At 64.6% G+C, this 115,343-nt stretch carries 96 protein-coding genes and 1 tRNA gene (2 of these 97 cut by a window edge); 31 read left to right on the plus strand and 66 right to left on the minus strand.

Features of this window, described 5'->3' with window-relative positions; all coding sequences use genetic code 11:
• The 6 genes from QVN30_RS06850 to QVN30_RS06875 all read right to left on the minus strand — a co-directional run.
• Window positions 1–702, minus strand: the 5' portion of a protein-coding gene (locus QVN30_RS06850; protein ID WP_066832225.1) for a rod shape-determining protein. The gene continues 330 nt to the left of window position 1, outside the view; the window shows 702 of its 1,032 coding nt (coding positions 1–702); its start codon is at window positions 700–702; its stop codon lies off the left edge, out of view.
• A 120-nt stretch (window positions 703–822) separates the two neighbouring features.
• Window positions 823–2,319 carry a tetratricopeptide repeat protein gene (locus QVN30_RS06855; protein ID WP_289835872.1) on the minus strand — a complete coding sequence of 499 codons (1,497 nt, stop codon included), beginning with the start codon at window positions 2,317–2,319 and terminating at the stop codon, window positions 823–825.
• Complete coding sequence (locus QVN30_RS06860) at window positions 2,319–2,861, minus strand: peptidylprolyl isomerase (RefSeq protein ID WP_289835873.1); 543 nt, start codon at window positions 2,859–2,861, stop codon at window positions 2,319–2,321. The genes QVN30_RS06855 and QVN30_RS06860 overlap by 1 nt, the downstream gene beginning before the upstream one ends.
• 203 nt (window positions 2,862–3,064) lie before the next feature.
• Window positions 3,065–4,180, minus strand: coding sequence for a zinc ribbon domain-containing protein (locus QVN30_RS06865; protein ID WP_289835874.1), 1,116 nt, complete (start codon window positions 4,178–4,180; stop codon window positions 3,065–3,067).
• Between the two features lie 122 nt (window positions 4,181–4,302).
• Window positions 4,303–7,083 (minus strand): HAD-IC family P-type ATPase, encoded by a 2,781-nt coding sequence (locus QVN30_RS06870; RefSeq protein ID WP_289835875.1) that lies wholly within the window; start codon window positions 7,081–7,083, stop codon window positions 4,303–4,305.
• An 81-nt stretch (window positions 7,084–7,164) separates the two neighbouring features.
• A tRNA-Arg gene (locus QVN30_RS06875) sits at window positions 7,165–7,241 on the minus strand.
• Between the two features lie 259 nt (window positions 7,242–7,500).
• Between QVN30_RS06875 and aroF the strand changes: the two genes are divergently transcribed.
• From aroF to QVN30_RS06920, 9 genes are read left to right on the plus strand one after another with little or no spacing between them, the layout of a single operon-like run.
• The gene (gene aroF / locus QVN30_RS06880) at window positions 7,501–8,526 is read left to right on the plus strand and encodes a 3-deoxy-7-phosphoheptulonate synthase (protein WP_289835876.1); all 1,026 of its coding nucleotides are present in this window, start codon (window positions 7,501–7,503) and stop codon (window positions 8,524–8,526) included.
• Window positions 8,523–9,422 (plus strand): prephenate dehydrogenase, encoded by a 900-nt coding sequence (locus QVN30_RS06885; RefSeq protein ID WP_289835877.1) that lies wholly within the window; start codon window positions 8,523–8,525, stop codon window positions 9,420–9,422. Before aroF ends, QVN30_RS06885 begins: the two co-directional genes overlap by 4 nt.
• 18 nt (window positions 9,423–9,440) lie before the next feature.
• Window positions 9,441–10,544 carry a 3-dehydroquinate synthase gene (gene aroB, locus QVN30_RS06890; protein WP_204569774.1) on the plus strand — a complete coding sequence of 368 codons (1,104 nt, stop codon included), beginning with the start codon at window positions 9,441–9,443 and terminating at the stop codon, window positions 10,542–10,544.
• Window positions 10,538–11,857 carry a 3-phosphoshikimate 1-carboxyvinyltransferase gene (aroA, locus tag QVN30_RS06895; RefSeq protein WP_289835878.1) on the plus strand — a complete coding sequence of 440 codons (1,320 nt, stop codon included), beginning with the start codon at window positions 10,538–10,540 and terminating at the stop codon, window positions 11,855–11,857. Before aroB ends, aroA begins: the two co-directional genes overlap by 7 nt.
• Before the next feature lie 3 nt (window positions 11,858–11,860).
• Complete coding sequence (gene aroC, locus QVN30_RS06900; protein ID WP_204569776.1) at window positions 11,861–12,964, plus strand: chorismate synthase; 1,104 nt, start codon at window positions 11,861–11,863, stop codon at window positions 12,962–12,964.
• A 52-nt stretch (window positions 12,965–13,016) separates the two neighbouring features.
• Window positions 13,017–14,162, plus strand: a complete 1,146-nt coding sequence (locus QVN30_RS06905; RefSeq protein WP_289835879.1) for a bifunctional chorismate mutase/prephenate dehydratase — start codon at window positions 13,017–13,019, stop codon at window positions 14,160–14,162.
• On the plus strand, window positions 14,163–15,401 hold the full coding sequence (locus QVN30_RS06910) for a shikimate kinase (RefSeq protein WP_289835880.1): 1,239 nt from the start codon (window positions 14,163–14,165) through the stop codon (window positions 15,399–15,401).
• A gap of 35 nt (window positions 15,402–15,436) precedes the next feature.
• On the plus strand, window positions 15,437–15,877 hold the full coding sequence (gene aroQ / locus QVN30_RS06915; protein WP_289835881.1) for a type II 3-dehydroquinate dehydratase: 441 nt from the start codon (window positions 15,437–15,439) through the stop codon (window positions 15,875–15,877).
• A 19-nt stretch (window positions 15,878–15,896) separates the two neighbouring features.
• Window positions 15,897–17,798, plus strand: coding sequence for an FUSC family protein (locus QVN30_RS06920; protein ID WP_289835882.1), 1,902 nt, complete (start codon window positions 15,897–15,899; stop codon window positions 17,796–17,798).
• An 89-nt stretch (window positions 17,799–17,887) separates the two neighbouring features.
• On the opposite strand, the gene recN is transcribed toward QVN30_RS06920, so the two are convergent.
• The 20 genes from recN to QVN30_RS07020 all read right to left on the minus strand — a co-directional run bounded on the left by recN (window position 17,888) and on the right by QVN30_RS07020 (window position 37,267).
• The gene (gene recN / locus QVN30_RS06925) at window positions 17,888–19,507 is read right to left on the minus strand and encodes a DNA repair protein RecN (protein ID WP_289835883.1); all 1,620 of its coding nucleotides are present in this window, start codon (window positions 19,505–19,507) and stop codon (window positions 17,888–17,890) included.
• Complete coding sequence (locus QVN30_RS06930) at window positions 19,500–20,360, minus strand: NAD(+)/NADH kinase (RefSeq protein WP_273358375.1); 861 nt, start codon at window positions 20,358–20,360, stop codon at window positions 19,500–19,502. Before QVN30_RS06930 ends, recN begins: the two co-directional genes overlap by 8 nt.
• Entirely contained in the window at window positions 20,357–21,160 is an 804-nt protein-coding gene (locus QVN30_RS06935; RefSeq protein ID WP_289835884.1) for a TlyA family RNA methyltransferase, read from the minus strand. The genes QVN30_RS06930 and QVN30_RS06935 overlap by 4 nt, the downstream gene beginning before the upstream one ends.
• Window positions 21,160–21,417, minus strand: coding sequence for an exodeoxyribonuclease VII (locus tag QVN30_RS06940; RefSeq protein ID WP_066832274.1), 258 nt, complete (start codon window positions 21,415–21,417; stop codon window positions 21,160–21,162). The genes QVN30_RS06935 and QVN30_RS06940 overlap by 1 nt, the downstream gene beginning before the upstream one ends.
• Entirely contained in the window at window positions 21,410–21,931 is a 522-nt protein-coding gene (gene nusB / locus QVN30_RS06945; RefSeq protein WP_289835885.1) for a transcription antitermination factor NusB, read from the minus strand. The genes QVN30_RS06940 and nusB overlap by 8 nt, the downstream gene beginning before the upstream one ends.
• Before the next feature lie 5 nt (window positions 21,932–21,936).
• A complete protein-coding gene (locus QVN30_RS06950; RefSeq protein ID WP_066832597.1) occupies window positions 21,937–22,299 on the minus strand; it encodes an Asp23/Gls24 family envelope stress response protein in 363 nt (120 codons plus the stop codon).
• 167 nt (window positions 22,300–22,466) lie between these two features.
• Window positions 22,467–23,030, minus strand: a complete 564-nt coding sequence (gene efp / locus QVN30_RS06955) for an elongation factor P (RefSeq protein WP_066832283.1) — start codon at window positions 23,028–23,030, stop codon at window positions 22,467–22,469.
• 311 nt (window positions 23,031–23,341) lie between these two features.
• The gene (locus QVN30_RS06960) at window positions 23,342–24,472 is read right to left on the minus strand and encodes a M24 family metallopeptidase (RefSeq protein ID WP_289835886.1); all 1,131 of its coding nucleotides are present in this window, start codon (window positions 24,470–24,472) and stop codon (window positions 23,342–23,344) included.
• Window positions 24,473–24,565: 93 nt separating this feature from the next.
• Entirely contained in the window at window positions 24,566–25,660 is a 1,095-nt protein-coding gene (locus tag QVN30_RS06965; protein ID WP_289835887.1) for a hypothetical protein, read from the minus strand.
• A gap of 17 nt (window positions 25,661–25,677) precedes the next feature.
• On the minus strand, window positions 25,678–26,211 hold the full coding sequence (locus QVN30_RS06970; protein ID WP_289835888.1) for a shikimate kinase: 534 nt from the start codon (window positions 26,209–26,211) through the stop codon (window positions 25,678–25,680).
• A 6-nt stretch (window positions 26,212–26,217) separates the two neighbouring features.
• The gene (locus QVN30_RS06975; RefSeq protein WP_289835889.1) at window positions 26,218–26,715 is read right to left on the minus strand and encodes a YqeG family HAD IIIA-type phosphatase; all 498 of its coding nucleotides are present in this window, start codon (window positions 26,713–26,715) and stop codon (window positions 26,218–26,220) included.
• On the minus strand, window positions 26,712–28,001 hold the full coding sequence (gene mltG, locus QVN30_RS06980; RefSeq protein ID WP_289835890.1) for an endolytic transglycosylase MltG: 1,290 nt from the start codon (window positions 27,999–28,001) through the stop codon (window positions 26,712–26,714). The genes QVN30_RS06975 and mltG overlap by 4 nt, the downstream gene beginning before the upstream one ends.
• On the minus strand, window positions 27,994–28,422 hold the full coding sequence (gene ruvX, locus QVN30_RS06985; RefSeq protein WP_066832307.1) for a Holliday junction resolvase RuvX: 429 nt from the start codon (window positions 28,420–28,422) through the stop codon (window positions 27,994–27,996). The genes mltG and ruvX overlap by 8 nt, the downstream gene beginning before the upstream one ends.
• Window positions 28,423–28,425: 3 nt before the next feature.
• Window positions 28,426–31,083: an alanine--tRNA ligase gene (gene alaS, locus QVN30_RS06990; protein WP_289835891.1), complete on the minus strand. Its 2,658-nt coding sequence runs from the start codon at window positions 31,081–31,083 to the stop codon at window positions 28,426–28,428.
• A 266-nt stretch (window positions 31,084–31,349) separates the two neighbouring features.
• Complete coding sequence (locus QVN30_RS06995; RefSeq protein WP_289835892.1) at window positions 31,350–32,729, minus strand: AI-2E family transporter; 1,380 nt, start codon at window positions 32,727–32,729, stop codon at window positions 31,350–31,352.
• Window positions 32,726–33,517, minus strand: a complete 792-nt coding sequence (locus QVN30_RS07000) for an RNA polymerase sigma factor SigF (RefSeq protein WP_066832313.1) — start codon at window positions 33,515–33,517, stop codon at window positions 32,726–32,728. Before QVN30_RS07000 ends, QVN30_RS06995 begins: the two co-directional genes overlap by 4 nt.
• Window positions 33,517–33,897, minus strand: coding sequence for an ATP-binding protein (locus QVN30_RS07005; protein ID WP_066832316.1), 381 nt, complete (start codon window positions 33,895–33,897; stop codon window positions 33,517–33,519). The genes QVN30_RS07000 and QVN30_RS07005 overlap by 1 nt, the downstream gene beginning before the upstream one ends.
• A complete protein-coding gene (locus QVN30_RS07010) occupies window positions 33,890–34,540 on the minus strand; it encodes a hypothetical protein (protein ID WP_289835893.1) in 651 nt (216 codons plus the stop codon). The genes QVN30_RS07005 and QVN30_RS07010 overlap by 8 nt, the downstream gene beginning before the upstream one ends.
• A gap of 127 nt (window positions 34,541–34,667) precedes the next feature.
• Window positions 34,668–36,017: a replication-associated recombination protein A gene (locus QVN30_RS07015; protein WP_289835894.1), complete on the minus strand. Its 1,350-nt coding sequence runs from the start codon at window positions 36,015–36,017 to the stop codon at window positions 34,668–34,670.
• Between the two features lie 41 nt (window positions 36,018–36,058).
• On the minus strand, window positions 36,059–37,267 hold the full coding sequence (locus tag QVN30_RS07020; RefSeq protein WP_289835945.1) for a deoxyguanosinetriphosphate triphosphohydrolase family protein: 1,209 nt from the start codon (window positions 37,265–37,267) through the stop codon (window positions 36,059–36,061).
• A gap of 248 nt (window positions 37,268–37,515) precedes the next feature.
• Here QVN30_RS07020 and QVN30_RS07025 point away from each other — a divergent pair, with 248 nt between their 5' ends.
• Window positions 37,516–37,968 carry a prepilin peptidase gene (locus QVN30_RS07025; protein ID WP_204586843.1) on the plus strand — a complete coding sequence of 151 codons (453 nt, stop codon included), beginning with the start codon at window positions 37,516–37,518 and terminating at the stop codon, window positions 37,966–37,968.
• A gap of 110 nt (window positions 37,969–38,078) precedes the next feature.
• A complete protein-coding gene (locus QVN30_RS07030; protein WP_204537993.1) occupies window positions 38,079–38,408 on the plus strand; it encodes a hypothetical protein in 330 nt (109 codons plus the stop codon).
• 147 nt (window positions 38,409–38,555) lie between these two features.
• Here the strand turns inward: QVN30_RS07030 and QVN30_RS07035 are convergent, their stop codons facing one another.
• The 4 genes from QVN30_RS07035 to ileS all read right to left on the minus strand — a co-directional run bounded on the left by QVN30_RS07035 (window position 38,556) and on the right by ileS (window position 44,506).
• Window positions 38,556–39,851, minus strand: coding sequence for a glycosyltransferase family 2 protein (locus tag QVN30_RS07035; RefSeq protein ID WP_289835895.1), 1,296 nt, complete (start codon window positions 39,849–39,851; stop codon window positions 38,556–38,558).
• A 189-nt stretch (window positions 39,852–40,040) separates the two neighbouring features.
• Complete coding sequence (locus tag QVN30_RS07040; RefSeq protein ID WP_289835896.1) at window positions 40,041–41,048, minus strand: RluA family pseudouridine synthase; 1,008 nt, start codon at window positions 41,046–41,048, stop codon at window positions 40,041–40,043.
• Window positions 41,045–41,596, minus strand: coding sequence for a signal peptidase II (gene lspA / locus QVN30_RS07045; protein ID WP_289835897.1), 552 nt, complete (start codon window positions 41,594–41,596; stop codon window positions 41,045–41,047). The genes QVN30_RS07040 and lspA overlap by 4 nt, the downstream gene beginning before the upstream one ends.
• A 105-nt stretch (window positions 41,597–41,701) precedes the next feature.
• The gene (gene ileS, locus QVN30_RS07050) at window positions 41,702–44,506 is read right to left on the minus strand and encodes an isoleucine--tRNA ligase (RefSeq protein WP_289835898.1); all 2,805 of its coding nucleotides are present in this window, start codon (window positions 44,504–44,506) and stop codon (window positions 41,702–41,704) included.
• A 428-nt stretch (window positions 44,507–44,934) separates the two neighbouring features.
• On the opposite strand from ileS, the gene QVN30_RS07055 reads away from it, so the two are divergent.
• Window positions 44,935–45,918, plus strand: coding sequence for a Gfo/Idh/MocA family protein (locus tag QVN30_RS07055; RefSeq protein ID WP_289835899.1), 984 nt, complete (start codon window positions 44,935–44,937; stop codon window positions 45,916–45,918).
• Window positions 45,919–46,025: 107 nt separating this feature from the next.
• Window positions 46,026–47,114, plus strand: a complete 1,089-nt coding sequence (locus QVN30_RS07060; protein WP_289835900.1) for an iron-containing alcohol dehydrogenase family protein — start codon at window positions 46,026–46,028, stop codon at window positions 47,112–47,114.
• A gap of 310 nt (window positions 47,115–47,424) precedes the next feature.
• Here QVN30_RS07060 and QVN30_RS07065 read toward each other — a convergent pair whose 3' ends face one another.
• Both QVN30_RS07065 and ftsH read right to left on the minus strand, forming a co-directional pair.
• Window positions 47,425–48,312, minus strand: a complete 888-nt coding sequence (locus QVN30_RS07065; RefSeq protein ID WP_204569802.1) for an NYN domain-containing protein — start codon at window positions 48,310–48,312, stop codon at window positions 47,425–47,427.
• Window positions 48,313–48,616: 304 nt separating this feature from the next.
• A complete protein-coding gene (gene ftsH / locus QVN30_RS07070) occupies window positions 48,617–50,530 on the minus strand; it encodes an ATP-dependent zinc metalloprotease FtsH (protein ID WP_204569805.1) in 1,914 nt (637 codons plus the stop codon).
• A gap of 208 nt (window positions 50,531–50,738) precedes the next feature.
• Here ftsH and QVN30_RS07075 point away from each other — a divergent pair, with 208 nt between their 5' ends.
• Complete coding sequence (locus QVN30_RS07075; protein ID WP_204586808.1) at window positions 50,739–52,124, plus strand: MATE family efflux transporter; 1,386 nt, start codon at window positions 50,739–50,741, stop codon at window positions 52,122–52,124.
• A gap of 505 nt (window positions 52,125–52,629) precedes the next feature.
• Here QVN30_RS07075 and QVN30_RS07080 read toward each other — a convergent pair.
• The 4 genes from QVN30_RS07080 to QVN30_RS07100 all read right to left on the minus strand — a co-directional run bounded on the left by QVN30_RS07080 (window position 52,630) and on the right by QVN30_RS07100 (window position 56,494).
• A complete protein-coding gene (locus tag QVN30_RS07080) occupies window positions 52,630–53,532 on the minus strand; it encodes a TrmH family RNA methyltransferase (RefSeq protein WP_273358446.1) in 903 nt (300 codons plus the stop codon).
• Between the two features lie 10 nt (window positions 53,533–53,542).
• Complete coding sequence (locus QVN30_RS11460; RefSeq protein ID WP_353738976.1) at window positions 53,543–54,730, minus strand: dihydrofolate reductase; 1,188 nt, start codon at window positions 54,728–54,730, stop codon at window positions 53,543–53,545.
• 9 nt (window positions 54,731–54,739) lie between these two features.
• Window positions 54,740–55,588 (minus strand): thymidylate synthase, encoded by an 849-nt coding sequence (thyA, locus tag QVN30_RS07095; protein WP_204569811.1) that lies wholly within the window; start codon window positions 55,586–55,588, stop codon window positions 54,740–54,742.
• Window positions 55,589–55,861: 273 nt separating this feature from the next.
• Window positions 55,862–56,494, minus strand: coding sequence for a YitT family protein (locus tag QVN30_RS07100; protein WP_289835901.1), 633 nt, complete (start codon window positions 56,492–56,494; stop codon window positions 55,862–55,864).
• Between the two features lie 104 nt (window positions 56,495–56,598).
• On the opposite strand from QVN30_RS07100, the gene QVN30_RS07105 reads away from it, so the two are divergent.
• Window positions 56,599–57,432, plus strand: coding sequence for a MerR family transcriptional regulator (locus tag QVN30_RS07105; protein WP_289835902.1), 834 nt, complete (start codon window positions 56,599–56,601; stop codon window positions 57,430–57,432).
• 19 nt (window positions 57,433–57,451) lie between these two features.
• Here QVN30_RS07105 and ffh read toward each other — a convergent pair whose 3' ends face one another.
• The 14 genes from ffh to QVN30_RS07175 form a co-directional block, all read right to left on the minus strand.
• On the minus strand, window positions 57,452–58,930 hold the full coding sequence (ffh, locus tag QVN30_RS07110) for a signal recognition particle protein (RefSeq protein WP_289835903.1): 1,479 nt from the start codon (window positions 58,928–58,930) through the stop codon (window positions 57,452–57,454).
• A 44-nt stretch (window positions 58,931–58,974) separates the two neighbouring features.
• Window positions 58,975–59,889: a signal recognition particle-docking protein FtsY gene (gene ftsY / locus QVN30_RS07115; RefSeq protein WP_066832359.1), complete on the minus strand. Its 915-nt coding sequence runs from the start codon at window positions 59,887–59,889 to the stop codon at window positions 58,975–58,977.
• A complete protein-coding gene (smc, locus tag QVN30_RS07120) occupies window positions 59,890–63,369 on the minus strand; it encodes a chromosome segregation protein SMC (protein ID WP_435051630.1) in 3,480 nt (1,159 codons plus the stop codon).
• Window positions 63,370–63,438: 69 nt separating this feature from the next.
• Window positions 63,439–64,164: a ribonuclease III gene (gene rnc, locus QVN30_RS07125; protein WP_066832365.1), complete on the minus strand. Its 726-nt coding sequence runs from the start codon at window positions 64,162–64,164 to the stop codon at window positions 63,439–63,441.
• A gap of 4 nt (window positions 64,165–64,168) precedes the next feature.
• Window positions 64,169–64,411 (minus strand): acyl carrier protein, encoded by a 243-nt coding sequence (locus tag QVN30_RS07130; RefSeq protein WP_066832368.1) that lies wholly within the window; start codon window positions 64,409–64,411, stop codon window positions 64,169–64,171.
• A 91-nt stretch (window positions 64,412–64,502) separates the two neighbouring features.
• Window positions 64,503–65,525, minus strand: coding sequence for a phosphate acyltransferase PlsX (plsX, locus tag QVN30_RS07135; protein WP_066832371.1), 1,023 nt, complete (start codon window positions 65,523–65,525; stop codon window positions 64,503–64,505).
• 105 nt (window positions 65,526–65,630) lie between these two features.
• Window positions 65,631–65,810, minus strand: coding sequence for a 50S ribosomal protein L32 (gene rpmF, locus QVN30_RS07140; protein ID WP_079989180.1), 180 nt, complete (start codon window positions 65,808–65,810; stop codon window positions 65,631–65,633).
• Between the two features lie 183 nt (window positions 65,811–65,993).
• Window positions 65,994–66,548 (minus strand): YceD family protein, encoded by a 555-nt coding sequence (locus QVN30_RS07145; protein ID WP_239456092.1) that lies wholly within the window; start codon window positions 66,546–66,548, stop codon window positions 65,994–65,996.
• Between the two features lies 1 nt (window position 66,549).
• Complete coding sequence (locus tag QVN30_RS07150) at window positions 66,550–67,047, minus strand: ATP synthase subunit B family protein (RefSeq protein WP_087199250.1); 498 nt, start codon at window positions 67,045–67,047, stop codon at window positions 66,550–66,552.
• 156 nt (window positions 67,048–67,203) lie between these two features.
• The gene (gene coaD, locus QVN30_RS07155; protein WP_066832623.1) at window positions 67,204–67,701 is read right to left on the minus strand and encodes a pantetheine-phosphate adenylyltransferase; all 498 of its coding nucleotides are present in this window, start codon (window positions 67,699–67,701) and stop codon (window positions 67,204–67,206) included.
• A 173-nt stretch (window positions 67,702–67,874) separates the two neighbouring features.
• Complete coding sequence (rsmD, locus tag QVN30_RS07160; protein ID WP_289835905.1) at window positions 67,875–68,450, minus strand: 16S rRNA (guanine(966)-N(2))-methyltransferase RsmD; 576 nt, start codon at window positions 68,448–68,450, stop codon at window positions 67,875–67,877.
• A complete protein-coding gene (recG, locus tag QVN30_RS07165) occupies window positions 68,447–70,627 on the minus strand; it encodes an ATP-dependent DNA helicase RecG (protein ID WP_289835906.1) in 2,181 nt (726 codons plus the stop codon). The genes rsmD and recG overlap by 4 nt, the downstream gene beginning before the upstream one ends.
• A 7-nt stretch (window positions 70,628–70,634) precedes the next feature.
• On the minus strand, window positions 70,635–72,326 hold the full coding sequence (locus QVN30_RS07170) for a DAK2 domain-containing protein (protein ID WP_289835907.1): 1,692 nt from the start codon (window positions 72,324–72,326) through the stop codon (window positions 70,635–70,637).
• 32 nt (window positions 72,327–72,358) lie between these two features.
• On the minus strand, window positions 72,359–72,712 hold the full coding sequence (locus tag QVN30_RS07175) for an Asp23/Gls24 family envelope stress response protein (RefSeq protein ID WP_229254261.1): 354 nt from the start codon (window positions 72,710–72,712) through the stop codon (window positions 72,359–72,361).
• Between the two features lie 219 nt (window positions 72,713–72,931).
• Here QVN30_RS07175 and QVN30_RS07180 point away from each other — a divergent pair, with 219 nt between their 5' ends.
• The 4 genes from QVN30_RS07180 (at window position 72,932) to QVN30_RS07195 (ending at window position 75,368) form a co-directional block, all read left to right on the plus strand.
• Entirely contained in the window at window positions 72,932–73,426 is a 495-nt protein-coding gene (locus QVN30_RS07180; RefSeq protein WP_204538034.1) for a SixA phosphatase family protein, read from the plus strand.
• Between the two features lie 24 nt (window positions 73,427–73,450).
• Window positions 73,451–73,849: a pyridoxamine 5'-phosphate oxidase family protein gene (locus QVN30_RS07185; protein WP_204569835.1), complete on the plus strand. Its 399-nt coding sequence runs from the start codon at window positions 73,451–73,453 to the stop codon at window positions 73,847–73,849.
• A 166-nt stretch (window positions 73,850–74,015) separates the two neighbouring features.
• Window positions 74,016–74,750: an acyl-[acyl-carrier-protein] thioesterase gene (locus QVN30_RS07190; protein ID WP_289835909.1), complete on the plus strand. Its 735-nt coding sequence runs from the start codon at window positions 74,016–74,018 to the stop codon at window positions 74,748–74,750.
• A 12-nt stretch (window positions 74,751–74,762) separates the two neighbouring features.
• Complete coding sequence (locus tag QVN30_RS07195; RefSeq protein ID WP_289835910.1) at window positions 74,763–75,368, plus strand: HAD family hydrolase; 606 nt, start codon at window positions 74,763–74,765, stop codon at window positions 75,366–75,368.
• 36 nt (window positions 75,369–75,404) lie between these two features.
• On the opposite strand, the gene nudC is transcribed toward QVN30_RS07195, so the two are convergent.
• On the minus strand, window positions 75,405–76,517 hold the full coding sequence (gene nudC / locus QVN30_RS07200; RefSeq protein ID WP_289835911.1) for an NAD(+) diphosphatase: 1,113 nt from the start codon (window positions 76,515–76,517) through the stop codon (window positions 75,405–75,407).
• A 251-nt stretch (window positions 76,518–76,768) separates the two neighbouring features.
• On the opposite strand from nudC, the gene QVN30_RS07205 reads away from it, so the two are divergent.
• From QVN30_RS07205 to QVN30_RS07215, 3 genes are read left to right on the plus strand one after another with little or no spacing between them, the layout of a single operon-like run.
• Entirely contained in the window at window positions 76,769–77,944 is a 1,176-nt protein-coding gene (locus QVN30_RS07205) for an ABC transporter substrate-binding protein (RefSeq protein WP_289835912.1), read from the plus strand.
• A gap of 3 nt (window positions 77,945–77,947) precedes the next feature.
• Window positions 77,948–79,000, plus strand: coding sequence for a FecCD family ABC transporter permease (locus tag QVN30_RS07210; RefSeq protein ID WP_289835913.1), 1,053 nt, complete (start codon window positions 77,948–77,950; stop codon window positions 78,998–79,000).
• Complete coding sequence (locus QVN30_RS07215) at window positions 78,997–80,160, plus strand: ABC transporter ATP-binding protein (RefSeq protein WP_289835914.1); 1,164 nt, start codon at window positions 78,997–78,999, stop codon at window positions 80,158–80,160. The genes QVN30_RS07210 and QVN30_RS07215 overlap by 4 nt, the downstream gene beginning before the upstream one ends.
• 138 nt (window positions 80,161–80,298) lie before the next feature.
• Here the strand turns inward: QVN30_RS07215 and QVN30_RS07220 are convergent, their stop codons facing one another.
• From QVN30_RS07220 to QVN30_RS07260, 9 genes are all read right to left on the minus strand, one after another.
• On the minus strand, window positions 80,299–81,093 hold the full coding sequence (locus QVN30_RS07220) for a gamma-glutamyl-gamma-aminobutyrate hydrolase family protein (RefSeq protein WP_289835915.1): 795 nt from the start codon (window positions 81,091–81,093) through the stop codon (window positions 80,299–80,301).
• Between the two features lie 71 nt (window positions 81,094–81,164).
• Window positions 81,165–81,923 carry an amino acid ABC transporter ATP-binding protein gene (locus QVN30_RS07225; RefSeq protein ID WP_435051631.1) on the minus strand — a complete coding sequence of 253 codons (759 nt, stop codon included), beginning with the start codon at window positions 81,921–81,923 and terminating at the stop codon, window positions 81,165–81,167.
• A 37-nt stretch (window positions 81,924–81,960) separates the two neighbouring features.
• Window positions 81,961–82,791: an amino acid ABC transporter permease gene (locus QVN30_RS07230; protein ID WP_289835917.1), complete on the minus strand. Its 831-nt coding sequence runs from the start codon at window positions 82,789–82,791 to the stop codon at window positions 81,961–81,963.
• Window positions 82,788–83,447: an ABC transporter permease subunit gene (locus QVN30_RS07235; protein WP_066832429.1), complete on the minus strand. Its 660-nt coding sequence runs from the start codon at window positions 83,445–83,447 to the stop codon at window positions 82,788–82,790. Before QVN30_RS07235 ends, QVN30_RS07230 begins: the two co-directional genes overlap by 4 nt.
• Window positions 83,448–83,631: 184 nt before the next feature.
• Complete coding sequence (locus tag QVN30_RS07240; protein ID WP_289835918.1) at window positions 83,632–84,636, minus strand: glutamate ABC transporter substrate-binding protein; 1,005 nt, start codon at window positions 84,634–84,636, stop codon at window positions 83,632–83,634.
• A gap of 249 nt (window positions 84,637–84,885) precedes the next feature.
• A complete protein-coding gene (locus QVN30_RS07245; RefSeq protein ID WP_289835919.1) occupies window positions 84,886–86,703 on the minus strand; it encodes an ABC transporter ATP-binding protein in 1,818 nt (605 codons plus the stop codon).
• Window positions 86,703–89,072: an ABC transporter ATP-binding protein gene (locus QVN30_RS07250; protein WP_289835920.1), complete on the minus strand. Its 2,370-nt coding sequence runs from the start codon at window positions 89,070–89,072 to the stop codon at window positions 86,703–86,705. Before QVN30_RS07250 ends, QVN30_RS07245 begins: the two co-directional genes overlap by 1 nt.
• 339 nt (window positions 89,073–89,411) lie before the next feature.
• Entirely contained in the window at window positions 89,412–89,600 is a 189-nt protein-coding gene (gene rpmB, locus QVN30_RS07255) for a 50S ribosomal protein L28 (protein ID WP_066832438.1), read from the minus strand.
• A 389-nt stretch (window positions 89,601–89,989) separates the two neighbouring features.
• A complete protein-coding gene (locus QVN30_RS07260) occupies window positions 89,990–90,775 on the minus strand; it encodes a transposase (RefSeq protein ID WP_289835922.1) in 786 nt (261 codons plus the stop codon).
• A gap of 556 nt (window positions 90,776–91,331) precedes the next feature.
• On the opposite strand from QVN30_RS07260, the gene adhE reads away from it, so the two are divergent.
• Both adhE and QVN30_RS07270 read left to right on the plus strand, forming a co-directional pair.
• Window positions 91,332–93,977: a bifunctional acetaldehyde-CoA/alcohol dehydrogenase gene (adhE, locus tag QVN30_RS07265; RefSeq protein WP_204564844.1), complete on the plus strand. Its 2,646-nt coding sequence runs from the start codon at window positions 91,332–91,334 to the stop codon at window positions 93,975–93,977.
• A 114-nt stretch (window positions 93,978–94,091) separates the two neighbouring features.
• Window positions 94,092–94,856: an aminoglycoside phosphotransferase family protein gene (locus QVN30_RS07270; RefSeq protein ID WP_066832454.1), complete on the plus strand. Its 765-nt coding sequence runs from the start codon at window positions 94,092–94,094 to the stop codon at window positions 94,854–94,856.
• A gap of 170 nt (window positions 94,857–95,026) precedes the next feature.
• Here QVN30_RS07270 and QVN30_RS07275 read toward each other — a convergent pair whose 3' ends face one another.
• On the minus strand, window positions 95,027–95,701 hold the full coding sequence (locus tag QVN30_RS07275) for a thiamine diphosphokinase (protein WP_289835923.1): 675 nt from the start codon (window positions 95,699–95,701) through the stop codon (window positions 95,027–95,029).
• Window positions 95,698–96,411 carry an HAD family hydrolase gene (locus QVN30_RS07280; RefSeq protein ID WP_289835924.1) on the minus strand — a complete coding sequence of 238 codons (714 nt, stop codon included), beginning with the start codon at window positions 96,409–96,411 and terminating at the stop codon, window positions 95,698–95,700. The genes QVN30_RS07275 and QVN30_RS07280 overlap by 4 nt, the downstream gene beginning before the upstream one ends.
• A gap of 593 nt (window positions 96,412–97,004) precedes the next feature.
• Between QVN30_RS07280 and glgB the strand changes: the two genes are divergently transcribed.
• The 7 genes from glgB (at window position 97,005) to QVN30_RS07315 (ending at window position 110,514) form a co-directional block, all read left to right on the plus strand.
• Window positions 97,005–99,299, plus strand: coding sequence for a 1,4-alpha-glucan branching protein GlgB (gene glgB / locus QVN30_RS07285; RefSeq protein ID WP_289835947.1), 2,295 nt, complete (start codon window positions 97,005–97,007; stop codon window positions 99,297–99,299).
• A 15-nt stretch (window positions 99,300–99,314) separates the two neighbouring features.
• On the plus strand, window positions 99,315–101,744 hold the full coding sequence (locus QVN30_RS07290; protein WP_289835925.1) for a glycogen/starch/alpha-glucan phosphorylase: 2,430 nt from the start codon (window positions 99,315–99,317) through the stop codon (window positions 101,742–101,744).
• A gap of 115 nt (window positions 101,745–101,859) precedes the next feature.
• Complete coding sequence (locus tag QVN30_RS07295) at window positions 101,860–103,005, plus strand: glucose-1-phosphate adenylyltransferase (protein ID WP_087199296.1); 1,146 nt, start codon at window positions 101,860–101,862, stop codon at window positions 103,003–103,005.
• Window positions 103,006–103,009: 4 nt separating this feature from the next.
• Window positions 103,010–104,116 (plus strand): glucose-1-phosphate adenylyltransferase subunit GlgD, encoded by a 1,107-nt coding sequence (glgD, locus tag QVN30_RS07300; RefSeq protein ID WP_066832469.1) that lies wholly within the window; start codon window positions 103,010–103,012, stop codon window positions 104,114–104,116.
• A 136-nt stretch (window positions 104,117–104,252) separates the two neighbouring features.
• Window positions 104,253–106,520, plus strand: a complete 2,268-nt coding sequence (gene glgA, locus QVN30_RS07305) for a glycogen synthase GlgA (RefSeq protein ID WP_289835927.1) — start codon at window positions 104,253–104,255, stop codon at window positions 106,518–106,520.
• A gap of 297 nt (window positions 106,521–106,817) precedes the next feature.
• The gene (locus QVN30_RS07310; RefSeq protein ID WP_289835928.1) at window positions 106,818–110,135 is read left to right on the plus strand and encodes a 4-alpha-glucanotransferase; all 3,318 of its coding nucleotides are present in this window, start codon (window positions 106,818–106,820) and stop codon (window positions 110,133–110,135) included.
• Window positions 110,136–110,250: 115 nt separating this feature from the next.
• Window positions 110,251–110,514, plus strand: coding sequence for an FmdB family zinc ribbon protein (locus tag QVN30_RS07315; protein WP_066832478.1), 264 nt, complete (start codon window positions 110,251–110,253; stop codon window positions 110,512–110,514).
• A 92-nt stretch (window positions 110,515–110,606) separates the two neighbouring features.
• On the opposite strand, the gene QVN30_RS07320 is transcribed toward QVN30_RS07315, so the two are convergent.
• The 4 genes from QVN30_RS07320 to priA form a co-directional block, all read right to left on the minus strand.
• Window positions 110,607–112,013 (minus strand): RsmB/NOP family class I SAM-dependent RNA methyltransferase, encoded by a 1,407-nt coding sequence (locus QVN30_RS07320; protein WP_289835930.1) that lies wholly within the window; start codon window positions 112,011–112,013, stop codon window positions 110,607–110,609.
• Entirely contained in the window at window positions 111,995–112,921 is a 927-nt protein-coding gene (gene fmt / locus QVN30_RS07325; protein WP_289835931.1) for a methionyl-tRNA formyltransferase, read from the minus strand. The genes QVN30_RS07320 and fmt overlap by 19 nt, the downstream gene beginning before the upstream one ends.
• Window positions 112,922–112,970: 49 nt before the next feature.
• A complete protein-coding gene (gene def / locus QVN30_RS07330) occupies window positions 112,971–113,507 on the minus strand; it encodes a peptide deformylase (RefSeq protein WP_066832484.1) in 537 nt (178 codons plus the stop codon).
• Window positions 113,508–113,676: 169 nt separating this feature from the next.
• On the minus strand, window positions 113,677–115,343 hold the 3' portion of the coding sequence (gene priA / locus QVN30_RS07335) for a replication restart helicase PriA (RefSeq protein ID WP_435051632.1). 829 nt of this gene lie beyond the right edge of the window; the window shows 1,667 of its 2,496 coding nt (coding positions 830–2,496); the start codon falls outside the window, past its right edge; the stop codon is at window positions 113,677–113,679.

Below are 115,343 nucleotides of genomic sequence, written 5' to 3' on the forward strand. Positions count from 1 at the left end.
ACCGTTGACCTCGACGTCGAGCTCGTCTTTGAGCGGCACGGCGGAACCGACCTTGATCTTGATATCCTCGGCCGTGCGCTCGCCGATGGCGAGATTGTAGGCGTCGCGGACGTGGGACAGGATCGCCTGGTCGAACTCGTCACCCGCGATGCGGATGGACTGGGACACGACGATGCCGCCCATGGCGATCACGGCAACCTCGGTCGTGCCGCCACCGATGTCCACGACCATGGAACCGGTGGGCTCTTCGACGGGCAGGTCGGCGCCGATGGCTGCTGCCATCGGCTCCTCGATGAGGTATGCCTGGCGCGCGCCGGCCGAAATCGTGGCCTCGAAGACCGCGCGCTTCTCGACGCTCGTCACGCCGGACGGCACGCACACGACGACGCGCGGACGGGGCGTCCAGGGATAGCGCTTCTCGCTCGCCTTGTCGATGAAGTAGCGCAGCATGGCCTCGGTCACGTCGAAGTCGGCGATGACGCCGTCCTTCAGGGGTCTGACGGCGACGATATTGCCCGGCGTGCGGCCGAGCATGCGCTTGGCGTCGATGCCGACGGCCAAGATGCGCTCGTCGTTTTTATCGATGGCGACGACGGACGGCTCGCGGATGACGATGCCCTTGCCGCGCACGGATACCAGCGTGTTGGCCGTGCCCAGGTCAATAGCGAGGTCTCCCCCGTACTGACCAAATAACATGTCCATCAAAGAAAACAAAACCGCTCCTGTAGGTCTTGTGGTACGTGCAGTGCCGTGGCACACGTTGTATGAAGTGTAGTGCAGAGCGGCGCGTGCTCGGGGGCACAGACGCCGCTCTAGCAAATATTACATGGTATCGGCGGTGCCGTCCGCGGCGTCCCCGTCGGTCGCGCCTGCGGTGTCATCGGCGGACTGATCGGTCGAGGAGGAGTCGTCGGTGCCGGTGGCGTCAGGCGCGACGTCGGTGGAGTCCAGGTCGGTGGACAAAGAGCCCGTATCCGAGCCGGTCGCATCTGCGGCAGTGCCGGTCGTGTCGACCGCCTGCTGGTCATCGGTGCCGAAGTCCATGGTGAGCGACTCGACAGCCCATCCGATGTGGTTGGAGCTGCGGACGAAGTGGACCTGATAGGTCACCGTGCCGCCCTGGGGCATGGTGACGTCGACCGTGGCGTCGCTTTCGGTCATGCCGGCATCGAGGCCCGTGACGGTCGCCGTCGCGTCGCCCAGGCCCTCAAGGGACGAGGTGATCATGGACTTGGCGTCATCGGACAGGTTCGGCGAGAGGTACTGGTTGGCATCCTCGCCGCTGTTGACCGCCTGCAGCAGGCCGGAGATGGCGTCCTGCTGCGAGGGGAAGCCGAATCCGCGGGTGTAGGCGAAGCCAAGGCCGCCTGCCGCGATGATGATCAGCAGGAGCAGGACGATGAAGACCTTCAGGCCCGTGTGGCGCTTCTTGCGGCGGATCTTGGTCTCGCGGCGGTCCTGCTGAATCATCTCGGACTCGGTCATGGTGAAAAAGCCGGTGTCGGAGGGGTCGGGCATGAAGCCGCCGGTGCTCCCCGTGGGATCGAGCGGGTCGACGGGCTGCGGCGCACCGTAGCCCGTGGCCGGGGCTGCAGCCTGCCTCTGCGCCACGATGGCGGCGCGGTTGGCGACGTCCTCCTTGGCCTGCTCGAAGGCGGCCTGCTGGTCGGAATCGAGCTGATAGATGCCATCGGATGTCGCGCGGTTGAACGCATCGACGGCGTCGTTGGATCGACCGGCCGCGGCGTACGCGATGCCGAGGCCGGCCTCGATGGCACGCGGGTCGTCATGCGGGCTCACGTAATCGAGCGCCGTGAGGTAGGACTCGACCGCATCGGCGGGACGGCCCAGCTTGACGAAGCAGTCGCCCAGGCTCGCCAGGGCGGAAGCCGGGGCGGGATTCGCCCCGTCGATGGCAGCCGACCGGAACGCGACGCCGGCGTCGGTCACGCGGTCGAGCTTGAGCAGCGCATTCGCAAGACCAAGGTAGGCCTTGTACGGGGTCGCGTAGGAGGCGTCCTTTGTCGCGGCGGTGAAGGACTCAACCGCCGCCTCGTAGTCACCGCGGGCAGCCTGGGCCTTGCCGCGGTTGGTGAGCAGCGCGCCCGCTTTGCCGTATGCGGCGTCCTCGAGAGCCTCGGTGTAGGCGGCCTCGGCATCGGCGTACAGGCCGAGCTTCATCAGGGCGTTGCCGCGAAGGTGGTCGACCTCGCCGGCCACCTCGCTGGGCTCCTTGCATGCCAAAAACATGCTCGCTGCCGCGGAATAGTCACCCGAGCGCAGTGCTGCACGGGCACGATCGAAATACTGTGCGTTCACTAGAGCTCCTTATGGACGATGTCGACGTGGACGATCTCGTCGCCTGCACGCAGCTGGGAAATGACCTCAAGGCCCTCGAGGGTCTGGCCGAACACGGTGTAGCCCGAGTCAAGCCCGTGCTGGGGACCAAGGCAGAAGTAGAACTGGGACCCGGCGGAATCGGGATCCATGGAACGGGCCATCGCAAGCGCACCGTCATCGTGGCTGTTGTTGGGATTGATGGTGAACTCGCCTTTGATGCAGTATCCAGGGCCACCCGTGCCCGGGCGTCCGGAGGGTCCGGCCTGGCCGGCGGCGACCTGCTCGGGCGTCATGTCGCGCGTGTTGGGGTCTCCTCCCTGGATGACGAAACCGGGGACATAGCGGTGGAACTTCAATCCATCGTAGAAGCCACCCTGCGCGAGCTCGCAGAAATTGGCGACGTGGATGGGGGCGCCGGCGCCATCAAGGCGAACGCGGATAGTGCCCTTGGACGTCTCGATCACCGCTACTTCGTCACCAGCAACTTCGTAAGCGGGGGTATACAGCTTCTTTCCGAACATACGGAGACCCCTTCTGCTCAAATTGACAACGTATCCCGTCAATTCTAGCAAATACCGCTGGATTCATAACAATGGCAAGGAAATTGTGAGGTTCAGGGTCGCGCGGAGGCGAACCGAAGCGGCCATCGCGCGGCAAGGATGCGTGCGTCGGAGCCTCCACTCATACAAAAATGCACCCCGGCGAATAACCGGGGTGCTGCGAATCACTCGTTTGCGGCCTCCTCGGGCGGGAGGGGACGCCATTCGTTGACGTAGGCATCGAAGTTCTCGAGGTCCTCGTTGCCGGCGCGGCGCATAGGCGCCAAGATCTCGTCTTGCTGCGCGGTCGTCGACTCCCCTTCGGGTATCGCAAGCGATACGTCCCAGGACTCGCAGATCTGGTTGACGCGGCCGTACATCCATTCGGCGAGCTGGCGCAGATGGTCGATCTCCTCAGTGTAGACGGTCGTCTCGGACACGTTGAGGTTGTCGAGCTCATCGATCGTAGCCTGGATGGAATCGCGCAGCGAGTATGCGGATTTCGAGCGCTGCTGGCGAACGGACAGGTCGGGATCGAGATACCATCCGTTGAACGCATCGATCACCTCGCCGATCGCCTCAGCGGAATCGTAGGAGACGATGCGCTCGTAGATCGTCGTCAGCTGGATATACACCTCTTCGTCGGTCAGCGTGCGCTGCTCGGAAGCGTCGTCGCCCGTGGCGTCCCCCACCGTATCGGTCGGCAGCTCGCCGTTCTCGCCCACCTGCCTGCTCGGGAACGTCTCGCTTGCGGCCTGCTGGAACGCTTGGTAGAACCCGGGCATGACGCCCAGGGGGTCCTTGATGATGAAGACCGCCGCGCCGCCGATCAGGGCGAGCACCACGAGGGTGATGATGAGGCCCTTATACGAGCGCTTATGCGGATGGTAGGGGTCCTCGTCTGCGGGACGGGCCTTCTTGGCGCGTCGTTTGCCCTGCGCCTCCTCGAGATCGCTCCTGTTGAGCACGTTCGTCTCGGAGGGGTCGACCGAATCGTCGAGAGCGCGCGCGACGGAGACCGGCTCGGCCCCCGGAACCTCGGTCTGGATGAGGCTTTTCGTCAAGCGGGGGAAGCTCGCCGTCTTGCCGGCGGCAAGATCGGATGAGGAGGACTCGGTGGACAGGATGCCCGGGGCCGGACGGCCGCACTTGGGGCACGTACGGTCATGGACGGACAGGCGGGCGCCGCATCCCTCGCAGAACACGAAATCGGAGCTCGATGATCCGCCGACATACCCATGGCAGTGCGGGCAGAACGTCTCCCCGTCATCGATTGTCTTCAGGCAGTGCGGACAGATCACAGCATCCCCATTTCGCGTACGTTCATCAGGTGATCAGGCGTCGCGCATCGGCACGACTGTGTACTAGGATACCACCTCGTTGTGCAGACCTTGAGCCGGCGGGAGCATGCATGAAAGATATGTTACCGGCCGGCTTGCGACGTATCGTCGCGCGACGCCGGTCGCGAGCGCTTCCCCATCGAGACCTTGATGCCCGAGGAGGATTGCACCACACGGCGCTGGCGCTTGCGGCGCGCGGCGTCATACTCCGATTTGACCGCCTTCGAGGCGGACACCTGGGCACGAGACAGGTCGCGCTGCTCGCGATGGCGCGAAACCATGCTGGTCACGGTGCGAATCCCCCTGCGTGCGCTCGATCCGGTCGATGTCACCCTGTGGGAACCGCGGCCCAGCGACATCTTGACGCCGCGCCCGAACCCCGTGGCGGAACGGCTGCGCTTGGCGGCCGTGCGGTCGACGACGCGCGCCACGGTGAAGAACAGGACGATGCCGACGAGGGCTGAAACAAGCGTTGAGGCGATGATGGGCACCGAGAGCGCCGCGATCGAGAAGAACTCGGGGAACAGCACGATGGCGCACGCGAGGCCCACGACGACGAAGATGAAGACCGCGAGGCGCAGCCGCGTGAAGGGATAGGAGATGCGCCAGATCAGGCTGCAGCCCACCGCCGCCGTCGAAATGAGACACATCGTCGAGAGCGCCTGCTCGCCAAGGCCGAAGTTGCCGGCGACGAGCATGCACAGGCAGCACGAGACGAGCACGGCGAGCGAGGCGGGACACGCGCGCTTGAGCACGTTCGTGAGGAACTTGCCCTGCACGCGCGCACGGTTGGGCTCGAGGGCGAGCACGAAGCTCGGGAACCCGATGCAGAAGAAGTTGATGACCGTCATCGTGATGGGCTGGAACGGATAGGGCGGGAAGAAGATGCAAAGCGCCGCGAGGCCCATCGAGAAGAGCGTCTTGGTGAGGAACAGCGCGGCGGATCGCTGCAGGTTGTTGATGGAGCGGCGGCCTTCCGCCACGACCTCGGGCATCGAGGCGAAGTCGTTGTCGACGAGCACGATCTCGGCGACGTTGCGCGCCGCGTCGGAGCCGGCGGCCATCGCGACCGAGCAGTCCGCCTCCTTCAGGGCCAAGACGTCGTTGACTCCGTCGCCGGTCATCGCCACCGTGTGGCCGCGCTCCTTGAGGGCAACGACGAGCTCGCGCTTCTGCTGGGGCGTCACGCGCCCGAACACGTGGTAGCGATCGATCGCCGCCTCGATCTTGGCGGGGGTGTCGAGCGAGGTGGCGTCCACATACGACTCGGCCCCCGGCACGCCGACCACCTTGGCGATAGAGGACACGGTGCGCGGGTCGTCGCCGGAGATGACGTTGAGCGTGACGCCCTGCTGGCAGAAATAGCGGATCGTGTCCGCGGCGGAGGATCGGATCTCATCGCGGATGGTGACGAATCCGATCGGCTGGGCCTCCCCGATCATATCGCCCTCATCCGTGAAGCCGTCGACCCTGGCGATCACCAGAACGCGGCAGGTCTCCGCGAGGGCGAACACCGCGTCGCGCACGACGCCGAACGCGCGCTCGGGCAGGCAGAACTGCGCGGCGCCCATGATGTAGGCCCCCTCGGCAAAGGAGGCGCCGCTCCACTTCTTCGTCGACGAGAACGGAACGACGGCGAGGGCCTGGAGCTCGCCGGACGTGCGCTTGGCGTAGTAGTCGAGGATGGCGCGGCAGGTCTCGTTCGCGTCGGCAGAGGTCGCGCGCGCGATGCCGGCAAGCGCCGCGTCGATGACAGCGGCGCGCTCGGGCTCGATGTCGGCGAGCGGGACCGCCTGGCCGTTGTCGCCCACGGCGTAAACGCCCTCGACCTCCATGCGCCCCGACGTGATGGTGCCGGTCTTATCGAGGCACAGCACGTCGACGCGCGCAAGCGTCTCGATGCAGTACAGCTGCTGCGCGAGCACGTTCCGCCTCGCGAGGCGGAACGTGGCGATGGCGAGAACCGAGGAGGTGAGCAGCACGAGGCCCTGGGGAATCATGCCGAGAAGGGCGCCGACCGTGGAGAGGATCGCCGCGCTGACCTCGCCCCAGGCCGCAGAGCCGGAGAACAGCCAGGTCAGGATGGAGGCAGCAGACCCTCCCGCCGCCGCGGCCCAGCGCGCGTACGACTCGTAGGCGCTCGACAGGAAGAGCGCGATGCCGAGCGGGAGCATGATGGCGCTCGCGAACCGCACGATGGCGTTCAACGCGTTCATGATCTCGGAGTTGACCTTCTTGACATACTTCGCCTCGTTGTTGATGCGCGCGACGTAGTTGTCGGCGCCGACGTGCTCGACACGGGCGCATACGACGCCCGAGTCGACGAAGCTGCCGCTCATGAGATGGCTGCCGGGGACCTTGCGGATCAGGTCGCTCTCGCCGGTCAGCAGGCTCTCGTTGACCTGGGCCTCGCCTTGGACCACGACAGCGTCCGCGGGAATCTGGTCTCCGCGCCCGAGGCGGACGATATCGTCCTTGACGATCTGCTCGAGATCGATCTCGGACTCCTCCCCGCCACGGATGACGCGGGCCCGCTTGCTCACAAGCAGGGTGAGCTTGTCGACCATCCGCTTGGAGCGCAGCGACTGGAAGATCCCGATGCCCGTGTTCAGAATCACGATCAGCAGGAAGGTGAGGTTCTTGAACGACCCCGTGATGATCACGAGCACCGCGAGAATCACGTTGATCAGGTTAAACAGAGTGAGCGTGTTCTCGATGATGAGCTCGCGGACCGACTTGGTCTTGAGCTCCATGTTGACATTCACCTGTCCGGCATCGATGCGCTGCTGGACCTCGTCGAGGGAAAGGCCGGAAAGCGGCTCTCCCGCCGCTGCGGCGTATGAGTCGGGATCGTGGGGTGCCATGGCGCTCCTTGAACATCACGGTCGGCCAATATAAAAAGAGAACCAGCGCCGTCATCCGACGCGGTTCTCAACAGAATCGCTTGGTGCCCCATGTTGGATTCGAACCAACGGCCTTCTGCTCCGGAGGCAGACGCTCTCATCCCCTGAGCTAATGGGGCGCAACGCAATCGATTATAGCGACCGAGCGCGGGGCGCGCCACTATCCACACAAGTCCCATGCGTGAACTTCCGGCGGCGAACTTTTAGGGACAGTCCCCTTTGGTTCACGGCGGCGCACGTGCGCCGCCGTGAACCAAAGGGGACTGTCCCTAAAAGTTCGCCCAGTAGGCTACGAACGGGTTAAAGTTGAACACTGCAGTGCAGCAGAGCGAACGTTTGGTATACACTGCCCTATTACCCTGACCGGAAAGGAGCGCCATGATCGCCATTCTGCGCAAAAGCGCATCTGACGACGCCGTCAACCACCTTGTCTCGTGGATCGAGAAAAAGGGTCTTCAGACCAACGTGTCCTATGGTGAGAACGAGATCGTTATCGGACTCGTCGGCGACACGACCAAGATCGACCCGTTTCTGCTGGAGTCCATGGACATCGTGGAGCGCGTTCAGCGCGTCTCCGAACCGTTCAAGAAGGCGAACAGGAAGTTCCATCCCGCCGACACCGTGGTTGACTGCGGGCACGGCGTGAAGATCGGCGGGGGCAACTTCCAGGTTATCGCGGGCCCCTGCTCCGTAGAGGGCAAGAACCTCCTGACCATCGCCCGGCGCGTGAAGAAGGCGGGCGCCACCATGCTGCGCGGCGGCGCGTTCAAGCCCCGCACCTCGCCCTACGCATACCAGGGCATGGGAGCCGAGGGTCTCGATTTGCTCATCGAGGCGGCAGGAGAGCTCGACATGCCGATCGTGACCGAGGTCATGGACCCGCGCGACGTCCAGCTGTTCGTGGACCGCGGCATCGACGTCATGCAGATCGGCGCGCGCAATGCGCAAAACTTCTCCCTGCTCAAAGAGGTCGGAAAGACCACGACCCCCGTCCTTTTGAAGCGCGGCATGTCGGGCACGATCGACGAGCTGCTCATGGCAGCCGAGTACATCATGAGCGAGGGCAACGAGAACGTGATCCTGTGCGAGCGCGGCATCCGCACGTTCGAGACGCGCACGCGCAACACCTTCGACCTGAACGCGGTCCCCGTCCTCCACTACCTGTCCCACCTGCCGGTCGTGGCCGACCCGAGCCACGCGACCGGCTACACCCGCTACGTGGAACCCATGGCGCTCGCCGCCTGCGCCGCCGGTGCCGACGGCCTTGAGATCGAGGTGCACGACTGCCCGGAGAAGGCGTGGTCGGACGGCTCCCAGGCGCTCACCCCGGATCAGTTCGACCGCACGATGGACCGCATCCGGGCCATCCGAGCCGTCATCTCGACGGGCGATGATCAATCATGACCACCCGGGCGCAGGACATGCGCATCGGCATCGTCGGCCTGGGTCTCATCGGGGGCAGCTTCGCCCGCGCCTACCGCGCGGCCGGGGCGACGGTCTTTGCATACGACACGAGCGCCGACACCATGGACGCCGCGCGCATAGAGACGATCGCCGGCGAGCTCGACGACCGGGCGATCCCCACGTGCGACCTGATCGTGCTCGCCGCCTACCCCGGCGCCTGCACCGCATGGCTTGAGGAGCACGCCGAACTGCTCGGATCCTGCTCCGACCCGGCTGCCGGAACGGGCCCGGTGGTCATCGACACCGCCGGCGTCAAGACCGCCGTCTGCGAGCGCGCCTTCGAGCTCGCGCGCGACCATTCGTTCGCGTTCGTGGGAGCCCACCCCATGGCAGGAACCGAGAACTCGGGTTTCGCCTTCGCGCGCGCTGACCTCTTCTGCGGGGCCCCCATGGTGCTCACGCCGCCGCCCGTCGACGACATCTCACGCCTGACGCTTCTCGACCGCGTGAACACGCTGCTCGCGCCGCTTCGCTTCGGCACGTTCAGCGTCACGACGCCCGAGGCCCACGACGCGGTCATCGCGTTCACGAGCCAGCTCGCGCACGTCGTGTCCAACGCGTACGTCAAGAGCCCGACCGCGCAGGTCCATCATGGGTTCTCGGCGGGGAGCTATCGCGACCTCACGCGCGTCGCCCACCTGAACCCGTCCATGTGGGCAGAGCTCATGTGTGACGACGCGAAGAACCTGAGCCAGGAGATCACCTGGCTCATCGATGCGCTCTCCGCGTATCGCGACGCGCTCGATGCGGGCGACCGGGACCGGCTCCGCATGCTGCTCGCCGAGGGCGACCGCATCAAGCGGAGCCTCGACGACGCCAACGAACGCGCATCGTAATCCACCGAAAGGCCGAATATGTATATCCTCGACATCGATACCAAGCAGCCCTATCGCGTCTATATCGGCACGATGCTGCTCGAGCAGACCGGCACGCTGACGCGCGAGGCGTGCGGCGGCGATCGCGCCGTGATCGTCACCGACACGAACGTGGGCCCGCTCTATGCGCTGCCCGTGCGCAAAAGCCTGGAAGAGGCCGGCTACGCGGTCGACGTGTTCACGTTCGAGGCGGGTGAGGAGCACAAGCGCGCCGACACGTACGTCTCGATCCTCGAGTTCATGGCCCGCCATGAGATGACCCGCTCCGATGTGGTCATCGCCCTGGGCGGCGGCGTCACCGGAGATATGGCCGGCTTTGCCGCGGCAACCTATATGCGTGGCTGCAGCTTCGTGCAGGTTCCCACCAGCCTGCTCGCCATGGTCGACTCCTCGGTCGGCGGCAAGTGCGCCATCGACCTCGCGGCGGGAAAGAACCTCGCGGGCGCCTTCTGGCAGCCCAAGCTCGTCATCGCCGATATCGGCTGCCTCGCCACGCTCGAGCGCGAGCAGTTCGCCGACGGCTGCGGCGAGGTGATCAAGCACGCGGCCATCGCCGACGCCGACCTGTTCGAGGAGCTGGAGCGCACGCCGCTCACGCTCGACCTGCTGATGGAGGACGTCTCGCGCGTCGCTTTGCTCGTTGCGCGCAACATCGACATCAAGAGGGCCGTCGTGGTGGCCGACGAGCGCGAATCGTCCGTACGCAAGCTGCTCAACTTCGGGCACAGCATCGGCCATGCGGTGGAGGCGTCCGAGAGCTACCGCCTCGGGCACGGCACGTGCGTCGCCATCGGCATGAACCTCATCGCGTCAGCGTCCGCGCACCGCGGGTACTGCGACGCCGAGGTGCCTTCGCGCATCCGCTCCCTGACTGCCGCCCACGGGCTCCAGAACACCTGCAGCCGCAACGTCGAGGAGATCTACGCCGCGGCGCTCCATGATAAGAAGCGTCGCGGGGATTCGATCGACCTGGTCATCCCGCATGCCATCGGCGCGTGCTCCATCGAGCCCACCGATCTGGAGGAATTCCGCTCGATCATTTCCGAAGGACTCGAGATGCAGGAGGGTGATATCGCATGCTAGCCCGCATTACCCCGACCCCGCTCGCCGGATCCGTCCCGGCTATCGCCTCGAAATCCATGGCGCACCGCCTCATCATCGCGGCAGCGCTGTCGAGCGGGACGACGCATGTCGTCTGCAACACCACGTGCGCGGACATTGACGCGACCGTGCGCTGCCTCACCTCGCTCGGGGCGCGCATCAACGTCGTCGACGACGGATATGAGGTCCACCCCGTTCCCAAGAGCATCGAGCTCGGCATCCTCAAGGCGTTCCAGGGCGCCAAGCTCGACTGCGGCGAGTCGGGAAGCACGCTGCGCTTCATGCTGCCCGTCGCCTGCGCACTCGGGGCGCAGGCGACCTTCGTCGGCGCCCAGCGCCTCGGCGAGCGCCCCCTCACGCCCCTCACCGACGAGCTCATGGCGGCAGGCTGCACGCTGTCCGCCGACGGCGGCTTCCCGCTCGTCACGTCGGGACGGCTGCGCCCGGGGCGTTTCGTGCTCCCCGGTACGGTGAGCTCGCAGTTCATCTCGGGTTTGCTGCTGTCGTTCCCCCTGCTGCCCGGCGACTCGGAGATCGAGGTGCACGGCCGCATCGAGAGCAGGCCGTATATCAACCTGACCTTGCAGGCGCTCAAGCTGTTCGGTGTCGACATCGCCATCGAGCGCATGACGGCTCCCAACGGGATTGACGACATCACGCGCTTCCGCTCGAGCGGCAACGTCTACCGCACGCCCGGCGAGGTCAAGGTCGAGGGCGACTGGTCGAACGCCGCCTTCTGGCTGTGCGCGGGAGCGCTCGGAAACGAGCCCGTCGAGGTCCGCGGGATCTCCCTGACCTCCGCCCAAGGGGACCGCAACGTGCTCGCCGCCCTCTCTCGTTTCGGCGCGCGCACGAAGCGCGCATCAGAAGCCGCCATCGTGCAACCGGACAACCTGCACGCCTTCTCGATGAGCGCGCAGGACATCCCCGATCTGGTGCCCGTCATCTCCGCCGTCGCGGCGTGCGCCGACGGCACGACTATCATTCGCGACTGCGCCCGCCTGCGCATCAAGGAATCCGATCGCCTGGCCACGACGGCATCCGAGCTCGCCGCGCTCGGCGCACATGTCACCATCGATCATGACAGCCTCGTCATCTACGGGCAGGAGCGCCTGTCCGGCGGCGAGGTCGATTCGCACAACGACCACCGCATCGCCATGATGGCCGCCATCGCCGCCATCCGCTGCGACGGCGAGGTGCTCATCCATGGCGCCGAGGCGGTCCGCAAGTCGTACCCGGCGTTCTTCGACCACTACCGCATGCTCGGCGGACGCGTCGAGCTGACCGAGGAGTAGCGCATGGCATCGGTATTCGGCAACGCGATCACGCTCTCCATATTCGGCCAGTCGCACTCCCCCGCCATCGGGTGCTCCCTCGACGGCATCCCCGCGGGGATCCCGGTCGACGCGGACGAGCTGCAGCGCTTCCTCGATCGGCGCGCGCCCGGCCATGCGCCGACATCGACCGCGCGCAAGGAGGCCGACCGGCCGGAATTCATCGCCGGCATCACCGACGGGCACACCAACGGCGCCCCGATCGCGGCGATCATCCGCAACACCAACACGAGATCGGTCGACTACGCCGAGCTCAGGCGCATCCCGCGCCCGGGGCATGCCGACTATCCGGCACGCATCAAGTACGCGAACAACCACGACGTCTCCGGCGGCGGCCATTTCTCCGGGAGGCTGACCGCCCCGCTGTGCATCGCGGGCGGCATCGCCCTGCAGGCGCTCTCCCTGCACGGCATCCGCATCGTCGCCCACATCGCGAGCCTGGGACCCGAACCTGTCGTGGACATGCCGCTCGACCCGATGAAGCTCAACGAGGCCCAGACGACCCTGATTTCGGCCAATCCGCTGCCGTGTATCAGCTCCATGGCGGCAAGCCGGATGCGCTCGTGCATCCTGGAGGCGAAGCAGCAGATGGACAGCGTCGGCGGCGTGATTGAATGCGCGGCCTACGGGGTCCCCGTGGGAGTCGGCGACCCCATGTTCGACGGCCTGGAGAACCGCATCGCCCGCATCGCGTTCGGCATCCCCGCCGTCAAGGGCGTCGAATTCGGCGCCGGATTCGCCGCCGCGCGGATGCACGGCAGCGAGAACAACGACCCCTACCGCATGGAGGCCACCGAGGTGCGCCCCCAGACCAACAACGCCGGGGGCATCCTGGGCGGCATCTCCACGGGAGCGCCCGTCATCTGGCGCATGGCCGTCAAGCCGACGCCATCGATCGGAACCCCGCAGCGCAGCGTCGACATGGACGCGGGCGCGGACGCGGACCTTACCGTCCGCGGGCGCCACGACCCGTGCATCGTGCCGCGCGCCGTACCCGTCGCCGAGGCCGCGTGCGCCCTCGCCCTGCTCGACGCCATGCTGGAAGACGGCTTCCGCTTTCCTGCCTGATCGAGCCCGCTTCCCGATCCGCCCCCATCTACCTTACCGTTGAGGAACAACCATGGAACTAACCGACATTCGCGCCCGTCTCGATGAGATCGATGCCGACATCCTCGATCTGTTCGTCGAACGCATGGGCCTTGCCGCCGAGGTGGCCGCGTCAAAAAAGCGCACCGGCAAGGCGGTGTTCGACCCCGCCCGGGAGCGCGACAAGCTCCACACGCTGGTCCATGCGGCGCCCGAGGAGCTCGCCCCCGAGGTCGCGAGCCTGTTCTCGCTGCTGATGAGCATGAACAAGGCGGCTCAGCTCAAGATCCTGCACGAGGGCGACCCCAAGAGCGTGTCTTCGGGCGCCCTCGCATCGCTCATGCCGGTCGACCAGCCGTTCCCCACCACAGCCACCGTCGCCTGCCAGGGCGTCGAGGGAGCCTACAGCCAGATCGCTGCCTGCAAGCTGTTCAAAGTGCCCAAGATCACGTTCATGACCTCGTTCGAGGGCGTGTTCCGCGCGGTGCGCGACGGCCTGGTCGAGTTCGGCGTCCTTCCCATCGAGAACTCCACCGCCGGATCGGTGAACGCCGTCTACGACCTGCTCGCGCAGTACCGGTTCTCCATCGTGCGCTCCCTGCGGCTCAAAATCGATCATCAGCTGCTCGCAAAGCCCGGCGTGCGTCTCGAGGACATCCGCGAAATCTATTCCCATGAGCAGGCCCTCGCGCAATGTTCCGACGCGATCGAGGAGCTCGGCGTGCGCGTGCACGTGTGCGAAAACACCGCGAAGGCGGCGGAGCGCGTCGCCACCAGCGATCGTCGCGATATCGCCGCGCTCTCCTCTCGAGACTGCGCCTCGCTGTACGGGCTCGATGTCCTGCGGGAGGACATCCAAAACGAGGGGAGCAACTTCACCCGTTTCGTCGTCGTGTCCGCAACCCCGCGCATCTACCCCGGCGCCACACGCACGTCGCTGATGCTGACCCTGCCGCACGCCCCCGGTTCGCTCTACCGGGTGCTCGAACGGCTCTACGCGCTCGACATCAACCTCGTCAAGCTCGAGAGCCGCCCCATCGGCAACCGGGACTTCGAGTTCATGTTCTACTTCGACCTCGACTGCCCCTTCGGCACGCCGGCGCTCAACACGCTGCTCGACGCCCTCGACGACGTGTGCGAGCGTTACACCTACATCGGATCGTACACGGAGGTGGTCTAGATGGCGACGCGCCCCTACGGCGTGCTCGGACGCACACTCAAGCACAGCTACACCCCCGCCATCTACCGCGATCTCGCCGATATGGACTACGTGCGCTTCGAGCGGGAGCCCGAGCAGCTCGAGGAGTTCCTGCGCGGAGACGAATGGGAGGGCGTCAACGTCACGATCCCCTACAAGCGGGCCGTGATGCCCTATCTCGATGAGCTCGCCGAAGCGGCCGAGCGCCTTGGGAACGTGAACACGATCGTGCGCCTTGCTGACGGGCGCCTGCGTGGAGACAACACCGATTACTTCGGGTTCAAGTTCCTGGTCGAGTCGCTGGGCATCGATGTGGCCGGAACGACCGCGCTCGTGCTCGGGGGCAGCGGAGGAGCCGGGACGACGGCGCGCACCGTCCTGTCCGATATGGGCGTGCGCGCGATCACGGTCGGACGCAGCGCTGAGGTGACCTACGACGATCTCGACGCGTACCGCGACGTCGAGCTCATCGTCAACTGCACGCCCGTGGGGATGTACCCCAACTGCCCCGCCTCGCCCCTCGATCTCGAGCGCTTCGGCAACCTCAGCGCCGTCATCGACATCGTCTACAACCCTGCGCGCACCGGCATCATGATGCAGGCCGAGCGCCTCGGCATCGCCACCGCGGGCGGCCTGCTGATGCTCGTCGCGCAGGCGGCGCAGGCCGTCGAGCGCTACACGGGCGCGCATATCGACGACGCGCGCATCGTCGAGGTTACCGAGCGGCTCTCGGCCTCGACGCAGAACATCGCCCTGATCGGCATGCCGGGCAGTGGGAAGACCCGCGTCGGGCAGAACCTTGCGCGCATGCTCGGTCGCGAGCACGTCGACGCCGATGCCGCATTCGCCGAACGCACCGGCCGCAGCTGCGCGGAGTTCATCACCACGTCGGGCGAACAGGCCTTCAGGCAGGAGGAGACCGCGTGCCTGCGGGAGCTGGGCGCACGGTCGGGCCTTGTCATCTCGTGCGGCGGCGGCGTGGTCACGCGCCCCGAAAACTACGAGCTGCTGCATGAGAACAGCCGTATCATCATGCTCGACCGTCCGCTCGGCGAGCTCTCGTCCGCAGGCAGGCCGATATCCGCACGCGACGGCGTGCAGAAGCTTGCCGACCAGCGCATGGGCCTGTACCGCGCCTGGGCGGACCTCATCGTCAAGTCGCGCGATTGCGCCGAGCGCACCGCCGAGGCCGTCATTGACGAGCTCGGGCTTGCGCACTGAGCCCCATCGAACGCAACGCGTAAGGAGGATGCGCCGTGAAAGCACTTGTCCTGAACGGACCGAACCTGAACATGCTCGGCGTGCGCGAGCCGGATATCTACGGTCGCGAGACCTATGAGGACCTGGTCGCCCTCTGCAAGAAGGCGGGGGCGGACGCCGGATTCGATGAGGTCGCGGTATACCAGTCCAACCACGAGGGCGACCTCATCGACCAGATCCAGCAGGCGCTCGGCACCTACGACGGCATCGTCATCAACCCGGCCGCCTACACGCACACGAGCGTCGGCCTCCTCGATGCGGTGAAGGCCGTCAGCCTGCCCTGCATCGAGGTGCACATCTCCGCAGTCGAGGATCGCGAGGAGTTCCGCCAGATCTCGTATGTGCGCGCGGCCTGCATCAAGACCATCACCGGCGAGGGCCTGCAGGGGTACGCCCATGCGCTGAGGCTGCTCGCCGACCACCTGCAGCGCGGCTGACGGCGGCGAACGGGCAGCGATGGTCGACATACGGCATGCGGGACAACAGGCCAAAGAGCGCCTCTCGGATGCGCTTTCATCCGGCGCGCTCTATACGCTGCTGTTCGCCTCGATCATCGCCCTGTTCGGCAGCACCTTCACGATGATCATCTCGCCCATCATCGTGATCTTTCGCACCAAGCGCAACGTCGCCTTCTCGACGTCCCTGCTGGGGCGCATCCTCATCACGCTCCCCTTCTTGAACATCCTCTCCTACCTAGCGACGCTCAACATCGTCTGCTGCATCGCGCTGAACATCATCGTGCCGTTCCTGCTCGTCGTGATCCAGTCGAACCAGTTCGACCAAAAGGCGTACTTCGGATACGTCATGGCCTTCGTGTTCCTCGAGCTGATCCCGCACACGCCCGACGAGTTCTTAATCCAGCTTGCGTCCACGGTCTACGCCACCGTCGTGCTGGTGGTCGTGCTGTATTTCACGCGATGGTACAAAGGCCGCTCGCGCGATCCGGAGCGCGAGCTCGATGAGAGCCTCGGGCACCTGGCGGAGCTGCTCGACCGTCTCGCCGACGGGGAGTCGCCCGCCCTGCTGTCCCAGGAATTCCTCAAGCTCGAGAAGACGTTCGACCGGCTCTGCTTCAGCAGCCGCAAGCTGTTCCAGGAGCCGAACCGCACGACACTGAAATACTATCTGTACGCCACACTCTTCCAGCGTGCCATCTACCTGCTTTCGGACCCCGCCTGGCGCTCCGGCCGCGAGCACGATGTCGATCTGTCCGTCTTCCATCACGTCGCCGCGATGGTCAGGCAGGTGCGCGCCGCGTCGACGCCGGCCGAATGCGCAGCGGTCCACCGCATGCTGAAGATGATTCTCAGCATGGTCGACCTGCCCGAGGGACGGACACGCATCTTCTTCCACAGCGTGCTGCACACGCTGATGCTCATCACCTCCCAGGCCCCCGAGCGCCGCCGGCATCTCCCCTGGCGCGTGGCCCCGCTGCGCGACATCGCGGCCAACTTCATCCACCACCTCGACAGCGATTCCTTTGAGTTCCGATTCGCCACGCGCCTCTCGGTCGTTCTGGTCATCACCTGCTCCATGAGCATGCTGTGGGGCGCGAACCATGTCTACTGGGTGCCCCTGAACGCGTTTCTGCTCCTCATGCCGAGCTACGAGGAGAGCACGCATCGCATGCGCACGCGTCCGCTCGGCACCGCCATCGGCTGCATCGTGGTGTTCGCGGCGTCCCACATCATCCACGACCCGCTCGCCGTATACTGCTTCTGCATGGTCATGATCCTGCTGGTGTACGCCTGCACGCCGGGAAGCTGGGTCCAGGCCATCTTCGCCACCTCGTTCGCGCTGATGATGACCTCGCTGACAATCGACGAGACGACGGCGATGGCGCTGCGCCTCTTCTATGTGCTGATGGCCGTCGGCATCGTGCTCGTCATCAACTACCTCGTGCTCCCCTCCAAACGGGAGAAGATCTTCGAGTGCAACAAGCGCCAGCTGAATGGCATCATCAAGGCGTACTGGGGGTTCGTCGAGCGCAGCGTGACCGAGCATGTGGAGCTCCGCATCTCAGGCGAGATGCTCTCGGCCTATCATCTCGTCTACGACGAGGCGATCGCGTACGTCCGCGCCCTCGATGACGAGGTGGTCCGCGATTACGAGGAATCGCGCCTGGTGACGCGCTGGCACATGTTCTCTGAACTCGAGCAGATCGAGTACCTTGTCCAAGCGGGCGAGCTCGATGACGAGGACCTGGCCCTCATCCGCCATATCGCGCTGACGCTCAAGGACCGCACGATGCCCATGTCGCGCAGCTATCTGCCCGGCAAGCTCATCCCGCAAATCCACTCCGAGGATCTGCGCTACGCGCTCGAGCACTACATGGCCAACCGCATCAAACTCAAATAAGCCCGCATGGTCTTTTAGGGACAGGTGATTTTTGTTCATGCCGGTGCCTCCGCACCGGCATGAACAAAAATCACCTGTCCCTAAAAGACCTATCGGGCAAGCATCTCCCGTGCATGGTCGAGCGAGGCCTGGGTGGCATCGCCGGAAAGCATGCGCGCGATCTCCCGCACGCGGTCCTCCCCCTCGACAGGGATGAGCTGCGTCTCGGGAACGTCATCGCCCGTTTTGGAGACGACGTAGTGGCGATCGCCCATGACGGCAACCTGGGCCAGATGCGTCACGACGATCACCTGGTGCGTCCGGGCCAGGTCGGCGAGCACGACCGCCAAAGCGCGTGCGGTGGAGCCGCCGACGCCGGCATCGACCTCATCGAACACGAGGGTGTCGACGCCGTCCGCCTCGCCGAGCACGACCTTGGAGGCGAGCATCACGCGGGAAAGCTCACCGCCCGAGGCGATGCGCCTAAGCGGACGAGGGGTCAGGCCGGCGCCGCTACGATACAGCAGCTCGCAGGCGGCAGGACCCGCCTCCGTCCACGAGGCGCGCGGAAGATCCCTGCTCTCCCAAACGAGCTCGGCGCGCCCCATCTCGAGGCGCATCATCTGCTTGCCCACCTCGCGGCAAAAGCGCGGAGCCGCGGCGTTGCGCGCACGCATGAGAGCGCGCGCCGCCTTGGCGAGCTCTCCTTCCGCCTTGTCACGGGCCGCCTTGGCACGACGGACCCGCTCGTCGGCATCATCGACCAGGGAGAGCAACTCTGAGGCCTCCTCGCGCCTGGCGAACACATCTTCCATGCGCGGGCCCCACTGACGCATGAGGCCGCGCAGCTCAGCCATGCGATCCTGCGCAGTGGCAAGCTGCTCGGGATCGAAATCGATATCCTGGGCGTAGCGACGAAGCTCCGAGGCGACGTCTTCGAGCGTGATGGCGGCCGATGCCAGCGAGTCGGCGAACTCGGCAAGCTTGGCATCGACCGAGCCCATGCGGGAAAGCTCGGCGATCGCCGCGTTCAGGGCGTCGAGCGACCCGTCCTCGCCCGAAAGGTACCGATCGGCATCAAGCGCGCACGCGATCAGCGATTCAGCGTGCTCCGCGCGCGGCAGCGTCTCCTCGAGCTCTTCGAGCTCGCCTTCGCGAGGATCCACCTCGCAGATGCGCTCGTAGGCAAATCGGGCCTCCTCGAGCCGCGACCCCTGCGTGCGCGAGGCGGCCTCCACCCGATCGAGCTCCCGCTGCGCCGCACGTGCCGCCGAAAGCGCGGCGCGGTACGTCTCGAGAGGCCCCGTAACCGAGGGACCAGCCCACGCATCGACCATCTCGACATGAGTAGAGGGATCCAGCAAGCGCTGGTGCTCGTGCTGTCCGCACAGGTCGATATTCGAGCCGACGCGCTCGGCGAGCTCGCGCACGCTGGCAAGCGAGCCGTCGATCTTGACGCGGCTGCGCCCATCGGAAGCGAGCCGGCGCAGCACCACGGTACCCTCGGTATCGCGCGCGCCCAGAAAGAGGCGACCCTCGACCGTGGCGGAGGATTCTCCCTCACGGACCATGGACGAGTCGGCGCGCTCCCCCATGATGAGCTTCAAGGCGGACAGGAGCGCGGTCTTGCCCGCACCCGTCTCGCCGGTGAGTACCGTCAGGCCCTCGCAGGGCTCCAGCGTCGCCTCGCGGATCAGGGCGAGATTGGAAACGCGCAGCTCATCAATCATTGCGACGCACTCCGTAAAAGACGCGGGAGACGGAATTGTAGAAGCTCTCGGGACCGTAGTCGAGCAGCAGGACATCGGCCTCACCGCGACGGGAAACAAGGCGCTCCACAACGCCCGTCGGCGTCAAGAACCTGCCGTCGACCGCGATGGCGGGCACGGAGGGCCGGTCATGGGACATCGTCACCTCGACGATGTCGGAAGGCGACGTCAAAAATGCGCGCGCCTGGATGGTGTGCGGGGCGATGGGCACGCACACGAGCCCGGTGTATTCGGGGCTCACGATGGGGCCGCCGGCCGACAGGGCGTAACCGGTCGATCCGGTCGCCGTCGACACGACGACGCCGTCGCCGCGCAGGCGGTCGATATGGTGCCCGGATACCGAGATGTCGAACTCGACCATATCTGAGAGCGGGCCGCGGGTGAGGGCGATGTCGTTGAGGCCGAATGCGCTGATGGTGTGCTCCTCCCCGCGCTCGTCGACGGAATACACGTCGCAATGGATCGTGGCGCGACGGCTCACATGCATCTCTCCGGCAAGAGCATCGGCAACGACGGGCAGGATGTCGCGCTCCTCCGGGCTGGCGGCGGTCAAAAAGCCGAGATGCCCGTACGAAAGACCGAGGATGGGAATCTCGCGGGACCCCACGATGCGCACGGCGCGCAGAAGGGTGCCGTCGCCGCCGAGGGAAATGACGAGATCACTGCCATCGATGTCGGGTTCGGCGGCGATCTTCGACTTCTGGTCCGCCGCCCACACCACCTCGTAGCCCTGACGGCTCAGCCACAGCTCGAGCGTGAGGCCGCTTTGAACCGCCTCGCTCTTCTGATAGTTGGGGACGAGAAAGATCTTCATAGGTTCACCGCCTTAACGTTGAGGTGCGTACACTGGCAAGCCAGCTCCTCAGAGCTGCGGGCATGGTACAGGCTGCAGTCTCCGAGCAGGAAGAACTCACGGTTTCCCTTGGTGCCCGTGATGGGGGATGCGCAGATGTCGACGGGATACAGGCCGCTTTCGGCGAACAGCGCGACGGTCTGTTGAAGCACGCGGGCGTGCACGCGGGGGTCGCGCACGATGCCCCCCTCGCCCACCTCGTCGGCAGACGCCTCGAACTGCGGTTTGACGAGGGTGAGGAAGCGCCCTGAGTCGCGCAAGAGCTCGAGAACGGCGGGAAGGATGACGCGGATGCTCGTGAAGGACACGTCGCACACGGCGAGATCGAACGAGCGCGCATGGCCCAAATCGGGGACATCGACGATATTCGTGCGCTCGAGCAGCGTCACGCGCTCATCGTTTCGTAGCGACCAGGCGAACTGGGCGCGACCGACGTCGACGGCCACGACATGGTCGGCGCCGCGTTGGAGCAAACAGTCGGTGAATCCGCCCGTCGAGCATCCGATATCCAGGCAGGACAGGCCGCTCGGATCGACCTGGAACGCATCGAGGGCGCCTGCGAGCTTGAGCCCGCCGCGCCCCACATAGGGCAGGTGGCCTTTGACGTGGATCTCGACCCCGGGGACGACGCGCGTCGCCGCCGACTCCAGCCTCTCGCCCGCGCTAGAGACCAGGCCGGCCATGCATAAGCGCAGGGCCTCCGCGCGATCCGCGCACAGGCCCTGCGCAACCATCTCTTCGTCGAGGCGCACTCGCTTCATCAGTGCTGCTGCTCCTCTGCACCAGACGTGCCGCCGTGGGCGGCATCCTCATCCATGCTCTCGGCCAGCTGCTCTTCCTCACGGGGCGAAAGCTCGAAGGTATCGACCATATCGACGGCCTTGGAGCCGAGCCCTATCGCCTCGTCGAACAGGTCGAGGCATCGCTCCAGCGAGGTGTCCTTGGACCTGACGGTGGCGATGATCTCATCGAGACGGCCCGTCAGGTCGTCAAACGAGTGAAGGGTGGAATCACTCATGGGACTCGTCGTCTTGATCGTCGGCATCGGTCACGTCGACATCGGCGTCGGAATCGTCCTCGGCCTCGTCCTCGGGCTCAACATCGTGACCGGGCAGCTCGTCTGCACGGGCGATGCGGCCGAGCACGCCGTTCACAAAACGAGCCGACTCATCGGTGCCGTACGCCTTGGCGACCTCGACGGCCTCGTTGATGACGACGGCGTCATCGATGGGGTCGTCGGTCTGCAGGCGCATCTCGTACACCGCGATGCGCAGCAGGTTTCGATCGGCGCTCGGCATGCGGTACAGGCTCCAGTTATCGGACACCTCGTGCAGCGCGTTGTCGATGCGGTCGAGGTTGGCGTAGCAGCCGCGAGCGAGCTTCTCGGCGTACTCGTTCAACGGACCCTTCGACAGCAGGAAGTCGCCGTCGAGCACCTGGTCCACGGGCTTATCAAGCGCCTCCGCCTGAAACAGGATCTGCAGCGCCTGGCTGCGGGCAAGGGTGCGCCCGCGTTCAACTTTAAGACTCACGTATGTTACTCCTTGGGAAACACCAGACCGTCGATGCAGACGTCGACCGCAGCGACCTCGACGCCAATCTGGGCATCGATGGCCTTGACCGTAGCGGCGCGGATGGCTTCGGCGAGCTTCTTGAAGGGATAGCCGAAGAACACCGTGACGCGCACGGTCAGGTGCAGCTTGTTGTCCTCAACCTCGGCCTCGATGGGCGGCAGCGCGGGTGCGGCGCTCTTGGCGGAAAACATCGACACGAGATTCGTGGCCAGATCCCTCACGCCAACGGAGGCGACGCCCTCGACCTCCTCGACAACATGGGAGACGATAATGGACAACACCTCGGGCGCGATGGCGATACCGTCGATCTTGATCTCTTCAGACATGTTCTCACCCATTTCATGCAACGGAATGCGGGCAGGTTCCACGTTACGAAACAGTGTACACGATACCCCATCTCGACACCGTTGGGACGCGGACATCGGCCACGCAACGAAAAAAGGGCGGGGTGCGCGACCCCGCCCTTATGCAATCTGGCTGATCGGACGATCGACTAGACGCGGGAGACGAACTTGCCGTCGCGGGTGTCGACCTTGATCTTCTCGCCGACGTTGAGGTACATCGGGACCTGAACGGTGGCACCGGTCTCGATGACGGCCGGCTTGGTGCCGCCCTGGACGGTATCGCCCTTGAAACCGGGGTCGGTCTCGGTGACCTCGACCTCGATGAACATCGGCGGGTTCACGCCCATGAGCTCGTCATCGGCGTAGAGCAGCTGGCAGACGTCGTTCTCCTTGAGCCACTTGGAGTTGTCGCCGATGAAGTCGACGGGCACGGGGACCTGGTCGTAGGTCTCCATGTTCATGAAGTAGTAGTGATCGCCGTCGTTGTAGAGATACTGCATCTCGGTGGTGGTCAGCGTCACGCTCTCGAACTTGGAGCCGGCGTTGCAGGTGTTCTCGACGACGCGGCCGGTCTTGATGTCCTTGGTCTTGTAGCGGACGAAGGCACCGCCCTTGCCCGGCTTGACGTGCTGGAACTCAACGATGGTGCAGACCTTGTCCTTGATGCGAAGGCCGAGGCCGTTCTTGAAATCGGCAGTGGTGATCGAAGCCATGGATATGAGCCTTTCTCATGTGATACAGCGAACTGTAACAGTATACGCCCAGTCACAGCCCTGCGCAAAAAGTCCCAAAAGGAGATAAGGCTCCGCCGTCCTCGACTCCGGTCACATGGCGCAGCCCGTATCGATCGGGGTCCCTGTGCCCGAGTTTCTCTTCATTCATGAACGAAGAGAAGCCATTTCAGCGTTTGCCCAGGATTTCATTGATTCACCCACCCCTTCATTCATGAATGAAGGGGTGGGTGAATCGTCGCGCGATATGGTATCGGACTGTCCGGAACGCAGCCCCGTCGCAGAAGAGCTCCTTAGCAGTCGATGACCTGGAGCTCGTGCGGGCTTGCGGTGAACGGCTCGAAACCGTCCTCGGTGACCAGGCCGAAGTCCTCCAGGCGAATGCCGCCCACACCGGGCAGGTACACACCGGGCTCGACGGTGATGACGGCGCCGGCCTCCACGATGTTGGACTTGCGGCCGAAATTCGGCAGCTCATGGATATCGATGCCCACGCCGTGGCCCAGACCATGGCCGTAGTAGTCGCCGTAGCCCGCATCGGAGATGATCTTCACCGACAGGTTATGGATGTCGCTGCCGTCCACGCCGCCGTGGATCGCCTTGACGCACTCCTCATGCGTGCGCTGCACCAGGTCGTAGATCTTGCGCTGCTCGTCGGTGGGCTCGCCCAGAACGACGGTACGCGTCATGTCGCTGCGGTAGTCGCGATACCCCGCACCATAGTCCATCAGGACGAAATCGCCCTTCTGGACCACGCGGTCGCTGGACACCGCGTGCGGGTTGGCCGTGTTGGGACCGCTCGCAACGATCGAGCCGAACGCCAGCGAATCGGCGCCGTTGTTGAACATGAAGCTCTCGAGCTCGGTGCGGATCTGCTTTTCGGTCAGACCGGGCTTGATGTAGTCGAGCATGTGCTGGAATGCAAGATCGGTGATCGACTGCGCATGGCGCATGAGCTCGATCTCCTCGGCATCCTTGATTGCGCGCATACGGCGGATGTCGCCGTGCATCTGGGGCAGCGACGCGACGATGGAGCGGTCTTCGAGACCGCGCAGGATGCCCTGGTAGAACGACAGCTGCATGTCGTCCTCGATGGCGACGACACGGCTGCGGGACTCCAGCGCATGCTGGGCGACCCAACCGGGAATGTCGAAGCCGTCCATGTCGACCTGCCAGGGACTGCCCTCGGGCATATTCTCGGCAAAGCTGTTGTAGTAGCGAGAATCGGTATGCAAATAGCAGGCGTCATGGGTGATGAAGGCCGCGTGAGGGAACTCGAAGGTGTAGTCGAACACGCCCATCGTGCCGGTCATCCAGCGGAGATTCGCTTCGTCGCGCACGACGACCGCATCGTAGCCGCGCTTCTCCATCAGCGAGCGAAGACGAGCGATACGGCCCGCGGGGCCATCCTGAATGTCGGTCATAGACCGCTCCTTTCACGAGTACCGTTACCGCTCGACATACTACACCCTCTGTTGAACGCATGCACCCGCCAGCTTGGAAGAGAGCCCTTGGGGCTACTCCGCATCCCCCTCCTCGAGCAGCTCTGCACGCGACGCCAGATACGCCTCGGCATGGCGACGCAGGATGTCCTCGTCAACCTTGGAGAGGCGGATGGAACCGGGATTCTTCGGCAGGGAGAGCATGAAGCGATTCGAGCGGACAAAGCGCGCATCGTGGAGCGCCGCGATGAACCGATCGACGTCGAGCTTGAACGGCAGCTCCTCGATCCCCAGGTCATCCAGGCGGTCGTCCTGCTCGAAAACAAGATCGACGTCGAGGCCGCACGCATCATGCGCAAGGCGCGCCTCGAATCGCAGGCCCTCGGCGTACAGGAGATAGTCGGGCACGTCATCCCCCAGGCACGCGCGCAGCGCATGCATCGTCGTCACGCCGTAATTCACGGCGTTGCGCGCCGAGGGGTTTGCCGAGCGAACCGCGGAGGCGCGGGCCGTCTGGGTATTGCACAGCGCGTCGATCAGGGTGATCTCGACGCCGTCGACGATACCGTCGATCTTCTCGGCGAACTGATCCCAGATGCGGCGGGACTGCGCGAACGCGGAGGAAAGCAGCAGCGCATAGCCCATGCCGACCTGGTCGATGGCCTTTCCGACAACAAGATCGATATCGCAGACGATCATGTCCCATCCGGGCTGGATGGAGATCATCTCGCGGGAGGAGCCGGCATCGAGGGCGCGCATGGACGTGGAGATCGTGCACATGGCGTCGAGCGTGAAGGGGATGGCGAGAGCCGAGGTGCCCGAGCACCAGGTCCTCGTGCAGAAGGACACGACCGAGCACACCTCTACCCCGCCGACAGCGACGAGCAGGTCGTCGGCGGTGATGTGGCAGGATTCCATCGTGGCGAAGACGCGCTGCGCGGTCTCGATCGAGGCGATGGAGGGCACACTTGCCAGAGACATGAACTCGACGGAATACCCGGTGTCCACCAGCGCGCGCCTGACGCACTCGAGTTTCTCCTCGGAGGGAAGCGCATCATGCACCAGCAGCGCGCGCTTGGGCTCCCCCGCAATGCTCTTGATGAGCCGCGGGAGGTCCTCAAGGGCACCGGATCCGATGCGGAAATCGGTGCACGTCTTACCAAAGTTCACCAGTTGACGCCGAATGGTCATAATAATCCACGCTCCAAAAGCATTTCTGCACAGAGATAGGTAACTTCCTTGAACGATTTGCCGCGAATGTCGACCGTGAAGTCCGCGGCCTGCTGATACAGGGGCCGGCGATGCTCGAGCAGGCGCGCGGCGTGCTCATCCGAGCGAAAGTCCGGCCTCGTGTCGCGGCGCCTGATCTGTCGCAGGGAGTCGTCGATATCGCCATCGAGGTACACACAGTAGCCCATCTGGTTGATAAGCTCGATGTTGCACGGCGTCTCGACGATGCCGCCCCCGCAGGACACGAGCAAGCTGCGGTCGCACGCCAGGGAGCCCAGTGCCTCGGTCTCCAGCTGACGAAACGCCTGCTCGCCCTCGAGCTCGAAGATACGGGAGACCGACAGTCCTCGCCGTCGCTCGACAAGCCGGTCGGTATCGACGTAGCGTCGATTGAACAGCACGCCGAGATTCCGCGCGAGGGTCGATTTTCCCGCGCCGAGGAATCCGACGAAGAAGATGTGGTCACACCCCCGTTTCATCGTGCCCGTCATGACCGCCTACTCCTCGCACGTAAGATCGCGCAGCGCGCGACGCTCGAAGATGCGGAAGATCTGCGTGTACCACAGGTCGACCTCGGTTTGCGGCTTCACGAGAATCGTGTCCACGCCGGCGAAGTTGCCGGCCCAGACATCGGTATACAGCTGATCGCCGATGAGCACGGCCTCCCCGGCGGTGCGACCCATGCGCTTGAGCGCCGCGCGCAACGCGAAGGGGGCGGGCTTCATGGCATGGCTGATGGCATCCAAGCCGAGCTCGGACGCAGACCGCATGACCTGGTCGCGATGCCAGTTGTTGGAAACCATGCAGAGCGCGAATCCCTTATCGCGAGCACGGTCGAGCCATGCGCATATCTCCGCAGGAGCCGTCTTGCGGTCTCGGGGGACCAGCGTGTTGTCGCGATCGAGCATGATGGCCCGCTTGCCCTGAGCCCAAAGCTCATTCAGGTCGATGCGGTCGACAGAGGCTACGTAGCGTTTCGGTGAAAAGATCCTCATTGCAGCGACTCCGCGTATTCCTCGCTGTCGGCCTCGAACTGCTCGTAGTCGGAGCTGAACTTATGGGACCCGTCGCCTGCGGCCGAGGCCACGTAATACAGGTAGTCGGTGTCATCGGGGTTCAGCGCGGCCGAGATGGAGGAGATGCTCGGGCTGCAGATGGGACCAGGGGTCAGGCCGTAATTCGTATAGACGTTGTAGGGGGAATCAATCTCAAGGTCGCTGTAGGTGACAGGGTCGCTGCCGCCCCCGCGCGCATAGACGATGGCCGCATCGATCTGAAGAGGCATATCGATGGCGAGACGGTTGTAGATGACGCTCGCGACCGTGGGACGCTCGGACTCCACGGCGGTCTCGCGCTCGATCAGAGACGCCATCGTGACGATCTGCTGCGCAGTCAGGCCAGAGGGACCCGCGTTCAGATCCAACGACGAGGTCTCGGTCACGAACTGATCGAGCTGCGCCCGGATAATCTCATCGGCGGTCGGAACATCCGTGAAGGAATAGGTCTTGGGATACAGGTACCCTTCGAGCGAATCGTCGTACGCGCCCTCCAAAAACGGGTAGTCGGCCGCGTAGTTGGACGCCTTAGCCTGAGCGATGAACTCGTCGGCGGGGATGCCGAACGTCTCCTCGACGCGCGCCGCCGTCTGCGCGACGGTCAGGCCCTCCTGGATGGTGATCTTGTTGCCCTCGACGTTGGGTCCGTCGACGAGCTGCTGGACGATCTCTTCGGGATCCTGGCCGGTATACAGGATGTAATCGCCCGGTTTGAGCGACATAGATGCATCGAGCCGGTTCACGGCGGCGTAATAATCCTTCGGGTTGTCGATGATGTGGTTCTGGGCGAGGATGGCGGCGATGTCGTCTCCCGATGCGCCCTCAGGGATAGTGAGCTGCACCTCCTGCCCGGCCTCGACGGCAGGCTGCTCGCCGCCGAGCAGCTCGGAAACACGGGGGACGACCACGAACACGAGGGCGGCGACCACGGCCAGGGCGACGACGATGCCGACGATGACCTTGATCGGCGATCCGCCTCGGCGCGCAGTGGACGACTGGGCGGCGTATCGGGAACGCGTCGCGGGCTGCACGGGACGCGGATTCGGCCGCGCCTGAGTCGGGGACGTGCGGAACCTGGTTCCAGACGCCTGCTGGCGATTGGCGGCGGCAGGCTGGGCGCCCGCAGAGCGGAACCGCGTACCGCCCGAGGCGGGACGGGCCGCTCGAGGGGAGCCCGGCTGAGTATGCGTGCGACGGCGCGAATCGCCGGAATTCTCGTTAGGCACAGTCGTCCTTTCCGTTCTGGGCATCGAGCCACGCCTGAAGGATCAGCGAGGCGGCGACCATGTCGACCTTGCCGCGCATCTTTCGCTCCGAAAGGCCGTTTTCACGCAAGATGCGCTTGGCCTCGCGCGAGCTCAACCGCTCGTCGGCAAAGACGAGGGGCAGGTCCAGGGCATCGGCGATCTGGCGACCGACCGAGATGACGCGCTCGGCTTGGGGTCCGTCCTCACCCGCCATCGTCTGCGGACGGCCGCAGACGATGATATCGGGTTCGTGATCCTCGACGATCTGCCTGAAGCTCCGGGCCATCGAGGTCACCTCGATGGCCGGAAGGACCTTGACGGGCAGCGCCACGCGACCGCTCCGGTCGGAGACGGCGATGCCGATGCGGACCTGCCCTATGTCGAGCGCGAGCGCGACCATGGTCTACAGGCCGAGCTGGGCGCGAGCCGCATCGAGCGCGGCCTGGATACCGGATGCGTCCTTGCCGCCGGCCTGGGCCATGGTCGGACGACCGCCGCCGCGTCCGTCGACGCACGGAGCGATCGCCTTGATGACGTCGCCCGCCTTGAACCCGGCGGCGACGGCCTCGTCGGTGGCGGCGGCGAGAAGCGCAGGCGTGCCCTTCTCGGTGACCGTCGCGAGCACGCATGCGGCAGGGCCGGCGACCTTCTGGCGGATGGTGTCCCACACGTTGCGGAGCTCAGCGCCCTCAAGGCCGCTCAGCTGGGCGATCACGAGCTTGTAGGAGCCCATGTCCTGCGCATTGTCCACCGCGGAGCCGATCGCATCGGAAGCGCCGCCGGTCAGCGCGGCTTTGAGCTTCTGGTTGGCGTCGTGCAGGCTCTGCTGCAGCGCGGCGACGCGATCGACGACCTCGTCGTCACGGCACTTGAGCGCAGAGGCCGCCTGCGAGAGCATCCGCTCCTTCTCCTCGAGATACTTCATGGCGCCCATGCTCGTCACCGCCTCGATGCGACGGACGTTGCTTCCCGTCGAGGACTCGGAGACGATGCGGAACAGGCCAATTTCCGCGGTGTTGCGGGCATGCGTGCCGCCGCACAGCTCGCGGGAGAAGGGACGCTCCTCCTCGCCCACGGACACGACGCGGACGACGTCGCCGTACTTCTCGCCGAACAGCGCGACGGCACCGGAGGCGCGCGCCTCGTCGATGCTCATGACGCGCGTGACGACCGGCTTGGCGGCGAAGATCTCACGGTTGACGATATCCTCGATGCGGGCGAGCTCGTCGGTGGAGACGGCCTCGAAGTGCGTGAAGTCGAAACGCAGACGGTGGTCGTCGAGCTGGGATCCCGCCTGGTTGACGTGATCGCCGAGCACCTGCTTGAGCGCAGCATCAAGCAGGTGAGTCGCGGTGTGGTTGCGGCGGATGAGCTCACGGCGGTCAACGTCGATGGCGGCAAGGACGCTGTCGCCCACCGAGATGGTGCCCTCGCCGACGACGCCGTGGTGGGCGTACAGGCCGTGATGGGCACGGGTATCGGAAACCGCGAGCGCGCACGCGTCGGAGGCGATGTGGCCGGAATCGCCGACCTGACCGCCCATCTCGGCGTAGAACGGCGTGCGGTCGAGCACGACGTCGACCTCCTGGCCGGCGTCCGCATGGGCCACGGACTCGCCGCCGGAGACGATCGCGACGACGCGCGCGTCCTCGATGCGATCCGCGTCGTAGCCGACGAACTCGGTCTCGGCGATTTCATCGGTGAGCTCGGTCCAGACGTCGTTGAACGTGCCCCACGCGTCGCCCTTGACGTTGGCGCGCGCACGCTCGCGCTGGGCCTCCATCTCGCGATTGAAGCCCTCGATGTCGACCGTATGGCCGGCGCCCTCGGCGATCTCCACCGTCAGGTCGATGGGGAATCCGAAGGTATCGTGCAGCATGAAGGCGGAGGCGCCGTCCAGCGTCTCGCCCTCACCCAGCTTGGCGAGAGCGTCGTCGAGGTAGACGCGACCGTTGTCGAGCGTCGTGGAGAAACGCTCCTCCTCGGCGTTGACGATGCCCTTGACGAGCGTGACGTTCTTCAGCAGCTCGGGATAGGCATCGCCCATGAGCTCGTTCACGCGGTCGATGAAGCGCGCGAGGAACGGCTCGGTCACGCCGAGCAGGCGACCGTGGAAGACGGCGCGACGGAGCAGGCGGCGCAGCACGTAGCCGCGGCCCTCGTTGCCCGGCAGGATGCCGTCGGAGATCATGAAGTCGACGGAGCGCGCATGGTCGGCGATGATGCGCAGGGAGCGGCTCGCGCCGGCATAGTCGTCGCTCACATAGGTCGCACCGGAGATCTCCTCGCCCAGCTTGATGAGACCCTGCATGATGTCGCCGTCGAAGAAGGAGGTCTTGCCCTGCATGATGGCGCTCATGCGCTCCAGGCCCATACCGGTGTCGAGGTTGCGGTGAGGCAGCTCGGGCATGGAGCCGTCCTCCTGGCGATCGAACTGCGTGAACACGAGGTTCCAGTACTCGAGGAAGCGATCGCAGTCGCAGCCGGGCGCGCAGTCCGGACGACCGCAGCCCACGTCCTCGCCCATGTCGTAGTAGATCTCGGAGCACGGGCCGCAGGGGCCGGTGGGACCGGCCGCCCAGAAGTTATCGTCCTCGCCGAGTCGGGAGATATGGCTCTCCTCGACGCCCAAGGAGCGCCAGATGTCATAGGTCTCGTCGTCGTCGGTGAAGACGGTGAAGTACAGGCGCTCGATGGGAAGGTGGAACACCTCCGTGGAGAGCTCGAGGGCCCACGCGCAGGCCTGCTGCTTGCTGACGCCGCCGAAGGAGAAGTTGCCGAGCATCTCGAAGAAGGACGCGTGGCGGCCGTCGCACCCGATGATGTCGATGTCGTTGGTGCGCACGCACTTCTGGCACGACGTGGCGCCGATCTCGTGCATGGTCTTCTTGCCCTGGTAGTACTGCTTGAACTGGTTCATGCCCGCGTTGGCGAGCAACAGGGAGGGATCATCGGGGATCAGCGAAGAGCTGGGGAACAGCTTGCAGCCGCGATCCTCGAAGAACTTGAGGAACGCAGAGCGAATCTCCGCGGTAGTCATGGTGGGAACAGCAGCGGTCATGTCGCATTCTCCTTGGTTCATATGCGTTAGATAGGCGTAAACGCACATAGCTTAGCAGACATTGCACGCATCGGATAAGCTTGGGCCGCAGGGAACAAAAGCACCATGACGGACGGGCGATGGGAACAGGGCGGATCCAAGAAGCTTAGCCCCAGGCATCGATAGCGCCGGCAACATCGCAGAACGCAATGAGCCCTTGGTATGTAAGCTACCAAGGGCTCATGCTGATACCGCATTCATCCGAAAGCACCCAAGAGGGTCGAAGCCTAATGCGGCGGCCGGTCCTCCTTGTGTTCGGAGTCTTTCTTGTCCGCCTGGTCGTCCGGCATGCCGAAGGGCACGAGCTCGGAGAGCTTGGCCCACGGGTTGTCGAGCTCGGGCTTGGGCAGCGCCGTCGCGTCGGAGATGACGTCGTCGGGAAGCAGCTCGGAATCGGCGACGAAGCTGTCGTCGCCCAGGGCGTCGAAGGCGGGGACGGGATTCCCCTGCTCATCGCGATACGGCGTGCCCTGGAAGATGGCGCCATCGTAATTGACGAGCTGCCGCTTCGTGTTCTTCTCGAAGTAGAAGATGAACAGACCCTTGAGCGCCGCGCACAGAGGAATGGCGATGACCATGCCGAGCGGCCCCATCAGGGCCGAGCCGATCACGATGGCGGAAAGGCTCATGGCGGGATGCACCTGGACGGTCGACTGCATGATCTTCGGGCTGAGCACGTTATCGGTGACGTTCTGCGCGATGACGACGAGCACGAGCGTCCATAGGGCCTTCGCCGGACCATAGAAAAACGCGATCAGCACGGCGATGAACGCCGAGAACACGGGGCCGACGACGGGGATCAGGTGGAACAGCGCCGTCAGCACGCCCATCAACCCCGCGTACGGGTGCCCGATCACGAGCAGCCCCACGAACACGATAACGCCGTTGATGATCGAGGTGATGACCTGCGAGCGCATGTAGCCGCCGACCGAGCGGGACAGGATCGCCACGATGAACCGGTAGTCGTCCTCCTTGCTGTCGCCGAGCGCAAAACCGATCTCGCCGTGGATCTTGGGGTAGTCGCGCGCGAGCCAGTACGCGAGCACCAGCCCGAGGAACACCGTGAACAGCGTGTTGGCGAAGCCGCCGATCGCGGGCATCACGCCGCGACCGAGCTCCGCCGCAAGGTCTGTCACGAAGCTGGTGGCGGTGCTTTGCAGCGAGGAGAGCAGGTCGTTCAGCCCACTGAACATATCGGAGGACGTGAGCGAGCGGAAGTTGCTGATCAGATCCTGAATCCATGCGGACAGCGAGGAGAAATACCGCGGCATCTGGTTGAGCACGTCGACGAGCTGCTCCACGAGCATGGGCAGAAGCAGTGTGAACATCAAGATGACCGCGGCTATGACGACGAGCAGGCCGATGAGCGCCCCGAAGCCGCGAGGGATCCCGCGGTGCTCAAGGGTGTTCACGATGGGCGATGCCACGAACGCGATCAGGGAGCCGATCGCCAGAAACTCGACGACGGGCCCGAGCACGCCGATGACGTTCAGCAGCATGGCTCCGATAACGAGCAGACCGACCACGGCCCAGATTCTCAGGGCGGCCAGACGGGTGTCGCGCAGGACGCGATCGTCTTGCCCGGGCATGTCGACGTGGGAACTCATCGCTTACCCATGACTCCTTCGGGATCGATCTTGTCCTGGATCTTCTTGAGCGTGCGGCGAAGCAGGCGCGACACCTGGACCTGGGACACGCCGAGCTTCTCGGCGATCTCGATCTGGGTCATGCCCTTCAAGAAGCGCATCTCGATGACCTCGCGCTCGCGCGGCGAGAAGGACTTGAGCGCCTCCTCGATGACCAGGCGGTCGTCGGTAAAGGTCAGCGCGCTATCCTCGGAGGCGTAGCGGTCGAGGACGGACGGCGTGTCTTCGGAATCGGAGCTGCCGGGAGCCTCGAGCGGCACCGAGGTGTAGGCGGAAGAGGACTCCATGGCCTCCAGCACCTCGTCTGCCGACGCACCGAGATAGTCGGCGATCTCGTCGACCGTCGGGGAGCGCTGCAGCTGGGTGGTGAGCGTATCGGTCGCCTGGTTCACTTTCGCGGAAAGCTCCTGCAGGCGGCGCGGGACACGGACGCTCCAACCCTTGTCGCGGAAATGGCGCTTGATCTCACCCAGGATGGTCGGGGTCGCATACGTCGTGAACTCGAGGCCGCGATCGGGATCGAAGCGGTCGATGGCCTTGAGCAGGCCGAGGTACCCGACCTGCATGAGGTCGTCGAGCGGCTCGCCGCGGTTTTTGAACTTGTTCGCAAGGAACCGCACCAGGTTGAGATGGGACATCACGAGCTTTTCACGGGCGTCCATGTCGCCGTTCTCTTTGTAACGGCGGAAGAGCTCGTGCGTCTTCTCCTTATCCCATGCGGCCTTGCCCGAAGGGGTCTTATCGGCCATTACACATCTGCTTTCAACATCAGGTGTAGCGCGGAGGGGTTCTCGCGCTTCTCGTAGGAATCGCACACCGCGCCCAGAATCAGATCCGCGTACACGGAGGTTTCGGTGTCGACGGAGATCTCATCGAAGGCGACGTCACCGAGCTCGAAGGTCATGGCGACGTGTTCGTCGTCGACCTCGAACGAGATGGGGAGCTCCCCCATGGGCTTCGCCGCGCACGCGTAGATGAATGCCTCCTCGGCGGCCATACGGATGTCTTCGACCCGGTCGACCGACATGGAGCTGAGCATGGCGACGTTTGCCGCCGTCATGCGCACGAGCCGTGCGAGATGCGGATCGGCGGAGACGGTCAAACGAATAGGCGCTGGCGCATTATTCATTGGTGTCCTCCTGAGTGGATGGGGCGGACGCCGGGGCGGAGCCGTCCGAATAGGTGTAATACTGGGGCACGGCGCGCTTCGGCGACTCATCGTCGGCAGCATCACGCTGCTCGTCTGCGCTCGGGACCGCTGCCGGCTCCCCCGTCTGCTCGGTCAAGGTGCGCTCCCCCGTTGCGGGCGGCTCGACGTTCTTGCCGAAGAACTTGTGCACGCGCTCGGTTGCGGCGGTGGCCACGCTCGACACCGCGTTGGACGCGCTCGACATCCCCGCCGTCACATCGGAGATGTCGCGCAGCACACCGTTGACCTCGATCAGGTCCGCCGACAGCGCCTCGACCGCGATGCTGCCCTGCTTGAGCAGCGGCTCGATCTGGGAAATGGCGGGCTGGGCCCCATCGAGCGTCTCGTTGACGCGATCGAGCACGGGCTTGATCTCGTCAACCGTCACCTCGAGCTTCTTGACGAGCGGCGCCGCGCTTTCAACAGTGGAATCGATATGCTGAATGACGGGCTGCACGTCGCCAAGCGTCTTATCGATGGCCGACACGGTGGAGCGTGCGCGCCTCAACGTCAGCGCGAGCTCGATGACGGCCCAGACTCCCACCAGGGCGAGCACGATCAACACGATCTGCAGAGGTTCCATGATGCCTCCTGTACATAGCGACAAGGCGCCTCGGCCGAGGCACCTTACCTGATACTACCCGACCGCGCCGAATCCATGCGCCAGAAGTCGGGGAACCGTCGCGCGACCGGCACAACAACAGACCGGCTCAGTCGACCAGGGGGCCCTTGCCGCTCCGGTCGCGCGCGGACTGCTCGAAGCGGTACTGCTCCCATCCGCGTCCCGCCGGCCTCCAGAACGCGCCGCGCTCAAGGCCCTCGGGAAGATAGCGCTGCTCGACCCAGCCCGCGGGATAATCGTGCGGATACAGATAGGGGCCGTAGGAGTCGGATCCCGGACGGTGCCGATCGCGCAGGTGGTTGGGGACCTCCCGCTGCCCGCTCGTGCGAACGTCCTCCAGGGCCGCGTCGATTGCCGCCTCGCACGCGTTGCCTTTCGGAGCGAGCGCGTTGTAGAGGGCGGCCTGGGCCAAGTTGATGCGGCACTCGGGATACCCAATGACCTCGGCCGCCTTGAAGGCCGCCTCCGCGATAAGGAACGCCTGGGGATCCGCATTGCCGATATCCTCGGATGCCTGGATCATGATGCGGCGCGCGATGAACTTCGGGTCCTCGCCTGCGTCGATCATACGGGCGAGCCAGTAGATCGTGGCATCCGGGTCGCTGCCGCGCATGGACTTGATGAACGCGGAGATGATGTCGTAATGCATGTCCCCGCTCTTATCGTACGAAAGGCCACGGCGAGGGTTGGCCATGCGCACGTCATCGAGCGTGATGGGCACCGGGACCCCGTCCGATGTGGCGGCGTCGGATTCCGGCCTGGTCACGGCGATCTCGCTTGCGAGCTCGAGCGTCGTCAACGCGCTGCGGGCATCCCCCGCGGCAAGCGTGCAGATGGCCGAGACGACCTCGTCGTCGAGCGAGAACCTGCCCGCAAGCCCGCGTTCGTCCTCGCACGCGCGGCGGACGAGCACGGCGACGTCATCGTCGGAAAGATGCTCGAGCTCGATGACGCGGCTGCGAGAGAGCAGGGCCGAGTTGACCTCGAAATACGGGTTCTCCGTCGTGGCACCAATCATGATCACCGTTCGATTTTCCACCGCGTGCAGCAGGGCATCCTGCTGGGAGCGGGAGAACCGGTGGATCTCATCGATGAACAGGATCGTGCGACGGCCGAACGCCATGAGACGGCGCTGCGCCTCCTCGATCTCTCGGCGCAAGTCCTTCACGGTGCCGGTGACGGCGGACACCTCGACGAACTCGCTGCGCGTGTGCGCGGCGATGATGTGCGCCAGGGTCGTTTTGCCCGTGCCCGCGGGACCATAGAGTATGACGCTCGACAGCACGTCGTGCTCGATGGCGCGGCGCAGCCACGAGTCGGGACCGACCGCCTTCTGCTGGCCGACGTACTCGTCGAGCGACGACGGCCGCATACGGACCGCCAGCGGCGCATACCTGATCTGCTGCGTGCGCTCTTGTTGCGAAAATAAGGTTTCCATAGCGTCCTAGTCTAGCATGGCATGAACCGGCCGGGGCATCCCTACCGTTCGTTGATGTACGTGCGCTGGGGGAACTGGATCTCCGGGAACAGCTTGGAGGCGAGCTCGGCAAAATACCCGTCGGTCATGCTGGCGATATAGTCTACAACCGTCTGATCCAGATCCTTCTCCCACTCGTAGGTGCGGCCGTAATGCGCGAGCGCCGCCTGGATGCGCGCGATATGGTGGCGGAAGATGTAGCTCGACTCGTCACGCGCGCGCAAATCGCCCAGACAGTGCTCGTACATGAGCGAGAAGGCACGTGACAGCACCTCGGCGCGCTCCCCCTCGATGCCGCTTGAGCGGTAGATCTTCTCGTAGTTCTCCGCCTTTGCGCGCCGGATCTCCGCGAACAGCTCCTCGCTCATCTCGATGCGGTCCTTGCCGTAGCTGTGTTGGATGATGTCGGCCGAAGCATGGCTCAAGATCCAGGAGTTGTACGCCCCTCCGAGCCCATCATCGAACGCGTCCTCCGATAGCAGACCGGCTTCGATGGCGTCCTGGCGGTCGCGGCCGACATACGCGATGATGTCCGAGATGCGCACGACGCAGCCCTCGAGCGTCATGGGGCGCAGATGGCCAATCGCGATATCGCCCGTCTCGTAGCATGATTCGACGATACGGTCGAACTCCTCGAAATCCGAAAGCCCTGACAGCTCGAACACGCGCTGCTCGTACTCGCCGTTATGGCACAGCACGCCGTCGAGCGCCTGAAGCGTGAGATTTCGACCGTACAGCACGTCGAGCACGCGGACCGAATGGACGTTGTGGAAAAACCAGCGGCCGGTGCGCGCATGATACACCTCGTTGAGCGCGCGCTCGCCCGCATGGCCGAACGGCGTATGCCCCAGATCATGGCCGAGCCCGATAGCCTCGATCAGATCGCAGTTGAGACCCAGGGCATACCCGATATCCCGGGCGATACGGCTTACCAGCTGCACATGAATCCCGCGACGGGAGAGGTCGTCGTTGCTGCGAAAGCTGAAAACCTGGGTCTTGCCGGCATACCTGTTGTAGGCGGGCGTGTGGATGATCTTCTCGACGTCTCGGACGAACGCAGGGCGCCAGATGTTGGCGTCGTCGGCGGGACGGGGATCGCGGCGCAGCGCGGACGCGTTATCGCACCGGTACGGGTTGACCCACCCCCAATCACGATCGGACTGGATGCGACGGACAAGATCGTCGCTTAAGGTGTTGGGGATTGCATCCATGCGGGCGCGCACGACTTCTCGATCCTGCTGAATATGCTTAAACGCTGACACGACCACGCTCCTTTCTCGGATGTTCTACCCGTATCTTCGCATATCGCGCGGACACCTCGGCAGATGCCGAGGCGTCTGTAAGAATACGTCCGGCAATCGGTAAGGCCGCAGCGGGTTTTCTCGATGCGCGCGCAAGGTGGGCATGCTCAGCCGATAGCATGGGAGGCGCATCGAGATCGCAACGAAAGGGAGGCGGAATGGATGCGTTGCCCGGTATCGTACATGCGTGCTGCCTGGTGCTTGTCGGGGCACTCATGCTCGTCGCCGCCTTCATCGACGCCAAGACCCGCACCTATCCGAACGGGCTGGCCGCAGCACTCTTCTTGGTTGCGTTCATCGGAACGCTCGCTGGCAAAGGCCCTGGAACCGCCATGCACCATGCGCTGATCGCCCTGGTGATCGGCGTGGGCTTTTTGATATTCGAGCTGATCTGGAGATGGCTTCGCGCCTCTCCAGGTCTAGGGATAGGCGACATCAAGTTCATTGCCACCGCAGCCATCATCTCTCCGGTCGGTGCGCTCGCGGGATGCGCGCTTGGCCTCGCCTGCATGGCGCTTGCGGCCACGGCGAGACGAACTCGGACGATGCCCCTTCTCCCCTTTCTGGCACCGAGCTGCATATTGAGTTTTTTGATGCTGTATACCGGCTGACATTGTCGGCGACGATCGGGCACGCATTATTGTTACATCCAGCCGTCACCGACCACATGAGGGCGCATGCGGCCTATAATGAATCGACTTGACCCCAACGAGAGGCACCTATGAACGAGCCCGATTTCTCTACCGCCTACACGTCGTCGAATCTCGCTCCCACCGATGGGCCCCAACCGGTGGAAAGCGCGAGCGCATCCACCGCGTGCCAGACGAACAGCTCTCGCTTCGCATACGTCCTGACCTTTGGCATTCTGGGCGTCATCTCGCTGATCATCATCGCCATCTCCCTGTTGCTGTTCGCCGCGTTCACGACCTACACCACCGAGGCGCAGAACATAGATGTGTACTCATGGGGCTATGAGAGCGGTGCGGATTCTCATGAATCCCTCGATGACTACGGCTGGTACGGACTGTCGGCCGACTCCCATGTGCTCTAACTTCCGCTAGGCCACTGCGGATGGGTTGGTTGGGGACGGGTTCGTTTCAACCCATCCCGTCGTCCCGGCCCGGCACGTACTCATGATGAAACCCCCGACATTACACCGTCAATACGGTGGAATGTCGGGGGTTTACTCTAAAAGCCGCTACTTCGCACCGTCCATAACCTGCTCGAGCGTCACGGACACGCCGTGCGGCGTCGGGACCCAGTCGACCTTCAGGAACAGGGCCGCCACGGTGATGGGGATATAGGTGAACATGAACAGCGGGAACGTGAACAGGTTGGTGAATACCCGCAGCCTGCTGGTGCAATGGATATGCTTGCGCTCAAAGACCGTGGTGAACAGCCCGGCGACAAAGAAGGTCATGTACATCGACACTAGGGTCATCATGAGCGAACCGAAGCACATCGCGAGCTCGCGATCGGTAGCCAAAAACCCATGGCTTAAGGAGCCGACGATGATGAACGTGAGGTTCACGAGCACCGAGATGAGGGACAGCAGGTTGCCCGGGGCGATCGTCATGAACAGATCGTAGGCGGCAAATCGCCTGAAAAATGCAATGGACTTGACCAAATGGGATCCGTACGTGAAGAACACCTGGTAAAAGCCCTTGGTCCAGCGCATACGCTGCTTCCAGGATGCCGAGAAGTCGACGGGCTGTTCATCGTAGAACTCGGCAGGCGCGTACCCGATGCGCACCCCGTGAATCGCGCAGAACGTTGAGAACTGGATGTCCTCGGTGAGCGTATGGAAATCCCAGCCGTGCATGCCCTCGATAATCTTCGCGGAGACCAGATACCCCGAACCCGAGACCGCGCACGACGTGCCGCAGATCATGCGCGCGTTGTTCAGAAACCGCGCTTCGCGCAAAAACCAGGTCGCATATGCGGCGGAGATCCACGAGCTTCCGAAGTTCTTGGAGTTGCGGTAGCTCGTCAGCGCAAGATAGCCCTGGTCAAAGGCATCGTTCATGATGGACACATAACTCCGCGAGAGCAGGTTGTCGGCATCGAAAATGAAGAACGCCTCGTACTTCCCGGGATACTCGTTGAGAATCCGGTCGAAGCCGTAGTCCATGACCCAGCTTTTGCCCTTGCGAGCAAGGTCGTTGCGCTCATAGACGATGGCGCCCGCCTCACGTGCGACGCGCGCCGTATCGTCTGTGCACGCGTCGGCGACAACGAAGATATCGATGAGCTCAGACGGGTAGTCCTGGTCCTTGATGGACTTGATGAGATTGGCGATAACGGCTTCCTCGTTATGGGCGGCGATAAAGAAGGCATAGCGATGGTTGCGCTTGGCCTTGGGAATCTTCACCTCGCCGTAGAATATCCCCACGAGGAAGAAGACGACCTGATAGAGGAAGCACAGGACGAACAGCGCCCCGATCACGAAGTTGAAGATGACGATGGGCGTCAAATGCGAGAGATCTGGAAGCATGCGAACACCTTCGGATGCAGGATAAACGACATCCGAAAAGTGTAGCGCAGCATCGCGGGTCGACTCGGAACTGCGCAGTATTTACGTCAATGTCAGCGTGTTCCACACGGGACACGCGGCGAGAGGGCCACGGGGATGTACCCCGTGGCATGCCATTCGCAGCCACGCAAGCCCAAAGGCGGCATTTCCCTATTCGTTCAGGATGAGCGGGATGATCTCGTCGCCAGCCTCGGTGCGACCCATGGAACGCTCAGCGATCTCGTCGTAGGCGGCGGCAAGATCCCAAGGAAGCTCGTCGTGCAGCTCGATATCGCGGCCCGTCACCGGGTGGGTGAACTTCACGCGCCACGAGTGGAGAAACTGCCGCGTGAGCCCGAGGTTCGCGCGCTCGCTCCCCTTGCCGTACAGCGGATCTCCCACAAGCGCGTGGTTGATGTGGCGCATGTGAACGCGGATCTGGTGCGTGCGCCCGGTATACAGATGGCACTCGACCAAGGTGTAGCCCTCATCGCCACGCTCGGCCTCGAACCGCTCCAGCACCTTGAACGTCGTGATGGCCTGACGCGCAAACGGATCGTCGGAGACCGCCATCTTCACACGGTCGCGCGTCGAGCGCGCGATGCCTGTGTTGATGGTACCGGAGTCCATAGCGATGTAGCCGTGGCACAGCGCAACGTACCGGCGGTCGAGCGTGCGCAGGCGGATCAGGTCCTGCAATGCACGCTGCGTGTCGTCATCCTTCGCCGCAAGCATGAGCCCTGACGTATCGCGGTCCAGACGGTGCACGATACCGGGCCGGTCCTCGCCCTGCAGCGTGCCCAGGTGGTCGATGCCGCAGTGATATACCAACGCGTTGGCAAGCGTGCCCGACTCGTGCCCATGCGCGGGATGGCACACTAGGCCGCGCTGCTTGGAGAGCACGATCAGATAGTCGTCTTCATATCGGATATCGAGCGGGATGGCCTGCGGCTCGAGCGCACCAGGATCGCGGACCTCGGGAAGATCGACTTCGACGCGATCGCCCTCTGCAACCACCTGCTTTTTGGAATAGCACGTCTCCCCGTTCACGTCGACAGCGCCCGATTCGATGAGCTTGGCGCATGCCGAGCGAGACGGGCACGCATCCTGGTTGCCCAGGAACTGGTCGAGACGCACACCCGCATCAAGCGAGGTCACGAGATACCGAACGTCGCTCATCGCGAATCACCGCCTCGCGGGGCCTTCTCAGCCCTTTCATCCGCGCCCTCCCTGTTTGCCGGGCTCAGCAAAAAGCCGACAAACGCGATGACGGCACCGCAGGTGATGCCGATGTCCGCAACGTTGAACACGGGAAAGCTGATGAACGTCGTGGCGAAGAAATCCGTGACGAATCCGAACAGCATGCGGTCGATCGCGTTTCCCACGGCCCCTCCGGCGAGCATGCCGAGACCGATGACCTCGAGCCTGCTCACGAGCGGGGCGCGCCACAGGTACACGACGGTGAAGACGACGACTGCCAGCGCCAGGATCACGAACACGAAGCCGAAGCCCTCGCCCAGGCTGAACGCGGCCCCCGTGTTCATGGCAAAACGAAGCTCAAGGATGCCGGGAATGAAGTCGGCCGACGTGAACCCGGCGCTCACCGCATCGCGCATCATGACCTTCGTGACCTGGTCGACGATCAGAAACGCTGCGAACAGGATGCCCGCGACAGCCGCGCGCCATGCGCGTTCAGGCACAAAGGGCTTGATCTTGTTGTCTGCCACGGGCGACCCCTTTCAAAAGACTGCGGGGGCGGGCGTCCGCCCCCTCATGAAGATGCCGCGCGACTTCAGGTTCGCGCGGCATCTCGCTCCAGGTGCGATGCGACCTTACGCGCCGATCGCCTCTGCGCAGCGGTCGCAGATGTGAGCATGCTCGCCGTGCACGCCGGTGGACTCGCGGAAGTTCCAGCAGCGATCGCAGCACTCGCCGTGAGCGGCCTCGACGCGGGCGGAGAACTCCTCGCCGGAGGAAAGCTCGAGCTCGGAGACGATGAAGAACTCGGCGAGATCGCAGGCCTTGCCCCCGGTCAGGAGGGCGTATGCCTCCGCAGGGGCGGTCGCGACCACGCGCGTGGCCTGGCTCTTGGTGAACGTGCCGGCGGCACGGGCGTCCTCGAGCGCCTTGGTGACCACACCGCGCAGCTCGAGCGCGGCCTCGAGCACCGGCTTGTACTCGTTGGCGACCTCGAGCGAGATCGGCGCCTGGTACCAATCGAGCAGGGCCGCGTACTCCTGATGGTCGCGGCAGCCGGCGGGCGCGAACGCCATGACCTCGTCGCAGGTGAATGCGAGGATGGGCTGCAGGTCGCGCAGAAGCATGGACAGCAGCTCCGCCGTCACCGTCTGGGCGCTGCGGCGAGCCAGCGAACCGACCTTCTCGCAGTACAGGCGGTCCTTCAGGGCGTCGAGGTACACGTTGGAGAGCTCGGTCACCACGAAGTCGTAGAGCGTGCGGTACACGCGGTTGAACTCGTAGTTGGCATACGCGGCGTCGACCTCGGCCTGCACCTGCGTCAGGCGGGCGAGCATCAGCTTGTCGAGCGGCAGCAGGTCGTCGAACGCCACGCCGTCGGTCTCGGGGTCGAACTGGTCCTCGAGCTCGGACAGCAGGAAGCGGAAGGTGTTGCGGAAGCGACGGTAGGCATCCGAGGTGCGCGCGAGGATCTCATGGTCGATGGCGACATCGGTCGACGTGTCGACCGACGCGACCCACAGGCGCAGGATGTCGGCGCCCATCTCGTCGCAGACCTTGTTGGGGTCGATCACGTTGCCGAGCGACTTGGACATCTTGCGGCCCTGGCCGTCCAGCGTGAAGCCCTGGGAGACGACGGCCTTGTAAGGCGCGACGCCGTTGGCGCCCACGCTCGTCAGCAGCGAGCTCTGGAACCATCCACGATGCTGGTCGGAGCCCTCGAGGTACACGTCCGCCGGGTACTCGAGCTCCTCGCGGCCCTCGCACACGGCGCGCCAGGACACGCCGGAGTCCCACCACACGTCGAGGATGTCGCGGTCGGCCTTGAGGTGATGACCGCCGCACTTGGGGCACACGCAGGCGTCGCCGAGATAGCTCTCGGGAGCATCGGTGAACCATGCGTCGGAGCCCTTCTCGTGGAAGAGCTTGATCACGGCGTCGAGGGTTTCGTCGTTCATGATCTTCTCGCCGCAGTCGGCGCAGGTATAGCTCGGGATGGGCACGCCCCAGTTGCGCTGGCGCGAGATGCACCAGTCGGGACGCTGCTCCACCATGGCGCCGATACGGTTGGCGGCATGCTCGGGATACCAGCGCACGTGGTTCTGGATGGCGTCGAGCGCCTCTTCGCGCAGACCGGTCTTGTCCATGGAGACAAACCACTGGTCCGTGGCGCGGAACAGCACCGGGTTCTTGCAGCGCCAGCAATGGGGGTAGCTGTGCGTGATCTTCACCTCGGCAACAAGGGTGCCGTGGTCGCGCAGGTACTGGATGATGTGCGGGTTGGCCTCGTCGGTATCCATGCCGGAGAACGGGCCGCCCGTGCCGAACGTGTCTCCGACATAGAACTTGCCGTCGTCGTCGACGGGCATGCAGATGTCCATGCCCTCCTTCAGGCAGACGTAGTAGTCGTCGACGCCGTGACCGGGAGAGTTGTGGACGATACCGGTACCGTCCTCGGTGCCCACGTAGTCGGCAAGCAGGGCCACGCCCTCGATGTCGTCGAAGATGGGCTGACGGTAGTGCAGGTGGTCGAACGTCTCGGCCGGCACCTCGTAGGGCTTGCCGTCGACCATGACCGGCGTGCACTCCCAGCCGGCGATGTCGCACACCTTGGCTGCGAGCTCCTTCAGCATGATCTCGGCGCGACCATCATGCTCGATGGCGGTGTAGATGGCGCCCGGCTTGAGAGAGACCGCCTGGTCGGACGGGATGGTCCAGGGGGTCGTGGTCCAGATCACGAAGTCCACCGGACCGTCGAAGCCCTCGAGACCCGCCGGCTTGCTCAAAAGCTCGAAGCGCACGTAGATGGACGGCGAGGTCTCGTCGCCGTACTCGATCTCGGCCTCCGCGAGCGCGGTGTGGCAGTGCTTGCACCAGTGAACGGGCTTGTGGCCGCGATAGATCATGCCCTTGTCGAACATGGCCTTGAAGACCTCGATATCGGCGGCGTCGTGCTGATGGTAGAGCGTCAGGTACGGGTTGTCCCAATCGCCCAGCACGCCGAGGCGCTTGAAGCCTTCGCGCTGCAGATCGATGTTCTCGACCGCGAACTTCCGGCAGAGCTCACGGATCTTGTCGGTCGGGGTCGCGTTGAACTTCTCGGTGCCGAGCATCTCCTCGACCTTGTGCTCGATCGGCTGGCCGTGGCAGTCCCATCCGGGGACATACGGCGTCTCGTAGCCCTGCATGGCCTGATAGCGCTCGATGATGTCCTTCGAGATCTTGTTCATCGCGTGGCCGACATGGATGGGGCCGTTCGCGTACGGAGGACCGTCATGGAGGATGAACTTGCCATGGCCCTCGTTCTTCTTGAGCATCTGCTCGTAGACATGGTTTGCCTGCCAGCGCTTCAGGCGCTCAGGCTCGCGCTGCGCCAAGGCCGCCCGCATGGGGAACTTGGTCTTGGGCAGGTTCATGCTGCTCTTGTACTCGTTTGCCACGAATACTCCCTTCCCGTCGAATGGGCGCTCGCGTGCATGAAAAAAGCGCCCGTCCCTGCAAGCTGGGACGAAGCGCTCACGGAACGCGGCGATACCGCCGCGATCAAGCTCCTCGCTATACCACCCAGCTTAGGCATGATGCCCGTACTCGGCCGACCACATGACGACGGTCGTCCCGGCGACGTCTACTGAGCGGAACCTTTTAGGACGGGATCGCTTTCCCATACCCGGCTCCACCGTTCGGGTCGCAGCTCCGGGGTGATATTCGCACGGTCGCGCACGCAGGCTTTTCAGCTGCCGCCTGCTCTCTTGAGGTGCACGGTGGTCGGCTACTCGTCCCCTTCACAGCCATTGGGAGGCATGGTACCACGATTACGTGATACTTTGGAGAGACGAATAAAACCACCATGCGAAGGAAGGCAACAGCAATGAGGATCGGATATCTCGGTGCGGGAAACATCTCAAGCCAGATGGCGGCGACCGTCGCTCGGATGGACGAGGCGGAAAACTACGCGGTCGCCGCGCGGGACGCCGACCGGGCGCGGGCGTTCGCGGACACATGGGGCTTCGAGCGCGCCTACGGATCGTACGAGGAGCTGCTGGCGGACCCCGCGGTCGACCTGGTCTACGTGGCGCTCCCCCATTCCCACCATCATCGTTGGACCATAGCGGCGCTTGAGTCAGGCCATCACGTCTTGTGCGAGAAGGCCTTCGCCGCGAATGCCGCGCAGGCGAAAGAGATGATCGAGTGCGCCCGCTCCCGCAACCTGCTGCTTGCCGAGGCGATCTGGACGCGGTACATGCCCTCCCGGGCGATGATCGACGGCATCATCGCGAGCGGCGCCATCGGCCGCGTGCTCAACGTCGACGCGAACCTCGGCTACAAGGTCGACATGAACGAGCGCATGGTCAAACCCGAGCTGTGCGGCGGGGCCCTGCTGGACCTCACCGTCTACCCGCTGAACTTCGCGAGCATGGTGATGGGCGACGGCATCGAGCGCATCGACGCGCACATGGTGCCCATCGCCACAGGCGTCGACGGGCAGGACTCCATCATGCTCACCTACCGCGACGGCCGCATGGCCACGATGTTCACGACCATGCACTGCATGACCGACCGTCGCGGCCTCATCTGTGGAACCGACGGCTTCATCATGGTTGAGAACATCAACAACCCCCAGCAGCTCTACGTCTACGCGGCAGACGGGCTGAGCTGCGAGCTCAAAGAGGAGATCACGGTACCCGAGCAGATCTCGGGCTACGAATACGAGGTGCTCGCCTGCAAGCGGGCCATCGAGAGCGGTCAGGTCGAGTGCCCCGAGATGCCCCACGCGGAAACGCTGGAGATCATGCGCCAGCTCGACGAGATCCGCGCCCAGTTCGGCATCGTGTTTCCCTTCGAGCAGGCGTAGGCTTTCCACGATATGAACGCGACGTCTGTGGCCGAGAGTGAAGCCTCACAGGGCTACAATGTGACGCTGACCGCACGTTCCTCACGCCACAGAAGAAAGAAGGCATCATGCGCACGATAGAGATGAGCGACTACACCGTCGGCGAGAATTGCTTCGAGGCGATACCGGAAACGCTGTCCTCCTATGGAGCGTCAAGCGTCGTTCTCGTCGGCGGCGAGCGGGCCCTGGCAGCCGCGGCACCGGGCATCAAGGCCGTGCTCGAATCGACGGATATCGAGGTGCTCGACACGATCGTCTACGGCAAGGACTCCACGCGCACCAACGTGAACAGGCTTCTTGCGAACGAGAGCTTCGCGGCGACAGACGTCGCGTTCGCGATCGGCGGCGGTAAGGCCATCGACACGGTGAAGACGGCGGCGCTGGAGCTGAACAAGACCGTGTTCTCGGTGCCGACCATCTGCTCCAACTGCTCTGCCGCCACGGCGATCGCCGTCATCTACCATGACGACGGCTCTCTTGAGGGCTATGCCTATCCTCCCTGCCCCAAGCACATCTTCATAAACCCCCGCATCATCGCCGAGGCGCCGGCGGAGTATTTCTGGGCGGGCGTGGGCGACGCGCTCTCCAAGCAGCCGGAGGTCGAATGGGCCACGAGCACGCGCGAGCTCGGCCACACCGCGAGCCTGGGCCTCGCGCTCGCCCATACCTGCACCGAGCCGCTCATGACCTGGGGCGTGCAGGGACTTGAGGACGTGCGCGCCGACCGTTCGACCGAGGCCGTCCGCCAGATCGCGCTCGATATCGTCGTGAACACGGGCTATGTGTCCAATCTCACCAACCAGCCCGACTTCTACTACAACTCGACGCTCGCGCATGCGTTCTACAACGGCTCGACCGGCATCCACCGTCCCGGGCGCACGCACCTTCACGGCGAGGTCGTGTCGTTCGGCGTCCTCGTCATGTTCGCGTATGCGGGCGACACGGCGCAGCTCGAGCGCTATGCGAAGTTCAACAAGCAGATGGGCCTTCCCGTCACGCTCGCCGAAATCGACCTGGACGAGAGCCATCTGGATCAGCTGACCGAGCTCGCGCACAACACGAACGAGTGGAGGCAGGCCAACCCGGTCGCCTTCGACGACAAGCAGTTCATCGCCGCCATCAAGGCAGCCGACTCCTACGGCCGCTCTCTCTCCTAGTGCAAATCGGGGACGTATCTTTTCCATGCATGTTTGCACGAAGGGGACAGGCCTTACCGCCTGCCCCCTTCGTCTTATAGCGAGATGCCGAGCGAAGCCTCTACCAGGACACCCGCTAACAAGACCCCGTACATGTACCCAGAACTGAGAGTGCGGGCCTCGAACAGGGGTCTCACCCGCGTTACTGGGTACTGTTGCCGGGTGTTCGACACTTCCCGCAAGCGCTCCCCCTCCTGCCGCGTCGGCAATCCCCATGCAGCGCGACCGTCACGGAGCGACCGAACGCAAAGGGCGGCGAATCCGCACCTCGCTAGTGCTCCTTGACGCGAAGGTAGATCTGCCGCTGTCCGTTCGCACTCGTCGGCTCATCGAATTCATACGCGCCGAGCGACTTCATGAACGGGCTGAGCTTGCGATACCCGTAATTGCGAACGTCGAAATCGGGCAGGCGCTTGGAGAGCTCGTTGCCCATCTGGGCGAGCGAGACCCATCCGTCGTCGTCGGAAAACTTGTCGCAGATGGCGTTCACCGTCTTGCGGATCTTCTTGAGGTGGCGGCGCCGGTCGGCCTTGCTCATCTCGCCGAAGGGAACCTCACCGGAATCCGGCGCATCAGCGAGCTCGGCCAGCTCCGCCTCCTCCTTGCGCCCAGAGCCCTTGCTCGGCTGCTTCCTGCGCGATGACGCCTTTGCGCGCGCCGCGGGTGGCTCGGCGTCCTCCTCATCCTCCGCCTCCTCCTCGGCAACATGGGCCGCATACAGCAGGTCGAGGTACTTGAACGAGTTGCATGCCGAGATGAACGGCTGGGGCGTCTTCTGCTCCCCCATGCCGATGACGACCATGCCGCTCTCGCGCAAGCGCGCCGCCAAACGCGTGAAATCCGAATCAGAGCTCACGATGGCGAACCCGTCGACCGTGCCCGAGTACAGGATGTCCATCGCGTCGATGATCATCGCGGAATCGGTCGAGTTCTTGCCATAGGTGTAGCTGTACTGCTGCATGGGGATGATCGAGTTGTCGAGCAGGCAGCTCTTCCAGCTGCCGAGGCGCGGGCTCGTCCAGTCGCCGTAGATGCGCTTGTAGGTGGCGATTCCCGAGTTCGCCACCTCCTCCAGAATGATCTTGATGTACTTCTCCGCAACGTTGTCCGCGTCGATCAGAATCGCGAAGCGAAGATCGGAATCGATGGTATCGCTCATATATGCTCGTCCTTTTCAACGAAATGGTTTCAATGGCATTGTCGCATGCTTCCCCGCGATCGCTATCTATGTTCAAGCTTTATGCAGAAAGCCTTCCGGACCCATCCCTTCCCGTACATTTATGAATGAAGAGGTGGGTCAGTTTTAGACGACCTGCGCAAATGCAACAACAGGTCGCGTTCGTTCATGAATGAACGGCCGACGGCGTCGCGAGGGGCGTTTGATGCGGAAAACATCCTGACCGCAAAAAAGCGGCCCTGCCGACATTCGACAGGACCGCCACAAGCAACAAGCGGCGAAGACCTTACGCCTGGGGCTTGTTTGCGCCGGGCATAAACGGGTTCTCGCGGCGCATGAGCGTCATGAACTCCTCGCCCGTGATGGTCTCCTTCTTGTAGAGATAGCGAGCGAGCTCATGCAGCTTGAACTTGTTCTCGCGCAGGATCTGCAGCGCACGGGCGTGAGCATCGGCGATAACCTTCTGGACCGCCTCGTCCACGCGCTCGGCCGTACCCGGGGCGCAGGTGAGCGACGTGTCCTGGTTGAGGTAGGCGTTCTGCACGGTGCCGAGCGCCATCATGCCGAACTCCTCGGACATGCCGAAGCGGGTGATCATGTTGCGCGCGAGCTTGGTCGCCTGCTCGATGTCGTTGGCGGCGCCCGTCGTCATCTCGCCGAAGATCAGCTCCTCGGCAGCGCGGCCACCGCAGTAGACCGCGAGCTTGTCGAGCACCTCCTGCTTGGTGGTCAGGAACTTCTCGTCCTGCTCGACCTGCATGGTGTAGCCGAGCGCACCGCTCGTACGCGGGACGATGGTGATCTTGGTGACCGGCGCGCCCTCCTTCTGGCTTGCCGCGACGATGGCGTGACCGATCTCGTGATAGGACACGACCTGCTTCTCGTGATCGGACAGCACCGTGGACTTACGCTGCTGACCGGCGATGACGACCTCGACGGACTCCTCGAAGTCCTCCTGGGTCGCAAGCTTGCGGCCCATGCGCACGGCGCGCAGCGCGCCCTCGTTGATGATGTTCGCGAGGTCCGCGCCCGAGGCGCCAGGCGTCGCGCGCGCGATCGCCGTCAGGTCGATGGGCGGTTGGGTCTTTACGTCCCTGAGATGGATCTCGAGGATCGCCTTGCGGCCGGTCAGGTCGGGAAGCTCCATGGGAACGCGGCGATCGAAGCGGCCGGGACGCAGCAGGGCGGGGTCGAGGCTGTCGGGACGGTTCGTCGCCGCGACGACGACGATACCCTTCGCGTTGTCGAAGCCGTCCATCTCGGTCAGCAGCTGGTTCAGCGTCTGCTCGCGCTCGTCGTTGCCCGAGAAGCCGCCGCCGTCGCGCTTCTTGCCGATCGTATCGATCTCATCGATGAAGACGATGCAGGGCGCCTTCTCCTTGGCCTGCTTGAACAGGTCGCGGACCTTGGCGGCACCGCGGCCGACGAACATCTCGACGAACTCGGAGCCCGAGATCGAGAAGAACGGGACGCCCGCCTCGCCGGCGACGGCCTTGGCGATCAGCGTCTTACCGGTGCCCGGAGGGCCCACGAGCAGGACGCCGCGCGGCAGCTTGGCGCCGATGGCCTCGTAGCGCTCGGGCTTCTCCAGAAAGTCGACGACCTCCTTGAGCGACTCCTTGGCCTCTTCCTGGCCGGCGACGTCCTTGAAGGTCACGCCCACGTCCTTGGAGGCGACGATACGGGCGCCGGACTTGCCCAGTCCGCCACCGCCGAAGCCGCCGAAGCCGCCCGAGAAGTCCATCGAGGGGTTGTCATCGCCCATCGCCTTCTTCATGCGGCGGTTCAGCCACCAGCCGAACAGGAAGAAGATGATGATCGGCGCGAACGTGATCAACAGGTAGAGCCACGTGCCCGAGTCGTTGCTCGGGATGATGACGTTGACGTTGGCGTCGGACTCGTCGATCTTCTGGGCGAGATAGTCCTCGGATCCCGGCATGACAGTCGCGCGGTACGCGACGTCCTCGGAATCGCCCTTGAGGGTGTACAGGGCCTGGGTATCCTGCCCCGCCGTGTAGTCCATGTCTTCGACCTTGTTCTCGTCCAGGTCGTCGAGCATGGTCGAGAAGCTCACGCCCGTGATCTGCTGCTTGGTGGTCAGCTGCGGGAACAGCACCTGATTGAGCACCAGGTACAGAGCAAAGGCGATGAGCACGTAGAGGATCATATTTCGTCTACGTTTGTGATCATCCATCTCCATTGATAACTCCGTCTCGTAAGGTTGCAATGGTACAAGGATACCCAAGTGCGGAAGCGATAGACAAATAATCGCAGCGAGTAACCTGCAAACACAATCGATGAAACGGATTCACCCGGCACGGCATGATTCCGCGAATGATGGCACCCGCCGCTCGGCAATCCCCTATCATAGGTGGGCCGCGATTGAAGAAGTGGGTAAGGGGGACTCGATGGCATTCGGAAGAAGATCAGCTCGTCACGCCGGAGCGGCATCTCTGGACGTCACGCAGGGCGTCATCTGGAAGCAGCTGCTGCTTTTGTGCGTCCCGATCTTCTTCAGCTCGTTTTTCCAGCAGGCCCATGCGCTGATCAACACGTTCATCCTCGGACAGTTCGGCGGCAAGCTCGCGCTCGGAGGCGTGCAGGCCACCGCGTCGCTCTTCGAGCTGGCCGTGGGATTCTCCGTCGGCCTCGGCGCCGGATGCGCCGTCATCTCCGGCCAGTTCTTCGGGAGCCATGACGACGAGCGCCTCTCGCGCTCCATCCACACCGCCATGACGATCGCCCTGGTGCTCGGACTCACGATCTCGGTGCTCGGCATCATCTTCATCCCGCACATCCTCGAGTTCATGGGCACTCCCCAAGACCTCATGGGCGAGGCGGTCCCCTATTCTCGCTTCTACGCCGCAGCCATGGTCTGCTCGCTCGTGCTCAACATGGGCTCAGCGCTGCTTCGCTCCGTCGGCGACACGCGCACGCCTGCGCTCATCATCGCGAGCGGATGCTTCATCAACGCCGTGCTCGACGTGCTGTTCGTCGCCGTGCTCGGCCTCGAGGCGATGGGCTGCGGCATGGCGACCGCCATCACCCTCACGATCAACGCGACCTTCATGACGCGCCGCCTCATGAAAGCCGACGGCGCCTGGAGACTCGATTTGAGGAAGCTCGGCATCGACGGAAAGATCTGCAAGCGCATGATCTCGACCGGCCTGCCGCTTGGCATCCAGTCGTCGCTCTACTCGATCTCGAACATCATCCTGCAGTCGACCGTCAACACGTTCGGGACCGACGCGGTCACCGGTTGGGGCCTGTCAGGACGACTCGACGCCTTCGTGTGGATGGTGACCGAGGCGCTCGGCGTGTCCATGACCACCTTTGCCGCGCAGAACTTTGGCGCTCGCAACTACGAGCGCATGCGCCGCGGTTACCACACGTCCCTTGTGATCACCGTCGCGCTGATCGGCAGCATGTCGGCGCTGCTCGTCGCCTTCGTGGGACCGCTCTCGCGCATCTTTATCGACGATCCCGCGGTCACGAACTACACGACGATCATGATCCACTTTATCGCGCCGTTCTACGCGTTCTACTCGATCGTCGACAACACCTCAGGCGCCATCCGCGGTTCCGGCGAAAGCCTGCGCCCGATGCTGTTGACCATCCTGGGCACCGTCGTGTTCCGCGTGATCTGGCTGCTTGTCGTGGTGCCCGCCCATCATGCGATCGAGACCATGCTCATGGTCTACCCGGTAACCTGGATCCTGACGGCCGTGCTGTTTGTCGCATACCACCACTGGGGCCACTGGCTGCGCCACGCCGAGGCGAAAGCGGTCGCATAGCTGAGCGGCAGGTCCTACCCCTTCCTCGCCTTTACGCGCATTCGCCTCACCACGGTACCGCCCGGCACGAAAGCAATTGATCAATATGTCCCCAAGGAACCACCGATCAACGGCGCTGTCCTCCCCTCAGTCGCGTCGGAGGGCCCCAGGGAAGCGCCCTCCGGGGAAAGTGGCTAGAAATTTCTGTTTTGCTGTCGCTGGACCGGAACGAAGGGATGGGAAACCCGCCAGATGGCATCGATGTATCCCGGCAACGCCAAAATCGCGGATTTGAGGCCTCAAAATCCGACTTCGTAACCAGCCAATAACGTCAAGACAGTAATATCAGACATTTCCGTGCGTGCGTCTGACAGCAAAACAGAAATTTCTAGCCACTTTCCCTTGGAGAAGCTGAATGTATGGGGAGGAGAGGGCGGTGCGGAACCAGCAGGCGCCCGCATGGCCCCGACCGAGCCATGGGGCGGGGCCATGCGGGAGCTCCTGATCAAACTATATCAGCGCTTCTTTAGGCGAACATCCCGGGTCGGTAATGATAGCCGTTGTCCGCATGGGGGCAGAGCTGCCAAAAGGCCACCGCGCTCGCCGCGGCGACGTTCAAAGAATCAACGCCGTGCGCCATGGGGATGCGGATCGTGAGGTCCGACCCGTCGATCGTCTTAGCCTGCAAGCCGGCCCCTTCCGTTCCCATAAACAGCGCAAGACGGGGAATCTCAAGCAGCGCCGGATCGTCGAGCGAGACGGAATCGTCCTCGAGCGCCATCGAGGCGCAGGTGAATCCGGCCTCGTGCAGCTCGCGCAGGCCGTCATGCGGCCAGACGCGCGCCTCCGTGCCGATGCGACACCACGGCACCTGGAATACGGTGCCCATGCTCACACGCACCGCGCGCCGGTACAGCGGGTCGCAGCAGGTGGGACTCACGAGGATGCCGTCGACATTCAACGCCGCCGCGCTCCGGAAGATCGCACCCACGTTGGTGTGATCCACGATGCCCTCGAGCACGCACACGCGCACGGGACGATCTCCCGCGCGCTCGATAAGCCCACGCAGGAAATCGGGGGCAGCAGCAAGAAGTGGACGGCGAAACGCCGCCAAGGCACCGCGCGTCACGGTGAAGCCTGTCAACTGCTCCATCAGCTCCATGGACGCGACGAATACGGGAACGTCGCCCCACTTCTCGGCAACGCGCTCAAGCAAAGGCATGAGCTGGTCGAGCCAGCGCTCTCCCATAAGGAAACTCACCGGCTCGAGCCCCGCGTCGACCGCGCGCTCGATGACCTTGGCGCTCTCGGCGATGAAGATGCCCTTTTCCGGCTCGAGCACGGACCTCAGCTCGCGCTCCGTCAGGCGCGTGTAGGCCGAAAGGCGCTCGTCGTCAAGCGAGTCGATAAGGATGATCTGCGGTGCCATACCCATGGGCTCACTGCTTCTTCTTGCGGCCGAACAGGTGGCGCCCGGTGTTCTTGAGCTTATCCATCATGGTCGGGTCGGGATGCTCGGCCTCCCATGCGGCACGGCGACGGCGCTTCTCGTACTCGTTGATCAAGGGGTCGCCGTAACCCTGAACCAGGTTGTCGTACCACGCGATCATATCGGCGATGTCCTCGTCGTTGGGGCGGCCCTTGTTCATGCCGCCCATCAGCTTGTAGGGACCCCACGTGTCGAAGCCGGGACACCCGTGCCCCGCGAGGAAGTTGGCATGCGTCGCACGGCAGATGCCGTCGATATCCTTGCCGTACCACTTGCTCGCACCGCCATAGGTGAGCAGGCTGAACACGAAGTCGCCCGTGCCGACGGAGGCCTGCATGACGCGCGCGAGGTCTTTGTCGATCTCCCCCATGTAGATGCCGCTCGCGATGCCGATCAGATGGTACGGGGACAGGTCGACCTTGGGATTCTTCTTGTCGACGGTCGCGACGTCCAGCGTATCGATCTCGCCGGGAAACGCCTTCGCGAGCGCGTCGACGACCTTCTTCGTGTTGCCGTGGTGCTTGGAGCGGTACAGGATCATCGTCCTGATTTGGGGCCGTTTAGGGGATTCGGTTGCCTGCTGGCCATCGGATGCGGACCCTGCGTCCTCTTCCTCGTCGGCCGCGGCAGGGCGACGATAGGTCACGAACCGGTATTCGATGCCATGGTCCTCCTCGTCGGCCCCGATGAGGGCGGGCTCGGATTCCGATACGACTTCCCAGGCGTCATCTTCATCGAGATTCGGGAAGTGCGTATCGGCCAGGCGCAGGCAGTGGGTGCGGGTCACCTCGGCGACCGTGCAGAACGGGAGCAGCTGGCGGTAGACCTTTTCCCCGCCGATGACCCAGGCCTCGTCCTCGTCGGCGATCGCATCCAGTGCCTCGTCGACGCTATGCACGACCTCCACGCCCTCGCGCTCGAACGATGCGTCCCGCGTCAGCACGATGTTGCGACGGTTCTTCAGCGGGCGGCCGCCCGGAAAGCTGTCGAGGGTCTTGCGCCCCATGATCACCGTATGGCCGGTCGTCAGCTCGACGAAGCGGCGCATGTCGGCCTTGTTGGAAACGATCATGTCCCCCTCGTAACCGATGCCCCAGTCGTCGCTCACGGCAACGATAGCGGAAAGCTTGCAGCTCATGGATGCTCCTTAGATTGCAATGGGAATGTTCTTGATCTGAGGACCGTGCTCATAACCCTCGACGATCAGGTCATCGGTCGTGAAGTCGTAGAAATCGCGAACCTCGGGGTTGAGGCTCACCTTGGGCGCGGGGTGCTGCGGCCGCGCGATGAGCTCGCGGATGATGTCGACATGGCGGTCGTAGATATGCGCGTCGACGATCACATGGAGCAGCTCGCCCGCGACCATATCCGAAACCTGCGCCACCATCATGAGCAGGATCGCGTACTGGCACACGTTCCAGTTGTTTGCGGCGAGGATGTCTTGGCTGCGCTGCATGAGGACCATGTTGAGCACGGGCTTGTCGTAGCCCGGCTCATGCGTGACGTTATACGTCACGCTGTAGGCGCACGGGTACAGGTGCATCTCGGACAGGTCGGCGAACGTGTACATGTTGGTCATGATGCGACGGGAGAAGGGCGTGTGCTTCAGGTCGTAAAGCACGCGGTCCATCTGGTCGAAGTCGCCTTCGGGATAATGGGACTTCTGCGCGATCTGATAGCCGTATGCCTTGCCGATGGACCCGGTCTCGTCGGCCCATTCATCCCAGATATGGGAGTTGAGATCATGGATGTTGTTCGACTTGCGCTGGTAGATCCAAAGGATCTCGTCCATCGCGGACTTGAGCGCCGTGCGGCGCAGCGTCAGCGCGGGAAACTCCTCGCGCAGGTCGTACCGGTTCGTGACGCCGAACGATTTGATGGTGTACGCAGGCGTCCCGTCCTCCCAATGCGGCCTGACCTTCTCGCCTTCCGTCGTGGTGCCGTGCTCCAGAATATCCGAGCACATGGAAACGAACAGTTCATCGGCTTTGCTCATGGGCGCTCCTCGAGGGTAGACAGCATCGACTACCCATTGTACCCCGCAGCCAGCGTGGGAAACATGGGCTCGCGCGAGTCGCGACCCAAAGAACGGACGGGAGGGACGCGTCTAGGGAAACACCGACCAATTGCTTTCGCGCAGGGCGTCTCCGTGGCGCGGCGGATGCGGGCGAAGGCGAGGAAGGCGCAGTTGCGCTGCGCCGACGCAGCCTGAGCGCGCAGGCGCCCGCCACGGGGGCGAGCGGCGCGAAAGCAATTGGTCGGTGTTTCCCTAAGCCACCTGCGGCTCGTTTGCCGGCTCATCAGAGCCCATGCCCACGATGACATCGATCAGCGGCGAGGATATGAACACCGTGATCAGCGAGTACACGATACTCGTCACGGGGATGTAGCTCAGCGAGAGCAGCAGGACGCTCAAATCGGTGACCAGGTAGCAGCGGGACAGGCGCCAGCCGCTCACCTTCTGGATGGACAGGGCGAGAGCGTCGTCGCCACCGGCAGACGCGCCCCCTCGCACCACCAGCCCGGCTCCCATTCCGACAAACAGGCCTCCGGCGACGGCCGCCACGAGCGGCCAAGCGGAAAGGTCGGGCAACAGGTGCGGAAGCTGCTCCCAGATGGCGTAGAAGCCCGCTATGAACGCGCTCGAGACCGCAGACCAGCCCAAAAAGCCTGCACCGAGCAGTCGAAGCGCCACGGCGTAGCAGAGGATGTCGAGGGCGGGCGACACGATCGAGGACGGGATGCCCAGCCAGTGGTTGGCCAAAAGTAGGGCTCCGATCACGCCGCCCTCAGTTATCCCCACCACCTGATGGATATTGTGGATGCCGAAGGTGAGGATTCCGGAACCGACCACGATCAGGGCAAAACGGCGCAGCAGGTCGTGCCAGTCAAGCGAAGCCAAACGGGTGCGCAACACGGATATCAGCCTTTCCATCTTCAAGCAAACGGTACAGCGCTAGACTAGACCTTGGTAACGTACCAAGGTCAACTGCGCATGGAGGAATCATGGACGGCACGCCCCTCAAACAGACCTACCGGATCGGCGAGACGTCGGGGCTGTTCGGCATCGGCGCGGACTCCTTGCGCTACTACGAGCGACTGGGTATCGTCGTCCCCCGCCGAGAACCCAACGGATACCGCGTCTACGACCTCTCGGACATGTACAAGCTGACGATCATCAAGGAGCTCCGAGGGATCGGTTTCAGCATGAAGCAGATCGCGGAATACCTCGAGGGGCAAAACGTCGACAAGACCATCGCCATGCTGGAAGACGAGCATGCCATCATCGAGCGCAAGCTCGACGAGCTGAAGCGGCAGCAGGTGACGCTCGCCCGACGCGTGGGCGCCATCCGGAAGGCCAAGGGGGCGCGCATCGGCGCCATCGAGATCGTCGACCGCCCGCGGCGCCGCTGCATGAAGATGGCCGGACACCTCGAGCGCGACGAGGAGATGGACCTGCTGATACAGGAGCTGCACCGAAGGTCCGGATCGACGATGCCGCATCTGCTGACGGTGCCCATAGGGGCCTTCCTCGCCCAAGACGCGATCATGCAGGGAGCGACAAACGTGTACGACGGCATCTTCTTCATCGTGGAGGATGAGAAGGCTCCCGCGAACTTCGAACTCCCCGCCGGGCAGTATCTCACCACCCGCTACCAGGGCGGCTACGAGCAGAACGGCCGCTTGCTCACCAAGCTGCTCGACTTTGCACGGGAGCATGCGCTTCCGCTGACGGGACAACCGTTCGAGCTCTACGAGATCGACAATCGCGATACAGCAGACGAGCGAGAGTTCATCACCACGATGGAACTCCCGCTCGACGCGAAGCACGCTGATTGACCGCCATGCGGCGCGGCGCCTACTTGCGGCGCATCTGGCGCTCCATCTCGCGCAGCATATCCATCTCGGAGCCGCCGCCCGACCCCATTCCGCCCAGGTTGCCGAGGCCGCCCATGCCGCCCATATTGCCCATTCCGGGGATGCCGGGCATGCGCATCTTCTTGCCCTTTTTGCCCTTCTTCCCCTTCTTGCCGGCCCCGGCCTGCTGAGCCATGGTGCGCATGCGGCTCATCATCTTGTTCATCTCGCCCCATTGCTTCATGAGCTGGTTCACATCGGCGGGCGTCGTGCCGGAACCGCGCGCGATGCGAGCGCGGCGCTGGCCGTTGATGATGGAGGGGCGCATGCGCTCCTCGGCGGTCATGGACATGATCATGGCCTCGTTTTTCGCGAAGACCGACTCGTCGAGGTTGCCGCCCATCTGGTTGAGCAGCTTCTGACCGCCCGGGAGCATGCCGAGGATGCCCTTCATGCCGCCCATCTTCTTGACGGCCTTCATCTGCTCGAGCATATCATTCATCGTGAAGCCCTCGCGCAGCATGCGCTCGGCGGACGCGACGGTCTCGGCGTCGGCGGCCTCCTGGGCCTTCTCGATGATGCCGATGACGTCGCCCATGCCGAGGATGCGCTTGGCCATGCGGTCGGGATAGAACGGCTCGAGCGAATCGGGCTTCTCGCCCATGGAGACGAACTTGATGGGCTTGCCGGTCACGGCGCGGACCGACAGCGCGCCGCCGCCGCGGGCGTCGCCGTCGAGCTTGGAGATGATGACGCCGTCGAAGTCGGTGCGCTCGGCGAAGGTGGACACCACGTTCACGATATCCTGGCCGGTCATGGCGTCGACGACCATGAGCACCTGATCGGGCTTGACCGCGCGCTTAATGTCGACGGCCTCCTGCATCATCTGCTCGTCGATCTGCAGGCGGCCGGCGGTGTCGACGATGACCACGTCGCGCAGCTTGTCGATGGCCTCGCGGACGGCGTCCTGGGCGATCTGCACGGGATGCGCGCCGTCTCCGCGAAACACCGGCACGCCGATCTCGCCGCCCAGCGTGGCGAGCTGGTCGGCTGCCGCGGGACGGTAGACGTCGCAGGCGGCGAGCAGCGGCGAGCGACCCTGCTTCTTGAGCAGGTAGGCGAGCTTGACGGCGGCCGTCGTCTTACCGGAGCCCTGCAGGCCCACGAGCATGATCACGTTCGGGATGCGGTTCGAGAACACGAGCTTGCTCTCGGTCGTGCCCAGCAGCTCGGTCAGCTCGTCGAGCACGATCTTGACGACGTTTTGCGCAGGGGTCAGCGACTCCATGACGTCGGCGGTCATGCAGCGCTCCTTCGTCTTGGCGACGAAGTCCTTCACGACCTTGAAGTTGACGTCGGCCTCGAGCAGCGCCATGCGGATGTCGCGCATGGCGCTCGTGATATCGGCCTCGGTCAGCTTGCCCTTACCGCGCAGGCGGTCAAAGGTGTTGTTGAGGCGATCGGAAAGGCTTTCGAACATGAATCTCTCCCGGATGGATCGAAATGGTGGTTATTCGGCCAGGGCTACTCGGCGCCCACGAGGGCGCGGCAGAACGCGTGCGCGTCGAACGGCTGCAGGTCCTCGACCTGCTCGCCCACGCCGATGCGCAGGATCGGCAGCTTGAGCTTGGAGGCGACCGCCATGGCGATACCGCCCTTCGCGGTGCCGTCGAGCTTGGTCATGACGATGCCGTCGACGCCGAGCGACTCGTTGAACTCAAGCGCCTGGGAAAGGCCGTTTTGCCCCGTCGCCGCGTCGATGACGAGCACGACGTAGACGGGCATGGGCCCGCCGGCGCACTTGGCGGCGCGCTTGCGGGTGACGTTCACGACCTTGGCGAGCTCGCGCATGAGCTCGGCGGAGGTGTGCAGACGGCCCGCCGTGTCGATCAGGACGAGCTGGCTGCCCTCGCGCTCGGCCACATCGAGGACGTCGTAGCACACGCTCGCGGGATCGCTTCCGCGCTCGCGCTTGACGACGGGCACGCCGGCGCGCTGGCCCCACACGTCGAGCTGCTCGATGGCGGCGGCGCGGAACGTGTCGGCGCTGCCGATGACCGTCTTGATGCCCGACTTGGCGGCAGCGCTCGCGATCTTGCCGACCGTCGTCGTCTTGCCGGCGCCGTTGATGCCCACGAACAGGACGACCGAGGGCGTCGTGGTGAAGGGGTCGACCTTCGGCGTCGTGAAGGTCTCCTCAAGGCGGTCGGCCAGCGCGTCGCGCAGCTGGCGCGCGCTCGTCAGGTTCTTGCGCGCGGCGAGGTCGCGCAGATCATCGGTGACGTCCATGGCGATATCGGCGCCCATGTCGCCCATGACGAGCGTGTCCTCGAGGTCCTCCCAGAACGACTCGTCGACGTCGCCGCCGAAGTAGAAGATCTCGTTGATGGCCTCGCGGCTGCGCTCGAGACCGCGCTTCAGAGAATCGAACAGGCCCATTTATGCATTCACAACCTTTCCCGTCTTGCGATCAAGTCGCTGGCTCACCACGCGGCTGACGCCGTCGGCTTGCATGGATACACCATACAGCACATCGGCGTCCTCCATCGTACGGCGCTGGTGCGAAATGACCAGCAGCTGCGTGGTCTTGCGCAGATAGTCGATGGCGCCGATCAGCTTGCTCAGGTTCGAGTCGTCGAGGGCGGCCTCGACCTCGTCGAGCACGTAGAACGGCACCGTGCGCGTACGGTATACCGCGAAGAGCAGCGCGAGCGCCGTCAGGCTCTTCTCGCCGCCGCTCATGAGCATCATCTTGGTGATCTTCTTGCCGCGCGGCTGCGCCACGACCTCGATGCCGGTCTCAGCCGGATGGTCGGGATCGGTCATCTCGAGATGCGCGGAACCGCCCGGGAAGAGCATCGAGAACACCTCGCGGAAGTTCTCGTCGACCTTCTCGAAGGTGACGAGGAACTGCCGACGCATCTTGCGGTCGATGGCGGCGGAGATCTTGGTGAGCGCGGACCGGGCGCTCTCGAGGTCGGCGAGCTGCGCGGCGATGTAGTCGGCACGCTCCCGCAGGCGCTCGTACTCCTCGAACGCGACCTGGTTGACCGGACCCAAGTTGTTGATCTGCCGCACCAGATCGGCGAGCTCTCGTTCGCACGCGGCACGATCGTCGGGCGCGGGCAGCGACAGCGCCTCCTCGAGCACGGTCTTTCCATCCGCGGTGATGGCGGCGATGGCGTTTTCAACCTGCACCTCGAGCTTGCCGCGCTGGACCTTGAACTCGGAGATCTTGGACGTCGCCGCGTCGACGGCCGCCTGGGCGGCATCGACCTCGCCGCGTGCGTCCTCGATCGTCTTCTTGAGCGAGGCGGAATCCGCCTCCTCCAGCCGCGCCTGGTCGCGCAGGCGGGCGGCCCAATCGAGCGCGCGCTCCGACAGCGCCTGGTAGCGGTCGTGCAGGGGGTCCACGCGGAGCCGAAGCACCTCGAGCGAGCGGGACGCCTGCCTGGTGGCGCGGATGCGCCGATCGATGTTGTCGAGGCGCCGGGCGAGCTCGGGCTCGCGCGCCTCAAGGCTGCGCAGGCGCTCCGCCGCCTGGGCCGCGCGGACCTTGGCGTCGGCGAGCTTGCCCGCAGCCTCGGAATCCTCGATGCGGAGCTGCTCGAGATCGTCGTTGGCGTCCTCGATCTGCGCGGTGAGCTCCTCCGCGAGCGCACGCGCGTCGTCACGGGACTGCGCGAGCTCATCGAGCTTGGGCTGGACCGCGCGAACGGCGGCCGCAGCCTGCTCCCGGCGACGCTCCACCTTCGAGCGCTCGGACAGCGATGCCGAGAGGCTCTGCTCCAGGCGGCCGATCTCGGAGAGCAGGGAGGTCCGCTCGCCGTCCAGGCGCGCGATCTCGCCGGCGAGGTCGCCGTCGGCGGCACGGGCCTCCGCCAGCGCCGCCGACGCCTCGGCGACCTGCGACGTGGCGTGCTCGAGCGTGGCCGAGAGTTCGGGCTCGAGGTCTTCGAGCTCGCGGATCCGGCGCTTGCGCTCGAGCGTGCCCGCCTGGGCGTCCCCGGCGGAGCCGACGCGCACCAGCCCGCCGGAGCTGACGCGGACCCCCTCGCGGGTCACGTACGTGACGCCCGGCTCCACAGGCGCCGCCAGGGCCTCGGAGACGGAATCGACGACGTAGACGCCGCCGAGCAGCGCCGCCACGACGTTGCCGTACCCCTCGCACACGCGAAGGCGCTCGACGAGCCTGAAGCCCGCGGCACGGCCGTCGCCCTCCCCCGCCGCGACCTCGCGGGACAGCAAGGTGGCCTCACCTCTCGAGCGGTTCTGGTCCAGGGCGTAGGCGGCAAGCGAGGACAGCGCCGCGGCGTTGTCGACGACGAGCGCGTCGATGTCAGACGCGAGCAGCTGCTCGACGAGCTCCTCGAGGTCCTGGGGCGCCTCGATGAGATCGCCCACGTGCGCGCGCACGGTCCCTGCATGGGCATGGGCGAGCTTCGCGGTCAGCGGCGAGGCGTCGGACATCTTCTCGTCGACCTTGCGGAGGCTGGAGAGCTCGGAGACGACCTCCGAGTGGCGCGTGCGCGCCTGGGCTTCCTTGGCGCGGCGGTCGTCGACGGCCGCGCGCGCCTCGTCTGCGGCGACCTTCGCCTCTTCGCGCCTGGAGCGGGCGTCTGCGAGCGTGGCATCGAGCTCCTCGGCGCGCGACCTGCGGCTCTCGAGCGAGGAGCGAAGCTCCTCCACCTGCGTATCGATCTGCTCCAGCCTCGAGGCGTACATGGAGTCCTCGAGCTCGGCGTTGGAGACGGTCTCCTTCGATTTCACGTACTCGAGCGCGGCATCGTCGGCCGTGCGCTGCGCCTCGCGGCGCTGACGGTTCAGCGCGTTCAGAAGCGTATCCAGCTCCTTGCGACGGGCATGGAGCCTGTCGGCGGCCGGGCCGAGCTCGGCCACATCCGCCTGCGCCACCTCGGCCGCGGCACGGACCTCGTCGAGCTGCGAGCGCACCTGCTCGAGATCCTCGACGACGCGCGTCCGCTGATGCTCGGACCCCGACAGGGTCCCGCGCATCTCCGAGAGCCGGGCCACCATGTTGCGGCCCTTTTCCTCGAGCAGGCGCATGTCCGACCCGATGCGGCCGACGATATCCTGCATATGGCGGCGCTGCTCGCCCAGATCGCCGACGAACAGCCCTTTCTCCTCGAGCATGACCTGCAGCTTCTCGAGCTCCCGCTGCTTCTCGCCCAGGCGGTAGCGCGCAAGCTCGAGCTCCGCGTCGGCCTCTTTGCCCTGCGACTCGAGATCGGCCCAGTTCGCCTGCAGGCTGCGCAGCTCGTCGACGGCGAGGATCTGCGTGAGCTCATGGGCGCGCTCGGTCAGGTCGCGGTGCTTGCGCGCGCGGTCCACCTGGCGCTCCAAGGGCTTGAGCTGGCGGTTCACCTCGCGGCTGATGTCCCGTGCGCGCTTGAGGTGCTCATCCATCGAGGCGATCTTGCGCGCGGCGCGCTCCTTGCGGCGCTTGTGCTTGGAGATGCCCGCGGCCTCCTCGATCAGGCTGCGGCGCTCCTCGGGACGGCTCTGGAGGATGCCGTCGAGCTTGCCCTGGCTGATGATCGAATGGGTGTCCTTGCCCAAGCCCGAATCATGCAGGATGTCTTGGATGTCCATCAGGCGGCACGGGCTGGAGTTGATGAGGTACTCGCTCTCGCCCGACCGGTACATGCGGCGCGTGACGGCGACCTCGTTGAAGTCGACCGGCAGCACGTGGTCGGAGTTGTCGAGCACAAGCGTGACCTCGGCGACGCCGACCGCCTTGCGGGCGGAAGACCCCGAAAAGATGACATCCTCCATGGCCTGGCCGCGAAGCTGCTTGGCGCTCTGCTCGCCGAGGACCCAGAGGATGGCGTCGGAGATATTCGATTTGCCCGAACCGTTGGGACCCACGATGACCGTGAGCCCCGGTTCAAAGGTCATGTGCGCCCGGTCGGCAAAGGATTTGAACCCTTTGAGGGTCAGCGACTTGAGATACACGCGCGCACCCCGCTATCCGAGTTTGCGCTGCAAGATGACCCCGTTGTGCGTATAGCCCATGCGCTCGAGGGCGTCGAGGGCGGCTGCGGCCTCCGCCTCCTTCTTGGAGGAGCCGGTGCCCCGACCGCGGCGGACGCCGTCCACGAGCGTGATGGCCGTGAACGTCGGCTCATGGGCGGGACCGCTGTTGCCGATAACCTTGTAGGCGGGCGGCTCGAAGTGATCGCGCTGCACGCACTCCTGCAGAAACGACTTGGGGTTCGTCGGGTGCTCGGCGCGCTCCGTCGCGAGATGCGGCTTGAGCGTGCGCATGATGAACGCCTCGGCAGCCTCCCAGCCGCCATCGAGGTACAGCGCGCCGACAAGGGCCTCGTAGACGTTCTCGAGCGCTGAATGCATGCCGCGGGCGCCCGTGCCCGTCTCGGAGGCGCCGAAGATGATGCACTCGTCGATGCCGAGCTCCTGACCGACCTGGGACAGGGTCATGCCGCTCACCAGGGAGACCTTGAGGCGCGTGAGCTTGCCCTCGTCGAAATCGGGATACGTCTTGAACAGCGCGAGCGCCACGACGGACCCCAAGATCGAGTCGCCGAGAAACTCAAGGCGCTCGTAGGAGGCGTCGACGGGCTCGCCCTCGACCGCCGAGGGATGGGTGATGGCGGAACGCAGCAGCTTGTGATCGGAAAACTCGTGGCCGCAGATCTCCTCGATCCGAGCCAGCCTTGCGGATAGGGTCACTGACTTAGTCCTCCTGAGCGGACTCGATGGCCTCGATAGCATCGGAAACCGAGGCGATGGTCATAAGCTTCTCATCGTCGATCTCGAGCTCGAACTCATCCTCCATGGCCGTCACCAGCTGGAGACGGTCCAGGGAATCGGCGTTCAAGTCATCGAACGTCGTCTTCTCGGTGATGCTCGACGCGTCGACGCCGAGGACGTCGGAGGCGATATCGACGATCTTGTCAAAAATCTCAGAACGCTCCATGGGGCAGCTCCTTTCTACACGTGTGCGCGACGCACCGTCGCACACGGCTGATTCTACCCGCTTTGCGCGCACGGCCGCGCGGCGATGCCGATTACCGGACGATATTGTCCATGGAGGCGGCGAGCATCTCCACGAGATTACTGCGCACCGCCTGCGCGGTGGCGAGCGTGCCGTTCTTGACGGCCTCCACGCTCGTGGCGCCATGACCGATCAAGACCACGCCGCGCAAACCGAGCAGGACCGCGCCTCCGCGCGAGTCGCCGGAGAGCTTGGCCTGAAGGCCCTTCAGGCTCTTCTTGATGAGGAGCGCGGCGACCTTTCCCCCCATGGAGCCCAAAAGCACGCCCTTCAGCTCATGCAGCAGCAGCTTGGCGGTGCCCTCGATGGCCTTGAGCGCAACGTTGCCGGAGAAGCCGTCGCAGACGACGACGTCGAAGTTCCCGGACGTGAAGTCGCTTCCCTCGCAGTTTCCAGCGAACCCCTTGACCTTCTGCTTCATGAGGGGGAAGCAGGACTTCGTGAAGTGAGAACCCTTCGTATCCTCCGTGCCGTTGGACAGAAGGCCGATACGGGGGTTGGCGATGCCGCAGACGATTCGGGCGTACGTGGCACCCATCTGCGCAAAGCGCACCATGTCCTCGGGCTCGACATCCGGGTTGGCGCCGAGATCGCAAAACACCGTCTCGCCGCCGGCGCGATTGGGGATCGTGCTCACGATGCAGGGGCGGATGGGGCGCTTCTCGCCGGTATCGGTCAGGTACTTGAACGGCGTGACGTACGCGGTGGCTGCAGCCGTCATGGCGCCCGTGGCGCCCGCCGAGAAGAAGCCCGCGGCCTCCCCCTTCTTGACCGCGCGGCACGCCAGCACGATGGAGGACTTGCGCTTGTGCATGACCGCCTCGATGGGATCATCCTCCATGGTGATGACGTCGGGGGCGACCAGCGCGCTCACGCGCTCGCGCTCCTCGGCAAACGGCTCGACGATATCGGCGGGACCGACCGCGAGCACCTCGAGATCGGCGTCGGCCGCAAGCGCGGCGTCGATGCCGTCGAGCACGACCTGCGGCTCCTCGTCTCCACCCATTACGTCGACAGCGATGCGAACCTTGTTCATGGAAACTCCCCCTACGTAGCGAAATGGCCGACTCCAAGAGCCGGCCATGCACATTCAATATCTCACACGTTGCCCAAAGACACGTGACCGAGACGTCGCACCGAGTTACTCGGTGATGATGACCTCACGATCCTTATAATAGCCGCAGTTGGGGCAAACGTGATGAGGAAGCTTGACGGCGCCGCAACGAGGGCAGACGGAGCGGGAGGGGGCGTCAATCTTCATGTTGGCGGAACGACGAGAGTGAGTGGCTCCGCGGCCCTTTTTTTGCTTAGGTACTGGCATGATGACCTTCCTTAATTACTTATCCCTGGGCACGAATATGCGCAAGTAGCGATATTAGCACAGACGGCCGCATTGTACAGCCCTTTATAATCTCCACATCAGACTTGCGGCACGCCGCCGCCCGAAGAGCTTCCGCCATCTTCGCCCGTCCCCCATGGCGGAAGAGATGCGATCGAGCGAGGCCTACTCGTCGAACTTAAGGTTCTTAAGCGCGGCGAAGGGGTTCTCGTCGCTATCGATCCAAGCCTGCTCGGCCTTCTCCTCGCAGCCGCAGGGGCCATCGTTGAGATTCGCGCCGCACGTCGGGCACAGGCCGGCGCAATCGGGGCGGCACAGCACCACGAACGGCGTGTCCATGACCATGGCGTCCCAGATGGCACCCGACAGGTCGACGGTCCGCTCGGGACCGACGAGCTCGAAGCCGTCTTCGTAGGCCTCGGCGTCCTCGGGCTCGTGGAACAGGTAGTACTCCTCGATCTCGCCCGCGATGTCGAAGTGGGCGGGTTCCAGGCAGCGATCGCACTGCCCGTCGACGGCCGCGCGGACGAGCCCGGTCACGAGGATGCCGTCACCGGCGTTCGTGAGCACCACGTCGTACGAGACGCCCCCGGGAAGGGAGAGCTCCTTCTCGCCCGTCGTGTAACCGGGGATATCGAGATGGCCGTTTAAGGAGAACGACTCGCCGGGATTCTCCAGGCGGTCGGCGAGGTCGACGACGACCGGCTTCATCGCGTCCATGTTACCAGGCACCGTTCTGGCCGTTCGCGCCCTCGTTGAGCTGCTGGCGGCAGCGGGCGACCGTCGACGTCAGGGACTTGAGGTTCTCCTCGAGGTGCGTGAACACCTGCTCGGCATAGTCCTCGGCGGCATAGCGGGTCTCGCGCTCGTACTGCTGGGCGCGCTCGCGGATATCATCGGCCTGCTGCTGGGCCAGGCGGACGATCTCCTGCTCGCCCGCGATGGTCAGCGCCTGCTGCTGCGCATCGGCAATGATCGAGTCGGCCTGCGCCGTGGCGCTCGCCATGAGCTCGTCGCGCTCCTTCAGGATGCGGCGGGACTTCTGCCACTCCTCGGGATAACTCATGCGAATCTCATCAAGGATGTTGAAGAACACCTCGGTCTCGATGATCTTGAACTGGGCGGACTTGCCAAAAGGAGGCTTGGCTTCCTCGATGATACCTTCAAGCTCATCGACAAGGCTCTCGATCCTCTCGCCGGGAAAGTTGTCGCCAGCCATCAAGTCTCCTTCCTACGGTTGCTATCAACCGAATATACTACCACACACGATGCTTTACGCAGTTGTACCCACGCATCGCACACGCATCTGGGAAACCCCGGTCGCCCGCTTATCGCGCGCGGCCGTCCGGCACGCAGTGAATTCGCCGGCCGTCTCCTATGAATAGTGGATGCGCAGCGCTTCCACCACGTTGGGGGGAACGAGGCTCGACACGTCGCCTCCGAACGACGAGATCTGCCGCACCACCGACGAGGAGATGTAGCCGTACTGCGGGGCGCTCATGACGAATATGGACTCGAGCTCGGAATCCAACCGATAGTTGAGGTCCGCCTGCTGCAACTCGTACTCGAAGTCCGTCATGGCGCGCAGGCCCTTCACGAGCGCGCGGGCGCCGACCTCGCGGGCGAAGTCGACCAGCAGACCGCAAAACGGCCTGACCTCGACGCCGTCGATGTCGGCAAGCGCCTCGCGCGCGAGCGCGACGCGCTCCTCCAGGGTGAACGTGGGCCCGCTCCCGTTTTTGCCGATGGACTCGGCCACCGCGACCGTCACGTAGGGAAACAGGCGGCGTGCGCGGCGCACGACATCGATATGCCCGTACGTGATGGGATCGAAGGTTCCGGGGACGAGCGCATGCTCGATGTTGCTAATCATGAGCTTCAATGCTTTCTTCGAGGGGCAGATGGTGAGGGGGCGCCGGTCGGCTGCCTTCGAGCCCGGCGTAGAGCCGCGGCGCGCAAGACGATCGATCAGTGCTTTTCTAGCTTACCAAAACCTGACGGGCGCGGCCGCGCTTGATTGACCCCACAGATGACGAGATGGACGGGCTATCCCTGGAATCGGAGCAGGTCGACGGCCGTGATGCCGTAGCGCTTCTCGCGCTCGGCCTCGAAGCGATCGGGCCTCGGCCCCTCATCGGATGCCGCGTGCTCGCAGAGCGCGACCGCGCGCGGGGCGAGCATGCCCGCATCCGCGAGCGCGTCGAGCAGCCGGACGGCGGGGTCCGCCCCCAGCGCGTACGGGGCGTCGATCACGACCAGGTCGAACGGACCGCCCGAGATGCGGCCCCGGCCGGCATGGGCGAGCACGTCGCCGCAGGTCACCCGGTAGCGCTCGCGACCGCAGCGCAGCGACTCCAGATTCTTGCGGACAAGTGCCGCGGCGCCCCGGTCGATATCGAAGAAGGCCGCGAACGCGGCGCCGCGCGACAGCATCTCTATACCGAGCGCGCCGGAGCCGGCGAACGCATCGAGGACACGCGCCCCCTCGATGCCGTCGTCGAGTGCCGACTCGGCCATGGAGACGCACGCCTCGCGCACGCGATCGGTAGTCGGGCGCGTCACATCGCGCCCCTGGGGCTCTGACAGCTTCCGCCCGCGCCATTCACCGGATACGATCCTCATCCGCCGCTAACCTCCTTGAACACGTCGCCGTATCGGTCGACGACGCTAAAGCGTAGCGGAAGCGTGGCCGGAGCGGAAAGCGTCGGCGCGAAGCGCAAAAGTTCCACGCCATCATCATGAGCGCATTCGATGAGATCGGCATCGGCGTCAAGGTCTATGAAGCGCAGCGTGACGCCGCCGTGCTGCCGAAGACCGAGGATCTCGCCCTCATGGCGAAGGCGCAGGTCCATCTCGGCGAGCGAGAAGCCGTCGTCGGTCTTCTCGAGCGCCTCGAGGCGCTGCATGGACGGCGAGACGCCCCGCTTGCGGCCCGCGCCCTGCGCGATCACGAAGCAGCGCCCGGCGAGCTCGCCGCGCCCCACGCGGCCCCGAAGCTGGTGCAAGGTCGCCAAGCCGAAGCGCTCGCCGTTCTCGATGATCATGACGGTGGCGTTGGGCACGTCGACGCCGACCTCGACGACCGTCGTCGAGACGAGCACCTGGATCTGACCGGAGCGGAATCGATCGATGACGTCATCCTTCTCGTGCGCGCCCATGCGGCCGTGCAGCATGTCGACCGTCGCGTCGCAAAAGACGTGGCGCAGATGCTCCACCTCGGTCTCCACGGCGTGCAAGGGAGCCTGAGACCGGGGCTTGCCCTCATCGTCGACCTCGAGCCCCGGCACGTCCTCCAGATCGTCCGTGCCGTCGCGCTCCGCGACGAGCGGGCAGATGACATAGGCCTGCTGCCCGGCGCCCAGCGCCTCGCGCACGGCGCCGTATGCGATGTCGCGGTTGGCGTCGTCGAGCACCTGCGTGGTAACGCCGGCGCCGGCCACGGGCCGTTTGCGGATGATGCTCGTCTCGAGGTCGCCGTAGACCGACAACGCGAGCGTGCGCGGAATGGGCGTCGCCGTCATGACGAGAAGATCCGCGCCGGGACCCTTGGCGCGCAGCGCGTTGCGCTGCCCCACGCCGAAGCGATGCTGCTCGTCGATGACCACCAGCGAGAGGCGCCGGAACGCGACATCGTCGGAAAGCACCGCATGGGTGCCGAACAGCACGTCGATGGAGCCGCAGCGCACCCCGTCGACGATCTTCGCGCGCTCGCCCGCCGGGGTGGCGCCGGTCAGGAGCGCGGAACGGACGCCCGCGCGCTCAAGGACGGGCGCGCATTTGACGGCGTACTGCTGCGCCAGGACGCCGGTCGGGGCCATGACGCACGCCTGCGTCCCCGTATCGGCGACCGCCGCGAGCACCACCATGGCGACCGCGGTCTTGCCCGTTCCGACGTCTCCGAGCAGCAGCCGGTTCATCACGCGGTCCGCTCGGGCCATGTCCGCAAGGATCTCGTCGACCGCCGTCGCCTGCTCATCGGTGAGCGCGAAGGGGAGCTCTGCGCGCACGCGCGCGACATGCTCGCCCACGCGGTGCGCGATCGGCTCGATATCGAGCAGGTTGGCGTCGTTGCGCAGCCGAAGCGCGAGCTGCAGCAGCAGGACCTCGTCGTAGGCGAGCCTTTTGCGCGCGAGGTCGCGCTCCCCCATCGAGGAGGGGAAATGGATGCTGCGCAGCGCTCGAGAGAGGCTCATGAGGCCGCGGCGCGTCCTCAATCGCGCGGGAAGCGGGTCGGGAATGTCCGCCACCGCCTCGAGCGCGGTGGAGACGATGCGCCGCATCCAGGCCTGAGACACGCCCTCGCCCACCGCGTGGACGGGAACGATCGTGCCGGACGCCGACTGCGCATCGAGCTTCTCGTAATGGGGAGAGCTCATCTGCTTGAAGCCGTAGGCGAACTCGACCTTGCCCATCACGGCGAGCCGGTCGCCCGCCTTCAGGTCGCGCGACAGCCACGGCTGCTTGAAGAAGGCGACCTGGAGCACCGACGTGGCGTCGACGAGGTAGACCTCGGTGACCGTCATACGCGGGCGCGGGCGCTTCTCGACCACGCGGTCGACCGTCGCCACGATCGTGCAGACCTGCCCGAGCGGCGCGGACTCGATCGTGTACGCATGTGAGAAATCGAGGTATCGGCGCGGAATATGGGAGAGGAGGTCCCCCACCGACTCGATCCCGAGTCGACGAAGGGCCTCCTCCCGTGCACCGGAAACATACTTCAGCCGGGAGACGTCCTGCTCGAGCGCGGCGACGCGCGCCATGCGCGACGACTCCACGAGCGCCGTGATCCCGCTTGCCATGCGCCTCCTATTCGATGGAGAAGATCACCGGGTAGAGCGGCTGCTCACCACGATGGGGGTCGACCTCGAGATCGGGGTGGGCCTCCTCGATGGCGGAGACGAGCTCGTCGAAATCGTCGTCGTCCATATCGGCGCCGGCGAGGATCGTGAGCGTATCACCCTCCTCCTCGTCCTGCATGCGCGCGATGCAATCGAGGGTGACCTGCTTCACGTCGCTTCCGACGACATCGATGGAATCGCAGATGATGCCCATGACGTCACCCGCATGGATGGGCGTGCCGTCGGCGGCCTGCGAGTCGCGCACCGCCGTGGTGACCTCGCCGTCGCGGACCTCGGAGATGGCGTCGGTCATCGCCTCGACGACCTCGTCGAGCGGCGTGTCGGGCATGACGGCGAACAGCGCGGAGAACGCCTGGGGAACCGTCTTGGTGGGAACGACGGCGACCTTCTTGTCCTCGCACGCAGATGCCGCTGCCTCGGCCGCCATGCGGATGTTGCCGTTGTTCGGAAGGATGATGACGGCCTCGGCGTTGACGCGGTTGACCGCGTCGAGCAGGTCGGCGGTGGAGGGGTTCATGGTCTGTCCGCCGGAAACCGTCACGTCAACGCCCATCGACTGGAGAATCTCGGCCTCGCCGGAACCGGCGGCGACCGCCACGAAGCCGAGCGGCTTGGCGGGCTCGGAGGGTGCAGCGGGCGCGGCGGAAGGTGCGGCGTCGCCGGCGTCCTGATCGGCGTGGATCTTCGCCGTGCGCTCGTGGGACTCCATGTCCATGTTGTGGATGAAAACCTCGTAGATCTGGCCGAATTGGAGCATGTGCTCGAGCACGAGGTTCGGGGTGTTGGAGTGGACGTGGATCTTGTAGTCGGGATAGGAGCCGACCAGAAGCTCGCAGTCGCCCATGGACGCGAGGAACTTCAGGCACTCCTCCTCGTCGAAGCGGCGCTCCGCCTTGAAGAGGAACTCGTTGCAGTAGCGGTACTCAGAGCCCTCCCAGTCATCGTTGGCCTCGATCTCGACGCGCCCGAGCGCGCTTTCGCGCGCGGAGCTCGCATCGAAGGTGGTCGAGAAGTCCTCGATCTGCGCCGTGCGCCCCTGCGCCGCGGCGACGAAGTTCTCCAGGAAGATGGCGAAACCGAACGCGCCGGAATCGACCACGCCGTTCTCCTTGAGGACGGGAAGCAGATCGGGCGTGCGGGCGACGGACTGATAGGCCTCGACGACGATGGCATCGAGCGTCTCCTCGACGCTCATCTTCTTTTTCTCGCACTCGTCAGCCTTGGTGGAGATGTCGCGAAGCACGGTGAGGATGGTGCCCTCGACCGGTTTGCGCACGGCCTGGAACGCGACCTTCACCGCACGGCGGAGGGCGGCGGCCACGTCCGCGCTCGAGGTGGGATCGGTGGCGGGGATGAGGCCCTCGGCGACGCCGCGCAGGATCTGGGAGGTGATGACGCCGGAGTTGCCGCGCGCGCCCATGAGCGACCCGTGCGTGATGGCGCCGGCGATAGCCTCCATGTCGGCATCGGCGGGAAGGGCGGTGAGCTCCTTGACCACCGACGCGAGCGTCAGCGACATGTTGGTTCCGGTGTCGCCGTCCGGCACCGGGAACACGTTGAGTTTGTTGATATCCTCCGCCTTGTCGGCCACAGCCTTAGCCGCGATCGGGAAGCACGTGCGGATAGTTTTCGCGATCATGTTGGTGTACTCCGTAAGACTCGAAACGGTGATTAACCACGCGACTTCAGCGCGTCGATGTGGATGGCGATCTTGAGGTTCGCGGGGTTGATCTGCGCGATCTCGGAAAGCGTGAACGAAACGGAGCTCGCAAGGTTCTGGCAGACGGACTTCATGTTCACGCCGCTCTCGAGCACGATATGAAGGTCGAGCTGCAGTCCGTTCTCGGTCGCGGAAACGAGTACGCCCTTGCGCAGGCGCTGTCCGGGAAGCAGGCGCATGGACTCGACGCCCTGCTGCTGCTCGGCCATGCCGACCACGCCGTAACAGGACATGGCGGCGTAGCCTGCGATATCGGCGATAACGTCGTTGGAGACGCTCAGGCTGCCGGGGATGATGTCAGACACGGTAATCTCCTTCCTGGATGCGCGAGCCGCATCGGCCATGGGAGCAATCAATCTAACATTCTACAACGTCGCGGGGGCTCGCGGCGCTCAAACTCGATGCTCCATATGTGCGGTTATACCCGGCGGGCAGACGGCAAGATCGCGCATGAGGGCGATGCGGGCGCTCGGGACGGGTAGAATTGAACGAGGATGTACAGCTCGAGGGAACGGCGGTCTCACATGATCAAGAAACTCATCCTCGTCAGACACGGCAAGGCGACGCCCACGGCTCCCGGGCAAGCGGATTTCGACCGCGAGCTCACCGACGCCGGACGCGCGGCGCTCGCGTCGGTCGATGGCTTCATGCGGACGTTTTACCTGCTTGATGCCCACAGCGCCTCGCATGCGACGCTGTGGTCGAGCCCGGCCGCGCGCGCCATGCAGACGGCGGCGGAGGTGAATCGCGCCCTCGGGGGCGAGATCGATACCGTTCCGGTCGACACCCTGTGGGAGCAAGACGAAAACGCCTTCCTGCAGCAGCTTGCCGAGACGGACGCCGACTGCCTGATCGCCGTCGGACACATCCCCTTCATGAACAACATGGTCGAGCGCCTGACCGGCATCACGCTCTCCTTGAAGCCGGGCGGCATGGCGACCATCGATCTGGAAGAAGACGGCGCGAGCGGCGCGCTCGAATGGTTCGTGCAGGGCCCGCCCGTCAAGGAAAGCCGCTGATCGACGCGAAGACAGGAGCCGCGCATGGATGAGATTCTGGACTACCTCAAGAAGAACCCGACCTACTTTCTCGCCACCGTCGATGGAGACGGCGATCCGCAGGTTCGCCCCTTCGGCACCATCGCGAAATTCGAGGGCAGGCTCTATATCCAGACGGGCAAGGTGAAGCCGGTCTCCGATCAGATGCTCGCCCATCCCCGTATCGCGATCTGCGCGACCGACGACACGGGAGGCTGGCTCCGCCTCGAGGCGGACGCGCTGCTCGACGACCGGCTCGAGGCGCGCCAGGCGGTCCTCGACGAGTACCCCGAGCTTCAGGGCATGTACGCCGCCGACGACGGCAATTGCGAGGTGTTCGCCCTGCACAACGTGCACGCGACGTTCTGCTCGTTTACAGCAGAGCCCCGAACGCTCGAGTTCTAGGGAAACACTGATTACTTGCTTTCGCGGCGGTCGGTTCCGTGGCGAGGCGGATGGGTCATTTGGGGACGGGTTCGTTCCAACCCATTGTCAGCGGCGCAAAGCGCCGATGGGTTGGAACGAACCCGTCCCCAAATGACCCATGCTAACTATAAGAAGGACCCACCTTATGCCAACGATCGATCTTGACTCCGACCTGACCGTGTTCGAATACCCCTACCACGTGCGGTACAGCGAGGTCGGGCACCGCGGGCTCATGACCGCGCCGGCGCTCATCAACGCCTTTCAGGACTGCAGCACGTTCCAGTCGGAGGCGCTCGGCGTCGGCATGGCCTGGCTCAGAAACGAGCAGCGCGCCTGGGTGCTCACCCACTGGCAGATCGTCGTGGACCGCTATCCGTCCCTCTGCGAGGAGATTGCGGTCGGGACCTTCGCCAACTCCTTCAAGGGCTTCACCGCGAAACGCAACTTCTACATCAAGGACAACGCGGGCAAGTACATCGCGCGAGCGCAGTCCAGCTGGGCGTTTATCGATCTGTCCACCGGACGGCCCACCCGTCCCACGCCCGCGCACATCGATCCCTACGGCAGCCATGACCCGCTGGAGTTGCCCGCCGAGGACCGGCGCGTCAAGCTGCCCGACGTCCTCGAGCAGCGCGAGCCCATCATCGTCCGCCGCGGGCTGATCGACACCAACGAGCACGTCAACAACTGCCAGTACGTGCAGATGGCGCTCGAGCTGCTCCCCCGCGAGACGGCCCCGACGAGCATCCGCGTGGATTACCGTCGCGCCGCCGTGCTGGGCGACACCATCTACCCGAGCATCGGCCAGATAGGGCATCGCGCCGTCGTCGCGCTGAACGACAGGGCGGGCGCGCCCTTCGCCGTCGTCGAGCTCGCATAGGGGGCGGCTCCGATGACCCCTGCAATCGAGAACGTCGTGTTCGACATGGGCAACGTCCTGATGACTTTTGACGGGAGGTCGTTCTCGCGCAGCTTCACCGACACCGAGGACGACGCGGCGCTGCTGCACGCGGCGCTTTTCGGACGCACCGAGTGGGTCCTGCTCGACGCGGGGGCGATCAGCCATGACACGATGCGCAGGGTTGCCGAAAACCACCTTCCCGAGCGCCTGATCCCCAATCTGCATGCATGCCTGGAAGGATGGCCGCATCAGTCCCGTCCGATCGACGGCGTCTGCGACCTCGTGCCCAGGCTCAAGGACGCGGGCTATGGGCTCTACCTGCTCTCCAACGCATCGACTTCGATCGACCGGCAACTAGCCCACTGCCCCGTCTACCCCCTTATGGACGGGCGCGTGGTGTCCGGTTTCGAGCGGATGATGAAGCCCGACCCCGCGATCTTTCGGCTGCTGTGCTCCCGATACGGCTTGGAGCCGTCCTCGTGCCTGTTCGTCGACGACAACGAGGACAACTGCCGCGGAGCGGAGGCGGCCGGCATGCAGGCGTTCCACTTCACCGGCGACGCCGCGCCGCTCGAGCGCATGCTTCTTGAGGCGTAAGGGGCCTGCCGTCACGGACGGGCGGTCCTGCGGATGTCAGTGGCTCTGCAGCTCATGCCCAAGCCACTGCTCGATCATGTGGCGCGCGATGGATGCGCGTCCGGGCGGCTCGACGGCACCGGTCCCGACCTCATGCTCGAGCTCCTCGCGCGTGAACCAGCGAGCCTCGCCGACCTCCTCGTGATCCACGCGCACCTCTCCGCTCAGGGCATGGGCGCGGAAGCCAAGCATGATGGAGGCGGGAAACGGCCAGGCCTGCGAGCCGAGGTAGCGCACCTCCCCGATCTCGATTCCGACCTCTTCCATGGCCTCCCGTCGCACCGCGTGCTCCAGGCTCTCCCCCGCCTCGACGAACCCGGCGGACACCGAGTGGAACCGCGGCCGCCATGCACGGTTGTGCTGCAGCAGGATCCGGTCCTCGTCGTCGACGATGGCGGTGATGACCGCCGGCTCGATACGCGGGAACAGCAGGCGCTTCGCATCGTGGGGATTGGTGCACGCCTGGGCCCATCCGGACAGAATCGGCCGCACCGGAGCGCCGCAGGCGGGGCAGAACCGCTGCGAGCGCTGCCAAGTGCACACGGCGACCGCGCTGGTGGCAAGGCCCACGTCCCGTGCGGAGGCGCAAGGCGCAAACGACCTCAGCTCGATCCAATCGAACCTCTCGCGCAGCGACTGCACGCGATCGTCGCATGCGGGCTCAGGCCCTGCCGCCGGAACGTCATCGCGCGGGATGATCGTCCGCGGCGTCACGTCGATGCCGAGATAGGAGACACCGGGCACCTCGGTGCGATCGACCCCGAGGTAGACCGTCAGCAAGCCGTTCGCGCCGGCGAGCTCGCCAATATCTGGCGCGGAAAGGAGCGCGAGCTCGAGCTCGCCTGTGGGCGCCTGGGCATCGGGACGCGGAGCCGCCGGGTCCTCGGTGCAGGACAGCTCGCCCGTGCCGCATGACGCATGCTGCTTGGGCACGGCGACGCATGCCCCGTCAACGAGCACGACGCGCGTCGCCGCATCCCGGACGAGCCGATCGAGCAGGCCCTCGTCGCCTCGACGGTCTACATCGAGGTCGACGACCGTCTGCGACAGCGGCAGCGAGGTGAGGGTGCCCACATGGGCGAACATCGATGGCGCGGGATCTGCGGACATCGGGTGAGCTCCTTTCTCGAACGTGCATAGGGGGGACGGACCTTATTCATGCAAGTATGCATGAATAAGGTACGTCCCCCCTATGCACTTCTGATGGAGGGATGACGGACGCGCCCGGGGTTCGAGAACCGCTATCATAGAAACGGTCACATGACGCACATCACCTCTTCTCATGATGAGATTGGAAGACCTTGGCTATCTCCCCTATATTCCGATATGGCGCAACCGCCTGCTGCCTCGGCATAGCCCTGATGGCAGGGCTCTCCGGATGCGGGCGCTCACCGGTTGCCGACAGCGGATCCGCCGCCTCGACCCTCGAAGGGTCCGCGCAGTCGTCAGGGCGAAAGGTCCACGCGGCCGCCCCCTCGTTCCGCAATACCGATCTCGGCTGCGACCTGCGCCACACCGGCACCCTCGAGCTCGCGTATGCGCGAAACTTCACCGTCGATGAATACGAGGACGGATACCGCCTGGTGTGCATCTCGAACGGCGAGCGGTTCCTCGTCATCCCCGAGGGCGCATCCGTCCCGGAAGGCCTCGCTAACGACATCGCGACCATCCGACAGCCCGCACGCACGTATCTCGTCTCGACGGGCATGATCTGCCTGCTCGACGAGATCGATGCGCTCGATGAGGTGTCCGTCTCCTCGGTCACCGCCGAAGACAGCCCGAGCGAGCGCCTGTCGCAAGCGATCGAGGACGGCGCGGTCTCATACGGCGGAAAGTACAGCGCGCCCGATTTCGAGCTCATCGCAGAGACGGGCTGCACGCTCGCCATCGAGAACACCAAGATCAACCACGCGCCCGACATCAAGCAGAAGCTGCAGGACCTCGGCGTCACAGTCCTCACCGAGCAGTCCTCGAACGAACCGGAGGTCCTGGGCCGCCTCGAATGGATCAAGCTCATGGGCGTGGTGTTCGGCCGCGAGGACGAGGCGAACGAGGCGTTCGCGCGCATCGCGCAACGGGTCGAGGACACCGCCGCGCAGGAACCCGCCGGGAAAACCGTCGCCTTCTTCTACATCAACGACGACGGGGCCGCGGTGACCCGCCGCTCGACGGATTACGTCTCGCAGATGATCGAGCTCGCGGGCGGCGCGTTCCTGTCGTTCGACCCCGCAGACGATGTGGAAGGGTCGAGCTCGGTCCAGGCCGTCATAGACCTCGAGACCTTCTATTCGCGCGCCAAAGACGCCGACGTCGTGATCTACAACACGACCGTGGACTCCTCGGTGGCCTCCATCGACGACCTGATCGGCAAAAACCCGCTGCTCGCAGACTTCAAGGCGGTCCAAGAAGGCAACGTGTTCGCCTGCGACGAGGATATGTACCAGGCGATGACGAGCATGGACGAAATCATCGGCGATATGCGCTCCGCGCTCACCGGCGCCGACGGGAACGCCGGCTACATCTGGAAACTGGGGTGACGCATGAGCTTTATGAATAACAGGGGCGTCGCAGACAGCGCGGCGGGCAGGCGCTTCGCACGCGTCGTCGGCGTCAACGCGGCGCTTGCCGTCGCGCTGTTCGCCCTCATCGTTGTCAACCTGTGCGTCGGCAGCGTCGGGACCTCCCCGCTCGACGTGCTGCGCATCCTGTCGGAGGGGTCGACCGGTCAGACGGCGAGCCAGGTCATCTGGGAGATCCGTCTTCCCCGCGTGGCCCAGGCCGTCCTGCTTGGAGGGGCGCTCTCGCTATCCGGCTTCCTGCTTCAGACGTTTTTCAACAACCCTATCGCCGACCCGTTCGTGCTGGGAATATCCTCGGGCGCTCGCCTTGTCGTGGCGCTCACCATGATCGTCGTTCTCGGGGCCAACCAGGTGATGGGCTCCTGGATGTCGGTCGGTGCCGCCCTGATCGGCTCTCTTGCCACCATGGGATTCGTGCTGCTGATAGCGCGGCGTGTGCGCAGCCAGAGCATGCTGATCGTCGCCGGCGTGATGGTCGGTTACATCTGCTCTGCGGCAACGAACTTTCTTATCGCCTTCGCCGACGACCAGAGCATCGTCAACCTCCAGAACTGGTCGCAGGGCAGCTTCTCCGGCGCGCGCTGGGACGACACCGCGCTCATCGCCATCATGGTCGCCGCCACGGTCGCGGCCGTCTTCGCGCTCTCGAAGCCGCTGGGCGCATACCAGCTTGGAGAGCCCTATGCCCGAAGCGTCGGCGTCAACGTGCTCGGCCTGCGCCTGCTCATCGTGTTGATTTCGAGCCTTCTGTCCGCATGCGTCGTGGCGTTCGCCGGCCCGGTGTCGTTCGTGGGCATCGCGGCGCCCCACCTTGCCAAGCTCGCCATCGGATCGTCGCGCCCGCTGTTCGTCATCCCGACCTGCTTTCTGGCCGGAGCCGTGTTCTGCTGCGGATGCGACCTTCTGGCGCGCATGCTCTTCTCCCCCGTCGAGCTGTCCGTGAGCGCCGTCACCGCGGTGTTCGGCGCGCCGGTGGTCATCGCCCTCATGCTGAAGAGGAGGTCGTTCCGATGACGGAGCCCATCCGCCCGGCCGCGGCAAACCGCCCCGCGCTCGCCCTGCATGACGTGTCGGTCGGCCATACCGAGCGCCCCCTGGTCGAACACGTCGAGCTCGCCGTCTTTCCCGGTCAGGTCACGGCCCTGATCGGTCCCAACGGATCAGGGAAGACGACGCTGCTCAAAACCATCGCAGGCCAGCTCAGACCGCTTTCCGGGTCCATCGAGCTGTGCGGGGAAGATTTCCAGGCGATGCAGGTCTCAAAGACCGCCCGCATCATGAGCGCGCTGTTCACCGGCCGCCCCCGGACCGAGCTGCTGACGACGAAGGATATCGTCGACGCGGGCAGATACCCCTACACAGGCCGTCTGGGAACCCTGTCCGATGACGACGAGCAGGTGGTCCGAGAGGTCATGGAGGCGACGGGGACCTGGGGGCTGCGCGACCGCGATTTCGCACACATGAGCGACGGCCAGCGCCAACGCGCCCTCATCGCGCGGGCGCTCTGCCAGCAGCCGCGCGTGCTGCTGCTCGACGAGCCCACCTCGTACCTGGACATCCGCGCGCAGATCGACATGCTCCAGCTCCTGCGCCGCTACGCCCGGGAGCGCGGCATCGCGGTGCTGGCGTCGCTCCATGAGATCGAACTCGCGCAGAAGGCAGCCGACCGTATCGTCTGCATCCGAGACGGCCGGGTGCTGCGCCAAGGGGAGCCATCCGAGATCTTCACGGGACCCGTGATAGCGGACCTGTACGACCTCGACCGCTCAAGCTTTATCGACGCGTTCGGCAGCGTTGAGCTCCCCCGCCCCGAAGGCAGGCCACTCGTGTTCGTTGTCGCCGGAGGGGGAAGCGGCGCTGCGGGATGCTTCAGGGAGCTCCAGCAAGCCGGTGTCCCGTTTTCCGCCGGCGTGCTTCACGGCAACGATGTCGACGGACTGCTCGCCGCGAGCCTTGCCGCGACCGTCATATGCGAGCGGGACTTTGAGCCGATATCCGATGGGGCGATCGAGAGGGCGAAGCAGGAGATAAGGGATTGCGGCGCGCTGATCTGCTGCCTCGAGCGCTTCGGGCACATGAACGCGCGAAACGGCGAGCTCGTGGCCTATGCCCATGAGCTCGGCCAGCCCGTTTTCCCCTCCGCGAAGGCGTATCTCGATTCGCTCGATCTATAGGAGAGGCACCGAGGCGTTCGTTCCGAGCCAAACGGGGGCATGCAAATCGGGGACGTACCTCCCGCATGCAAAAATGCATGCGGGAGGTACGTCCCCGATTTGCATGCCCCACGAAAACCATGGAAGCGGACTCTTCAGCTAGCGGCTTTCCCGGTATGCCGCGGCTGCGGAGACGAAGCTCTTCCACAGGTTGAAGTCAGTCTCCATCTTGTGCCATGTGTACTCGGGATGCCATTGAACGCCCAGGCAGAAGCGCTCGCCGGGCACCTCGATGGCCTCGGGGATGCCGTCGGTCGCGCATGCCACGAGCTCGACCCCCTCCCCGAGCCGATCGACGCAGCAATGATGGCTCGAGTTCGCCTGCACGAGGTTGAAGCCGCCCACCGCGCGCTCCAGGAGCGACCCCGCCTTGATCTCCACGGGGTGCGCCGGATCGTTCAGGATCGCCGTGTGCCGCCAAAGCGCCATGCCGCTCTCGGGCTTCCTGCTCGGCACGTCCATGCACAGGCTGCCGCCCAGGGCGACGTTCAGGACCTGCATGCCGCGGCACGCGCAGAACAGCGGCGTGTGGGAGCCAATCGCCGCCTTGATGAGCTTCACCTCGAACGCGTCGCGCTCGGGGCATAGGAGCTGCTCGTCGTACGGGCTGTTATCGCCCCAAAGCGCGGGCGAGACATCGTGGCCGCCGGGAACCGCGATACCGTCGGCCATCGAGACCATCTCGGCGATGACGTCATCGTCGTCGGTGAGCGACATGACCAGCGGCAGGCCGCCGGCGGCAAGGATGGCGTCCAAAAATACGGTGGCCGCCGTCTCCTCGGGAGCCAGGCGCTCGGGCATCTTGAGACAGGGCTGGCACAGCTCGTAGCGCGGGGCAACCAGGATGAGCGGGCGGCCCGCACGGGCGCGGTTGATGTCGTCGGTATCGGCCATACTGCCTCATTTCTCAAGCGAATACGGAAAAGGAAGGGATGCGCCCGCATCCGGCACATCCCCGAGTGACGTCAGTGACCCTTGATCGAGTCGAGGAAGTCACGGGCGCGCTGCGTCGCGGGATGGTCGAAGAACTCGTCGGGCGCGCCCTCCTCCACGATCTGGCCGTCCGCCATGAAGACGACGCGGTCCGCCACGCGACGCGCGAAATTCATCTCGTGCGTCACGACGACCATGGTCATGCCGGCGCGCGCGAGCTCGACCATGACGTCCAGCACCTCGTTGATCATCTCGGGGTCGAGCGCGCTGGTGGGCTCGTCGAACATCATGGCCTTGGGGTTCATGGCCAGCGAGCGGGCGATGGCCACGCGCTGCTGCTGGCCGCCGGACAGCTGCGCGGGGACCTTTGCCGCCTGCTCGGCGACGCCCACGCGAGCCAGCAGCTCCATCGCGCGCTTCTCGGCATCCTCGCGCTTCATGCCCAGCACGTCGATGGGCCCGAGCGTCACGTTCTCGAGAATGGTCTTGTGGGCGAACAGGTTGAAGCTCTGGAACACCATGCCGAGCTCCGCGCGCATCGCGGCGAGCTCGCGGCCCTCGGCGGGAAGCGGCTTGCCCTCGATGAGGATCTCGCCCGAATCGATCGTCTCGAGGCGGTTGATGGTACGGCACATGGTCGACTTGCCCGATCCGGACGGCCCGATCACCACCAGCACCTCGCCGCGCGAGACCTTGAGGTTGATGTCGCGCAGCACGTGAAGGTCCCCGAAATGCTTCTCGACGTGCCTCAGCTCGATAACGGGCACATCGTCTCTTGTATCCATCGTCATTGGCTAATCCGATCTCTCGAAGCGGGTAGGCAAAGGTCTAGCGGATGATCTTGACGCCGAGGCGCTCGGCGATGACCGCAGACAGCTTGTTGATGGCATAGTTCAGCAGGATGTAGACCACCGCCACGGTGAAGTACATCGATACGAGCGCGTCGTAGTTGGTGATCAGGACGCGCGCGTTCTGCATGAGGTCAGGATAGCTCACCACGTACGCCACGGTCGTGTCCTTGACGACCACGACCAGCTGGGAGATGAGCGAGGGGATGACGAAGCGGATCGCCTGGGGCAGCACGATCTTGAACATGATGCGCGCCGGCCTCATGCCGAGCGACATCGCCGCCTCCACCTGACCGCGCGGGACGGCGTTGACGCCGGCGCGCAGCACTTCGGCGAGCACGCCGGATGCGGCGAGCATGACCGGGAGCGTGATCATCCAAAACGACGAGAGCTTGATGCCGTACTGGGGAACGACCAGGAAGAAGAAGTAGATCAGAAGCAGGCTCGGAACGCCGCGGAAGAAGTCCGTCACGACGCGGCACGCAACGGACAGCGGCTTGATGCCGCTCGTTCGTCCCAGCATGAGCACGAGCCCTAAGATCAACGACAGGACGCCGGCGGTCAGCGCGACCGCCAGCGTGCCGCGGAATCCCTGGAACAGGTAGCGCCAGGTGGTCGCCTGACCCAAAAACGTCCAGTAGCGCGGAGCAAGCTGCCCGGTGACGTAGAACTGGCGGACGATCAGAGCGATACCGACCGCCACCGCTGCCAGCGAGAGGACGGTACCGATGATCATGCGGCGACGCGTGCGCGGACCGGGTGCCTCGTAGAGCGCGTCGCGGATGCTCATAGGCTTGCCATGGGTGCTCATCGCAGGATCCTCACCTTCTTATCCAGGCGGTTTCCCGCAAGACCGATCACTGCGGCCGTACCGACATAGCCGAGCGCTGCGATCAGGAAGGCGAGGATGCCGCCGGTCGAGCGCGTGTTGATGTACGAGACGACTCCGGTGAGCTCCTGGGGGCTCATGGGTACCTGCGAACCCAGGGCCGTGGTGAGCATGACCGCGATAAGCAGGTTCGTCATGGGCAGGACCGCCGACCGAAGCGCCTGCGGGATCACGATCTGCTGGATGATCTGCCTGAACGTGAGGCCGAGCGAGCGCGCGGCCTCGATCTGGCCGACACCGATCGTGTTGATGCCGCTCATGAAGTTCTCGGAGCCGAACGCCGAGCCCATCAGGATCGTCGTGACGATCACGCAGGTGCGGTAGTCGAGCACGAGCCGCAGGTTCGGCAGCGCGTAGACGATGATGACGAGCAGCGCCACGCCGGGGATGTTGCGAAAGATCTGGACATACAGGTCGCCGACCAACCGTAACGGCTTGAGCGGCGAGATGCGCATGACCGTGATGGCGACCGAGAGCACCATCACGAACGCGAACGACACCGCCGTCATCCACCAGGTGGTGACAAGACCCGTCAGATATAGCTGACCGTAGGTCGAGAGCAGCTCAGATAGGCCCATGCACCCTCCTTACCACAGCAGGGCCGACGCGTACACACGCCGGCCCTGCGCCATCGCTGATGTACCGAGAAGGCACCGATCGACTCGGCTTACGCCGGGCCCGCCACGGGGCCGGCCGCCGTGCGGGCAACCGGTCGGCGCTTCCCTTGCGAAACGCGCGCCGTACCCGACGCGCACAGGACCCTTACGCCCCGATCGCGGGAGGCTCGGGGGCCTCGGCGATATCGGCGCGGTCGCCGATGCACACCTGCCACAGCTCGGACCAGGTGCCGTCCTGCTCGATGGTGGTCAAAAAGTCGTTGACGAACGCCACGCCATCGGAGTCGTGCGGAAGGCCGATTCCGTAGGCGTCGACGGGGCCGAACTCCTCGCCCGCAAGACGGTACTTGCCCGGATTGCGCGTCATGGCGCCGAGCTGCATCGTGGCGTCGATGACGTAGGCGTCGACACGGCCCTGCTCAAGCGCGGTGCGCGCCTCCTCGTCGGTCGCGAACTCCTGGATGTTCGCATCCGGGGCGTACTCCTCGAGCACCGACGGGCCCGTGGAGCCGGACTGCGCGGCGACGTTCTTGCCGGCGAGGTCGTCGACGCCGTTGATGTCGGAGTTGTCGGCCATGACGAGGATGCCCTGCTGCGTCGTGTAGTACGGGCCCGCGAAGGAGATGATCTCCTTGCGCTCGTCGGTGATGGAGTAGGTGGCGAACACCGCATCGACCTGGTCGTTAGTCAGGACGGACTCGCGCGTGTTGGACGTCACCTGCGTCAACTCGTAGGCGTCCGGATCGCCCAGGATGTAGTTAGCGAGCATCTGGAACAGGCCGGCATCGAAGCCGCGGACCTTGTTGTCCTTCTCGTTCATGAGGCAGAAGAGCATCGAGGTCTGGACGCCGCCGACGCGCATCGTACCGGCGTCCTTGATCTTGGTCGCCCAGGTGCTCGCCGCGATGGCGGCGTCGTCGGCAACGGGACCGGAGGCCACGAGCTCGTCGTAGGCCGCCGCGTCGATCTGGGTGCCCTCGGACTCCTCGGACGTGTCATCCGAGGCGGAGGAGGAACCGGCGGGAGCGGGGGCCTCCTCATCCGAGCAGCCGGCAAGACCAAAGGCGGCAACACCCGCCAGCGCGCCCATGCCGAGCAGCGCATGGCGGCGATCGATCAGGTACTGATCGCGAGAAGTCATACGAGACATAACAGAATTCCTTCCTGTCGCGTGCGAAGCGCACGAACGATACCGCAGGAGCCTGCAGTATTGACCATTGTATGCGGAAATCATACCCATTTACTCAGAATTACCTACGTTTCGGTCTCATTAACGGGATGCGCACAACCTCGCGCCCCTTGCGCATGCAAAACCCTCCAGACGACGTCTGCGGCCATACAAGAGGTCGAGCCGTCATCTGGAGGGTGCGCTCAAGGGATCGTCAGGATGATGTCGGGGCTACTCCTCTTCCCCGCCGTCCGTGAACTGCGAGTTGTAGAGCTCGGCGTAGAAGCCGTCCTTTGCGAGCAGCTCCTCGTGCGTGCCGGACTCGACGATATCGCCATCGCGCAGCACCAAGATGACGTCCGCGTTGCGAATCGTCGACAGGCGATGCGCGATCACGAAGCTCGTCCTGCCCTGCATGAGCGCGTCCATGGCGCGCTGGATGCGCTCCTCGGTGCGCGTGTCCACGTTCGAGGTCGCCTCGTCGAGGATCAGGATGGGACGGTCCGCGATGAACGCGCGCGCGATCGTCAGCAGCTGCTTTTGGCCCTGGCTCACATTGGAGGCGTCCTCGTTCAGCTCGAACGCATAGCCGCCGGGAAGCGTGCGGATGAAGTGGTCCGCCAGGGCGGCGCGGGCCGCCGCATGGACCTCGTCGTCGCTCGCGTCGGCGCGGCCGTAGCGGATGTTCTCGAGCACGGAGCCCTTGAACAGCCAGGTGTCCTGTAGCACCATGGCGAAGTTCTCGCGCAGGTCATCGCGCGCGTACTCGCGCACATCGACGCCGTCCACGCGAATCGCGCCCGCGTTGACGTCGTAGAAGCGCATGAGCAGCTTCATGAGCGTCGTCTTGCCCGCGCCCGTGGGCCCCACGATCGCGACCGTTTGGCCGGGCTGGATGTCGCACGAGAAGTCATGGATGATCGTCTTGTTGGGCACGTAGCCGAACTTCACATGGTCGAACTGGACGGCGCCCTTGCTGCGCTGCGGCAGCTCCGGCGTGGCGGCGTCGGCGGACTCCTCGGGCTCGCTCAAGAACTCGAACACGCGCTCCGCTGCCGCGGAAAGCATCTGAATCATGTTCGACACCTGCGTGAGCTGGGTGATCGGCTGCGTGAAGTTGCGCACGTACTGCATGAACGCCTGGATGTCGCCGACGCTGATGGCGCCCGCGACCGCCAGGAAGGCGCCGAACGACACCACGGCGACGTAGGCGAGGTTCGCGACGAAGTTCATGATCGGCTGCATCAGGCCCGAGAGGAACTGCGAGCGCCAGCCCGCCTCGTAGAGCAGGTTGTTGTCGGCATCGAAGTCGGCGACGGCGCGCTGCTCGCGGTTGAACACCTTGATGACGTTTTGGCCGGAGAAGCTCTCCTCGATGACGCCGTCCACCTTGCCGAGCAGCGTTTGCTGCTGGCGGAAGTAGCGCTGAGACGAGCGGACGACGAGGACGACGAGGACGAGCGACACCGGGATGGTCAGAAACGTCAGGCCGGCCAGCGCGACCGACACCGAGATCATCATGAGGGTGACGCCGATGATCTGCGTGATCGAGGTGATGAGCTGGGTGACGCACTGGTTGAGCGACTGGCCGACCGTGTCGACGTCGTTGGTGATGCGCGACAGCACGTCGCCGACCGCGTTGCTCTCGAAGTAGGACAGCGGCATGCGGTCGATCTTCTCGACGATCTCGCGGCGCATGCGGTAGCACACGCGCTGCGTCACGCCCGTCATGAGCCACCCCTGCAGGAAGTTGAATCCGGCGGAGGTGATATACAGGCACAGCAGGCCGGCGAGGATGTACCCGATACCGGCGAAGTCGATGGAGCCCGTGCCCATGATCTTGGCGCTCAGGCCCTCGAAGAGCTTGGTGGTTGCCTGGCCCAGGATGCGCGGGCCCACGACGTTGAACACCACGGAAGCGACGGCGCAGACCAGCGCCACGATGAGCGCGATGCGTTCATGTGCGAGATAGACGACAAGGTGCTTGACCGTGCCTTTGAAATCACGGGCGCGCTCAGACGCGGGCCCGCGGCGTGCAGGACCTGGCATCAGCGCTCACCTCCCTTCTCGGTCGAATCTTCTGCTGCGGCGGCGGGCTCCACGCCCTCGTCGCCGGACTGCCCCGATGCCGGGCGCGCGGGCTCGTCCAGCCCGAGCTCGGACTCGGACAGCTGGCTCTTGGCGATCTCGAGGTACTCGGGGCAGGAGTGCAGAAGCTCGGCATGCGTGCCGCGCCCCACGATGCGCCCGTCATCGAGAACCAGGATCTCGTCGGCATGCATAATCGTGGCGATGCGCTGGGCGACGATGATGACCGCGGAGTCGGAGCAGCGCCGATCGAGCTCGGCGCGCAGCGTCGCATCGGTCTTGTAGTCGAGCGCCGAGAACGAGTCGTCGAACACGAGGACCTTCGGATGGATGGCGAGGGCGCGCGCGATGGAGAGGCGCTGGTTCTGACCGCCCGACACGTTCGTGCCGCCCTGGGAGATCGGGCTCGAGTAGCCGTCCGGCTTGCCCTCGATGAACTCGGTCGCCTGCGCGATCTGCGCCGCCTGGACCATGTCCTCGTCGCTCATGGATTCGTCGCCGTACTTGATATTGCTCTCGATGGTGCCGCTGAACAGCATGCGCTTCTGCGGCACATAGCCGATGGTGCGGCGCAGTTCGGCCAAGTCGATGTTGCGGATGTCGACGCCATCGAGCGTGATGGAGCCCTCCGTCACGTCGTACAGGCGCGGAATGAGCTGCACGAGCGTCGATTTGCCGCAACCGGTCGAACCGATGATGGCGACGGTTTTGCCCGGCTCGGCCGTGAAGCTGATGTTCTCGAGCGTCGGAACGTCGGCGTCGGGATACGTGAACGTGACGTCGTTGTACGAGACGACGCCCTTCCAGCCCTCGGACCGCTCGCGCGTGACGCGCGCCTCGGGCTCGGGGTTCTTGATGGACGTCTGCGTGTCGAGCACCTCCTGCACGCGGTCGGCGGCGACGCCGGCGCGCGGCAGCATGACCGAGATCATCGTGAGGATCATGAAGCTCATGATGACCTGCATCACGTAGTTGATATAGGCCATCAGCGTGCCGACCTGAAGGTTGCCGGCGTCTACGCCCTGCGCTCCGAACCACACGATGCCGACGGTCGTGGCGTTCATGACGATCATCATCACCGGCATGAGGAACGTCATGCAGCGGTTCGTGAAGATATAGGTGCTCGTGAGCTCGCGGTTCGCCTCGTCGTAGCGCTCCTCCTCGTGCTTTTGGCGGCCGAAGGCGCGGATGGGCATGATGCCGGTGAGGATCTCGCGCGCGATGAGGTTGTTGCGGTCGACGAGCGACTGCATGATCCGGAACTTGGGCATGGTGACGCCCATGAGCACGCCGATCGCGATGGCGATGGCAACGATGGCGACCACGAGGATCCATTCCATCCCGGTGGGGGTGGTCAGCACGCGCACCACGGCGCCAAGGCCCATGCAGGGGGCGAACAGCACGATGCGCAGGCACATCACGGTGATCATCTGGATCTGCTGGATATCGTTGGTCGCGCGCGTGATGAGCGAGGCCGCGGAGAACTTGCCCATCTCCGCCGGCGAGTAATCGAGCACGCGCTCGTAGAGCTGATGGCGAAGGTCGCGACCGATGGCGGCAGACGTGCGGCTCGCGTTGAGCGCCGCGAGTATGGCGCATGCCGCCGAGGCGAGCGCATACCCGAGCATGGTCAGGCCCTGGCTGAACAGGTAGTTGCTCTGCACCGCCGTCAAGTCGACACCGGCATCGCGGTACGCGCTCTCGACGAACTCGATGGCGCGCGACTGGATGATCGAGTCGCCGTTGTCGCCAAGCTGGCGGGTCAGGGTCTCTCGGGACTCGACGAGCTGGTCTTTGGTCACCACGCCCGCATCGACGAGCCTCTCGATGTCAGCGATGTCGATGGTGTCGCCGAACATCTGCCGCATGAGCTCGACCGGGTCGGCCGATGCCGCCGGCGCCTGCTGGGCGGTGCCTGCGTCCGCGGCGGAAGATTCCGTGGCCGCGTCGAACTCGTCGATTGAGACGCCCTCCATGAACTGATAGGCGAGCATCTCCGCCTCGCCCATGAAGCCCTCCAGCGACTCGCGATCCGAGCGTGACCCCGTAAACGTCCGGACGCCGTCGGCGTCGGGCTCGCTGAAATGGGGCTCGACCTGATCGACCTCGGCATCGCTCAGGAACAGCTCGACGCTCTCCAGGTCCTCCGACGTGATCTCATCAGGAACCGTGCTTGAGATACCGCCCTGGCTGATGCCGACATCCACGATGTCGCTCATGACTCCGGGCAGCGTGAGCTCGAAGTTCGCCTGCGCGAAAAGCAGCACCAAGGCGATCAGAAAACTGAGCTTGTGGTTCTTCAGGAAGCTGAAAATCCTCACGCGTCCCATCCCCTCCTCATATTGTCGTACCTATACACAACGGCTCATTCTTTCCGAATGACATTCGGAAATTCGCGCGACCCTCGGATTCATAAGAACCCAACAACTTAGGCACCTAATTTTTTTGCAAATCGGGGACGTACCTTCCGCGTGCATCTTTGCAAATCGGGGACGTACCTTGCGCGTGCATGTTTGCATGCAAGGGACACCCCTTTGATGTTGGCGATGGCTATGCCTCCGGATAATTCAAGCATGCCCTGTCGCGCCATGAAAAAAGGCACCCAATGGGTGCCCAGTAGTTCAAAATATACCGTCGGTAACGGTTAACGCGATGTTTGCCGCGAAGTCTTAGGAACGAGCGACCTTGCCGGACTTGAGGCAGTTGGTGCAGACGTTCATCTTGCGACGATGACCATCGACCACAACATACACGCGCTGGATGTTGGGACGGAACTTACGGATGGCGACGCGGTGCGAGTGGCTAATGGAGCGACCAGCAACGGGGTGCTTACCGCAGATCTCACAAACCTTAGACATTTTCGTTAACCTCCTTGGACGGCATAAAACAGCCGTTGAACAAACAGCATTGGACTATAGCACAGTTTGGCGCATCTGCTGAATCTACACATTGAGCACGCGAATATCGGTTTCGCACCGGCATTATAGAGAAAAACCGATCTGGAGCAGTGAACCGTGCTCGCTGCGCACATGCCAGCAAATGCAGAGTAACTATACCAGAATCCCTGAGCAATGCCCCTGAAAAGGGCATCAGCCGCAAAAAGCATCACGTACCAACAAGCACACCACGCCACATGCCCCATCGACGCCGTGGAACCGATTGGTCGGACCCCCTGATAGAAGCGTCTCATAGAGCGGACGGGCTCCGCGGATGCCGCGCAACCGTAGCGAGCCTTGCTGCCGTACGACTACGGCATCACCCGAGATGTCGCCCTCGAGATGGTCGATATTCCGATCCCCGTGAAACGCCCGATCTGCTTAACTAGAAGGCCCGCCTCGCGCATGCTGACCAATATGCCGTTGCGCCGCTTCACGCCCAGCGCCTTCACCTCGTGAAGCGCGACGTCCTCGGGCAGAACGCTCAGGGCGCGATCGAGCGCCTCGCCATCATTGAGCCTGCCCGTCCTACATGATGCGCGGTAGTCGTCGCAAGGTCCGTTCATAAAGTACTCGATCAGCCCTTCTCGGCTACCGGCCAATCCGATGAGGACGTCGGTTTTGCACAGCCAGCCGATATCATCCCTGCACACCCCCGCGTACTCTTGGAAACTGCTCCAGGGATACTCGTCGACCTCGAATCCCGCATCCAGCGCGTTTCTCTGTATATACGTAGCCGCTTGAAGAGCATAACGGTCGGAATTGATAGCCGAGCAGCCGAATCTGTTTTGGAATACATGCCCGACTCTATCCGTGGTGTGATTGAAGTGCATGGCGTAACGGCAAAGAAGCGAATGCATCGCCTTGCTGAATCCATCCGGCCGCTCATCGTCCTCGTTTTCCAGAAGAAGATGAACATGATTTGCCATGAGGCACCAGGCGATGATCGCTATGCGATGGGTCGCACATGATTGCGCCAACATGTCGAGGAACTTCACGTAATGATCGTCGGAGTAGAAAATGAGCTGGCTGCCGACTCCGCGAGCCGTGATGTGATAGAGACCCGACTCAGATAGTTCTCGTGCTACGCGCGGCATGGCAATCCCCCTTTGCATGCGCTTGATGTATATGGGTTCATATTGCCCATTATGTATTGGTGATTTCATTAGGTTCATTATTCTTTGTTTTTGTAAGGACACCTTACATGATGCGGATTGCTTCTCTAAAGATTCCAGACACAGACCGACAAGAGGTTTCCCCGCATCAAAAAGTGCATACGGAAGGTACGTCCCCAATTTGCAAAAGTGCATGCGTAAGGTACGTCCCCGATTTGCAAAAGTGCACGCGGGAGGTACGTCCCCGATTTGCATTTGCGTCCCCAATTTGCATTTGGTGAAGCGTTTCAATTTGTTGGGTGGGAGGACTAGGGCATATTTTGATAGGTTGATAGGGTTTTTGCAGTATGGGATGGGTGTCGAGACGTGAAGAGTCTTCACAATTCGGTGTCCGTTTAGGCTGATTTCAGACGATTATCTGCAGTTGAAGCGTTTCATTTGTACCGTTTACGGCAAATCTCTGTAATGCTTCGGAAAACACGCCAATCCTTATATAGAATACAAGCCATAGGCAGGCACCGATGAAAAGGAGCTCAGCATGGCAAAAAAGCCAACGGTTCATGCCAATCCCGCCGTCGTCGACACCGTCGACGCCTTCAAGGAGCGTCTCGAGTACGTCCGTGACGCCCAGAAGGCCTACGCAAGCTTCACCCAGGAGCAGGTCGACAAGATCTTCTACGAGGCGGCCATGGCCGCCAACAAGATGCGTATCCCCCTGGCCAAGATGGCCGTGGAGGAGACGGGCCGCGGCGTCCTCGAGGACAAGGTCATCAAGAACCACTATGCAGCCGAGTACATCTACAACGCGTACAAGAACACCAAGACCTGCGGTGTGATCGAGCGCGACGAGGCCTATGGCATCACGAAGGTCGCCGAGCCGATCGGCGTCGTGGGCGCAGTCATCCCGACCACCAACCCCACTTCCACCGCCATCTTCAAGTGCCTCATCTGCCTGAAGACCCGCAACGCCATCATCATCTCCCCGCACCCCGCGGCGGCCAAGTGCACCATCGCCGCCGCCAAGGTCGTGCTCGACGCCGCAGTCAAGGCAGGCGCCCCCGAGGGCATCATCAGCTGGATCGACCAGCCGACCCTCGAGCTCACCAGCTCCCTCATGAGCAACGTCGACATCATCCTGGCCACCGGCGGCCCCGGCATGGTCAAGTCCGCGTACTCCTCCGGCAAGCCCGCCCTCGGCGTCGGCGCCGGCAACACCCCCGTCGTCATCGACGAGACCGCGGACATCCTGAACGCCGTCAACTCGATCATCCACTCCAAGACGTTCGACAACGGCATGATCTGCGCTTCCGAGCAGTCCGTCACCGCCCTCGACTCCATCTACGACCAGGTCAAGGCCGAGTTCGAGCGCCGCGGCTGCTACTTCGTCAAGAAGGGCAAGGAGCTCGAGGCCCTGCGCGAGACCATGTTCAAGAACGGCGCCCTCGATCACCGCATCCCGGGCATGCCCGCCGCCAAGATCGCCGAGCTCGCCGGCATCGACGTCCCGGCCAAGACCAAGATCCTGATCGCCGAGGTCTCCTCCACCGACCCGGTCAAGGAGGAGTTCTCACACGAGAAGCTCTCCCCCGTCCTCGCCATGTACCATGCCAAGGACTTCCAGGAGGCCGTGGACAAGGCCGAGCACCTCGTGCTCGCAGGCGGCCCGGGCCACACCGCGTCCCTGTACGTGCATCCCGCCGAGAAGGACAAGATCGCGCTGTTCGAGGACACCATGAAGGCGTGCCGCATCGTGATCAACACTCCGTCCTCCCAGGGCGGCATCGGCGACCTGTACAACTTCGGCATGAAGCCGTCCCTGACGCTGGGCTGCGGCTCCTGGGGTGGCAACTCCGTCTCCGAGAACGTTGGGGTGAAGCACTTGCTCAACATCAAGACCGTGGCCGAGCGCCGCGAGAACATGCTCTGGTTCAGGGCTCCCGAGAAGATCTACTTCAAGAAGGGCTGCACGCCGGTCGCCCTCGACGAGATCGGCCGCGTCATGGGCAAGAAGCGCGCCTTCATCGTCACCGACTCCTTCCTGTACAAGAATGGCAACTGCCGCGCCATCGAGGCTAAGCTCGACGAGATGGGCGTCGCCCACGACGCGTTCTACGACATCTGCCCCGACCCGCGCCTGCAGGACGCCGAGCGCGGTGCCGAGCGCATGCGCCTGTTCGAGCCCGACGTCATCATCGCCGTCGGCGGCGGCTCCGCCATGGACGCCGGCAAGATCATGTGGCTCATGTACGAGCACCCCGAGGTCAGCTTCGAGGATGCCGCCATGGACTTCATGGACATCCGCAAGCGCGTCTTCAACTTCCCCAAGCTGGGTGAGAAGGCCTACTTCGTCGCCGTCCCGACCTCTTCGGGCACGGGCTCCGAGGTGACGCCGTTCGCCATCATCACCGACGCCGAGACCGGCATCAAGTGGCCGATCACCGACTACGCGCTGCTGCCGAACATGGCCATCGTCGACGTCGACAACGCCATGACCGCGCCCAAGGGCCTCACCTGCGCCTCCGGTATCGACGTCATGACGCACGCCATCGAGTCCTATGTCTCGATCATGTCCTCCGACTACACCAAGGGCCTCTCCATGCGCGCCGCCAAGCTCGTGTTCGAGAACCTGCCCGCGGCCTACGAGAAGGGCGCCAACGACCCGCACGCCCGCGAGGAGATGCACAACGCCTCCTGCCTCGCCGGCATGGCGTTCGCGAACGCCTTCCTGGGCGTCAACCACTCCATGGCCCACAAGCTCGGCGCGTTCCATCACCTGCCCCACGGCCTGGCCAACGCCGTCATCCTCACCCGCGTCATGCGCTACAACGCTGCCGAGAAGCCCGTCAAGATGGGCACCTTCTCCCAGTACCAGTATCCGCACGCGCTCAAGGACTACGCCGACCTCGGCCGCTACTGCGGCTGCACCGGCGCTGACGACCGCGAGGTGTTCGAGAACTTCATCGCCAAGCTCGAGGAGCTCATGGACACCATCGGCATCAAGAAGACCATCGCCGAGTACGGCGTCGACGAGAAGTACTTCCTGGAGACGCTCGACGAGATGAGCGAGCAGGCCTTCAACGACCAGTGCACCGGCGCCAACCCGCGCTACCCGCTGATCAGCGAGATCAAGGAGCTCTACCTCGACGCCTACTACGGCCGCGAGCCCCAGAGCTACGAGGCCTAACGATCCGGCTCACGCCCGATCACCCGCAACCGGGGCGCGCTCGGAGCGCCGCGCTTCACGCGCGCCCCGATCTGGCATACGATGGTGCAAACCACAAGAAAGGACGGTAGCGCCATGATCCTTCCCGATTCCAAGGTCGAGATCGTTCGTCATTCCAACAAGGTCGTCTACGATCTGGGCGACAAGATCGCCAAGGTCTTCTCCGAGGACAAGCCGGTCTCCGACGTGTTCAACGAGGCTCTGAATCTCGCGCGCATCAACGAGTGCGGCATCCGCTCCCCGAAGGCCATCGAGGTCGCCAAGGTCGAGGACGCCGGCTGGGCGCTCGTCACCACCAAGGTCCCCGGCGTCACCCTCGCCGAGAAGATGGCCGCCGAGCCCGGCCGCTTCTACGAGTACCTCGAGCAGTTCGTGAACCTGCAGATCGAGGTCCACTCCTATCGCTGCCCGCTGCTCCCGCGCCAGACCGACAAGTACTCCCGCATGATCAACTCGCTGGACCAGATCAACGCCTCCACGCGCTACGACCTGCTGCAGCGTCTTGACGGCATGAAGATGCGCCGTCGCGTCTGCCACGGCGACTTCAACCCCTCCAACGTGATCGTGGGCGATGACGAGCAGCTCTACGTATGCGACTGGGCGCACGCCACCCAGGGCGCTCCCGCAGCTGACGCCGCCATGACCTACCTGCTGTTCGCCCTGCAGGACAAGCAGCAGGCCGACGCCTACCTCGAGCTGTACTGCGAGCACGCCGACGAGGCCGTCCAGGTCGTCCGCGGCTATCTGCCGATCGTCGCTGCCTCCGAGCTCGCCCGCAAGCGCGGCGGCAAGAACGACGAGTTCCTGATGAGCTGGATTGACGTGTTCGACTATCAGTAAGGACTGATTCCCATCGGGCGCGGCCCGAGATTCCACGCGAACGTCCTCGGCCTGCGGCCTGCGGAATGTTCGCTTAGGAATTCTCGGGCCGCGCCCTGCATCATCCCTACTGCAGGTAGTCTTGCTTGGGTTTTTGGATGTGTGCGCCGCCTATTGGGCGGCGCTTTTTGTTAGTGGAAGGTCCAGCAGACGATGGTGCCGGCGTGGCAGGTGATGGTCGCCTCGGGACCCTCGATGACGTTCGAGATGCCCAGATCGGAAAGCAGGTCGACCGGATGGTGGTCGAGATTCCACCGCATGCCGGACTCGGACACCTCGCACGCGGCGGACAGCGGGATGAAGGAGAACCGACGCGACTCAGCGCCCTCGATGGTCCAGCTGTGCCCCGCATGCAGGATACGGCCCTCGAACGCATCCTCGACAAGCTCGACCGGCCCCTCCCAGGAGACGAGACGGCCGAGCACGCCGAGCAGGTGGTCGGGATGCCCGCCTGACAGGCACGTGCACACGAGCCTCGGCGCTCCCCAGCGCTGACGGATCGCGCGAAGGGCGAGCGAGAGGTCGGTGTCGTCCTTATGCGGGTTGTAGCGCTCGATCTCGAAGGGCGCGCTGTCGCCGGCAGCCTCGACGGCTCGAACGAGCGCCGCACCCTCGGCGCTGACGGAGTCCGCATCGCCGCAGAACACGTCGACGCCGATATCGGCATCGCGAACCGCGTCGAGGCCCCGGTCGATGGCCACCACGGCATCAGCGCGCGCAGCGGCCCGCCGGACCGTCGAAGCCGACGAGGGCTCGGGAGACCCGCCGACGACAGCGACGGACGCAGGCTCGTCTGCGCGCATCATGCCCTCTCCCCGAACGCGTAGATCCGCTCGAGCGAGAGCTCGTCGAACTCATCGATGAAGATCTCGCTGTTGGCCCGCACGTCGTCCCGAAGCGCACGGCCCTCGGGATCGTAGATGCCGACGCGGCGATAGCCCGCGGAGCCCGAGCTCAGCAAGCCGAACGTCGCGTCCTCGAACACCCAGACGTCGCGATGCGCCGGCACCTCGTCGAATCCGCAGGCATCGCTCAGGCGCTGGAGGGCCAGGTTGTACACGTCCGGGTGATCCTTGGAGGCGCCCGCCTCCCCGGTCGTCACGATATCGCAGAAGAAGGGGCGCAGCCCGTTGGCCTCAAGGCCGGCCTCGACGGCGACGACGGGCGTCGAGGTCGCGATGATCATCGGGATCCCCGCCTCGCGCGCACTTTCCAAAAAGTCCCGTACGCCGCGTCGGGGCGGCACGTCGCGGCGGTAGTGCTCCATCAGCATGTCCATCAGGCGATCATAGACGTCCTGGCCGGTTTCGCCCACGCCCCACGTCTCGTGATAGGCCTCGCATTCGCCCATCACCGGCAGGGACTCGAACCGGGCGAAGTCGTCGGGCGTCGTCTCGATGCCGTAGGTCGCCAACAGCTCGACCTGCACCTTGAGCCACATGCCCATGGACGAAAGCAGGGTGCCGTCGCAATCGAAGATGAACGCGCGCGGACGCGCGGGACGCTGCTCGGACATAGCGTGTCCTCCAACTCGCGAGAATGACCACCAAACGATACGGGACTCCGCACCGCCCTGACATCCTAGCAAATCGGTCGCGCCCATGCAGCGTGCCAACATTTCCGCATGAACCCCGAACGAGCAGCTCACGGCGCCTTTACACGCCCTTGCCAAAAGCGCGATACGCTGTCAAGGGGAAATCGGTGAACAAGAGCCCTGGCTTCGCGCCCGCAACGCAAACGATTGGCACCCTGCCCAAGGCGGCCCCGCACTTCTACGATGGACCGAACGATTGGACATCTTGGACACCCCGAAAAGCAGCCAAAAGCTCAGCACAGCGGGGTTTTATCCATTTCGCCCAACGGACAAAATCGACCGTCCTTCGGCTTCACCTCGATGTTATGACGCGTAAGTGTTAAATTATGTACGTCGCGGTGTTCCAACCCACCGGCGGTTGCTCGCAGGCGCATGGATATCGCCGTGACCGTATACCAGTTTTGGGCGACGTTATCGTCTCCCCTGTCGATTGGACGGATAAGTTGGACCGCACACATGCTGAACTCGATACTTCGCAGGCGGCATCCACGGATGGCGCGCAGGCCCCCTGCCTGATCATCACCGATGACGACATCCATCTGTTCGCTCAGGGTTCGTGGAACCGCAGCTGGGAAAAGATGGGCGCGCATCCCGACACGCAAAACGGCGTGGACGGGTGGCGCTTCTGCGTCTGGGCGCCCGAGGTCGCAGGCGTCTCTGTCGTCGGCGACTTCAACGACTGGGACGTCGAGGCGAACAAGCTCGACGAGCTTCCCACGGGCGGTCTGTGGCAGGGGTTCGTGCCCGGGCTCTCCCAGGGCGACCTCTATAAGTACGTCATCGAGACGGACGACGGCAAGCTCCTCTACAAGGCAGACCCGTACGGGTTCTGGAGCGAGAAGATCCCAGGCACCGCATCGCGCCTGATGGACATCGAGGGCTACGAGTGGGGCGACAAGCCCTGGATGGACGCCCGCCACGCCTCCGACCACATGAAGAAACCCCTGAACATCTACGAGGTCCATCTGGGCAGCTGGCGCCGCCACGGCGACGAGCCGCAGGGTGAGCCGGACGAGAACGGCAACTACCCCGGCCCCATGGATCCGTTCCCCGCGCAGCGCGGCGAGTACTACACCTATGACGACCTGTCGGTCGAGCTCGTCGACTACGTGCGCGAGATGGGCTACACCCACATCGAGGTGCTGCCCGTCATGGAGCACCCCTTCGACGGCTCGTGGGGATACCAGGGAACGGGCTACTACGCGGTGACCGCCCGCTACGGCGAGCCCAAGCAGTTCATGCACTTCATCGACGCGTGCCACCAGGCGGGCATCGGCGTGATCCTCGACTGGGTCCCCGGCGGCTTCTGCGCCGACGCCCAGGGGCTCGCGACCTTCAACGGCCACATGCTCTACGAGCGCGAGATCCATCCCAACTGGGGCACGCACAAGTTCGACTTCGGCCGCGGAGAGGTCCGCAGCTTCCTGATCTCCAACGTGCTGTTCTGGATCGAGCAGTTCCACGCCGACGGCATCCGCATGGACGGCGTCTCGAGCATGCTGTACCTGAACTTCGGCGTGGACGACCCCGCCCAGAAGAAGTTCAACAAGTACGGCGATGAGGGCGACCTCGATGCCATCGACTTCATCCGCAAAGTCAACAACACCGTGGGCCAGACCTTCCCCGACGTCATGATGATGGCCGAGGAGTCGACCGCATGGCCGCTGGTGACCTATCCCGCCGAGGACGGCGGCCTGGCGTTCCACTACAAGTGGGACATGGGCTGGATGAACGACACGCTGCACTACATGCAGACCGACTTCCCGTGGCGCCCGGGCAACCACACCCTGCTCACGTTCTCGATCATGTACGCGTTCTCCGAGAACTTCATCTTGCCGCTGTCGCACGACGAGGTCGTTCACGGCAAGTGCTCGCTGATCGGACGCATGCCTGGCGACTGGTGGCGCCAGTTCGCGGGCCTGCGCACGCTCGCCTTCTACCAGATGACCCATCCGGGCGCCAAGCTCAACTTCATGGGCAACGAGATCGCCCAGTTCATCGAGTGGCGCTATTACGAGTCGATTCAGTGGTTCCTCACCGAGGAGTACGAGACCCACGCCAAGCACCAGCAGTTCATCAAGGCGCTGAACCATCTCTACACCGCCGAGCCGGCGCTCTACGAGCTCGCCTACTCCCAGGACGGCTTCGAGTGGATCGACCCCAACGACAACGAGCAGTCCATCATCTCGTTCGTCCGCCACGGCGAGAACCCCGATGACGACCTGGTCGTCCTCATCAACTTCGACCCCGCGTTCTACGAGACGTTCCAGATGGGCGTCCCGCGCGAGGGCGACTACCTCGAGATCTTCAACTCCGACGACGTCCGTTTCGGCGGATCCGGCAAGCACAACGAGAAGAAGCTCTCCAGCCACCCCGAGCCCAAGCACGGCTTCGAGAACTCCATCGAGCTCCTCGTCCCGCCGCTTGCGGGCATCGTCCTGAAGCGCCAGGGGCCCAGCTCCTACAAGCCGCCCAAGATCAAGAAGACCACCGCGCGCAAGACGACCGCCAAGAAGGCGACCGCGACGACGACCAAGAAGACCGCGACCAAGCGCACCTGCGCCGAGAAGGCCGAGGACGCCGCGGCGTCTAGCGCTTCGAAGACCACCAAGACGGCCTCCGCCAAGAAGGCAACCGCGACGAGCAAGTCCACGGGAGCCAAGAAGACGAAGGCCGCATCGACCACATCCACCTCCACGGCCAAAACCGTGAAGACGCCGAAGAAGGCATCCGGTGCCGCATCCACTGCGGCACGCACGAGAAAGGCTTCGCCGAAGAGCTCCCCTGCCTCGGCGAAGGAAAACGACTAAGAGGGAGTTATCCGCATGCCAAAGATTTTTGCAACTGCCGATGAGTTCAAGCGCGATTACCGCACGATGCTTATGGCAGAGGTCGGCAAGGACATCGACGACGCCAAGAACGCGGAGCGCTATCGCGCGCTCGCCAAGCTGATCGCCTCGCGCGCGAACCGTCAGTTCGCAGAATCCGATTCCGAGAACGGCAGGAGCGACAAGAAGAAGGTCTACTACTTCTCCCTTGAGTTCCTCATGGGCCCGCTGCTCGACAACTACCTGCTCAACTACGGTGTTCGCGACATCGTCGAGCAGGGCCTGGCCGAGATGGGCATCGAGCTCGACGACCTGCTCGCCGAGGAGGGCGACCCCGGTCTGGGCAACGGCGGCCTGGGCCGCCTCGCCGCGTGCTTCCTCGACTCCATGGCCGCAGAGGGCATCCTCGGCTTCGGCAACGGCATGCGCTACCGCTACGGCCTGTTCAAGCAGGAGATCCGTGACGGCCGCCAGGTCGAGGTGACCGACAACTGGCTCGCCAAGGGCTATCCCTGGGAGACGCGCCACCCTGAGAGCCGCGTGCACGTCCGCTTCGGCGGCGACGTCGTGCGCCACGGCAACGAAGACGGCACCTTCAGCTTCAGCGTCGAGGGCGGCGACCTCATCGAGGCCATCCCCTACGACGTGCCCATCATCGGCTACAACGGCAAGACCGTGAACCGCCTGCGCCTGTGGAGCGCCGAGCCCGCGAGCGCCGACTTCGACCTGGACGCGTTCAACGCCGGCGACTACGCCAAGGCCAACAAGTTCCGCACGGACGCCGAGGCCATCTCCGAGATCCTGTACCCCAACGACGCTGGCGAGCACGGCCGTATCCTGCGCCTCAAGCAGGAGTACCTGTTCGTCGCCGCGGGCATCGCCTCCATCCTGCGCACCTTCAAGAACGACTACGGCACCTCCTCCTGGGACCGCTTCCCCGACCTGGTCGCCATCCACACCAACGACACGCATCCCGCCATGTGCGGCGCCGAGCTCATGCGCCTGCTCATGGACGAGGAGGGCCTCGACTGGGATACCGCGTGGGACATCGTGACGAGGTCCGTCTCCTACACCAACCACACGGTCCTGCCCGAGGCGCTCGAGAAGTGGCCCATCGACACGTTCCGCCGCCTGCTGCCGCGCGTCTACATGATCATCGACGAGATCAACCGCCGCTTCATGGAGAGCTTCCCGCGCGATGTCGACAACTGGCAGGACAAGCTGCGCAACACCGCCATCCTGTGGGACGGCCAGGTGCGCATGGCGAACCTCTCGGTCATCTGCTCCCACTCCGTCAACGGCGTGGCCCAGCTGCACACCGAGATCCTGAAGCGCGACACGCTCCACGACTTCTACGAGCTCACCCCCGAGAAGTTCAACAACAAGACCAACGGCATCTCGCCCCGTCGCTTCCTGGGCAACGCCAACCCCTCGCTGTCCCGCCTCATCACGAGCAAGATCGGTGACGGCTGGCTGAAGGACGCCTCCGAGCTCAAGCGCCTCGAGTCCTACATCGACGACAACGAGTTTTTGGACGCCCTCACCGCGAGCAAGCGCGAGAACAAGGTCCGCCTGGCCGAGTACGTCAAGAAGACCTGCGGCGTCGAGCTCGACGTCGACTCGATCTTCGACGTCCAGGTCAAGCGCTTCCACGCCTACAAGCGCCAGCTGCTGAACATCTTCAAGGTCATGCACATCTACAACCGCATGCTGGCCGACCCCTCCTACAAGCCGCACAAGACCTCGTTCATCTTCTCCGGCAAGGCGGCGAGCGCCTACACGTTCGCCAAGGAGGTCATCCGCCTCATCAACTCGGTCGCCGACGTCATCAACAACGACGAGCGCGTGAACGAGTACATCAAGGTCGCGTTCATCCCCAACTTCGCGGTCTCCAACGCCCAGCTCATCTACCCCGCCACCGAGATCTCCGAGCAGATCTCCACGGCCGGCAAGGAGGCGTCGGGCACCTCGAACATGAAGCTCATGATGAACGGCGCGATCACCCTCGGCACCCTCGACGGCGCCAACATCGAGATCGCCGAGCTGGCCGGCCTTGAGAACGAGAAGATCTTCGGCCTGAAGGAAAGCGAGGTCGAGGCGCTGCGCCACGGCAACTACTTCGCGTGGGACGTCTACAACGCGGACCGCGACAGCGTGGGCCGCTGCGTCGACGAGCTGGTCGACGGCACGTTCGCCCGCCTGTCGGGCAACTTCGAGTCCATCCAGGCCGAGCTCATGAACAACAACGACTACGACTTCGTGCTCGCCGACTTCGCCTCCTATGTCCAGGCGTGGGAGGAGCTCACCGAGGTCTATGACGACCAGCGCACGTGGCAGCGCATGGCGCTCATGAATATCGCCAACTCCGGCCACTTCTCGTCCGACCGCACCATCCGCGAGTACCGCGACGAGATCTGGAAGGCGTAAGGCGCACGGTTTTTTGGCCTTTACGGCGCGCCGCCCACATGCCCTTACGGCGGCGCGCCGCATTGTTACACCCAAGGCAAAGGTATTGCACGGCACAGCAATGAAGGAGAATTCGATGAGTAGAAAAGAATGCATCGCTATGCTCCTCGCAGGAGGACAGGGCAGCAGATTGGGGGCGCTCACATCTAAGATCGCCAAACCGGCAGTCTCATTCGGAGGCAAGTACAGGATCATCGACTTTACGCTGTCGAACTGCGCCAACTCCGGCATCGACACGGTGGGCGTTCTGACGCAGTACCGCCCGTATCGCCTTCACGCGTATCTGGGCTCCGGCTCCGCTTGGGACCTGGACGAGCGCGGCGGCGGCGTGTCCATACTCCCGCCGTACGCCACGCAGGACGGCGGCGCCTGGTACAACGGCACGGCTGACGCGGTCACCCAGAACCTCGATTACATCAAGGCCCATGATCCCGAGTACGTGCTGATCCTGTCCGGCGACGCGCTGTACCGCATGGACTACCGCGAGATGCTCGACAACCATATCAAGCACAACGCCGACCTCACCATCGCCGTCATGCCCGTGCCCTGGGAGGATGCGAGCCGCTTCGGCATCCTCACCACCGACGATGACGACCGCATCACCAAGTTCACCGAGAAGCCCGAGAAGCCCGACTCGAACCTCGCGTCCATGGGCATCTACATCTTCACGGCCGACTTCCTGATCAAGGCGCTCGAGGACGACGCGCTCGACCAGCGCTCCGGCCACGACTTCGGCGGTGACATCATTCCGAAGGCCCTCGCCGACGGCAAGAACCTGTACGTCCACAAGTTCCACGGGTACTGGAAGGACGTCGGCACCATCGCCAGCTACCACGAGACGAGCATGGGCCTGCTCGGGCCGAACCCCGAGTTCGACATCTACGAGAAGTCCGCGCCCATCATGAGCAACGACACCACCCGTCCCCCGCACTACATCGGCCCGAACGGCCGCGTTGACGACTGTCTGGTCTCCAACGGCTGCGAGGTCTTCGGCACCGCCAAGCACTCCATCCTCTCCACCGACTGCGTGGTCGAGGAGCGCGCCATCGTCGAGGACTCCGTCCTGCTGCCCGGCGCCATCGTCAAGAGCGGCGCCCACGTGGTCCGCGCCATCCTGGGCGAGAACGCCGTCGTCGAGGAGGGTGTGAAGCTCGGAAGCGTCGACACCCAGAAGGACACCGCTGTCGTCGGAAACGACGTCGTTATCGGGAAGGGGGAATGAGCCGATGATCAACAACAAGGCCATCGGTTACATCACTGCCAACTACACCGCGCTCAAGCAGGAGACGCTCCTGCAGAGCCGTCCCATCGCCTCGGTCCCGGTCATGGGCCGCTACCGCCTGATCGACTTCCCGCTGTCCAACATGGCGAACGCGGGCATCAAGACCGTCGGCCTGGTCATGCCGGGCAACTACCGCTCCATCATCGACCATGTCGGCCACGGCAAGGACTGGGGTCTCGATCGCAAGCGCGGCGGCCTCTTCCCGCTGCCCGGCAACCCCTACGGCACCACCAAGGCCGGCATGCGCTTCCTGCTGCGCGACATCATCTCCAACAAGACGCTGTTCCAGCGCGCCAAGGAGCCCTATGTCGTGCTGATGGGCTCGAACATCATCTTCAACATGGACCTCAACGCCATCATCGACGCCCATGAGGCGAGCGGCGTGGGCATCACCATGGTCTACGTCAAGGCCGAGCGCGACCACGAGGACGCCTGCTCCCTCGTTATCGGCGACGCCGGCCGCGTCATCGAGGTCCGCGAGGGCTGCAAGTACGGTGACAACAAGTTCGTCGACTGCTTCATCATCAACCGCGACCTCCTGCTGCAGATCATCGATCGCTACGCCAGCGCCGACTACCTCGACATCTTCGAGGCCATCGCCGCCGACTTCGCGCGCATCGACGTGTGCAGCTACGAGTTCAAGGGCCTTGCGGTGGGCATGTTCGACGAGGTCACCTACTACCAGCGCAGCATGGAGATGCTCGACCCCGTCATCAACAAGCAGCTGTTCCGCAAGGATCGCCCGATCCTCACCAAGGCCCATGACGCCGCCCCGGCCAAGTACGCCGCCGGCTCCATCGCATGCAACTCCCGCATCTCCGCGGGCTGCGAGATCATGGGTACGGTCCGCAACTCCATCCTGTCGCGCGGCGTCGTCGTCGAGTCCGGCGCGAACGTCGTCAACAGCATCATCATGCAGGGCGTCATCATCAAGAGCGGCGCACGCGTGGAGAACGCCATCATCGACAAGAACAATGTCGTGCCGGCGAACACCGAGCTGCGCGGCACCCCTGATGCGATTCTGTCCGTCGGCAAGGCCCCCGTCGTGTAACGAACCCGTTGCCACGGTCACAAATTGACCCCTACGCCCCATCGTGACGGGGCAAAGCGGTATCATTGAATTCGCCGTCTGGCCGCTTGGTCGGGCGGCGATTTGCCAACGGACTATATGCTTACAGGAGATTCCCATGGCTAACCAAAAGCTTCATATCGTGTTCGCGTCTGCCGAGGCTGCGCCGTTCGTGAAGACCGGCGGACTCGGTGATGTCGCGGGCTCGCTGCCCGCAGCCCTCGCCGCTGCCGGCGCCGAGGTCATCGTCATGGTGCCCAAATACGCCACCATCGCTGACGAGTACAAAAACCAAATGGAGCACGTGACGCAGTTCTACGTGCCCCTCGGCTGGCGCAACGAGTACTGTGGCCTCGAGCGCCTGGTGTACGACGGCGTCACCTACATGTTCCTCGACAACGAGCACTACTTCAGCCGCAGCTACCCCTACGGGTTCTTCGACGACGGCGAGCGCTTCGCGTTTTTCTCCAAGGCCGTCTGCGAGAGCCTACAGTACCTCCCCGACTTCCAGACCGACGTGCTGCACTGCAACGACTGGCACACCGCCCTGGCGCCCGTGTTCCTGCGCGAGTTCTATATGGCGAGCCCGCTGTACCGTAACGTCAAGACGGTCTTCTCCATTCACAACATCGCGTTCCAGGGCCAGTTCACCGACATGCTGCTCGGCGATATCCTCGGCCTGTCGCACATCGAGCCCGCCGTCCGCCAGCTGCGCTGCGACGCGCGCTCGATCAACTACATGCAGGGCGCGCTGAACTACTCCGACGCCATCACGACCGTCTCCCCCACCTATTCGTGGGAGATCCGCACCCCTGAGTTCGGCGAGGGCCTCGACGGCATCCTGCGCCGTCGCGAGAACGTCCTGTCCGGCATCCTGAACGGCCTGGACGTCAACCGCAACGACCCTGCGACCGACAACCGCATCCACGCCAACTACACCCGCGAGGACCGTTCCGGCAAGGCGGCCTGCAAGGCCGCGCTGCAGGAGGAGCTCGGCCTCGAGGTGCGCGACGACCGCCCGCTCATGGTCATGGTCACGCGCCTGACCCGCCAGAAGGGCATGGACCTCGTCACCTACTCGCTCGACCGCATCCTGTCCGGCGGCGTGCAGGTCGCCGTGCTCGGCACCGGAGATGCCGAGTACGAGGAGGCGCTGCGCTACTTCGAGCGCACGTATCCGGGCACGATGGCCGCGCGCATCGAGTTCGATCCGTTCCTGTCCCAGCGCATGTATTCTGGCGCCGACATGTTCCTCATGCCGTCGCTGTTCGAGCCCTGCGGCCTGTCCCAGATGATCGCCATGCGCTACGGCACCCTGCCGATCGTGCGCGAGACCGGCGGCCTCAAGGACACGGTCATCCCCTACAACATGTTCACCGGCGAGGGCACGGGCTTCACGTTCACGCACTTCAACGGCGACGAGATGGGCGATGCCGTCTTCCGCGCGGCCCGCACGTTCTGGGACGACAAGGACGCCTGGAACCACCTGGTCGACAACGCCATGTCCGCCGACTTCAGCTGGAAGCGCTCCGCCGAGCAGTACATGGACCTCTACTACGGCCTGCACCCCGAGATCGAGCGCTACGTCCCTTTTGTGGCTGAACCCGAGCCGCAGGAGAGCGCCCCTGCGACCGAGCCCGTCGAGGACAAGCCCGAGGAGACCCCTGCTGCCCCCGAGCCCGCAACGGAGACCGCCCCTGCCGCTCCGGTCGCTGAGACCGAGACGGCTGCAGAGGCTCCCGCAGCCGCCCCCGCAGCCGAGCCCGAGCCGAAGGCCGCCGAGCCCGCTGAGCCCGCAGAAGACGCCGCGCCCAAGGCCGCAGAAGAGGTGAAGCCCGCCGCCAAGAAGCCGGCGGCCAAGAAGACGACGACCGTCAGGAAGACCGCGACCAAGGCGACGACCGCGAAGACCGCCGCCGCGAAGACGACGGCTTCCAAGACCGCGGCTTCCAAGACGACCAAGGCTGCCGCCGCCAAGACGGCCGACGAGGCGCCTGCTGCCGAGACCAAGACCACGACGGCGAAGAAGACCGCTACCGCCAAGACCACGGCTAGCAAGACGACGGCGACCAAGACGACGGCCGCCAAGAAGACCACGTCTGCCAAGACTGCCGTCTCCACGAAGACCGACGAGGCGCCTGCGACCGAGGCGAAGACCACGACGACGGCGAAGAAGACGACCGCTGCCAAGACGACGAAGACCGCCTCGACCGCCGCGAAGGCCACGGCGACGAAGGCCGCGGCCAAGACGACGGCCGCCAAGACCGCCAAGGCAGACGATGCCAAGGCCGATCAGCCCGCCTCCGCCGAGCCGGCGGCCGAGAAGCCCGCACCGAAGGCCAAGACGGTCTCTGCCGCCCGCAAGACCTCGCGCACGAAGCGCTAGGCTTTGCCCCATCGACCGCTTTCTTCGGGGAGATCCGCACCGGGTCTCCCCTCTTTTTTGGATGCAAATCGGGGGACGTACCTGTTTCTTGCATATATGCAAGAAACAGGTACGTCCCCCGATTTGCATTACTCGCGGGTTGGTATTGTCCCCCTCGGCCAAATTCGTAAAGAGAGTCGTTTCCTGACATGAGCTTGTCATCCATACGATAAACTTATTGCTTGGCGTTTTCGCCTGACGCTTATTCATCACCCCCGCGGGCATCTCCGCGCGGGTTGTTTTCCAAGGATGTACCATATGAGACTTCGGCATAACAGTAGACTTCCGCAATTCCGCTCCCCCTTCGGAGCGGTGACCGCCGGCACCGAGGTTACGCTGGCGCTCGAAGTCTACAAGGAAGACGCCGCCGGCATCGAGTGCACCCTTCGCACATGGATCGATGGCGTGGGCGAGCAGCTCTACCCCATGACATCCGATGAGGGCGGCATGTACTCCGTGTCCGTGACCTGGGATGAGCCGAACATCGTCTGGTACAGCTTCATCGTCCGCACCCACGATGGCTTCGAGCAGCGCATTGGCGCACCGGAGGGGCACGTCGGAGGCGAAGGCGTCACCTATTTCGACCGCTTCGACGTCCCGTCGTTCCAGGTCACTGTCTACAAGCACCGCGCGACGCGTCCTTCCTGGTACGAGCGCGGCATCGTCTACCAGATCTTCCCGGACCGCTACGCACGCGACGAGCACTGGAGGCAGCGCGCCCTGGAGCGCCTCGCCCATCCGCGCCGCGGCAGCGGACAGCACATCGTCGAGGACTGGGACACGCCGCCCGCCTACGACCGCGACGACGCCGGCTTCATCACGAGCTGGGATTTCTACGGAGGCTCCCTGCGCGGCATCGAGGAGCACCTTCCGCACCTGGCGGAGATGGGCGTCACTTCCATCTACCTCAACCCCATCTTCGAGGCGGCGAGCAACCACCGCTACGACACCGCCGACTACATGAAGATCGACCCGCTTCTGGGCACCGAAGAGGATTTCCGCCGCCTGTGCGTCACCGCGCGCCAGCTCGGCATCAGCATCATCCTCGACGGCGTGTTCAACCACACGGGCAGCGACTCGGTCTATTTCAACGCCTTCGGCAACTACCCCGAGCCCGGCGCCTGGTCGCGCGACCCCGAGTCCGAGTGGGCCGACGCCTTCCGCATCAACGACGACGGCTCGTATGACTGCTGGTGGGGCGTGGGCAACATGCCCGCGGTGAACCAGCAGTCCGAGGCGATCCGCCGCCTCATCCTGGGGCCCAACGGCGTCATCCGCTACTGGCTGCGCGCCGGCGCCCACGGCTGGCGCCTGGACGTCGCCGACGAGCTTTCCGACGAGTTCTTGGCCGACATCAAGGCTGCCGCCCTGCGCGAGAAGCCCGACGCGCTCGTGCTCGGCGAGGTCTGGGAGGACGCCTCGAACAAGATCGCCTACAGCAAGCTCCGCCGCTACCTTCTGGGCGACGAGCTCGACTCCGCCATGAACTACCCCTTCCGCGACCTGGTGCTCGGCCTGCTGACCGGCGAAGACGGCGGCTACACCGCGCGCGATGCCGCGGAGGCCATCGAGGCGCTGCGGGAGAACTACCCGCCCGAGGCGCTCGCCTGCTGCCTCAACCTGCTGGGAAGCCATGACCGGCCCCGCCTCATCTCGGTGCTCGGCGGCCTGCCGAACATCGACGAAGTGCCCGAGCGCGAGCGCGGCAGCTGGAGGCTGTCCGACGACAAGCTCGGCCTGGCCAAGGGGCGCTATTGGCTGGCGACGCTCATCCAGATGACGTTTCTGGGCGTCCCCTCCCTGTATTATGGCGACGAGGCGGGCGTGCAGGGCCTCACCGACCCGGGCAATCGCGCCACCTATCCGTGGGGCCACGAGGACCGCGATTTCTTCACCATGGTCCAGAACGCCTCCGCGCTGCGCCGCACCCTGCCGCTGTTCGTCACCGGGTCCATCGAGGCCAAGGCGCTCAACGACGACGTGCTCTCCTACACGCGCCGTTCCGAGAGCGGTGAGTGCGCCACCGTCATCGTGAACCGCAGCCTCGGCTCCATGCACACGGTTACCATCCCCTATGAGGGCGAGCGCGCCATCGACGTCATCAGCGGCGCCGACCTGACAAGAAACGAGCAGGGCGAGGCCGAGCTCAGCCTGTGGCCGCTCGGCAGCGCCGTCGTGTACTTCCACGACGAGCAGAGGCTCCAAAAACCGCTCGACCGCGGCTGGGGCGTGGTCTGCCACATCACCTCGGTCCCCGGCATGAAGCCGGGTGAGCGCGGCACCCTCGGTGCCCCCGCCAAGCGCTTCGTCGACCACCTGGTGGCCATGGGCGCCCGCTACTGGCAGGTGCTTCCCGTGAACCCCACCGATGCCTACGGCTCCCCGTATGCGGGCCCGTCGGCCTTCGCCGGTAACATGGACCTGCTTGAGGAGACGCCCGAGCAGCTCGAGGACGCCTTCGAGGAGTTCCAGGCCGCAGGCGGCGACCAGACGCCGGAATACAAGCAGTTCCTCTCCCGCAACGAGGTATGGCTCGACCCGTACTGCGCCTTCATGGCCATCAAGGACGCCTCGCGCGGTGCCAGCCGCCATCGCTGGCCGCGCGCCTACCGCAGCTACGACGTCCGCATCCTCGACGACGCGCGCTTCATCGATCGCGGCGCCTTCCATGCGTTCGTCCAGTTCCGCTTCGAGACCGAATGGAACGAGCTGCGCGCCTACGCCAACGCGCGCGGCATCGAGATCATCGGCGACATCCCCATGTACGTCTCGGACGACTCCGCCGACGCATGGAGCGAGCCGGATATGTTCACGCTCGGATATAACGGTAAGCCGACGGAGATCGCGGGCACCCCGCCCGATCGGTTCTCGGAGACCGGTCAGGTGTGGGGCAACCCCACCTACCGCTGGAAGACCATGCGCGAAGACGGCTACACCTGGTGGATCGAGCGCCTTCGCCGTTCGTTTGCGCTCTACGACCGCGTCCGCCTCGACCACTTCCTTGGTTTCCAGGCCTACTTCAGCATCCCCGCGGGCAAAGACGGCAGCGCCGGCCGCTGGCTTGCCGGCCCCGGCATCGACCTGTTCCGCCGCGCCGAGCAGGAGTTCGGACCGCTGCCCCTGATCGCCGAGGACCTGGGCTACCTCACCCCCGCCGTCCGTGCGCTCACCGCCTCCTGCGGATTCCCGGGCATGGACGTCCTTGAGTTCGAGGACTACGATGTCCGCGAGGGCGTGAAGCCCGCGCGCGAGAAGATCGTCTACACCTCGACCCACGACACCTCGACGCTCGTTGGCTGGACCAGCGCCCGCTGGGCCGCCGAGGCGGACGAGGAGGAGGAGCAGGAGCTCGCATGCAGCATCATGCGCAGCGCGTTCGAGAGCGAATCCGATCTCGTGATGATGCCGCTGCAGGACGTCTTGCTGCTTGGCGACGATGCGCGCATGAACGTTCCCGGAACGACCGAGAACAACTGGAGCTGGCAGGCCGATGAAGACGGCATCGTCGGGGCCATCGAGCGCATTCGCGCGCTCGCCGACGAGACGGGCCGTTCTAATTCGGTGGAAGGTGCCTGATTCGCGAGCGCGAAACGTTGCAATCCGCCCGCATTTGGGTAGAGTAAACAAGGTTCACAGCACTCCCCGCCGTCCTTTGGGCGGCGGGGCTTTCATGAAACGACGAGGGGAAGTTATGGCACGTTACGATTACCGCTGCACAGGTTGCGGCTCCGTATTCGAAGTCGAGCACGGCATGACCGAGCATCCCGCTATCACCTGCCCGGACTGCGGCAAGCCGGCCGAGAAGGTCTTCAGCGCAAGCGGCATCGAGTTCAAGGGCTCGGGTTTCTACAACACCGATCAGCGCGGAGGCTCATCGAGCACGCCGGCGACGTCCGGCAGCAGTGCGTCCACCGAGAGCTGCGGCTGCGACAACTGCCCGCACAAGGAGAAATAAGAGCCAAAAGCATCCGCGTAACACCGGTATTTTAGGGACAGTCCCCTGAATTTCACTGCAGTGAAATTCAGGGGACTGTCCCTAAAATACCGCTAGATGCGAACGAGACGGGCGCAGAAGTGCCCATCGTAGGCCTGGGGCGCCGGCACGCTCTGGAAGAGGCCGCGCTCGGATTCCCATCGCCTGATGAGGGCCGCCGCGCCCTGAAAGCCCTCTTCATGAAAGATCGCGGCATCGGATACGGGCCTCACGCAAAACCGGCTTCCCTCGGGACCCGCGAGAAACGCATCGATTACCGCGTCGTTTTCCGCCTCAAGCACCGAACAGGTGGCGTAGATGAGCTCGCCGTCGGACTGTACGCGGCCGGAGGCCTGGCGAAGGAGCTCGAGCTGCAGCTCGGGGAGATCCCGCAGGGCCTCCCGTGCGCTCAGCCTCCAGGGAATCTCGGGATGGCGGCGCATGGTCCCCGTGCCCGAGCAGGGCGCATCCACGAATACCGTGTCGAACAGGACGCGTTCGGATGCCCTGCCGTCGATTGCCGCAAGGACCCCATCGAGATCGCGGGCGTCTCCCGCGACCGTCTCTATCCGCTCCATGGCGGCGAGTTCAAGCCGCTCGCGATTCAGCGTGCACTTGCGCTCGTGCAAGTCGAGCGCGACGTGGTCGCGCGCATATCCGGCGCGCGCGGCCTGTGCGGCCATCATGAAGGTCTTGGTCCCTCGCCCGGCGCCGATCTCAAGGCAGGTTCCGGGCCTCGTGGCCGCCGTCGCCACCAGCTGCGCGTTCAGGTCCGACACGACCGCATCGGCGGCATCCAGAATGCCGGATGCCACAAGGCGGGGGCCGTCGACGCCGGCAAGCGCGCCGGGAAGACCGCACGGGTCGCCGCCGATCGCGGGCGTCGTGCGCACGCGCGGGTTCACCTGCACGGCAAGGGGCGCGGCCATAAGCTGCGCATGCGCGAGCTGCGAGGCGCCCTCGGCACCGAGCGACCGGACAAGGGCCTCGCCCAGCCACAGCGGCAGCCCCGCGCGGCGCGCCATCGAAACCAGGGGACGGCGATCCGCATCCACCCCGTCTGCCGCCAGATATCCGGCCGCCGCATCGGCCACGCGCCGAAGCACCGCGTTCGCCAAGCCCGCGGCGCTTTTCGCCTGCGAGCGCACGAGCTCGACACCCTGGCTGACCGCGACCTCGGCAGCGGTTCCGAGATAGACGAGCTCGAACGCCGCTATGCGCAGCGCCGTGCGGACGCGCGCGGAAACCTTCTGGGGCCGTGCGAGGTATGCGTCCAGAAGCTCATCGAGCGCCCCGGTCGTCGCGGTGACGCCGAGCGCGAGCCGCATGGCGAATCCGCGATCGCGTGCATCGAGCTTGCGCGCACGGGGCATGCCGTCGAGCACCTCGCGCACATAGGCGCCGGCGCGCTCGGATTCGACAAGCGCGGCGAGCGCGACCGATCGAGCGGGAGCGAGCCTGCTCACGAGAGCGTCTCCCACGCGCCCTGCTTACCCTGCAGTCCCGCGGCCCACGCCTGGGCGTCCATCGCGCGCTTGCCGTCGGGCTTGACCGACAGGATCTCCAGGGCTCCGTCGGAGCAGCCGACAAAGACGCGCTTCGACGCGACGGCGAAGGACCCCGCCTCGACGCGGGGCGCATCGGGACGCCCGTCGGCGGCCATCAGCACGCGGACGGGCTTGTCGGCGACGACGCACCGCGCGGGCGCCGCATCGGATGAGGCGAGCACGCGCCGCAGATTATCCGTCACCGAGTCGGCGGCATCCAGGCGCAACTCGCTCTTCTCGATCTTCGCGGCATGCGTGACCAGGGATTCGTCCTGCTCGGTCCACACGGCGGTGCCGTCGGCCAGGGCGGGCAGCGTGTCCACCAGAAGATCTCCTCCGAGCTCGGCAAGCTCGGCGGTCAACTCGTCGGCCGTCTTGCCGGCCACCGTGCACGACGCCTGCGCGCAGAAGGCGCCCGTGTCGACGCCGTGGCCGATGCGCATGATGGAGACGCCGGTCTCATCGTCGCCCGCGAGGATGCAGCGCTGGATGGGCGCGGCTCCGCGCCAGCGGGGCAGCAGCGACGCGTGCACGTTCACGCAGCCCAGCGGCGCCATCGTCAAGACCTCGTCGGGCAGGATGCAGCCGTAGGCGGCGACGCAGAACACGTCGGCGTTCGCCCCGCGCAGGGCATCGAGCACCACATCCGTCATGCGCTTCGCCTCGAGCACCGGCAAACCGAGCTCGAGCGCGCAGGACTTGACCGGTGACGGCTCGAGCCGCTTGCCACGGCTGCGCACCGCGTCGGGGCGCGTCAGCACCAGCACCACCTCATGGGCTGCAGCGAGTTTTTTCAAAGCCGGCACCGCAAACGACGGTGTTCCCATAAAGACGACGCGCATGCGCTCTCCCTTCGTCATCACTCAAACCTCGACCGGACGCGGTGCCTGCCTACTCCGTCTGACCGGGCTTGGCCCCGCGGGCAAGCGCCTCCTGATAGTCGTGCATCGCGCTCATGCGCTCGGAGGGGGCAAGGCGCTCGAACATCGTCACGCCGTGCAGGTGGTCGATCTCGTGCTGCAGGCAGACGCACATCAGGTCACCCGACGCCTCGTAGCGCAGCAGGTCGCCGTTCAGGTCGTAGGCCTCGACCACGATGCGGTCGGGACGCTTGATCTCGACGTTGATGCCGGGGATGGACAGGCAGCCCTCCTTGGACGGCACCAGCGTGTCGGACTGCTCGACGATGCGCGGGTTGATCAGAACATACGGGTCGTAATCCCTTTCGGAGGTGTACTCCGTATCGATGACGACGAGCTGGATGAGCTCGCCCACCTGCGGCGCGGCCAGGCCGCATCCGCCGTTGTCGAACATCTGCCGCTTCATCTGCTCGGCGAGGCGCTCGATGTTCGCATCGATTTCCTCGATCTCAGCGCATTCCTGACGAAGACGCGGATCGGGAGACACGACGATGCCGTTGATATCCATGGTTCAAAAACCCTTCTCGTTGCCATGATGTTCTCTTAAACCGTGCTCTATCTTACCCGTTGACGGCGCCCATTCTCATGAAAGCGCACATCTTATCCGCCTGAACGGAGGCGCGCATTGGCCGCTCGGCACATGCGCGCGCCGCCGGGCGCGAACGCATGGCAGGCGGCTACATCATGTCGTACGCGTCGACATCGACGCTGACGTTGATGCCCGGCTTGGCGCCCACCTCGGATAGCGCGGAGGAGATCGCCGACGAGACGTCGAGGCCCACCGGCGACTTGATGATGAAATGGAAGCGGAAGTTGTCCTTCGCGCGCTCGATCACGCAGCTCGTGGGGCCCATGAGAAGCGGTGACATCCCAGATGACGGCATCTGGGGCAGCATCTCGAGATTGCGCGCCGTGATGCGCGCGAGCTCGGACGCATACGAGCGGGCGGCCGCCTCGTTGCGACCCCAGACCAGCACGTTCGTCAGCCTGACGTAGGGCGGGTAGAGCGCCTCGCGCCGCTGCCGGGAGTCGTGCTCCACGAACAGCGCGCGGTCGTGCTTCGCCACCGCCTGGATGACAGGGTCGTTCGGCAGATAGGTCTGGATGATCACGCGCCCGGGGTTGTCGCCGCGCCCGGCGCGACCCGCGACCTGCTCGAGCAGATCGTAGGCGCGTTCCTGGGCCCGGAAGTCCGGCATCTTGAGCGCGTAGTCGGCGATCACCACCCCCACGAGCGTGACCTCCGGAAAGTCCAGACCCTTGGCGATCATCTGCGTTCCGAGCAGCACCGCGCACTCCGCGGCGTCGAACTCCTCGAGCAGCTGCTTGTGCGCGTCTTTGCCCCGCGTGGAGTCCGCATCCATGCGGATGACCTTGACGTCGTCGGGCAACAGCGCCACCAGGGCGTCCTCGACCTGCTGGGTCCCCATGCCCATCTTGGCGAGATAGCGGCTGCCGCACTTGGGGCACGCGCTCCCGGCGGCGGGATACGGACGCACGTGGTAGACCGAGCCGCAGGTATGGCATTCAAGCGTATGGGTCCGCTCATGGTAAGTGAGCGCGGTCGAGCAGTGCTTGCACGTGGGCACGCACCCGCAGTCGCGGCACATCAGAAACGGGGCGAAGCCGCGCCGGTTGTGCAGCAGCACGGCCTTCTCGCGGCGCTCGGCGACTTCGAGCAGGGCCTCGCGCAGAGGGCGCGAGAACACGGAGCGCCCGCCGCCCGAAAACTCGCGGCGCAGGTCGGCGACGATGATATCGGGAAGCTTGGCGCTGCCGGGCCTCTCGGGCATCTCAACGCGCGTCCAGTGCTGACCGAGATGGGAGCCCTGCCGGCAGCGGGCGAGAGCCTCGGCTGAAGGCGTCGCCGAGCCGAGCACGAGCGGAAACCCTCCGAGGCGCGCCATCTGCGCGGCGACCTCGCGCGCATGGTACCGCGGGCTCGAGCCCTGCTTGTAGGACTGCTCGTGCTCCTCGTCGATCACGATGAGGCCGAGATCGCGAAGCGGGCAGAACAGCGCGGAGCGGGCGCCGACGACCACGCGCGCGACCCCGGATCGCACCATATCCCACTGGTCGAGGCGCTCGCCTGCGGACAGGCGGGAATGGAAGACGGCGACCGCCTGTCCGAAACGCGAGCGGAAGCGGCCGACGGTCTGCGCGGTCAGCGAAATCTCGGGCACGAGCACGCACGCGGTGCGGCCCCGAGAAAGCACGCGCTCGATCGCAGACAGGTAGACCTCGGTCTTGCCCGAGCCCGTGACGCCGTCTATCAGCACCACGTCGCCGCAGCCGCCCTGAGCGGCCGCGTCGATCGCGGAAAGCGCGGCCTGCTGGCCCTTCG

The organism is Collinsella ihumii, assembly GCF_030385545.1.
In the GTDB taxonomy this organism is placed as follows: Bacteria; Actinomycetota; Coriobacteriia; order Coriobacteriales; family Coriobacteriaceae; genus Collinsella; species Collinsella ihumii.

Excerpts from the sequence above, each read along its gene's own strand:
- QVN30_RS06860 (WP_289835873.1), bottom strand. The coding sequence starts at position 2,861 with ATGTTCGGAAAGAAGCTGTATACCCCCGCTTACGAAGTTGCTGGTGAC.
- QVN30_RS06870 (WP_289835875.1), bottom strand. The coding sequence starts at position 7,083 with ATGGCACCCCACGATCCCGACTCATACGCCGCAGCGGCGGGAGAGCCG.
- aroF (WP_289835876.1), top strand. The coding sequence starts at position 7,501 with ATGATCGCCATTCTGCGCAAAAGCGCATCTGACGACGCCGTCAACCAC.
- QVN30_RS06885 (WP_289835877.1), top strand. The coding sequence starts at position 8,523 with ATGACCACCCGGGCGCAGGACATGCGCATCGGCATCGTCGGCCTGGGT.
- aroB (WP_204569774.1), top strand. The coding sequence starts at position 9,441 with ATGTATATCCTCGACATCGATACCAAGCAGCCCTATCGCGTCTATATC.
- aroA (WP_289835878.1), top strand. The coding sequence starts at position 10,538 with ATGCTAGCCCGCATTACCCCGACCCCGCTCGCCGGATCCGTCCCGGCT.
- aroC (WP_204569776.1), top strand. The coding sequence starts at position 11,861 with ATGGCATCGGTATTCGGCAACGCGATCACGCTCTCCATATTCGGCCAG.
- QVN30_RS06905 (WP_289835879.1), top strand. The coding sequence starts at position 13,017 with ATGGAACTAACCGACATTCGCGCCCGTCTCGATGAGATCGATGCCGAC.
- QVN30_RS06910 (WP_289835880.1), top strand. The coding sequence starts at position 14,163 with ATGGCGACGCGCCCCTACGGCGTGCTCGGACGCACACTCAAGCACAGC.
- QVN30_RS06920 (WP_289835882.1), top strand. The coding sequence starts at position 15,897 with ATGGTCGACATACGGCATGCGGGACAACAGGCCAAAGAGCGCCTCTCG.
- recN (WP_289835883.1), bottom strand. The coding sequence starts at position 19,507 with ATGATTGATGAGCTGCGCGTTTCCAATCTCGCCCTGATCCGCGAGGCG.
- QVN30_RS06930 (WP_273358375.1), bottom strand. The coding sequence starts at position 20,360 with ATGAAGATCTTTCTCGTCCCCAACTATCAGAAGAGCGAGGCGGTTCAA.
- QVN30_RS06935 (WP_289835884.1), bottom strand. The coding sequence starts at position 21,160 with ATGAAGCGAGTGCGCCTCGACGAAGAGATGGTTGCGCAGGGCCTGTGC.
- QVN30_RS06940 (WP_066832274.1), bottom strand. The coding sequence starts at position 21,417 with ATGAGTGATTCCACCCTTCACTCGTTTGACGACCTGACGGGCCGTCTC.
- QVN30_RS06950 (WP_066832597.1), bottom strand. The coding sequence starts at position 22,299 with ATGTCTGAAGAGATCAAGATCGACGGTATCGCCATCGCGCCCGAGGTG.
- efp (WP_066832283.1), bottom strand. The coding sequence starts at position 23,030 with ATGGCTTCGATCACCACTGCCGATTTCAAGAACGGCCTCGGCCTTCGC.
- QVN30_RS06960 (WP_289835886.1), bottom strand. The coding sequence starts at position 24,472 with ATGACCGACATTCAGGATGGCCCCGCGGGCCGTATCGCTCGTCTTCGC.
- QVN30_RS06970 (WP_289835888.1), bottom strand. The coding sequence starts at position 26,211 with ATGACGGGCACGATGAAACGGGGGTGTGACCACATCTTCTTCGTCGGA.
- QVN30_RS06975 (WP_289835889.1), bottom strand. The coding sequence starts at position 26,715 with ATGAGGATCTTTTCACCGAAACGCTACGTAGCCTCTGTCGACCGCATC.
- ruvX (WP_066832307.1), bottom strand. The coding sequence starts at position 28,422 with ATGGTCGCGCTCGCGCTCGACATAGGGCAGGTCCGCATCGGCATCGCC.
- alaS (WP_289835891.1), bottom strand. The coding sequence starts at position 31,083 with ATGACCGCTGCTGTTCCCACCATGACTACCGCGGAGATTCGCTCTGCG.
- QVN30_RS06995 (WP_289835892.1), bottom strand. The coding sequence starts at position 32,729 with ATGAGTTCCCACGTCGACATGCCCGGGCAAGACGATCGCGTCCTGCGC.
- QVN30_RS07000 (WP_066832313.1), bottom strand. The coding sequence starts at position 33,517 with ATGGCCGATAAGACCCCTTCGGGCAAGGCCGCATGGGATAAGGAGAAG.
- QVN30_RS07005 (WP_066832316.1), bottom strand. The coding sequence starts at position 33,897 with ATGAATAATGCGCCAGCGCCTATTCGTTTGACCGTCTCCGCCGATCCG.
- QVN30_RS07010 (WP_289835893.1), bottom strand. The coding sequence starts at position 34,540 with ATGGAACCTCTGCAGATCGTGTTGATCGTGCTCGCCCTGGTGGGAGTC.
- QVN30_RS07015 (WP_289835894.1), bottom strand. The coding sequence starts at position 36,017 with ATGGAAACCTTATTTTCGCAACAAGAGCGCACGCAGCAGATCAGGTAT.
- QVN30_RS07020 (WP_289835945.1), bottom strand. The coding sequence starts at position 37,267 with ATGGATGCAATCCCCAACACCTTAAGCGACGATCTTGTCCGTCGCATC.
- QVN30_RS07025 (WP_204586843.1), top strand. The coding sequence starts at position 37,516 with ATGGATGCGTTGCCCGGTATCGTACATGCGTGCTGCCTGGTGCTTGTC.
- QVN30_RS07030 (WP_204537993.1), top strand. The coding sequence starts at position 38,079 with ATGAACGAGCCCGATTTCTCTACCGCCTACACGTCGTCGAATCTCGCT.
- QVN30_RS07035 (WP_289835895.1), bottom strand. The coding sequence starts at position 39,851 with ATGCTTCCAGATCTCTCGCATTTGACGCCCATCGTCATCTTCAACTTC.
- QVN30_RS07040 (WP_289835896.1), bottom strand. The coding sequence starts at position 41,048 with ATGAGCGACGTTCGGTATCTCGTGACCTCGCTTGATGCGGGTGTGCGT.
- QVN30_RS07055 (WP_289835899.1), top strand. The coding sequence starts at position 44,935 with ATGAGGATCGGATATCTCGGTGCGGGAAACATCTCAAGCCAGATGGCG.
- QVN30_RS07060 (WP_289835900.1), top strand. The coding sequence starts at position 46,026 with ATGCGCACGATAGAGATGAGCGACTACACCGTCGGCGAGAATTGCTTC.
- QVN30_RS07065 (WP_204569802.1), bottom strand. The coding sequence starts at position 48,312 with ATGAGCGATACCATCGATTCCGATCTTCGCTTCGCGATTCTGATCGAC.
- ftsH (WP_204569805.1), bottom strand. The coding sequence starts at position 50,530 with ATGGAGATGGATGATCACAAACGTAGACGAAATATGATCCTCTACGTG.
- QVN30_RS07075 (WP_204586808.1), top strand. The coding sequence starts at position 50,739 with ATGGCATTCGGAAGAAGATCAGCTCGTCACGCCGGAGCGGCATCTCTG.
- QVN30_RS07080 (WP_273358446.1), bottom strand. The coding sequence starts at position 53,532 with ATGGCACCGCAGATCATCCTTATCGACTCGCTTGACGACGAGCGCCTT.
- QVN30_RS11460 (WP_353738976.1), bottom strand. The coding sequence starts at position 54,730 with ATGAGCTGCAAGCTTTCCGCTATCGTTGCCGTGAGCGACGACTGGGGC.
- thyA (WP_204569811.1), bottom strand. The coding sequence starts at position 55,588 with ATGAGCAAAGCCGATGAACTGTTCGTTTCCATGTGCTCGGATATTCTG.
- QVN30_RS07105 (WP_289835902.1), top strand. The coding sequence starts at position 56,599 with ATGGACGGCACGCCCCTCAAACAGACCTACCGGATCGGCGAGACGTCG.
- ffh (WP_289835903.1), bottom strand. The coding sequence starts at position 58,930 with ATGTTCGAAAGCCTTTCCGATCGCCTCAACAACACCTTTGACCGCCTG.
- ftsY (WP_066832359.1), bottom strand. The coding sequence starts at position 59,889 with ATGGGCCTGTTCGATTCTCTGAAGCGCGGTCTCGAGCGCAGCCGCGAG.
- smc (WP_435051630.1), bottom strand. The coding sequence starts at position 63,369 with ATGACCTTTGAACCGGGGCTCACGGTCATCGTGGGTCCCAACGGTTCG.
- QVN30_RS07130 (WP_066832368.1), bottom strand. The coding sequence starts at position 64,411 with ATGGAGCGTTCTGAGATTTTTGACAAGATCGTCGATATCGCCTCCGAC.
- plsX (WP_066832371.1), bottom strand. The coding sequence starts at position 65,525 with ATGAACAAGGTTCGCATCGCTGTCGACGTAATGGGTGGAGACGAGGAG.
- rpmF (WP_079989180.1), bottom strand. The coding sequence starts at position 65,810 with ATGCCAGTACCTAAGCAAAAAAAGGGCCGCGGAGCCACTCACTCTCGT.
- QVN30_RS07145 (WP_239456092.1), bottom strand. The coding sequence starts at position 66,548 with ATGGACGCGATGAAGCCGGTCGTCGTCGACCTCGCCGACCGCCTGGAG.
- QVN30_RS07150 (WP_087199250.1), bottom strand. The coding sequence starts at position 67,047 with ATGGCTGGCGACAACTTTCCCGGCGAGAGGATCGAGAGCCTTGTCGAT.
- coaD (WP_066832623.1), bottom strand. The coding sequence starts at position 67,701 with ATGATTAGCAACATCGAGCATGCGCTCGTCCCCGGAACCTTCGATCCC.
- rsmD (WP_289835905.1), bottom strand. The coding sequence starts at position 68,450 with ATGAGGATCGTATCCGGTGAATGGCGCGGGCGGAAGCTGTCAGAGCCC.
- recG (WP_289835906.1), bottom strand. The coding sequence starts at position 70,627 with ATGGCAAGCGGGATCACGGCGCTCGTGGAGTCGTCGCGCATGGCGCGC.
- QVN30_RS07170 (WP_289835907.1), bottom strand. The coding sequence starts at position 72,326 with ATGATCGCGAAAACTATCCGCACGTGCTTCCCGATCGCGGCTAAGGCT.
- QVN30_RS07180 (WP_204538034.1), top strand. The coding sequence starts at position 72,932 with ATGATCAAGAAACTCATCCTCGTCAGACACGGCAAGGCGACGCCCACG.
- QVN30_RS07185 (WP_204569835.1), top strand. The coding sequence starts at position 73,451 with ATGGATGAGATTCTGGACTACCTCAAGAAGAACCCGACCTACTTTCTC.
- QVN30_RS07190 (WP_289835909.1), top strand. The coding sequence starts at position 74,016 with ATGCCAACGATCGATCTTGACTCCGACCTGACCGTGTTCGAATACCCC.
- QVN30_RS07195 (WP_289835910.1), top strand. The coding sequence starts at position 74,763 with ATGACCCCTGCAATCGAGAACGTCGTGTTCGACATGGGCAACGTCCTG.
- nudC (WP_289835911.1), bottom strand. The coding sequence starts at position 76,517 with ATGTCCGCAGATCCCGCGCCATCGATGTTCGCCCATGTGGGCACCCTC.
- QVN30_RS07205 (WP_289835912.1), top strand. The coding sequence starts at position 76,769 with ATGGCAGGGCTCTCCGGATGCGGGCGCTCACCGGTTGCCGACAGCGGA.
- QVN30_RS07210 (WP_289835913.1), top strand. The coding sequence starts at position 77,948 with ATGAGCTTTATGAATAACAGGGGCGTCGCAGACAGCGCGGCGGGCAGG.
- QVN30_RS07215 (WP_289835914.1), top strand. The coding sequence starts at position 78,997 with ATGACGGAGCCCATCCGCCCGGCCGCGGCAAACCGCCCCGCGCTCGCC.
- QVN30_RS07220 (WP_289835915.1), bottom strand. The coding sequence starts at position 81,093 with ATGGCCGATACCGACGACATCAACCGCGCCCGTGCGGGCCGCCCGCTC.
- QVN30_RS07225 (WP_435051631.1), bottom strand. The coding sequence starts at position 81,923 with ATGACGATGGATACAAGAGACGATGTGCCCGTTATCGAGCTGAGGCAC.
- QVN30_RS07230 (WP_289835917.1), bottom strand. The coding sequence starts at position 82,791 with ATGAGCACCCATGGCAAGCCTATGAGCATCCGCGACGCGCTCTACGAG.
- QVN30_RS07235 (WP_066832429.1), bottom strand. The coding sequence starts at position 83,447 with ATGGGCCTATCTGAGCTGCTCTCGACCTACGGTCAGCTATATCTGACG.
- QVN30_RS07240 (WP_289835918.1), bottom strand. The coding sequence starts at position 84,636 with ATGTCTCGTATGACTTCTCGCGATCAGTACCTGATCGATCGCCGCCAT.
- QVN30_RS07245 (WP_289835919.1), bottom strand. The coding sequence starts at position 86,703 with ATGCCAGGTCCTGCACGCCGCGGGCCCGCGTCTGAGCGCGCCCGTGAT.
- QVN30_RS07250 (WP_289835920.1), bottom strand. The coding sequence starts at position 89,072 with ATGGGACGCGTGAGGATTTTCAGCTTCCTGAAGAACCACAAGCTCAGT.
- rpmB (WP_066832438.1), bottom strand. The coding sequence starts at position 89,600 with ATGTCTAAGGTTTGTGAGATCTGCGGTAAGCACCCCGTTGCTGGTCGC.
- QVN30_RS07260 (WP_289835922.1), bottom strand. The coding sequence starts at position 90,775 with ATGCCGCGCGTAGCACGAGAACTATCTGAGTCGGGTCTCTATCACATC.
- adhE (WP_204564844.1), top strand. The coding sequence starts at position 91,332 with ATGGCAAAAAAGCCAACGGTTCATGCCAATCCCGCCGTCGTCGACACC.
- QVN30_RS07270 (WP_066832454.1), top strand. The coding sequence starts at position 94,092 with ATGATCCTTCCCGATTCCAAGGTCGAGATCGTTCGTCATTCCAACAAG.
- QVN30_RS07275 (WP_289835923.1), bottom strand. The coding sequence starts at position 95,701 with ATGATGCGCGCAGACGAGCCTGCGTCCGTCGCTGTCGTCGGCGGGTCT.
- QVN30_RS07280 (WP_289835924.1), bottom strand. The coding sequence starts at position 96,411 with ATGTCCGAGCAGCGTCCCGCGCGTCCGCGCGCGTTCATCTTCGATTGC.
- QVN30_RS07290 (WP_289835925.1), top strand. The coding sequence starts at position 99,315 with ATGCCAAAGATTTTTGCAACTGCCGATGAGTTCAAGCGCGATTACCGC.
- QVN30_RS07295 (WP_087199296.1), top strand. The coding sequence starts at position 101,860 with ATGAGTAGAAAAGAATGCATCGCTATGCTCCTCGCAGGAGGACAGGGC.
- glgD (WP_066832469.1), top strand. The coding sequence starts at position 103,010 with ATGATCAACAACAAGGCCATCGGTTACATCACTGCCAACTACACCGCG.
- glgA (WP_289835927.1), top strand. The coding sequence starts at position 104,253 with ATGGCTAACCAAAAGCTTCATATCGTGTTCGCGTCTGCCGAGGCTGCG.
- QVN30_RS07310 (WP_289835928.1), top strand. The coding sequence starts at position 106,818 with ATGAGACTTCGGCATAACAGTAGACTTCCGCAATTCCGCTCCCCCTTC.
- QVN30_RS07315 (WP_066832478.1), top strand. The coding sequence starts at position 110,251 with ATGGCACGTTACGATTACCGCTGCACAGGTTGCGGCTCCGTATTCGAA.
- fmt (WP_289835931.1), bottom strand. The coding sequence starts at position 112,921 with ATGCGCGTCGTCTTTATGGGAACACCGTCGTTTGCGGTGCCGGCTTTG.
- def (WP_066832484.1), bottom strand. The coding sequence starts at position 113,507 with ATGGATATCAACGGCATCGTCGTGTCTCCCGATCCGCGTCTTCGTCAG.